Below are 114,383 nucleotides of genomic sequence, written 5' to 3'. Positions count from 1 at the left end.
TGACGACGCGGATTGCGCGGGTTACGGGAAATGAACTCGACCGGGATCCGCCGATCAGCCGTCACCTGGACCGTCGCCGGTTCGCTCGGCTCGGCCTTCTCGATGTCTCCGATCAGCGCCGCAAGCCCGCGTCCGAGCCGCCGTTTGGAATTGTCTTCGCTCATGCTATTCACCTTCGAATGCTAACTGCTCAGGCCGCGGCCATCGCTCGCTCGCGCTGAATGATCTCCGAGGCCAGCTGGATATAGGCCTGGCTTCCCTGGCACTTGAGGTCATAAAGGATAACCGGCTTACCGAAGGACGGTGCCTCGGAAACACGCACATTGCGCGGGATAAGCGTCTTGTAGACCTTGTCGCCCATATATTCGCGCACATCGGAAACCACCTGCTGCGCCAGATTGTTGCGAGAGTCGAACATGGTCAGCACCACGCCCTGAATTTCCAGCCCCGGATTGATGGTGCTGCGCACTTCGGAAACGGTGTCGAGCAGTTGGCTCAACCCTTCCAGAGCAAAAAACTCGCACTGCAGCGGCACCAGAATGGCCTGGGCGGCGCCCATGGCGTTCATCGTCAGCAGGTTGAAAGACGGCGGGCAGTCACAGAAGACATAGCGATACCGGCTGACATCCGACTGGGACAGCGCATCGCGGAGCTTGAACACCCGGCGCGGATCGGACGCGATCTCAAGCTCAAAGCCGAGAAGATCGAGGGTCGAGGGAACCAGATCTAGGTTCGGGACAGCCGTGGGGATAGCAGCCTCGATGATGGTCTTGTCGCCGACCAGTACATCGTAGGCCGAGAATTCGCGCTGGTCGCGCTCGATGCCCAGCCCGGTGCTGGCATTGCCCTGCGGATCAAGATCGAGAACCAGAACCTTTTCGCCGATCGCGGCAAGCGCTGTCGCCAGATTGATGGCAGTGGTGGTTTTTCCGACGCCACCCTTCTGGTTGGCGACCGTGATGACACGCGTTTTACGATTCATTGACCATACCGCCAGTTTTCAAGAGGCCGAGGACGACGCAAGGCGCGATATCTCCAGGATCACGGAGCCGGGTTCAACCTTGCTTTCATGTTTTACCAGATCGAAGTCCCAGTGGTCACGCGCTTTGTCGATCTCGCGCTGATAATACCGCCCTTTGTGGAAAAAGGCACGGAATCCGGTCTTTGCGGCAAACCAGGGCGCAGCATATTCGAACAGAAGCGAGAGGTCGGCAAGCGCGCGCGCGGAGATGGCATCACAGGTTTCGATTTCATCCGGCGCCGTCTCGGCCCGGACCGCGTGTACGCTGGCCCGGGCCCCGGTTTCGCGGATGGCGGTGCGCAGAAACGACGCCTTCTTGTTGTTGCTTTCGACCAGATGAACCCAGCCCTCGCCTCTTTCCGCCAGAAGGATGGCCGTGATCAAGCCCGGAAAGCCGCCGCCGCTGCCTATATCGATCCATGTCTTCGGCTCTGGCGAGAGCTGATAGACTTGAGCGCTGTCGGCGACATGGCGGTCCCAAAACTGCTGCCGCGTCGACGGCGCCACCAAATTGATCGATTTGGCCCACTTTTCGAAATGGGCCGCAAATGCCTCAAGGCGCGCCTGTGTTTCACGTGAAACAATCTGGCCGTTCAGTTTCATCAGTCATCCTCACGCCGCGACAGAGCGTCCGGTCTTCAGCCGTACCAGCAGCAGAGAAAGCGCTGCAGGCGTCATACCGTCGATACGGCTCGCCTGCGCAATCGTCGCCGGACGCGCCTTTGCAAGCTTCCCCTTGAGTTCGTTGGAAAGACCCGGCAGGGCCGCATAGTCGAAATCATCCGGGATCGCCCTTCCCTCATCCTTGCGCACCTGGGCAATATCCGAGGCCTGCCGGTCGAGATAGACAGCATAGGCCGCCTCGATCTCGATGGCCGAGCGGACCTTTGCTTCCGTTTCGCCAAGTTCCGGCCAGATAGAGACAAGATCTGAAAAATCCCGATCCGGATAAGCAAGAAGGTCATAGGCCGTGCGGCGTTGACCATCCTGATTGAGCTTGAGCCCGTGGTTCGCGGCTTCATTCGGCGTCAGAGACCGCGCTTTCAGCGCCGTCCGTGCCTGCTCCAACGCTGTGGAAAAGGCTTCAAACCGCAAACGACGCGCGGATGAGGCAATGCCGAGTGCGATGGCAAGCGGCGTGAGGCGCTCATCCGCATTGTCCGCCCGCAACGTCAGTCGATATTCCGCCCGCGAGGTAAACATGCGATAGGGCTCTGCAACGCCGCGTGTCGTCAGGTCATCGACCATGACGCCGATATAGGAATCGGTGCGCGAAAAGACTACGGCGTCGCCATCGCCGGCAAGCCGCGCCGCATTCAATCCAGCGACCAGACCCTGCGCGCCCGCCTCTTCATAACCGGTCGTGCCGTTGATCTGCCCGGCCAGAAACAGGCCGGGCATTTTCTTCAGTTCCAGCGACGCCTTCAGCTCGCGCGGATCGACATGATCATATTCGATCGCATAGCCGGGCTGCAGGATCGAGACCCTTTCCAGCCCCGGGATCGCTCGGATGAAGGCATGCTGGACCTCTTCAGGCAAAGAGGTCGAAATGCCATTGGGGTAGACGGTATGATCATCCAGGCCTTCCGGCTCGAGAAAGATCTGATGGCCGTCACGGTCGCCGAAGCGCATGATCTTGTCTTCGATCGACGGACAATAGCGCGGCCCGACGCCTTCTATCTGCCCCGAATACATGGCCGAAAGCCCGATATTGTCGCGAATGATCGCATGCACGTCCGGCGTCGTGCGAGTAATGCCGCAATCAATTTGAGGGTTTCTGACGCCGTCCGTCATGAAGGAAAACGGCACGGGGTCATCATCCGCCTTCTGCCGATCCAGCGACGCCCAGTCGATCGTGCGTCCGTCAAGCCGCGCCGGCGTGCCCGTCTTCAACCTTCCGAGTGAAAGCCCCAGCCTCCCCAGCGTCTCGGAAAGACCGAGAGACGGCGCCTCCCCGACGCGGCCCGCCGGGATTTTACGCTTACCGATATGGATCAGCCCGCGCAGGAATGTGCCCGTTGTCAACACCGCCGCGCCGCATCCATATCGCTGACCATCGCGTGTCGTCACGGCAACGACCTGCCCATTGTCGGTCTCGATATCAAAGACATCACCTTCGATGATCTCGAGATTGTCGATCTCCGCCAGCGCAGCCTGCATCGCCTCGCGATAAAGCCGGCGGTCCGCCTGGCTACGTGGACCCCGTACGGCCGGACCCTTGCGTCTGTTCAGCATGCGGTACTGGATCGCGGCGGCATCGGCGACGCGACCCATCAACCCGTCAAGCGCATCGATCTCCCGCACGAGATGTCCCTTCCCCAACCCGCCTATGGCCGGATTGCAGGACATCACGCCGATGGTCTCGCGTTTGTGGGTGATCAGCGCTGTCCGGGCGCCGCCGCGTGCGGCAGCCGAAGCGGCTTCGCATCCTGCATGGCCACCGCCAATGACGATGACATCATATTGATCGCTCATGAAAAGCTCCGTTTGGGCTCGACGACCACTGGCCGGAACCCCTGTTTTGGCGATGTTTGTGCCGTCTCGCCTCGGGCAAGTCAAGATTGTTTCACGTGAAACACGGTCTACTTGCCAACGCAGAAAGACGAAAAGATGACGTCGAGCAGATCCTCGACATCAACCCGGCCCGTGATCCGACCGAGAGCCACGGCGGCGCGACGCAGCGACTCTGACGGCAATTCCGGCGACAATGCGCGGGCCGCCATCGCCTCGTCCAGCGCAGCAAGAGCCTGCCGAAGATAATCCGCCTGGCGTGCGCGCACCGGAAGGCTCAGAGACGAACCCGCGACCCGCGCCGAAAGCCGATCGGAAATCGCTGCAATCAGCCGATCGATCCCTTCCCCGCTTTCAGACGAGAGCACCAGATCAAAGCCGTCACCGCCGGATGAAAGATCCGACTTGGACCCCACCAGCAGGCAGTCGCGATCCGGAAAGGCCTCAGGCGCGTCACCGCCGGTCATATCGGCAAGCGACAGGACGAGATCAGCGGTTTCCACCAGGGCGCGGGCGCGCCGCACGCCCTCTGCTTCGACCTTGTCCTCTGTCTCGCGCAGGCCAGCCGTGTCATAGAGGCGAACGGCATAGCCGCCGATATCGAGATGAACCTCCAGAATATCCCGGGTGGTGCCGGCGATGTCGGTGACAATGGCAATATCCCGCTTGGCGAGCGCGTTCAGAAGGCTCGACTTGCCGGCATTGGGGGCGCCGGCAATCACCACCTGGTAGCCGTCGCGGATAATCTCGCCCGTGTGAAGTCCCGCCAAATGCGCGCGGATCTCGCCCGCCACGCCGTCAACGCTTTGCCAGATGCTGGTGGAAACCGACCCCGGAACGTCCTCCTCGTCGGAGAAATCGAGCTCGGCCTCGATCATGGCGCGCGCATGCGTCAACGCGCCGGCCCACCGCTCATAGAGCCCGGAGAGCCTGCCGCTGGTCTGTTCCATCGCAAGCCGGCGCTGCATTTCCGTCTCTGCAACAATGATGTCGGAGAGGCCCTCGGCCTCCACAAGATCGAGCTTGCCGTTCTCGAAGGCCCGGCGGCTGAATTCGCCGGCTTCGGCATGACGCGTCTCGGGAAAACCGGCGAGCCGATCCAACATCGCCCTGACGACGGCGCGGCCACCATGAAGATGAAATTCGACGCAATCCTCGCCGGTAAAGGATGCGGGCCCGGCAAAGGCCAGCACCAGTGCCTGATCGATGGCGACGCCTTCCGCATCCCGCAGCGTCATCAACTGCGCCTGCCGCGTCGGCGGAACTCGTCCGGCAATTCCGGCACAGATATCAAACGCTGTTGCGCCGGACAGACGGATCACCGCAACGCCCGAGGGCAAAGCGCCGCTTGAAAGGGCGAAAATGGTGTCGGTCGATCGCATGAGACGCGCCTATGACGGATCGAAATCGAAAATAATTTTATAATTCAATAGCTTAATCAGAATCCGGCCGCATGCCGAAACTGAAGACCCGAATATCGGACGGCTATCAAGAGCTCCGCGTTCTGCGGATGACACGCGAGGCCAGGCCTGTTCGGATGTCTGTCCTCCCGAGCCGGCCTGGATTGTCCTCAGGTGTTCATCGATTCGAAGAACTCGGCATTGCTCTTCGTCTGCTTCAGCTTGTCGATGAGGAACTCGATACCGTCTGTCGTGCCCATCGGGGCAAGGATGCGACGCAGCACGAAGACCTTCTGCAGATCCTGACGCGGGACCAGAAGGTCCTCCTTGCGGGTGCCGGACTTGAGGATATCGATCGCCGGGAAGATGCGCTTGTCGGCGACCTTGCGATCCAGCACGATTTCCGAGTTGCCGGTACCCTTGAATTCCTCGAAGATCACTTCGTCCATGCGGCTGCCGGTATCGATCAGCGCGGTCGCGATGATGGTCAGCGAGCCGCCCTCCTCGATATTGCGGGCGGCGCCGAAGAAGCGCTTCGGCCGCTGCAGGGCATTGGCGTCAACGCCGCCGGTCAGCACCTTGCCGGAAGACGGCACGACGGTGTTGTAGGCGCGGCCGAGACGGGTGATGGAATCGAGCAGGATGACGACGTCGCGGCCATGTTCGACCAGGCGCTTCGCCTTCTCGATCACCATTTCGGCAACCTGAACGTGGCGCACGGCCGGCTCGTCGAAGGTCGAAGACACGACCTCGCCTTTCACCGAGCGCTGCATGTCTGTCACTTCTTCCGGGCGCTCATCGATCAGAAGCACGATCAGGAAGCATTCGGGATGATTGGCCGTGATGGAATGGGCAATGTTCTGCAGCAAAACCGTCTTACCCGTGCGTGGCGGCGCGACGATCAGGCCGCGCTGGCCCTTGCCGAGCGGCGCCACCAGATCGATAACGCGCGCCGACAGGTCTTTCGACGTCGGGTTTTCAAGTTCCATGTTGAACCGCTCGTCGGGATAGAGCGGCGTCAGATTATCGAAATGGACCTTATGGCGGATCTTTTCCGGATCATCGGAATTTATCGTGTTGACCTTCAGAAGGGCGAAATACCGCTCGCCTTCCTTTGGCCCGCGGATCGGGCCCTCGACCGTATCGCCGGTCTTCAGCGCGAAGCGGCGGATCTGGGAGGGCGAAATATAAATGTCGTCCGGACCCGGCAGATAGTTGGCATTGGCCGAACGCAGGAAGCCGAAACCGTCCTGAAGAACCTCGACAACGCCTTCGCCGATGATCTCGACATCCTGCGTGGCCAGCACTTTCAGAATGGCGAACATCAGCTCCTGCTTGCGCATCGTGCTGGCGCCTTCGACCTCGAGTGATTCGGCAAAGGCCAGGAGGTCGGTTGGTGTCTTGCTCTTCAGTTCCTGAAGCTTCATTTGAGACATGAAGTAAACCGTGAATTGTTGTGATGATCGAAAGGCCGGTTGCACTGATGGAGCAGTGCCAATTTGGATTGGCGCAGGGGTAGTCTTGCACAGCCTTTTTGGATGGGTTGGCTGGAAGATACTGATTTGCCCGTGTCGTTACAAGAGCAAATGCACGTTTTTATCCCGGAAAACGCGCCAAACCATTTATCAAACGATTAAAAGGGCTTAACGATCACCATAATCACGGCAATGATCATCAGCACCGTCGGCGCTTCGTTGACAATCCGCCAGTGACGCGCGCTCGTCGAACGCTTGTCGGCGGCAAAATCCTTGATCGCCTTGCTGTAATAGCCATGGACGCCGGACATCAGGAAAACGGCAAGAAGCTTCACATGCAGCCAGCCATCGCTCAGCCATCCGCCGTCCCAGGCGAGATACAGGCCGAAGATCCAGGTGAGGATCATGGCCGGGTTCATGATCACCTTCATCAGGCGGTGTTCCATGACTTTGAAGGTTTCCGATTTTTCCGAACCCGGCGCACTGTCGGCGTGATAGACGAAGAGCCGCGGCATGTAGAACATGCCCGCCATCCAGGAAATCACCGCGATCACGTGAATGGCCGTCGCCCAGAGATAGAAGCTGTCGCGCTGGAATATAAACAGTCCCAGACAGACAAACAGGAACAAAAGCAGCGCCGTCATTGCCCGGCTTGCCGATTTCTTGCCCGCGACTTTTCCGGTTTCGCCCTGGTCCGGCATCATTTCCTCCACAAATATATGTTTTATATGACTATTTTTCGCCGCGCACCAGCTTGACGAGTGCCGCGACGGTTTCGGGATCCACTTCCGGGGTGATCCCGTGGCCAAGATTGAAGATCATCGGACCGTCCGACAAGGCCTCAACAATAGCCCTCGCACGCGCTTTCATCAGATCGCCGCCAGCAACCAGTGACAGCGGATCGAGATTGCCCTGCACAGGTCCGTCCTTCTGCAGCTCCTTGGCAATGGCGAGCGGCACGGTCCAGTCGAGGCCGATCGCATTGGCATCGGTTTTCTGCCGATAGGTCGAAAGATTGGGGCCGGCGCCCTTGGCAAAGGCAATGATCTTCGCGCCAGGCACGGCCTGCCGTACCGTTTTGACGATACGGGCTGCGGGGCCTGCGGCAAAATCGGCAAAATCCTCTTCGCCAAGCACGCCTGCCCAGCTGTCGAAAATCTGCACCGCGTCGGCGCCCGCCTTCAATTGGCGGATCAGATAGTTGGCGGAAAGATCGGCGATCAGATCGAGAAGCTTCAGGAATTCCGACCGGTGGCGATAGGCGAAAAGCCTGGCCGGGGCCTGGTCGCTCGTTCCCTTCCCGGCAATCATGTAGGTCGCCACGGTCCACGGCGCGCCGCAGAAGCCGAGAAGGCTCGTCTCACCTGGCAGGCGCTCGCGGATGCGTCCCACCGCCTCGATCACAGGATCAAGCGTTTCCGCTGCATATCGCGCTTCCAGACGCCCAATGTCGTCGGCCTCGATCGGATCAAGACGCGGTCCCTCGCCCTTTTCAAAGCGAACCCCGCATTTCAATGCATCCGGAATCACGAGAATGTCGGAAAACAGGATGGCGGCGTCAAAGCCGTACCGCCTGATTGGCTGCAGGGTTACTTCCGTCGCGAAATCGGGATTGTAGCAAAGGTTGAGGAAGCCGCCCGCCTTTTCCCTCAAGGCTCTGTATTCCGGAAGGTAGCGGCCTGCCTGCCGCATCAGCCAGATCGGCGGCGGGTTGACGGTTTCGCCTTCAAGCACGCGTTCCAGCGTCCGTTCTGTCATATCCCCAGCCCTTGCAAATAATGAATCTGTTTATCTTCGGATTCCTTTTATTTCTTAGAGTCTGTGAGGATCAAGGATTAAAGGGTTTTCCGCGACTATGAGTCTTTTCCACGCATTCGACTGTCTCGCGCAGGCTGAAAATTCCGCCTTGATGGCAATTGTGGGGACGAACACGGAATAGTTCATGGATTCAAATTCTTGGCGCTTTGCGCCGGTGTCTTCCGGCCTGTGCAAAACCACTGGAATTTTGCCGCAAAAGCCGTTCTTTTCCCCGTTTTCAACAGCGGCGTTTGAACCTTTTTGACAAAAGGCGTTATGTGGATAAATCGCAAGACAACCCACAGGCCAAAATCGGCGCTTCGCATTCGTCCCGTTTTGTCCAGCGTTATGAACAGGAGGCGAAGGACATCGTGGAAAACCGCAAAAACTTCTTTCACCTCCATCTGATTTCCGATTCGACGGGCGAAACGCTGATTTCGACCGGGCGCGCGGTCTCCGCCCAGTTCGGCGGCTACGAGCCGATCGAACATGTCTATCCACTTGTGCGCAGTCGCAAGCAGGTGCTCGCCGTGCTCAGGGCGATCGACGAGGCGCCGGGCATCGTTCTCTATACGGTGGTCAACGAGGAACTGGGGGCGCTTCTGGAAGAAATGTGCCGGGACATGAATGTGCCCTGCGTCAATGTTCTCGATCCGGTCGCCAGGGTGTTCCAGTCCTATCTCGGCACGGCCTCGCGGAGGCGGTCCGGCGCCCAGCACAGTCTGGACGAGGACTATTTTGCCCGGATCGAGGCGCTGAACTTCGCCATGGATCACGATGACGGGCAGATGCCGGAGACCTATGACGAGGCGGACGTTGTCATTCTCGGCATTTCCCGCACGTCGAAGACGCCGACAAGCGTCTATCTCGCCAATCGCGGCGTGAAGGCCGCCAATATTCCGATCGTGCCGGGCATGAAACTGCCCGAAAGCCTCTACCGGGCGAAGCGGCCGCTGATCGTCTGCCTGATCGCATCACCGGGGCGGATCTCCCAGGTGCGCGAATTCCGCGAATTCGGCAGCGGCGCGGACGAGGGCAAGAGCGAATATACCGATCGCGCGGTGATTGCAGAAGAGCTGAAATATGCCCGCAGCCTTGCAGCCCAGAACAACTGGCCGATCATCGACGTCTCCCGCCGCTCGATCGAGGAGACGGCGGCGGCTATTCTTGCCCTGAAATACGAGCTGAAATAGCAACGCTGGAGCTGCGAGAGGAAAGCGCCGATGCCGAAGAACGAAGCGATCATCCTGGCCTCCACCAGTCCGTCACGGCGGGCGCTGCTCGCCAATGCAGGGATCGCCTTTTCCAGCATGCGCCCGCATGTGGACGAACGGGCAACGGAAGCGCCCTTCCTCAAGACCGGCGCGACGCCTGATTTCCTTGCCGGCCTGCTGTCGCGGGCAAAGGCCCTCGATGTCGCGGGCCGCACGCCGGGCGCCTTCGTCATCGGCGGCGATCAGGTGATGGCGTTTGAGGGTCGCCCCTATTCCAAGCCGGAAAACCGGGAGGAAGCGCGCGCGCATCTGAAGCACCTTTCCGGCAAGACGCACTACCTGATGAGCGCCTTCGCGATAGCCCGTGATGGCGCGATCCTGTTCGAGGCCTGCGAGACGGCGGCCTTGCACATGCGCCGGCTCGACGAGGCGGAGATCGATCGCTATCTGGCGCGCCTTTCCGACGAGGCGCTGTTTTCCTCGGGCGTTTACCAGCTGGAAGGCCTGGGCGTGCGACTGTTCGAGCGGATCGACGGCGATTTCTTCACGATATTGGGCATGCCGATGCTGCAACTTCTGGCGGCCCTGCGCAAACTCGGAGCACTGCATGACTGATTCACGTGAAACCCATCTGCGGCGGGCCTGTGTCATCGGCCATCCCGTTTCCCAGTCCCGCTCGCCGCTGGTTCATGGCTACTGGCTGAAGAAATACGGAATTTCCGGGGATTATGTGCGCGAAGACGTGGCCCCGGGAGAGATTGCGGGCTTTGTCGACCGGCTGCGCTCCGGTGAAGCCGGCTTCGTCGGCTGCAATGTCACCATCCCCCACAAGATGGCCGCTTTCGAACTTGCCGATGAAGCCGATGAAAATGCCACGCTTCTGGGCGCGGCCAACACGCTGTGGGTCGAAAACGGACGCGTTCATGCCGCCAATACGGACGGTCTCGGCTTCACCGGCAATCTGGATGCGGCGCATCCCGGATGGGATTATGCGGAAAAGGCCGTGGTGCTGGGCGCAGGCGGCAGCGCGCGCTCGATCGCCATGGCGTTGAAACAGCGCGGCATTTCCCACATCCACATCGTCAACCGCACGCTGGCGCGGGCCTCCGAACTTGCCGCACGGCTTGGCGAGCGGGTCGACGCCCATGACATGGACCGGCTCGCCGAGGTGATGAAGGGCGCCGGCCTTTTCGTCAACACGACCTCGCTCGGTATGAAGGGCGGCGCCGTGCCGGACTTTGACTTCGGCCTGCTGTCCGAAAATGCCATTGTTGCCGATATTGTCTATGTACCGCTCGAAACGCCGATCCTGAAACAGGCGAAGGCGCACGGGCTGAAGACGGCGGACGGGCTCGGCATGCTGCTGCACCAGGCCGTGCCGGGTTTCGAGAAATGGTTTGGCAGGACGCCCGAGGTGGACGCCGCGCTCAGGGACGAGATCATCGCCGATCTTGTGGCAAACGGATGATCATTCTCGGCCTCACCGGATCGATCGGCATGGGAAAGTCCACCACGGCGGGCTTTTTCACCGAGGCCGGCATACCGGTGCAAAATGCCGACGAGGTGGTGCATGCGCTTTATCGCGGCCGGGCCGTGGCCCCGGTCGAGGCTGCCTTTCCGGGCGTTGCCGAAGATGGCGTGATCAATCGTGCGCGCCTCAGCAAGGCGCTTGCCGGCAAGGCGGAGAATTTCGAGAAGCTTGAGGCAATCGTTCATCCGCTGGTGCGCGAGGAACGCGATCGCTTCCTGGAAAAGGCTCGCGCCGACGAAGCGCCGATCGCCGTGCTCGACATTCCGCTCCTGTTCGAGACCGGGGCCGATCGTGCCGTCGATTATGTTCTGGTCGTCACCTGCGATCCGGCAATCCAGCGCGAACGCGTGCTGGCGCGACCGGATATGACAGTGGAAAAGTTCGAAACCGTGCTCAAACGTCAGCTTCCCGATGGCGAAAAACGCGCGCGGGCCGACTATATTGTCGACACGGGACACGGCATTGACAAGGCGCGGACGGCGGTCGGTCGCATCATTGCCGAGCTGAAGGACAAGGCGGCGGACGGCGCGGCGCAAAAAGATTAAGGAGCGGTGATGAAGGTCACGCGCGATATCATCTTCGATACCGAAACAACGGGCATGGACAAGAATGACGACCGGCTGATCGAGATCGGCGGCGTCGAGCTGATCGACCATTTCCCGACTGGCAAGACCTTCCATGTCTATGTCAATCCGGACGGCAAGACGGTGCATCCGGAAGCTCTGCAGGTGCATGGCATTTCGGACGAGTTCCTGAAGGACAAGCCGGTCTTTGCCGATGTGGTCGACGATCTCCTCGCCTTTTTCGACGGCGCCCGCTGGATCGCCCACAACGCTGCCTTCGACATGGGCTTCATCAATGCCGAACTCGGCCGGCTCGGCAAGCCGCCGATCGACCAGGAGATGGTGGTCGACACGCTGGCCTTGGCGCGGCGCAAGCACCCGATGGGTCCCAACAGCCTCGACGCGCTCTGCAAGCGCTATTCGATCGACAATGCCCACCGCACCAAGCACGGCGCTCTGCTCGATGCGGAATTGCTGGCGGAGGTCTATATCGAGATGTCCGGCGGGCGTCAGGCGGCCTTCCGCCTCGTCAATGCCGGCTCGGCGGATGAATATGACAGCGACGGCAATTTGCGCAAACTGCCGCCCCTCGTCCGCCCCCGCCCGCTCCCCTCGCGCGTCCACGCGGAAGAGGCCGAGGCGCACGCGAAAATGCTCGCCGAGATCGGCGACAAGGCGCTGTGGCACAGCGTTTCGGGGACGTGAGGCGTTTTCAGGAGCCGATTTTATTGTTCTTAAATAAGAATCATTAGGAGTGGAAGTGATGCGACAAACACCGATAATAAAAACGCAAAAAATATTGCAAATCTTCCCTCTGCCTGAAAATTGAAACTATATGCTGTAAACTCTAATTTATTACTATTCATTTATTTTTCCATCATATCGTAATTTTTATAATTTTATTATGGATTATCGATATGTATCTATCCATGTACTTATTTATGCTGAAAATCTTATTTTCTTTGGCCGAAAAGTGAAAAAAGTACATTTGTAGGAAAAAATGAACAAAGAAGAGACGTTTGTCACAACTGCCTGATAGAATTTTCTTCTTAAAGAAGTGTGATTGTCAGAAAGTCGGTTTCTGCCTCCGAACCGACTGTATAAAAAAGCAAATTGGCTGCCTGGCCGCCCACTGATCTCCCCCCTTGAGGGGGAGATGTCGCGAAAGCGACAGAGGGGGGGTAAAGGGCATGAGCCGCATAAGCTGCGTTCGTTCAAAGGGTTCACCCTTCTCTGCCCCTTTTGGGGGCATCTCTCCCTCAAGGGGAGAGATTGTTAGGGCAAGCGCCCCGCCCTCACTTCACATATTTGCGCCAGTCGTGCTGTTCCTCGAACCCTAGAACCTCGCGGATCTTGCGGTTGGAAAGCGGCGCTTCGTAATCGCCCATCTCCCGCGTGATCGGTGTGTTTGGCGCATATTTCTTCAGAAAATCGACCGTCTTCTCGTTGGCCGTGATCGTGTCGTTGGTGGCGTTGAACACCTCGAAGCCGAGCCCGTCCTTCTTGAGACACAGATCGACGATCTGGCCGAGGTCGCGCGCGTCGATATAGCTCCAGGCATTGCGCTTGCGCGAGGGAGGATCGGCGAGGAAGGCCGGGAACTTGGCATAGTCGTCCGGCGAGATGACATTGCCGATCCTGAGCGCATAAATATCGGCGCCGAAGCGCAGCGCGAAGGCGCGCGCGGTCTTCTCGTTGCAGACCTTGGAAAGCCCGTAGCTGTCGAGCGGATCGACGTCGTAATCCTCTTCCAGCGGAAAGGCGTGGAAATCCCGGTCGCCTTCGGCAAAGCAGACCCCATAGGTGGTCTCGCTGGAGGCAATGATGACCTTGCGCACGCCGAGCTTCATCGCCGCCTCGATGACGTTGTAGGTCGAGATCACATTGGTCTGGTAGGTGACGTTGTCGGGCGTGATCATGACGCGCGGAATGGCGGCGAAGTGGACAACAGCGTCAGGGGCCTCCGGCAGTTTGCCATCCTCGTAGCGGTCCATGCCGAAATGCATGGACATGGCGTTGAACACCTGGCCGCTGTCGGTCAGGTCGGTGATCAGCGTGTTGACCCCGGGATGATCGAGCGCGACCAGATCGAGATTGAGAACGTCGTGGCCCCTGTCGAGAAGATAGGGAATCACGTCGCGGCCGGCCTTGCCGCTGCCGCCGGTGAAAACGATGCGTTTTGTCATTTTTTCCTCGCTATTGGCATGCTCCTCGAACGGGCGGGATCGTGCAACGATCGGACCCGGGCGTCAAATCGATTTTACCGGCTTTTACAGGACCGGCTTGGCAGGGCCGCAATGACATGGCTATTCTGGCCCGCGATATTGACGAGGGGTCAACCAGGCGGGGTGAACGAGACCATGGCGAGAAAATCCGGCAGCGCGTCACGGCTTGACGAGGCGGCAAGGGCCGGCTGGCTCTATTATGTCGCCGGCCGCACCCAGGACGAGATCGCCGCTGCCATGGGCATTTCCCGCCAGAGCGCGCAGCGCCTTGTTTCGCTTGCCATGTCCGAACGGCTGATCAAGGTGCGCCTCGACCACCCGATCGCCGAATGCATGGCGCTGTCGGCGGCACTTGAGGAGCGCTACGGCCTCAAACAGGTGCAGGTCGTGCCGAGCGATCCGAACACCGATACGGCGCCGACCGGCATTGCCGAGGAGGGAGCGGCGGAGATCGAGCGCTGGCTGAAGCGGAACGAGCCGACCGTGCTTGCCATGGGCACGGGCCGCACGCTGCGATCGGCGGTGGAGCAATTGCCGCCGATGGCCTGTCCGCAACACCGCATCGTCTCGCTCACCGGCAATATCAGCCCCGACGGTTCGGCCGCCTATTACAACGTCATCTTCCTGATGGCCGACGCCATTCAGGCGCGGCACTTCCCCATGCCGCTGCCTGTTCTTGTGTCGACGCCGGAGGAGCGCGCCCTTTTCCACGCCCAGCCGCTGGTGAAGCCGACGCTGGAGCTCGGCGGCAAGGCCGACGTCACCTTTGTCGGCATCGGCGAGCTTGGCCAGAGGGGTCCGCTGCTGCTGGACGGCTTTCTCACCGCGGACGAGATGGAAGAGCTTGTGGCGGCCGGCGCGGCCGGCGAGATTTGCGGCTGGCTGTTCAATGATGACGGAAGGCTTCTCGATCACCCGATCAACCAGCGCGTCGCCAGCATCCCCCTGCCGTCCGCCGAAGACACGATCATCTTCGGCATGGCCCGCGGCAAGCCCAAGCACCGCGCCATTCGCGGCGCCTTGCGGGGCGGCCTGATCAATGCGCTGATCACGGATGAGGATGCGGCGCGGTTCCTGTTGGAAGAGTGAAGCCGTACAGGACTTCGATGCCCGGCAGCAGCCCTGTTTCAATGTGAAGAGGCCCCGCCTCGATTGGGCCCATTCCCGCTTACAGCTTCCTCAGCGCCACCGTTTCGACCAGGTGATCCTGCCCCTTGCGCAGGATCAGGTCGGCGCGGGGGCGGGTGGGGAGGATGTTGTCCTCGAGATTCTTGAGGTTGATATTGTTCCACAGGTCTTCCGCCGTTGACAGCGCGTCCTTTTCCGAAAGCAGGGCATAGCGGTGGAAATAGGAGGCGGGGTCCTGGAAGGCGGTGTTGCGCAGCTTCTTGAAGCGCTCGATATACCAGTGGTGGATCAGCGAGACATCGGCGTCGATATAGATCGAGAAGTCGAAGAAGTCCGACACCATCGGCACCATGCGCCCGCCGGCGGGCAGGCTGCGGGCCTGCAGCACGTTGATGCCCTCGAAGATCAGGATATCGGGGCGATCGACCGTGGTGAAGTGATCGGGCAGCACGTCATAGGTCAGGTGTGAATAAAGCGGCGCCTTCACATTCGGCATGCCGGCCTTGATGGCGGAAAGAAACCTGAGGATCGCCGCCGTATCGAAGCTTTCGGGAAAGCCCTTGCGGCGCATCAGCCCTTCCATTTCCAGAACCGCATTGGGAAACAGAAAGCCGTCGGAGGTAACAAGATCGACCTTGGGGCTCGATGGCCAGCGGGCAAGAAGCTGTTTCAGAAGACGCGCGGTTGTCGATTTGCCGACGGCGACCGGGCCGGCAACGCCGATGATGAAGGGCGTCTTGCTGTCTTGCTTGCCGAAGCTTAAAAACCGGCTGCGCTGACGAAACAGCATCTGCGAGCTTTCCACATGGGTGGAGAGGAGCCGCGACAGCGACAGATAGATGCGCCGCACTTCCTCGAGCTCGATCGGGTCGTTCAGCGACCGCAGCTTGCGGACCTCTTCCGCCGTCAGCGTCAGTGGCGTGTCGGCGCGAAAGCGTGACCACTCCTCGGCGGAAAAGAAACGATAGGGCGAGACCGGATCGGCCAGCGCCTCGCCGGCATTTTCCTGCAGAAACGTGTCCTCGAACTCCTGGATCATGAAGGCGCGCGCCCCGCCTTTTCGGCAAGGCCCGACTGGCCGGTGCGCCTTGCCAGCTCGTCCATCACCGCGGAAAGCGGTATATCGGCGATTTTCAGCACCACCAGGAGGTGATAGAGCAGGTCGGCGGTCTCGCTGGTCAGGTTCTCCCGGTCCTCGGCGATGGCCGCGATCACGGTCTCAACCGCTTCCTCACCCAGCTTCTTGGCGGCTTTCGTCTGCCCCTTGGAAACGAGCTTCGCCGTCCAGCTTTCCTCCGGCGAGGCCTTGGCGCGCTCGGCGACGATCGCCTCGAGATCGGCGAGTGTGAATTCCGACATATCCTTCCTCCCCGCCTCAGTCGAGACGCATGGCGATGCCGTGATCAGCCATATACTGTTTTGCTTCCCCGATGGAATAGGTACCAAAGTGGAAGATCGAGGCGGCGAGCACGGCCGTGGCATGGCCCTCGCGAATGCCTTCGACCATGTGGTCGAGATTGCCGACGCCGCCGGATGCGATGACCGGAACCGAAACGGCATCGGCGATTGCCCGCGTCAGCTCCAGATCGAAGCCGGCCTTGGTGCCGTCACGGTCCATCGAGGTCAGCAGGATTTCGCCCGCGCCGCGCGCAACGACCTTTTTCGCAAACGCCACGGCGTCGATGCCGGTCGGCTGGCGTCCGCCATGGGTATAGATTTCCCAGGCGCTTTCGCCCTCTTTCGGGGCTTCGGTCCGGCGCTTGGCGTCGATCGCCACCACGATGCACTGATTGCCGAACTTGTCGGCCGCTTCGGCGACGAAATCCGGGTTCTTCACCGCCGCCGAATTGATCGACACCTTGTCTGCGCCACACAGCAGAAGCTTGCGGATATCGGCAACGGTCCGCACCCCGCCGCCAACGGTCAGCGGCATGAAGCAGTGTTCGGCCGTGCGGGTCACGACATCGAAGATCGTCTCGCGATTGTCGGAGGTGGCGGTGATGTCGAGAAAGCAGAGCTCGTCGGCGCCCGCCGCGTCATAGGCACGTGCGGCCTCCACCGGATCGCCGGCATCGATCAGATCGACAAAGTTCACGCCCTTGACGACGCGTCCGTCCTTGACGTCGAGACAGGGAATGACGCGGGCTTTGAGTGTCATGACGGCAGACCTTTCAGCATCTCAAGCGCCTCGGCCGGATCGATCCGTCCATCATATAGCGCGCGGCCGGAGATTGCGCCTTCCAGGATCTGGGCGTCGGGCCTTGTCATGCGAGCGATATCGTCCATCGAGGCGAGGCCGCCTGAGGCGATGACCGGGATGTTGACGGCGGCGGCGAGCGCGAGCGTTGAGTCCCAGTTGATGCCGGTCAGCACCCCGTCGCGGTCAATATCGGTGTAGATGATCGCGGCAACGCCGGCGCCCTCGAAACGCTTTGCCAGTTCGACCACCTCAAGCTCGGACGCTTCCGCCCAGCCCTCGACCGCCACCTTGCCGCCGCGCGCATCGATGCCGACGGCGATCTTTCCGGGAAAAGCCTTGCAGGCGGCCTTCACCAGTTCCGGATCGCGCACGGCAACGGTGCCGAGAATGACGCGGGCCAAACCCTTTGTGAGCCAGTTTTCGATATGGTCGAGCGAGCGGATGCCGCCGCCGAGCTGTACCGGATTTTTCGTCGCCTTCAGGATGGCGTCAACCGCCTCGCCGTTGACGCTTTCGCCGGCAAAGGCGCCATTCAGATCCACCACATGCAGATGGGTAAAGCCCTGGTCTTCAAAGGCTTTCGCCTGGGCGGCGGGATCGGGATTGTAGATCGTCGCCTGCTCCATGTCGCCGAGCTTGAGGCGCACGCACTGGCCGTCTTTCAGGTCGATGGCTGGAAATAGGATCATCTGGCTTCAGTCTCTCGAATTGGAAGTGCGGCAGCCCTAAGGCGTCCACGTCAGAAAATTGGCGATCAGCTTCAGGCCGAGCGTCTGGCTCTTTTCCGGGTGGAATTGCGAGCCGGCCTTGTTGCCGTCTGCGACGAAGGCGGTGACGGGGCCGCCGTAATCGGTGGTGGCGATCACCTGTTCCGGCTTTTTTGCGGCCAGGTGATAGGAGTGGACGAAATAGGCGTGCAACCCGTCTTCGCCCGTCGGGATGCCGTCGAAGAGCGGATGCGGCGTGTTCAGCGTCAGCGTGTTCCAGCCGATCTGCGGGATCTTGAGGTCGGGATCGGCGGGCGTGATTTCGGTCACGTCGCCGGCAATCCAGCCAAAACCTTCCGAGACGGTCTTTTCCTGGCCGCGCTCGGACATGAGCTGCATGCCGACGCAGATGCCGAGGAAGGGTCGGGCCTTGTCCTCGGCCACCTCGCGGATCGCCTCGACCATGCCCGGAACGGTGTCAAGTCCGGCGCGGCAGTCGGCATAGGCGCCAACGCCCGGCAGAACGACGCGATCGGCGGCTGCCACGATCTCGGCCTTGTCGGTGAGGATGATCTCGGCGTCGAGGCCCGCTTCGCGCGCGGCCCGCTCGAAGGCCTTGGTGGCCGAGCGCAGATTGCCGGAGCCGTAATCGATTATCGCAACTTTCATCATCGTCATCTTGCAGAATAGGTGTCCATCAGGCCGATGCCGGAAGGCATCGCAGCGCGATTGCCGGCAGGGCCGGAGGTGAAATCGGCGAATATCGGGCGGTCTGTCCGGCCGGCAAAATAGATCGCTTCCGCCGTCTCGATATCGGGCGCAACCACAACGCCATCAGCCATGAAACCGCGCCGTTCCATGGCGAGCGCCTTCCATTCGCGCCCCTCGAACCCGATCAGCAGGTTGAGCGCGAGCGAGGCGGCGCTTGCGCCAAGCGAAAGCGGCTCGAAATAACCGGCAACGGCCAGCGCGATCGAAAGCGCCAGCGTGATGAAGCCCGCCAGCCAGGCCCGGTTCGCCAGAAGCCAGAACGGGCCGAACAGAAAGGCAAGCCAGGCGAAGCGGTCGCGGATGAAGCGGATTTTCTCCGGATCATTATCGCCGGGCGGGATCAGAACGAGGTAACTTCCCATCGGGCCTCCTTCAGGCGAGCATGCCCTTTGTTGATGGCACGCGGCCCTGTTGGCGCGGATCGATCTCGGCGGCGGCGCGCAGCGCGCGAGCCACGGCCTTGAAGCAGGTCTCGGCGATATGGTGGCTGTTGGCGCCGTAATGATTGAGCACATGCAGCGTGATGCCGGCGTTCTGGGCCAGAGCATGGAAGAATTCGCGCACCAGCTCGGTGTCGAACGTGCCGATCTTTTCCGACGGGAACGTCACGTTCCAGACGAGAAACGGTCGGCCGGAGAGGTCGAGCGCGGCCTTGGTCATGGTCTCGTCCATGGCAAGGTCGATCGAGGCATAGCGGGTCACGCCGGCGCGGTCGCCAAGCGCCTTTGCCAGCGCCTGGCCGATGGCGATGCCGACGTCTTCTACCGTATGATGATCATCGATGTGCAGGTCGCCCCTCGCCTCGATCGTCATGTCGATCAGCGAATGGCGGGAAAGCTGGTCGAGCATATGGTCGAAAAAGCCGATCCCCGTCGAAATCCGCGCCTCGCCCGTGCCGTCGACATTGACGGTTACGGAAATGGCGGTTTCCTTGGTCTTGCGCGCAATTTCCGCGCGGCGGGCTTCGCTTTCGGCTGCCATTCTTGTCTTCTCTCTCCATGACATGCGGTGCAGCCGTTTCTTAACAGGCAGGCCCGGCAAGCGCAAAAGAAAAGCGGGAACGGCGCGCGGTCTGCCGGGCCATCTTGACAATTGTGATGTTGCCTGTCGAAATTTCGCTTCGGAGCAGAATTCGCGGTGTCTTGCGGCTTTCATCGGGGTCCGTTCTCGTTTACAGCCTCAGTGCTGATTATCCTCCCCGAAAGTCCCTCAAATGCCGTCCACCCTTCGTCCTTCGCTGATCTATTTCCTTGCCGCCTTTGCGGCCGGCTGCATCATGGCCGTCATGACCCACCTGAATGCGGTCGTCGCGCTTTACGGCTCGCCCATGTATGCCTCCTGGGCCGGCCATGGCTGCGGCACGATCGCCGCCGTCGCCATTCTCGTCTTCCTTCATTTCCGTAAATCCGGAGCCGAAGAGAGCGACCCGAAGGTCGAAAAAATCCGCGTGCCCTGGTGGGGCTATCTCGGCGGCGTCTCGGGCGCGGCCACCGTTGTCGCCGCATCGCTCGCGGTCAATTCGCCTCTGGCGCTGTCGGGCGCGATCGCGCTCGGCCTTGGCGGCCAGGTTCTGTTTTCGCTCGCCGCCGACCAGTGGGGCCTGTTCGGCCTTCCCGCGCGCCGCCTCGACCTCAGGGACCTTGCTGCGGTCGTCTTCATTCTGGCGGGCAGCATTCTCGTCATCATGTCAGGGGGAGCGCAGGCATGATCTTTCCGATCCTCTTTGCCGTTGCCGCCGGCGTTCTCGTCGGCATCAGCCGCCAGGTCAACGGGCGTCTCAGCGTCTCCACCTCGCCGATGGTGTCCTCCTTCTACAATCACATTGTCGGCTTCATCACCGTCAGCGTGGTCGCCGTCATCATCGGCGGGCTGATCCCGCCGACCGTGTCCGAGGTCCCGCTCTACGGCTATCTCGCCGGACCCGTCGGCGTCATCTTTGTGGCCGCCGGCTCCTGGGTCATCCCGAAAATCGGCGCGGTCAATACGGCCGTGCTGATCATTGGCGGCCAGATGTTCATGAGCGCGGTCATGGATGTGGTCGAAGGCGTCGAGGGCCAGCCGCTTCTGAGGCTTGCCGGACTGGCGCTCATTCTCGTCGGCATGATCATCGCGCAGAGCCGCAAGAAACCGCAAGTGACCGCCTGAGCGAACCCTCACGGATTGCAAATGTGGCGCGGCTGCCTACATAGGAAGCCGGACAGGGCTTCGTGCGCTTTGGCGAGGCCCGCAAATGAGGTGACTATCATGAGCGAACACAATCCCTTCGGCACCATGCACGCCACCACGATCATCACCGTGCGCAAGGACGGCAAGGTGGTGATGGCCGGTGACGGTCAGGTCTCGCTCGGCCAAACGGTGATGAAGGGCAATGCCCGCAAGGTCCGCCGCATCGGCAAGGGCAATGTCATTGCCGGTTTTGCCGGCGCGACGGCCGATGCCTTCACCCTTCTGGAACGGCTGGAACGCAAGCTGGAGCAATATCCCGACCAGTTGATGCGTGCCTGCGTCGAGCTTGCCAAGGACTGGCGCACGGACAAATATCTGCGCAATCTCGAAGCCATGATGCTGGTCGCCGACAAGGACATTACGCTGGCTGTCACCGGCAATGGCGATGTGCTGGAACCCGAACACGGCGTCATGGCCATCGGCTCGGGCGGCAATTATGCCTATGCGGCGGCCTGGGCGCTGATGGACAGCGACAAGCCCGCCGATGTCGTCGCCCGCCGCGCCATGGAGATCGCCTCGGAAATCTGCGTCTACACCAACGGCAATATCATCGTGGAAACGCTGGATGCCGCCTGACGGGACCATAGGTTTCAGGCCGCTTCGCGAATGCGATCTTGAACTGATGGCCCGCTGGCTTGCCGCGCCGCATGTCGCGGCCTGGTGGGAACGGGCGGAGAGACAGGTCGAGCAGATGCGTTCGCACCTTGATGATCCGACGGTCTCCCCTTTTGTCGTTTTGCTGGACGAAGAGCCGATCGGCTATATCCAGCTTTGCGATCTCGACGGCGAGCGCGAAAAGGAGCCCGCCCTTGCCGACCAGCCCGCCGGCACGTTCGGGATCGACCAGTTTATCGGCCCGGCCGGGATGATCGGCAAGGGGCTCGGCACGAGGCTCGTCTCCGCCATGGCGGAGCGGGCACTGAAGAAAGACGCCAAGCGCGTCCTCGTCGATCCGCATCCCGACAATGCGGCGGCGATCCGCGCCTATGAGAAGGCCGGCTTTGTCCGGCTCGGTACCTTCAGCATGACAAGCGGTCCGGCGCTGCTGATGGCCCGCGACCCTTGAGGAGCAGTAACATATGACCAATTTTTCCCCCCGCGAGATCGTCTCCGAGCTCGACCGTCACATCATCGGCCAACATGATGCAAAGCGCGCCGTCGCAATCGCGCTTCGAAACCGCTGGCGCCGCCAGCAGCTCCCCGACGATCTGCGCGACGAGGTGATGCCGAAGAACATCCTGATGATCGGCCCGACCGGCGTCGGCAAGACCGAGATCTCACGCCGCCTAGCCAAACTGGCCGGCGCCCCCTTCATCAAGGTCGAGGCCACGAAGTTCACCGAGGTTGGCTATGTCGGCCGCGATGTCGAGCAGATTATTCGCGACCTCGTCGAGCTCGGCCTTGTTCTGGTGCGCGAGAAGAAGCGCCAGGAAGTCCAAGCCAAGGCTCATGCCAATGCCGAGGAGCGCGTGCTCGAGGCGCTGGTCGGCAAGACGGCCTCGCCCGCGACCCGCGACAGTTTCCGCAAGAAGCTGCGCGCCGGCGAGCTGGACGAAAAGGAAATCGACATCGAGATCGCCGATACCGCTTCGGGCATGCCGGGGCTGGAAATACCGGGCATGCCGGGCGCCAATATCGGCGTTCTGAACCTGTCGGAAATGTTCGGCAAGGGCATGGGCGGAAAGACCAAGAAGGTCCGCACCACGGTCAAGGCCTCCTATGAGGACCTGATCCGCGACGAGAGCGACAAGCTGCTCGATGACGAGGTGATCCAGCGCGAGGCGCTGCGGCTGGTGCAGGAAGACGGCATCGTCTTCCTCGACGAGATCGACAAGATCGCCGCCGGTGACGGGCGCATGGGGGCCGGCGTCTCCCGCGAGGGCGTGCAGCGCGACCTGCTGCCGCTGGTCGAGGGCACGACGGTTGCCACCAAATACGGGCCGATCAAGACGGACCATATCCTGTTCATCGCGTCCGGCGCCTTCCACGTTTCCAAGCCATCCGATCTTCTGCCGGAACTGCAGGGTCGCCTGCCGATCCGCGTCGAGCTGCAGGCGCTGACCAAGGAAGACTTCCGCCGCATCCTGACGGAAACCGAGGCCAGCCTTATCCGTCAGTATCGCGCGCTGATGGAAACGGAAGAACTGAAGCTCGACTTCACCGAGGACGCGATCGACGCGCTCGCCGACGTCGCGGTGCATCTGAATGCCACGGTGGAAAATATCGGCGCGCGCCGGCTTCAGACGGTGATGGAACGGGTTCTGGACGAGATCTCGTTCACCGCGCCCGACCAGTCCGGCCAGGAAATCATGATCGATTCCGATTACGTGCGCGAGCATGTCGGCGATCTGGCCAATGACACGGACCTGTCGCGCTACATTCTCTAGGGTTTCGTTAGCCCTCTTTTTTCACGTGAAACAATGAAGGCCGGCACTTGGTGCCGGCCTTTCCGCTTTCTCCGGGGCGCCCGCGTCCGCGCGGACCCTAGCTGGTGCGGCTGGCGAGCTGGGTGCTGAGCCCCTTCTTCAGGCTCGGCACGGCGACGATATAGTCCACCTCATTGTCACGATAGGCTTTCAGGAACTTGTAATAGTCCTTGAATACCAGGCACCCGTGGGAATCGCCCGGCGTGCGCAGCATGTAGGTATGGGCGAGAAGGCCGGTGCGTCCGAGCGGGTTGGTGCCGTCGACCGAGGTCATTCGCAACGCCGGGACACCGTGGAACAACGATTCCCGCATCGACAGCCTGTAGGTGGCTGCCGGAACGGCGCCCGCCATCTTCACATGGGTGTGGTTCGGGTCGTCGCGATATTTGCCCTTGCCGGAATGGGCCTCCATCACCTCGCCGTCGGGCATGTAGACCTTGCCGGCGGCAATATCATAGACCGCCACCTTCGATGTGCGTTCCGGCACTTCGCCGAAAATGCCGTCGAGCCCGTCATGGCCGAAATCGGCATAGGCCAGCGTCAGTCCCGCCGGGCGTTTCTCCGGCGTGGGAACCTCGCCGGGCGCCAGACGCGAATCATCGGCTCCCTGCAACACGAGCTTGAAAGCGCCGCCCGCACTGTCGTCCGCCGGGCCACTTGGAGAGACGGCGGCAAGCGCCGTGCTTGGCGCGATCGTGGCCGGGCCCGGCGCTCTTGCAGGCGCCTTCGGCATCAGTTCCGGTGGAACGCCGGCAAGAGCGAGCTCGTTTCCGGCATTATCGGCAATCTGTTCGGCAACCATTTTGCGCTGCAGGACAGTGAGCGCCGTCTGGCCGCTCAGTTCAAGCTTCGGCTTCAGATAGGACAGGCGCACATCCTCGGCTTTCAGCCCCTTGGCACGGGCCTGGCCTTCGCGGGCGGCGAGAAGCCGCGATGCCTTGGCGCTCTGCGCGCGTTCGGGCGTCCTGAAGGCCGGGTTCAGCGTCAGGCCGAGTCCGGCTGTTGAGGAAAGCTGCGGCTTGGCGACCGTTGCCGAGATGATCGGCGAGGCGGCGATCACCGCGATCGCACCGCCTGTCACGAGCAGGAAGGCGGCCGCCGTTGCAAGCCGGGTCATGCGGCTTTTGCCGCCGCTGCGAATGGACGAATTTCGATGCTTCTTCGACGTCACGAGGCACACTTCCTACGCATTACTCAAAAACGGTGTGTCTGTTTTCAGCCGGCAAAATACTGCGCGCAGGGTAAATTTTTTATTACGCGGGCCCGAAGCTCTTTCGTTAAGGCCCGTCACGCCTTGCCCCGGAACCTTTTTGCCGCAGAACGCGTTCGGAGATTGTCTGGCTGTCAAGGGCAAAGACGCCGTGAGAAAATCCGCTCTCATGCAGTTGCCTTTCGTTATCCGATTGGTCGCTTTGGACGCTAACGTTCGCGTCAGTTTTCGTCCAACCTTGCCGGTATTTGCAAAAAAGGGGCAAAATACGGCCGCAGCAGAAAATGAGCCGCGGCCCGGACAACAGCGGAAGAGAAGCCGGAAACGCCGGCCGATCAATCTGTCTGAGGCACGCCAAGGCTTGCGGCGGCCTCCGTTTCCGTTCAATATCCGCCCGACCGGCTTCACGCCGGCCAATTTCAGACCGCTCTTTGAATAACAAACTGCGGACCTATTTGACAAGTTCGGCCTGTCTTCCGCCGGTGGGCAGCGCATTTATCGATATTCGGCCACGAGGCCCCGACTTGGTTGAGAATTTTCATCTCTACGCCACGCTGGCAATTATCGCCGGAACGATTCTCCTCTACGCGCTCGACCGGTTCCCGGTGGAGAGCATTTCGCTCGGTACGATAACCCTTCTTCTTGTCCTGTTCGGCACCTTCCCCTTCACGCCGGAAGGCGGCGACACCGTCTCCGTGGAGGCGCTCCTTTCCGGCTTCGCCTCACCGGCCCTGATCACGGTCCTGGCGCTGCTGATTGTCGGCAAGGGACTGTTTGCCACGGATGCGCTCGAAGGCGTTACAAACCGGATCGGCCGGATCTACGGCGGCAATCCGCGGCTTTCCATTGCCATCATTCTCGTGGTTGCCGGCGTCACCTCGGCTTTTTTGAACAATACGCCGGTGGTGGTCATCTTCATTCCGGTGCTGACTTCGCTTGCCGCCCGGTTTCGCCTGCCGGCCTATCAGATCTTCATGCCGCTCTCCTTCATCACCATTCTCGGCGGCATGACGACGATGATCGGTTCGTCGACAAACCTGATCGCCGCCGGCATGGCCGCGAATGAGGGGCTTGAGATCGGTTTCTTCGAGATCACCGGCATGGGCATGATCCTTGCGGGCATCGGCTATCTCTATGTGCTGTTCGTCCTGCCCCGCATTCTCGGCAGCGAGCGCTCGGAGCAGAAGTCGGGTCTGGAAAGCTCCGGCACGCAGTTCCTTGGCGAAATCGTGCTGCAATCGTCCAGCCGCTTTGTCGGCGACAGTCCGCGTTCGGGCTTCTTTCCCAATCTGACGCCGATGTCGCTGCATGCGGTCATCCGCGAAGGCACGGTGCTGCTGCCGCCCTATGATGACGGACTTTCGCTGCGCGAGGGCGACCGGCTGCAGATGACCGGGACCCGCAAGGCCTTCATGGACATGCTGGCCAAGGGCGAGATCAGCCTTTCCGAACCGCCGGACGGAACGATACCCGCCGCGGAAAGAAAGGTCGGGCCACATTATCACCTGGCAGAGGCGGTGATCGCGCCGGGCTCCCTGTTCGAAGGGCGCACGGTACGCTTCAGCGGCATCCAGCAACGCTTCGACGTCACCGTCTTCGGCGTCCGCCGCAAGAGCCGCATGGCCCGCGCGCCGCTGGCGCAGCTGAGGTTCGAGGCCGGCGATACGCTTCTGATCGGCGGCAATGAGGACGATGTGATGTCGATGCGCGGCAATCATGACCTGCTCTTGCTGGAACATTCGGCCGAAAGCGTGCCGCCGCGCGACAAGGCGCTGATCGCAAGCTTCCTGTTTGCCGCCATCGTCCTCTTCTCGGCCACGGGCCTTTCGCCCATGGTCGTCAACGCGGTGGCCGGCGCGCTGCTGATGATCGTCTTCGGCTGCCTCACCTTCCAACAGGCCGCCCGCGCCTTCGACCGGCAGATCTTTCTGCTCGTCGGCGCCTCGATCGCCATGGCCACCGCGCTTGAGGCGACGGGCGGGGCGCGCATGATCGCTGAAGGCATTATCGGCCTTGGCGGCGGGTCTTCCGCACCGGTCATCCTGGCGCTGCTTTTCGTCGGCGTCGCATTCCTGACCAACGTTCTTTCGAACAATGCGGCTGCCGCGCTGTTCATTCCCATTGCGCTCGACATGGCAAACCGCATCGGCGCGCCGCCGGAAGTGTTTGCCGCCGCCGTCATCTATGCGGCGAACTGCTCCTTCGCGACACCGATCGCCTATCAGACCAATCTCATGGTCATGGGCCCGGGCCATTACGGCTTCGGCGATTTCCTGCGCGCGGGCCTGCCGCTGATCGCCGTCATCACCGTCGCCTTTTCGCTTCTGGCGCCCTGGTATTACGGGCTTTGAAAATCGACGGCCTCAGTTCATGCTCGTCCAGTCGGCGGATTTGCAGATCAGCTTGCCGAGCACGCAGCCGCGCGTGCGCATGGCCGCGCCCTCGAGCGAGATTTCCATGGAATAGGTCATGCCGCGCCGGACATCGCGCGCCTTGCCCTCATAGCGCGATTGCGACACCGGCTCGACATCCATGATCAGCTTGTCGCCGACCCTCTCATGGCGCGTTCCGGGCTTGACCCAGATGTTGGTGGCGCAGAGATCATCGCCGCAGCGGTCAACGCGCACCTGCGCCTTGCCGTCGCCGCGCGCCCAGACGCCCGTGAGCTCGGACGCTTCGGCAAGACAGGGCAAAGCCGCCATCGGAAGGGCAAACAATAGTCCGGTTCTGCTGGTCACTTTCGTTCTCCTCACATAACGACATGAAGAGATACGCAAGAGCGGGCGGATTGGTTCAGTCGCCCGCGTTTTTATAGTCAAGGCCGATGTCGAGAACCGGCGCTGAATGGGTGAGCCAGCCGATCGAAATGAGGTCGACGCCGGCTTCGGCGACAGCGCGCGCCGTTTCCGGCGTAATGCCGCCGGAGGCTTCGGTCACCGCCCGACCGCCGACGATTGCGACCGCCCGCCTGAGCGTTTCAGGCGTCATGTTGTCGAGCAGAACGGCATCGACGCCCACCGCCATCGCCTGCTCCAGCTGTTCGAGCGTATCGACCTCCACCTCGATCTTCACCATATGGCCGGCGTTTTCCTTGGCGCGGAGAATGGCGGTCTGGATGTCGCCGGCAATGGCGATGTGATTGTCCTTGATCAGCACGGCATCGGCCAGCGAGAAGCGGTGATTGCCGCCGCCGCCTGCCTTGACCGCGTATTTCTCCAGCGCCCTCAGCCCCGGCGTCGTCTTGCGGGTGCAGACAATGCTGGCGCCGGTGCCGGCAACGGCATCGACAATGCTGCGCGTGACGGTGGCGATGCCGGAAAGATGGCCGAGAAAATTGAGCGCCGTGCGCTCGCCGGTCAAAAGCGCCCGCGACGGTCCGGTCACGGTTGCGATCGTGGCGCCCGCCGCTACCGTCTCGCCGTCTTCCACATGGCGCGCCATGCGGATTTCCGGGTCGATGAGGGCAAAGGCGAGTGCCGCGGCATCGAGCCCGGCAATCACGCCCTCCTTGCGCACGGCCATCACCACCGTTGAGCGATGGTCGGCCGGAATGACCGCATTCGCGGTGACATCGCCGGCAAGGCCGAGATCTTCCTCAAGCGCGCGGCGCACGGCGGGTTCGATGATCAGGCGGGGAAGCGGTGCCGGCATGTCAGGCGCTCCTTCTGTAAGGGGTATGGGAAAGCGCGTGCGCCGCGTCGAGGATTTCCGGCAGCGTCATGACCTGCCGTTCGGGTTGCGGCGTCTTCAGCGGGAAATCGCTGCGGGCATGGCCGCCGCGCGATTCCTCCCGCCGATGGGCGAAGACGGCAACCGAAAGCGCGACCAGCGCCGGATCGGCTTCGGCCTCTTCCGCCTCGACCAGCGGCAGCAGGGCTTCGATGGCCCGGGCGAGTCCCTCTCCCGTGCGCAACACGCCGAGCGTCTGCGAGACGATCTCCCGCACGACGCCGATCTCGGCCGGCATGGGAAGGCAGGCCGAAGGCAGCGGCCGGCCCGATGCATCCGGCAGGCCGGCGATATCGCGGGCGGCGGCGAGGCCGCAGACGGCGGCTTCCAACAGCGAGTTGCTGGCAAGCCGGTTGGCCCCGTGAAGCCCGGTGGCAGCGCATTCGCCGACGGCCCAGAGGCCGGTCATGCTCGAGCGTGCGCGGTGATCGACGGCGATACCGCCCATGGCATAGTGCTCGGCCGGGCGCACGGGGATGAGCTCTTCAGCCGGATTGATGCCGGCTTTGGCGCAGATTGCCGAAATCGCCGGAAACCGGACGGCAAAGCCGCGTCCGAGCGCCTGTCTGGCGTCAAGATACACCCGGCCGCCGCGCCCGATCTCGGCGGCGATGGCGCGGGCGACCACGTCGCGCGGCGCAAGTTCGGCGCCGGGGGTTGCTGCGAGAAAGCGCTCGCCCTTCTCGTTGACCAGCACAGCGCCCTCGCCGCGCACCGCCTCGCTGATGAGCGGCAGCGGGCGCAGATCGGTGGCAAGCGCCGTCGGGTGGAACTGGACGAATTCCATATCGGCAACGAGCGCGCCGGCGCGGGCGGCCAGCATCACGCCCTGGCCGAAATTGCCGGACGGATTGGTGGAAATGTCGTAGAGCCCGCCAATGCCGCCGGTCGCAATCACCACGCGGCTGGTCGGGATGGTCAGCGGTTCGCCGTTGCGCGCAGCGACGAGGCCGCAGACCGCGCCATCGGCAACCACCAGCCGCCTCACCTCGGTATCGGCCATGACGGTGATGGAGGGCGTTGCCGCAACGGCCTTGGTCAGCGCGGCAATGACCGCGGCGCCCGTCGCATCGCCGCCGGCATGCAGGATGCGCCGACGCGCATGGGCCGCTTCCAGGCCGAAGGCGAGCCGGCCATTGGCATCACGGTCGAAGACAACGCCATGGCGTTCAAGAAAGCCGATGGCCTCGGGCGCAGCGGTAAGGATCGCGTGAGCCGCCTCCCGGTCGCAAAGCCCGTCGCCGGCTGCAAGCGTGTCCTCAAGATGAAGCGCGGCGCCGTCATCGTCGCCAAGGGCTGCGGCAATGCCGCCCTGGGCCCAGCCGGTGGAAGTTTCGCCGCCGGGCGCCGCCTTCGTCACCAGGGCCACCGGACGCGGTGCCAGGGCCAGCGCCGTCACCAGCCCGCCAATGCCCGAACCGATGACGACGACGGGCGCGCTCATACCGCGAGCATCCGTTCGACAGCGCGTCGTGCATCGGCGGCGATCGCCGGGTCGACGGTGACTTCGTGGCGGTTTTCTTCCAGGGCAGCGCGGATATTGGCAAGCGAGATGCGCTTCATGTGCGGACAGAGATTGCAGGGCCGGACGAAATCGACATCCGGGTGCTGAACCGAGACATTGTCGCTCATCGAGCATTCCGTCAGAAGCACGACCCGTCCGGGCTTTGCCGTGCCGACATAATCGGACATGCCGGCGGTGGAGCCGGAGAAATCGGCCTCGGCAACCACGTCCGGCGGGCATTCGGGATGGGCGATGATGGTCACCCCCGGCCAGGCGGCGCGCATTTCGCGCACATCGTCCGCGGTGAAAAGCTCATGCACCTCGCAGTGGCCATGCCAGGCAATCAGCTCGACATCGGTCTCGCGGGCGATGTTCTTGGCCAGATACTCATCCGGCAGCATTAGCACCTTGGGTACGCCGAGCGACTCCACCACGCGTTTCGCATTTCCCGAGGTGCAGCAGATGTCGGACGCGGCTTTGACGGCGGCGGACGTATTCACATAGGTGACCACCGGCACGCCGGGATGGGCCTGGCGCAGAAGCGCGATGTCCTCCGGCGTGATGGAGTCGGCAAGCGAGCAGCCGGCGCCCATATCGGGGATCAGCACGGTCTTTTCCGGGTTCAGGAGTTTCGCGGTCTCGGCCATGAAATGAACGCCGGCCAGCACGATCACATCCGCTTCCACCTTGGTCGCCTCGCGGGCCAGCGCCAGGCTGTCGCCGACGATATCGGCAACGCCGTGGAAGATCTCCGGCGTCTGGTAGTTATGCGCCAGGATGACGGCGTTCCTTTCCCGCTTCAGGCGCAGGATGGCGTCGATGTCATCCTCGAAGGAAAGCCATTCGGCCCTGGGCACCACATGGGCAACGCGGTCATAAAGCGCGGCGGCGGAGAGGGGGGCATTCATCGGCACGTCCTCCTTACGGCAGGCGAGGTTTCCCACGCCGGTTAATACTCAATTAGAGTATATCGTGGAGGCGAGTCATAGACCCTTGTCTTTGCGCTGTCAATTGGGGGCTTTTTGCTCGGCGGGGGCAGAGCGGCGGCTTTCGCGCCCGTCACATCCGCGCGACGGGCAGCCTCGAGCCGGAAAGGGCGCGTTCCTCGCGCACCGCATGGCGGTAGCGGAAGAGTTTGGCCGGGCGGCCGCCGGTCCCGCTCGTCGTCTCGCCGGTTTCTTCGATCAGCTGCTGCTGGTCGATCTGGCGGCGGAAATTCGGCTTGTGCAGCGTTAGCCCCGCGAGCGCCTCGACGCCCTTCTGCAATTGAAGCAGCGTGAAGCATTCAGGCATGAGCTCGAAGATCACCGGCCGGTATTTGATCTTGGCGCGCAGGCGGGCAATGCCGGTGGCAAGGATGCGCCGGTGGTCGGCGGCCATCGGCCTTCCGAACCAGAAGGCCGGCGCAAGACCTGCCTCGGCGATCAGCCCGGCCTCATACATCAACTCGTAGCGCTGCAGCACCAGTTCCTCGTTCCAGGCCATGCCGTTGAGCCCAAAGGCAAAATCCAGCCGGTGGCGGCGCGCCGCGCGGCCGGGCCGTTCGCTCGCGGCCCACTGGCTGAGCATGTCCGTTATCTGTTCAAGGATTTCAGGGCGACCGGCGCGCAGATCCTCCCAGGGGAAATAGCTGTACCAGTCCTTCCACAGCGGACCGCCGCTTCCCGGCGGCGGCTGTTCGCGCACCAGGCCCAGATAGCTGATCGAGATCGTCCGGTGCGCGCCGGGCTCGAAACCGCGATCGCGATCGGCGAAGGTATAAAGCTGCTCGAGATAGCCGACCGGATGACCCGTCTGGTTTTCCACCCACGCACGAAGCCCGGCCTGCAGGCTGCTGTGCGCACTTTCGAGCGGCCCGGAAGGCAGCGCCTTCCCCATCGCAACGGTCATCACCCGCGGCGCGTCATCCGTCAGCGCGGTCAAGACTGCAATCAATTCTGGACGGGCAAGGGCCTCGGTCACGGGCGCTCCGCTGGTTGGGCTTTGCCCATGGGCGTAACACCGAATGGCGGGAACGCCAAGCATGACATCAGACGAAGCGTGACCCAAGGCGCGGACGGATGCGTTCATCGATCGCAAACATCGCTTCTGCCGGAAACCTTCCGGCGGCATGAACTTCATCCGGGCCCGGGAAAGGGATCGCGCCTTGAATATTCGCGCGGTCCTCTGGTAAAATCGGAGTAAAGCGTCCGCTATTGCGCGTCTACCGGCCGATCGACGGATGAGTTGCTTATTGCGGGTCGCGTTCGCGGTCCTTGAGGATGAATATCGTCAATTTGTTGCACGTCAGGATCGGTTTTTGCCGCCACTGTGGAAAGCAATCATCCTAAAGAGTAAAGCCGTGCAGCGGAAATAGAATTGCGCCGAAACAGCCTTATTTTTACGAAAACGTGAAATTGGTGAATTCGAAAGCTATTTCAGGCGCTTGCGGATTGTTCAAATCGCCGGGGCACAAGCTTTTTGATTGCATGGTCAAAAAAAAACGATAGTCTCGCCATCAGTGTGGCGGCCGTGGTTGGGAACGGGGCCATGCGCATGACTTTCGTGCGCGCCAGGGCAACTGTAACGATGCCGGCTGGCGCAGATGCGGCTTTGATCCGTTGCGGCTGACATGTTCTTTATGGTCGTGCGGGTTTCACGGAGGATCCGGTGTCTTGAAAACCGGTCCGATGACCAACAAGGGGAAAATGATGAAAAAACTGAAGGCTTTGGCGCTCGCCACGAGCTTCTTCGTAGCGCTTGGCGGTGCGGCCAGCGCAAAGACTCTTGTCTATTGCTCGGAAGGTTCGCCGGAAGGTTTCGACCCGGCGCCCTATACGTCCGGCACGACCTTCGACGCTTCTTCGCGTGCGGTATTCAATCGCCTTGCGGAATTCAAGCACGGCTCCACCGAAGTCGAGCCGGGTCTTGCCGAAAGCTGGGATGTGTCCGATGACGGGCTGGAATACACCTTCCACCTGCGTCCGGGCGTCAAGTTCCAGACCACTGACTATTTCACCCCCACGCGCGAGATGAACGCCGACGACGTCATCTTCTCCTTCGAGCGTCAGATGGATGAAGAGAGCCCCTGGTACCAGTATGCACCGGGCATTTCCTGGGAATATTTCAACGGCATGTCGATGCCGGACCTGATCAAGAGCATCGACAAGGTCGATGACATGACGGTCAAGTTCGTGCTCAACCGGCCGGAAGCGCCGATGATCGCCAACCTCGCCATGGACTTCGCCTCGATCGTTTCCAAGGAATATGCCGATCAGCTCGAAGAAGCCGGCACGATGGAGCAGTTCAACCAGAAGCCGGTCGGCACGGGTCCGTTCACCTTCGTGAACTACCAGCAGGACGCCGTCATCCGCTACAAGGCAAACCCGGACTATTTCAAGGGTAAGGAAGAACTCGACAATCTGATCTTCGCGATCACCACCGATGCCGCCGTGCGCCGCCAGAAGCTGGAAGCCGGCGAATGCCACATCATGCCTTATCCGTCGCCTGCCGATCTGGAAGCGCTGGAAGCCAATGACGACCTGACCGTTATGGAAAAGGAAGGTCTGAACGTCGGCTACCTCGCCTACAACACCAAGATGGCCCCCTTCGACAATCCGAAGGTTCGCAAGGCGCTGAACATGGCGATCGACAAGCAGGCCATTCTGGAATCGGTGTTCCAGGGCGCCGGCGAAGTGGCCAAGAACCCGATCCCGCCGACCATGTGGTCGTATAATGACGAGGTGCAGGACGACCCCTACGATCCGGAAGCCGCAAAGGCCATGCTGGAAGAAGAAGGCGTGACCGATCTTTCCATGAAGATCTGGGCTATGCCGGTGCAGCGTCCCTATAACCCGAACGCCCGTCGTATGGCCGAGCTGATGCAGGCCGACCTGGCGGAAGTCGGCGTCGACGCCGAAGTCGTCTCCTATGAATGGGGCGAATATCTGGCCCGTTCGTCGGCTGAAGACCGCGACGGCGCCGTGCTTCTGGGCTGGACCGGCGACAATGGCGACCCGGACAACTTCCTCGCCGTTCTGCTCGGCTGCGATGCCGTTGGCGGTTCCAACCGCGCCCAGTGGTGCTACCAGCCCTTCGAGGATCTGATCCAGAAGGCCAAGGTCACGTCCGATACCGAAGAACGTACCGAGCTTTACAAGCAGGCTCAGGTCGTTTTCAAGGAACAGGCGCCGTGGAATACGATTGCCCACTCGAAGGTGTTCATGCCGATGTCGACTTCGGTCGAAGGCTTCGTCATGGATCCGCTGGGTTACCACCGCTTCGATGATGTGACCATCAACGAATAAGAACAGACTTTAAAAGCTTTGGGGCCGGTCCAACCCGGCCCCTTCGCAATCAAGGCGTAAGACGCATTATGCTCAGATTTCTCTTCAGCAAGCTGCTGCTGATCGTCCCGACCTTTATCGGGATCACCATTGTTGCCTTCGGTTTTGTGCGTGTCCTGCCCGGCGATCCCGTCCTGCTTCTGGCCGGCGAACGCGGCATGGATCCCGACCGTTATCAGGCGCTTCTCCATCAGTTCGGCTATGATCGCCCGATCGTGGTGCAGTATCTTGACTATGTCTGGGGTCTGCTGCACGGCGATTTCGGCATCTCGATCTCGACCAAGCAGCCGGTGTTTCAGGAATTCCTGAACCTGTTTCCGGCGACCGCCGAACTGGCGATCTGCGCCATGTTGCTGGCGATCATCATCGGCATCCCCGCCGGCATCCTGTCGGCCGTCAAGCGCGGCTCGGTCTTCGATCAGGCGACCATGGGGATCGCGCTCACCGGCTATTCCATGCCGATCTTCTGGTGGGGCCTGCTGCTGATCATCCTGTTTTCCGGCATCCTCGGCTGGACGCCGGTCTCGGGCCGGATCTCGCTGCTCTACTATTTCCCTTCCGTCACCGGTTTCATGACGATCGACTCGCTGCTTTCGGGCGAAAAAGGCGCGTTTACCTCCGCGCTTTCCCACCTTATCCTGCCGTCCATCGTGCTGGCCACGATCCCGCTCGCCGTCATCGCGCGGCAGACGCGATCAGCCATGCTTGAAGTCCTGGGCGAGGACTATGTGCGCACGGCGCGCGCCAAGGGGCTTTCGGCAAAACGCGTCATCGGCGTCCATGCGCTCAGGAATGCGATGATCCCCGTCATCACCACGATCGGCCTGCAGGTCGGCATGCTGATGGCCGGGGCGATCCTGACGGAGACGATCTTCTCCTGGCCGGGCATCGGCAAGTGGATGATCGATTCGATTTCCCGGCGCGACTATCCGGTCGTGCAAGGCGGGCTGGTGCTGATTGCCGCCCTCGTCATGTTCGTCAATCTCGTGGTCGACCTGCTCTACGGTCTGATCAACCCCCGTATCCGCCACCAGTAGGAGCTCAGCCATGTCAGACAGCACGCTGGGCCAGCCGGTCCAAAAACGAAATATCCGCCTGCAGATGCTTTCCGAGTTCTGGCACTATTTCAGCCAGAACAAGGGCGCCGTCGTCGGCCTTGTCATCATCATTCTTCTGGTGCTGGTGGCAGTCTTTGCGCCGCTGCTCGCGCCGCATAACCCCATTGAGCAATATCGCGACATGTTTCTGACGCCGCCCTTCTGGCAGGAGGGCGGGACGCTCAACTTCCCGCTTGGAACGGATGCGGTCGGTCGCGATATTCTCTCGCGCCTCATCTATGGTTCGCGCTATTCGCTGGCGATCGGCCTGATCGTCGTCTCGATCGCGCTTCTCCTCGGCATCACGCTTGGCGTTGTCGCCGGTTTTTTCCGGGGCTGGGTCGATGTCGCGATCATGCGCGTCATGGACGTGATCCTCGCCTTCCCGCCGCTTTTGCTGGCGCTGGTGCTGGTCGCCGTCCTTGGCCCCGGCCTGTTCAACGCCATGATCGCGATCGCGCTCGTGTTGCAGCCGCATTTCGCCCGACTGACCCGCGCGGCGGTGATGGCGGAAGCAAAGCGTGAATATGTCGTCTCCGCCCGCGTTGCCGGCGCCCGCAATTTTCGGCTGATGTTCAAGACCATTCTGCCGAACTGCCTTGCGCCGCTGATCGTGCAGGCGACACTCTCCTTCTCCAACGCCATCCTGGAGGCCGCAGCGCTTGGCTTTCTCGGCATGGGCGCCCAGCCGCCGACGCCGGAATGGGGCACGATGCTGGCCGAAGCGCGCGAATTCATCCTGCGCGCCTGGTGGGTCGTCACCTTCCCCGGCCTTGCCATCCTGATCACCGTGCTGGCGATCAATCTTGTGGGCGACGGGTTGCGCGATGCACTCGATCCCAAGCTGAAGCGGAGCTAGAGACATGGAACCGCTACTCGACGTTCAGAACCTTTCCGTCAGCTTTCCGACCGCAAACGGCGAAACCACGGTGCTGCACAACGCCTCCTACCGCATCGATCGCGGCGAGGTGCTCGCCATTGTCGGCGAGAGCGGCTCCGGCAAGTCGGTTGCCATGCTCGCGGTCATGGGGCTTTTGCCGACGACAGCGCGGGTGACGGCCGACCGCATCGCCTTCGAGGGCCGCGACATCGTCGACATGCCGGCGAAGGAACGACGCAAGATCATCGGCCGAGACATCTCGATGATCTTCCAGGAGCCGATCGCCAGCCTCAACCCGTGCTTCACCGCCGGCTTCCAGATCGAGGAAGTGCTGAAACAGCATACCGATCTCGACAAGAAGGCGCGTCACAAGCGCGCCGTCGAACTGCTGGAAGCCGTCGGTCTGCCGAACCCGGAAGACCGGCTGAAGGCCTATCCGCACCAGATGTCGGGCGGCCAGTGCCAGCGCATCATGATCGCGATCGCCATGGCCTGCTCGCCGAAATTGCTGATTGCCGACGAGCCGACCACGGCGCTCGACGTGACGATCCAAAAACAGATCCTCGAACTGCTCGCCCGCCTGCAGGCGGAAACCGGCATGGCGATGATCATGATCACCCACGACATGGGCGTCGTCGCCGAGACCGCCGACCGGGTGGTAGTGCAATACAAGGGCCGCAAGATGGAAGAGGCGGACGTGCTGTCGCTGTTTGAAAAGCCGAAGCACGCCTATACCCGGGCGCTGCTGTCCGCCCTGCCGGAAAACGCCACCGGCGACCGGTTGCCGACCATCGACTATTCGGCCGACTTTACGGGAGAGACGCTGTGAGCGAGATCGTCGCAGAGGGAAAGAACATCGTCCGCGACTACATCGTGCCGGGCGGCATGTTCCACAAGGCCCGCACGGTGCGGGCGCTGAAGGGCGTCGATTTCTCCGTCGAGCGCGGCAAGACGCTGGCGCTCGTGGGGGAATCGGGCTGCGGCAAGTCCACCCTTGCCCGCATCATCACCATGATCGATGCGCAGACGGACGGCGAACTGACGATCGAAGGCCAGAAGGTCGACATTTCCGGCACGCGGCCGACGCCGGAGCAGCGCCGCAAGGTGCAGATCGTGTTCCAGAACCCCTATGGCTCGCTGAATCCGCGCCAGAAGGTGGGCGACGTTCTGATGGAGCCGCTTCTGCTCAACACCGATTATTCGGCAACGGACCGGCGCGACAGGGCCCATGATCTCCTGAAAAAGGTCGGTCTCGGACCGGAGCATTTCGACCGCTATCCACACATGTTTTCCGGCGGTCAGCGCCAGCGCATCGCCATTGCCCGCGCGCTGATCCTCAACCCGTCTCTTCTGGTGCTGGACGAACCGGTTTCCGCGCTCGACCTGTCGGTCCAGGCCCAGATCCTCAATCTGCTTGCCGACCTGCAGGACGAGTTCAACCTCACCTATATCTTCGTCAGCCACGATCTTTCCGTGGTGCGTTATATCTGCGACGAAATCATGGTGATGTATTTCGGCGAGGTCGTGGAGCGCGGCTCGCGCGATCAGGTGTTCACCGATCCGCAGCACGCATATACCCAGACCCTGTTCAAGGCGACGCCGCGCGCCGATGTCGAAAGCATCCGCGCGCGCCTTGCCGCCAAACAGGCGAAAATGGCTGCCGGCAACTGATATTGCCGGCGAATATCAGCGGTCTGACGTCTCCCAGCGCGGATTGAGCCAGGGCGCGGCGTTTTCCGGCGCGAGCGGCTGGCGACCCAGGATATGGTCGCTCGCCTTTTCCCCGACCATGATCGACGGCGCGTTGAGATTGCCATTGGTGATGCGCGGAAAGACCGAGCTGTCGGCAACCCGCAAGCCCTCGACGCCAATCACCCGGCATTCGGGATCGACCACCGCCATCTTGTCATCGGCGCGGCCTATCTTCGCTGTGCCGCAGGGGTGGTAGGCGCTTTCGGCGTGTTCGCGGATGAAGCCATCGATCTCGTCATCGCTTTGAACATCGCCGCCCGGCTGGATCTCCTTGCCGCGATAGGGGTCGAAGGCGGGCTGCGCGAAGATTTCACGCGTCAGGCGCACGCAGCGGCGAAAGTCCGCCCAGTCCTGTTCGTGGCTCATATAGTTGAAGGCGATCTTCGGCGCGTCCCTTGGATCGGCGCTTTTCAGCGTCACCGCGCCGCGCGATGGCGAGCGCATCGGCCCGACATGGGCCTGGAAGCCGTGGCCTTCGGCGGGTGCCGTGCCGTCATAGCGCACCGCCATCGGCAGGAAATGATACTGGATATCCGGATAGTCGACTCCGGCGCGCGAGCGCACGAAGGCGGCGCTCTCGAACTGGTTCGAGGCGCCGATGCCGGTCTTGAAGAACAGCCATTGCGCGCCGGCAAGCCCCTTGCCGAAGATGTTCCAGTGCTTGTAGAGCGTGATCGGCTGGGTGCTGGCCTGCTGGATATAGACTTCCAGATGGTCCTGCAGGTTCTTGCCCACGCCGGGGCGGTCGGCGACAAGCGGAATGCCGTGCTCGGCGAGCTCGGCTGCCGGGCCGATGCCGGAAAGAAGCAGCATTTTCGGCGTGTTGATCGAGGACGCCGCCAGAATGACCTCGCGGCGCGCGCGGATTGTCTCGACACGGCCGCCGCGCTCCACCTCGACGCCGACGGCGCGGCCATCCTCGATGATCACCTTGCGGGCGAAGCAGCGGATCAGATCGAGATTCTGTCGCTTGAGCGCCGGCTTCAGATAGGCATTGGCCGCCGACCAGCGCCTGCCCTTCCACACCGTCTGCTCCATCGGGCCGAAGCCTTCCTGCTTCTCGCCGTTGTAATCCCCGGTCGTCTCGAAGCCCGCCTGTCTGCCCGCCTCGACAAAGGCATGAAACAGCGGGTTCCTGCGCGGGCCGCGCGTCACATGCAGCGGGCCGTCCTTGCCGCGCCAGGACGGATCGCCGCCATGGCCGCCCTCGTGCCAGTGCTCCATGCGCTTGAAATAGGGCAGCACGTCCGCATAGCCCCAGCCGGCAGCCCCCGATTCCGCCCAGTGGTCATAGTCGCGCGCATGTCCCCGCACATAGACCATGCCGTTGATCGATGACGAGCCGCCGATCACCTTGCCGCGCGGGGTCACCAGCCGGCGGTTGCCCAGATACGGCTCGGGTTCGGAGACAAAACCCCAGTCGTAACGCTTCATGTTCATCGGGTAGGAAAGGGCTGCCGGCATCTGGATGAAGGGGCCGATATCGGTCCCGCCGAATTCCAGCACCAGCACGGAGTGCCTGCCGTCTTCCGACAGCCGTGCGGCCATGGCGGAACCTGCCGAACCGGAACCAACAATGACAAAATCTGCTTCAGTCAATTTCGAACCTTTCATTGCCGCGGCGGGCAAATGTTTTACGAGGCGCCGCTTGCGGCGTTTAACCGCCCCCTCGCTACCTGACACCCTCTCCCCCTTCTCTGCGTCATCCTCGGGCTTGACCCGAGGATCTAATCACCGTTCCATACGAGACGCGTACCGGCTGTCCCGCTAGGGTATTTCACAGCAAAAAACTGCCTACTCCGCTCGCGACAGACCTGGCTGGATCCTCGGGTCAAGCCCGAGGATGACGCCGAATGAGAAGGAGGGCCCGTCGTGAAAAAAGCCCCCTTCCACCTCTCCCTCTCAAGGGGGGGAATCGGTGGCGCTCAGGCACCACCCTCCTCAATACGGACTGTCGACCTTGCCCAGCGCCACCTGAACCGTCTTCAGCTGCGAATAGAATTCCATCGCCGCGCGCCCGTTCTCCCGGCCGAAGCCCGACTGCTTGACGCCGCCGAAGGGGATCTCGACCGGCGTCAGATTATAGGTGTTGATCCAGCAGATGCCGGCTTCAAGCGCGCCTGCCACGCGGTGGCCGCGTGCGAGATCGCGGGTGAAGACGCCGGCGGCGAGACCGAAGGGCGTGTCATTGGCGCGGGCGATCACCTCATCTTCGGTGTCAAACGTCAGCACGCTCATCACCGGCCCGAAAATCTCCTCGCGCGCGATCGTCATATCGTCCGTGACATCGGCAAAGACCGTGGGTTCGATATAGGCGCCCCTGGCAAAGGCCTCGCCTTCGGGAACGCCGCCGCCGGTCACAAGCCGTGCGCCCTCGCTCTTTCCCGCCTCGATATAGAACAGCACCTTGCGGCGTTGCTCCTCGGAAATCAGCGGGCCGAGATGGGTTACCGGATCCAGCGGATCGCCGAGGCGGATCGTCTTCGTGCGCTCGACAAGCCGGGCAAGAAACGCTTCCAGAATGGATTTCTGCACGAAGACGCGGGTGCCGTTGGAGCAGATCTGACCGGTGGAATAGAAATTGCCGAGCATCGCGCCGCCGATGGCATCCTCCAGATCGGCATCCTCGAACACGACCATCGGCGACTTGCCGCCAAGCTCCATCGTCGCGTGGCGCATGCCGGAGGCCGCTGCCGCATAGACCTTGCCGCCCGTCGGAACCGAACCGGTGAGCGAAACCTTTGCGGTCTTTGCGTGGGTTGAAAGGGCAGCACCCACATCGCCAAAGCCCTGCACCACGTTGAAAAGCCCCTTCGGCGCGCCGGCCTCCATCAGGATTTCGGCAAGTTTCAGGGCCGAAAGCGGCGTCATTTCTGACGGCTTGAACACCATGGCATTGCCGCAGGCAAGCGCGGGCGCGGCCTTCCATGCGGCAATCTGGATCGGATAGTTCCACGCGCCGATGCCGACGCAGATGCCGAGCGGCTCGCGCTTGGTATAGGCAAAGCCCTCGGCAAGCGGCACGCTTTCGCCGGAAAGACCGGCGGCCTGGGCCGAAAACCATTCGAGCGCATCAGCACCCGAAGCCGGATCGGCGACCAGCGTTTCCTGAATGGCCTTGCCGGTGTCGAGCGTCTCGAGCTTCGCCAGTGCGTCATTGCGCTCGCGCATCAGGTCGGACGCCCGTCGCAGCACGCGGGCGCGCTCGACCGGCAGCCATGAAGCCCATTCGCGCTGGCCGCGTTCGGCAGCGGCCATGGCGCGCTCAATGATCGCGGGCGTTGCCGCATGCAGCGTCGCGATGACCTCGCCGGTTGCCGGGTTGATGCTGTCAAAGGCCCGGCCGTCGGTATCCTCGACATAGTCGCCGTCGATGAAATGGCTGGCTTGTACATGCATTGTTGATCTCCGCTTTTCGCGTTCGTTGGTTTTGAGGACGAAAACGCCCTATTCGCCGCGCGGCCAGCGCTGGCTGGCCTCCAGAATGTTGAGGTCCATATGGTTGCGCATGAAACGCTCCGAAGCGTCCTTCATCGGCTGATGGTCCCAGGGGTGATAGTCGCCCTGACGCAGCGCCTCGTAGACAACGTGACGGCGCGCCTGGCTTTCGCGGATTTCCGCGTCGTAAGCGGCCATGTCCCAGTATTCGCGCACCTTCGCCGCGAAGGCGGCAGCGGTTTCGGCATGGGCAGGGTCATCGGCCAGGTTGGTCAGCTCGTGCGGGTCAGCCTCAAGATCGAAGAGTTGCGGCGCGTCGAGCTCGCAGTGATTATACTTGAACCGGCCCTCACGGATGGAAACCAGCGGCGCTTCCGAGGCTTCGGCCGTATATTCCATGCGCACCGGCATTTTTCGCGCCTGTCCGGCTGCTACGGGAACAAGACTTTCTCCGTCGGTCCATGGGGCGACGCTTGCCATGTCGACACCCGCGAGATCGGCCAGCGTCGCGGCGATATCGACGGTCGAGGCCGGCGTCCTGACGAGACCCGGTTCCATACCCGGGGCGGACACCATCAGTGGCACGCGCGACGAGCCCTCGTAAAAACTCATCTTGAACCAGAGGCCGCGCTCGCCCAGCATGTCGCCATGGTCGGAGAGGAAGACGATCACCGTGTCCTCGGAAAGCCCGACGCCCTCGAGCGCCTCGAGGATCTCGCCGATCTTGTCGTCGATATAGGAGACGTTGGCGAAATAGGCGCGGCGCGCCCGGCGGATGTCCTCCTTCGTGATATCGAAATTACGAAAATCATTGGCATCGAAAATCCGCTTCGAATGGCCGTCCTGCGCCTCGTAGTCGATCGCGCCGACTTCGGGTTCCAGATGGTCGCAATCCTCGTAGAGATCCCAGTATTTCCTGCGGGCCACGTAAGGATCGTGCGGATGGGTGAAGGAGACGGTCAGCATGAAGGGCCGGTCATCCTTGCGGCGGCCGAGATCATAGACCTTGCGCACCGCCTCATAGGCGACCTCGTCGTCATATTCGAGCTGGTTGGTGATCTCGCCAACGCCGGCGCCGGTGACCGAGCCCATATTGTGATACCACCAGTCGATGCGTTCGCCCGGCTTGCCGTAGTCCGGCGTCCAGCCGTAATCGGCCGGGTAGACATCGGTGGTCAGCCGCTCCTCGAAACCGTGGAGCTGGTCGGGACCGACGAAATGCATCTTGCCGGCAAGCGATGTCTGGTAGCCGGCACGGCGCAGATGATGGGCATAGGTCGGGATATCCGGCGAGAATTCCGCCGCGTTGTCATAGACGCGAGTGCGGCGCGGCAGCTGCCCGCTCATGAAGGAGGCGCGCGCCGGCGCGCAGAGCGGCGAGCCGGTATAGGCGTTTTGGAACCGCGTCGAACGCGCGGCAAGCTTCTTCAGGTTCGGCGTATGCAGGAAATCGGCCGGGCCGTCCGGAAACAGCGTTCCGACAAGCTGGTCGACCATGAGAACGAGAATGTTCGGCCGCGCGGTCATTTGGACATCTCCTTGGCAAGGGTGAGTTCGAGATATTCCCTGGTCATCTCGACGGCGCCCTGACGGGTGCTGCCGAAGTCCTTCAGCGCCGCGCGCAGATAGAACCCGTCGATCATCGAGCCCAGACCGGTGGCGATGCGGTGTGCCGCGTCCCGACTGACGCGCTTTCTCAGCGCGAAGACAAGATTGGAGCGCAGCCGCGCTTCATAGATCGCGAGAAGCCGGCTGGCATCGCCCTTGCGCTGGGCCTGGACATAGAAGGCGAGCCAGGCGGCAACGACGGCGGGATCGAACTGGTCGGGGCCGAAGCTTGCTTCGATGATGGCGGCAAGCCGTTCCTCCGGCGTGCGCGCGCTTTTGTAGCGGGCCTTGACCGAGGCTCCGAACTCATCAAGGATGCGCCGCATGGCCGCGAACAATATCTTGTCCTTGGAGCCGAAGTAATGGTGCGCGAGCGCAGGCGAGACGCCCGCCCGCTTCGCGATCTTCGCGACTGTGACCTCGACCATGCCGACCTTGCCGACTTCCTCGATCGCGGCCCGGACAAGGGCATCGCGACGGATCGTTTCCATTCCGGTTTTCGGCATCGGCTCAACCCGCTGAAAAAATGCTCAGAGACGTTTGGTGGCGAAGAAATATGCAACTTTGCCTGCTTCGCCGTTTACAGGAATTAACATATGTTATATTGATTGACTGATCAATCAAAGAAGCCAACAGTTTTTCGCCGCGCCGGTCAAGGCGCAATGGCAATCTTGCAACGGACCCGAAAGGAACGCTGACATGTCTGATAACTTCCGAATGATCCTCGCCGCGCTCGCCGCCGCGACAACCCTTTCCGCCGGCGCCGCGGCAGCCCAGGAAACGGCCTGCGACAGCGTAAGCTTCTCCGATGTCGGCTGGACGGACATTACCACCACCACGGCGACGGCGAAGCATCTGCTGGAAGGTCTCGGTTACAAGGTCGACGTCAAGGTTCTCTCCGTTCCGGTCACCTTCGCATCGCTGAAGAGTGACGATGTCGATGTCTTCCTCGGCAACTGGATGCCGGCGCAGACAAGCGCCATTACCCCCTACACCGACGAAGGCGAGATCGATGTCGTCGCCACCAATCTGGAAGGCACCAAATACACGCTCGCCGTGCCGACCTATACCTATGAGAAGGGTCTGAAGACCTATGCCGACATCGCCAAGTTCGGCGACGAACTCGACGACAAGATCTACGGCATCGAGCCGGGTAATGAGGGCAATGCCTATCTCGTTTCGCTGATCGAGGCGAACAAGTTCGGACTGAAGGATTTCGAGGTTGTCGAAAGCTCCGAACAGGGCATGCTGGCCATGGTCGGCCGCAAGTATCGCCAGGAACAGCCGATCGTCTTCCTCGGCTGGGAACCGCATCCGATGAACGCCAATTATTCGCTGGAATATCTCACCGGCGGCGAGGATTTCTTCGGTGGCGAAGGCATCGTGCGCACTGTCACCCGCAAGGGCTTTGCCGACGAATGCCCGAATGTCGGTAAGCTTCTCGAAAACCTGAAATTCTCCTTGGCCATGGAAAACGAGATCATGGGCAAGATCCTTGATGAGGGTGAAAACGAGGGCGATGCCACCGCAGAATGGATCAAGGCCAATCCCGATGCGCTCGACGCCTGGCTGGAGGGCGTGACCACTACGTCCGGCGAGCCGGGACTGCCGGCGGTCAAGGCCTCTCTCGGCCTTTAAAGGCACAAAGGGCCCGGAACGGCGGAAGGCGTTTCCGGGCCTTTCCTTATCTCTTCATCAATGATGCGATCCGTCGCCCGGCAAAGGCGGCGGTGCGGCCATGGTCAAGACCGTGGCCATAGGGGGACAAAGAAGGAGCAACCTCTTGCACTGGCTGACAGACTACAAGATCCCGCTCGGGCGCTTCGCCCAGGATATCTTCGACTGGCTGCAGATCCATGGCGGCTGGTTTTTCGACGGGCTCGCCGAAATCATGGGCTGGCTCATCGACAGGCTTCTGTGGCTCTTGCAGGCGCCCGGGCCGATCGTCGTGGCCGTGGTCGTCACAGCCTTTGCCTACTGGCTGCAGCGCAACTGGAAGGTTTCGCTTTTCGTCTTTCTCGGCTTCCTGTTCATCATCAACCAGGGCTATTGGGAAGAGACCACCGAGAGCCTGGCGCTGGTGATTTCCTCCTGCATCATCTGCATGGCGATCGGCGTTCCGATCGGCATCTTCACCGCCCACCGGCCTCGTTTTTATCAGGTGCTGCAACCCGTTCTCGACCTGATGCAGACGCTGCCGCCCTTCGTCTATCTCATTCCGGCGATCATCTTCTTCGGCATCGGCATGGTGCCGGGCCTGCTGGCGACCGTCATCTTCGTCATCCCCGCCTCCATTCGCCTCACCCATCTCGGCGTATCCTCGGTGCCGAAGCCGCTTCTGGAAGCGGCAGATGCCTTCGGCGGCACGCCCTGGCAGAAGCTGACCAAGGTCGAGCTCTACCACGCGCTGCCGCAGATCATGGCCGGCCTCAACCAGACCATCATGCTGTCGCTGTCGATGGTCGTCGTCGCGGCCCTCGTCGGCGCCGACGGTCTCGGCGTGCCGGTGGTGCGCGCGCTCAACCAGGTCAATCCCGCGCTCGGTTTCGAAAGCGGCTTCGTCATCGTTGTCGTCGCCATCATTCTCGACCGGGTTCTGAAGATCGGAGGACGCAATAATGGCTGATGCGGTCGTCTTTGAAGATGTGAATATCGTGTTCGGCGACAAGCCGCAAAGCGCCCTGCCGCTGATGGATGCCGGCAAGGACCGCGCCGAGGTGCAGCAGGAGACCGGTCAGGTTCTCGGCGTCCACAATTGCTCGCTCACCGTCGGGGAAGGCGAGCTTCTGGTGCTGATGGGGCTTTCGGGCTCGGGCAAGTCGACGCTTCTGAGGGCCGTCAACCGCCTCAACCCGGTCTGCCGCGGCCGCGTTCTGGTCAATGACGGTACGCAGATGACCGACGTGACCTCGGCCGACAACAAGACGCTGCGCCATATCCGGCTTCAACGGGTCTCCATGGTGTTCCAGCAGTTCGGTCTCTTGCCCTGGCGCAATGTCCGCGACAATGTCGCCCTCGGCCTCGAATTTGCAGGCTTGAGCAAGAAGGAGCGGCTGGAAAAGGCCGAGGCCCAGCTTGAGCTCGTCGGGCTGAAGGACTGGGGCGACAAGCTCGTCAGCGAGCTTTCCGGCGGCATGCAGCAGCGCGTCGGCCTGGCCCGCGCCTTTGCCACCGAAGCGCCGATCCTGCTGATGGACGAACCGTTTTCGGCGCTCGACCCGCTGATCCGCACCCGTCTTCAGGACGAACTGATCGAATTGCAGCGCAATCTGAAGCGCACCATCATCTTCGTCAGCCATGACCTCGACGAGGCCTTCAAGATCGGCGACCGGATCGCGATCATGGAAGGCGGACGCATCGTCCAGTGCGGCACGCCGTCGGAGATCGTGCGCCAGCCGGCCGACGCTTATGTCGCTGACTTTGTCGCCAATGTGAATCCGCTCGGCGTGCTGCGGGCCGCCGATGTGATGAGCGATGATCAAGCCCCGGACGGCGCCCATCCCATCGACATCAACACCAAGCTGGCAGATATGATGGAGGCTCTCGGCAAGGGCGCGACCCTGAGCGTGGTCGACGGTGACGGCAGGACCGTCGGTTCGGTCCGCCCCTCCAACGTGGTGACCGCGCTCAATCCGGCGATACCGCTCGGATAAAGTTCTGGTGGTTTTTTGTTCAGACAGGAAAAAGGCGCTCCTTCGGGGCGCCTTTTTCACGGCGTGAAGATCACCGCGGCATGAGGAAGAATTCCAGCACGCCGGTGCGGATCTTGCGGCGCTTGACCTTGCTCTTGAAGGGTAGCGAGATCATGTTTCCGATGAGGCGGCAGATCTTGTAGGGGCGATAGTAGCGATCGATCATCTCCCGCTCGCCGTCATGCTCCGGCACGACCGCCTTCGGGTCGACATGCTTTTGGTATAATCCGATCCATTCATTATGCGTGTAGCAGGTCTTGAACGAATTGGGATGGACCTTCATGAAGAAGGTCGGTTTCGATGGTTCGAGATTGAACTGGCTGAAGGACAGGAAGACGAAATTGGAGGCGAAATATCTCTCGGTTGCCTCCACGGAGGCTTCGTTTCCGTCATTGTAGTGCGCGCACGGCACCTCGCGCCCGGCATTGCGAAGGGCGTTGACGAAGATATGCTGCTCGGGCGTGTAGCGGTTATAGCGCTTGCTGCCCGTGTCCCAGAGCGCCTCCTCCTCCGTCATCAGCGGTACGTTGTAGAGCTTTCTGATGTCCTCGGTCAGACCGAAGAAGGCGAGATCGGACGGGTGGAAGGGAAAACGCAGCCGCGAACGCGGATTGCGCGAGAAATAGCTGCAGGCGAGAAGCTTGTGCGAAAAAAGCGCATAGGCCTCGTCGCGCTTGGGAAAGGCGTCAAAGAACTGCAGGAAGCCATTGCCGGTCAACCGGAAGTCCGTGCGGATGCGGAAGCAATAGGGCGTCTCGACCCGCTCCAGCCCGGCGCGGTTGCCGACGATCTGACGGTTGACATTGTTGGCCTTCTCGCCCGGCTGGTCGGAATAGTAGAAGAAGCCGGGATCGTCCGCGAGCACCAGTTCGTCGTAATCAAGTCCGTCGACATCGGCTTTCTGCCAGGTCGACAGAATGATCTTCGATCCCGGAAAGAAGCGCCTGACGGCAGCAAAGCTGTCGCGAACAAGCGGCTTGTCTACGACGCCCTGAAACAGAAATGTAATCTCTTTCGTGTCCATCACCGAATGACCCGTGTGCCCATCAAACGCAAACGCCCCTCGTTCCGTTCCGCCGTTTGCGCCGCCTGAGGCCACCTTTGCCCCCTTCACATGCAATATGCGCCCCCCAAAATGGGGCATGTCGAGCAGGTTTTCTCACTGCCGCCGGGGCCGCCCTCGTCCTGCCCGCCCGCTCAAGGCGGACTGCCCGGATATTTGTCATCGCTGGCGCCGGGAAGCTTCACCACCACATTGACGGTGCCGTCCTCGAGGCAAGCAAAGTCGGTCGCCTCGCCCGGCTCCATCACGACGATATCACCCGCCGCATATTCGACGCCGTTCATGGCGACGCGGCCGGCAATGATGACCGTATATTCCGTGGCGATCTTGTGGTGATGCAGCGCCTCGCTGTCGCCGCGCCGATAGCGCTTGACGGCGACCTCGACGTCTTCGGTCCGGCACAGGCTCGGCTCGAAATCGCCGATGAACCAGCCCTTGACCATGTCTTCCAGCTTCGCCGTCCTCAATGCAGGAACCCCTCCCTGTGTTCGTGCAGCTGCGAGATATACTGGGCGAGCTGCATTTCCGTCTTCACCGGGTGGAACTGATCGTTATCGATGAACTCGATCGCGACGGTCTTGTGGCGCAGCACCATCTCGTTGATGGTTTGGCTGATAAAGAAGGCGTCCTTGATCTTGCGGTCCTTGCGCACCACGCTCTGGGCGCAGAGGACGAAGTCGCTGCCCTTGCGAAAATAATAAAAACTCGCCAGTGCATGCTTGCTGATCGGGCGCTTCTCCGCGACCTCGCAGACGAAGCCGTCATCGTCCAGCAGCGCGAAGGAATAACGCGGATGGACCGAACGGAAGGAGACGACGCCGGCATCGGCCTTCCTGTCGCGAAACGCCCTGACGATCTGTGTAAGGTCGGCGTCGATCAACTCGTCGACCGCAACAAGGATGATCTCCTCGTCCTTGTCGATCTGCTCGGCCGCCAAGAGCGCCGTGCACACCGAGCCGGCCGTCGGCCCGGATACCTCGACGCAGGCGCCGTTTTCCGCGCTCTGGGCGATCACGTCATCGACGTTGAAATCGTAGATGTCGGAACGTCTGACGCAGAAGATGATGGCGCTCGGATCAAGCGTCTGCAAAGCGGCGATCTGGCGTTCGAGGATGAGTTCCTCGTTGAATTCGGTCATATAGAGCGGGTAGCGTTCACCCTTGATGTCGAGGTTTTCGCCGCCCATCAGAACCACGATCTTCATGCTGCAGACCCCACGGATTTGCCGGCCGCCTCGATATCGGCGATGCGCCGCTTGAGGCCGTTGTAATTAACTTCGTCGACATCCTTGACCGGCATCACGTGGGCGCCGGAGGCTTCCGCCGCCTTCAGCCCGTTGGGATTGTCCTCGACGATGAGGCATTCCTTCGGATGGAGCTTGAGCATCTCGATCGCCTTCAGATAGATCTCCGGATCGGGCTTTGCCCGCTTCACATCCTGGTTGGAAAGCATGAAATCGAGATAGGGCGTCAGGCTTGCCTTCTGCATCATCTGCTCAACGGTATCGCGCGTCGAATTGGAGGCGACGGCCAGCCGGTAGCCTTCCATCTTGAGCCGTGACAGGGCGTATTCGTGATCAAAGCGCGGCCGACAGCGCTCGACGATGATCTCCAGCGTATAGCGCTGCTTCATCTCGTTGATGAAGCCATGGAGATAGGTCGGAAGGTTCTTGTCGATGGACAGGCGCTGCAGCTTCACCTTGGTCGGCAACCCGTCGTAGACGGTGGCGTGCTCATGGCGCTCGATCGTATAACCGAACAGGCCGAGCGCCCGGTTGAGCGCGTCGTAGTGCCATTCCTTGGCCTCGATCAGCACCCCGTCCATGTCGAAAATGACGGCCTTTATTGCCATTATCGTGCCTCCTCGAACGCGTCTTTCGCCTTTTCCGGCATGTCGGTGCACAAAAGGAGCGCGTCACTACTGCGTGATTGGGCCGATTTTATGATCGACCACTGAATGCCGACATCTCGCCGGTGCAGGTCGGCGGATACGACGCAGACGCGCTTTTCCTGCCCGATGAGCCCGTCGATCAGCCCGGGACCGTACCAGTCGGAGCGGAAACAGTCGAGCCAGACCCCGTCCGCAGCCTCAAGGAGCGGCGGATGCGGTTGCAGATCGGAGAGGCCGGTAAAGACCGTCAGTCCGTCGTCAAGCTGGCGCACCAGATCCGGCAGCGACATGTCGAAGACGAAGTAGTTGCTGTGGCCGAAATCCTCGAGGATCGCCTTGATCTCACTGCTCAGCCCGTCGGCCTTGATGTTGAGCGCCAGAGTGAGGTTGCGTCCGTCCATGATCTCGAGAAAGGTCGAAAACGGCATCTCGCCGCCCTTTGCCATGTCATGGGCGATGACGATCTCGCCGTTGTGGTCCCTGAGGTCGGTCTCGGTGCCAAAGCCGCGATCGAAGGAGCGGCGAAAGGCCGCCTCGGTATTCTTTTCCGCAGCCGTCTCCCAAAGGCCGCGATGTGAAAGAATCTCCACTACTTCACCCTTTCGGAAACCGGATGTTTCAGAAAGAAGTCGAGATCCCCCGGTATGCCCAGCCCGTACATGCCGTCATACTCCTTCCCGATGGAATAGTGCCCGATCTTCAGGCCGTCGCGAATCAGGTAATTGTAGACCGGACAGACATAAAACTCTCCGTTGATCCGCACATTGTCATTGATCATTTTTTTCGACGCGCGGACCAGATCGCGGCCTTTTCTGAAATTGAAGATGCCGACGGCGGCATTGTCTGAGATCACCTTCTTTTCGGCGGTTTCGACAACGCGTCCCTCTTGCTCGCGCACGAAGGACCATTTCGGATCGTCGGCCTTCATGGTCATGATCAGACCGTCATAGCCGCCATCCTCCATCAAACCGAGATAGGCATCGATGTCGGCATCGATATACTGGTCGGAATTGACCGTCATCACAGGCTCGTCATTGTCGATCAGCGCTTCGGCCAGAAGCACGGTCGAGGCCTGCCCCTCGGTGACGCGATCGATGCCGATGATCTCGACATGTTCGGCCAGTCCCTTGAGTTTTTCCTCAAGTCCGTAGTCCCGGATATGGCCATTCTGGCAGATGAAGATGAAGCGATGGGGTACGGAGGGGGTGAGGTTTTCGACCACGACCTGGATCATCGGCTTGCCATGCACCGGTATCAGCGGCTTGGGATCCGTGTAACCGGCATCGGCAAACCGGCTCCCCCGGCCGGCCATCGGAACAACAATATTCAGCACGTCAACTCACTTCCCGTCACATTGCCGCGGTTCGTCCGCTTCAGGCCGCGCCATTATAGCAGACTAATCCGTCCTGCCTTTTCAACATTGTTTACAAGTTTTTTCATGCGCCAAGTCCCCTCGGACCCGCCGCATCCCGCTGCAGCCCGCAGTTTTACGTGGTAGCCGAAGCGCTCGTCGCCGACAACATGACGCCGCGGCAAAGGCGGACTTTTTCCGCCATGATCGGAAATTGTCAGCATGCCGATTGACGAACGGCAGATCATCGCCTAAACATCATCCAGAATTTGGAACGTGCCAAATTGGGAGGAGACTGTATGAAGTGGGGTCTTGTCGGGGCCAGTACGATCGCGTCCGAGCACATGATCGGGGCAATCAGGGCGCAGTCCGGCCACACGGTCGAGGCGGTCCTGTCGTCGAGCGCGGAGCGCGGCCGGGCCTTTGCGACCCGCAATGGCATTCCGCACGCCTTCACCGATCTCGACGCCCTTCTGGCGCGCCCCGAGATCGGCGCCGTCTACATCTCGACCACCAACGAGAAGCATTTCTCTCAAGCCATGGCCGCCTTTGCCGCCGGCAAGCATGTACTGTGCGAAAAGCCGCTGGCGCTCAGCGTTGATGACGCGGCGAAAATGGTCGAAGCGGCCAGAAGCGCCGGTCTCGTCTTCGCCGCCAATCATCACCTGCGCTGCGCCGGTGCGCATCTTGCTATCCGGCAGCTCATAGCAGAGGGCCGGCTCGGACGTATCCTGTCGATGCGGGTATTCCATGCCGTCAGCTTGCCGGAGCATCTGCGCGGCTGGCGCATCGACAACCGGGACGCCGGCGGCGGCGTCATCGCCGACATTACCGTCCATGACGCCGACACGGTGCGCTTTCATCTCGGCGAGGATCCGAAGACCGTCGTCGCGCAGGCGGTCTCCTCGGGGCTTGGCGAGGGCGTGGAAGACAGCGTCATGTCGGTCTGGACCATGCCGTCCGGTATCATGGTGCAGAGCCATGAGAGCTTTACCCATCCCTATGCCGGTTCCGGCATCGAGGTTCACGGCACGGAGGGTTCGCTTTTTGCCCAGGGCGTCATGACCCAGCGACCGACCGGCACGATCACGATGACCGACAAGGACGGCACCGTACAACTCAACTATGAACGCCACGACGTCTACGGCTACGGCCTGAAGGCCTTCAACCGTGCCGTTGCCGGCCACGGCCGCCCGGCTGCTGACGGTGTCGACGGACTGAAGTCGCTGGCGGTAGCGATGGCTGTCGCCCGATCGGCGCACGAGGGACGGGCCGTCGACGTGGACTACAAGGGATATTGAGAAATGAAGAGCAAGGTCGTCAGCGCGGAAGCCGCCGTCAGCCGGATCGCAGACAACGCCGTGGTTTCGGTCTCGTCCTCCTCCGGTCTCGGCTGCCCGGACAAGGTGCTGGAAGCGCTGGGCGCGCGGTTTGAGGCCACCGGCCACCCCCGGAGGCTGACCACGCTGCATCCGATTGCCGCCGGCGACATGTACGGCATCAAGGGCATTGACCACATTGCCCGCGACGGGCTTCTCGACAGGGTGATCGCCGGCTCCTACCCGAGCGGCGCCTCGTCGCTGCCGATGCCGGAAATCTGGAAAATGATCGTTGAAAACCGGATCGCGGCCTACAACGTGCCCTCCGGTATCATGTTCGACATGCATCGCGATGTGGCGGCAAAGCGCCCGGGGGTGCTCACCCAGGTCGGCATCGACACCTTTGTCGATCCTGAGCTTCAGGGCTGCGCCATGAACGACAAGGCCGCCGCCGCGCCAATCGTCAAACGTGTCGACTTCGCCGGCGACACCTGGCTGCATTTCGACAATTTTGCCCCCGACGTGACGATCCTCAGAGCAACGACGGCCGATGAACACGGCAATCTCACCTATGAGCACGAGGGCGCCTATCTCGGCGGCCTCGATCAGGCGATTGCCGCGCGCAACAATCGCGGCCTCGTCATCGCCCAGGTCAAGCGGGTGACGGCGGCCGGTTCGCTGCGTCCGCATGATGTGCGCGTTCCCGGCCATCTGGTGGACTGCATCGTGGTCGATCCCGACCAATACCAGACCACCGAGACGCTTTACGATCCTGCGATTTCCGGCGAAATCATCCACCCACTGGCCGATTTCGAGCTGGCCGAATACGGTGTCGAAAAAGTGATTGCGCGCCGCGCCGCGATGGAGCTTTCCGCCGGTCAGGCGGCCAATCTCGGCTTCGGCATCTGCGCGCTGGTGCCGCGCATCCTGCTGGAGGAAGGCCGGGCCGGCGATGTCACATGGGCCATCGAGCAGGGCGCCGTCGGCGGCATGCCGCTCACCGGCTTTGCCTTTGGCTGCGCCTCGAATGCCGATGCCTTCATGCCTTCGCCCAACCAGTTCACCTATTTTCAGGGCGGCGGCTTCGACGTGACCTTCCTTTCCTTCCTCGAGGTGGACCGCAAGGGCAATGTCAACGTCTCCAAGCTCGGCAAGAAGCCTTATCTGACGGCCGGCTGCGGCGGTTTCGTCGATATCACGGCCAATGCCCGCAAGATCGTCTTTGCAGGTCTTTTCGAGGCGGCGGCCGGTCTCAACCTGACCAGCGAAGGCCTGTTCGTCGAAAAGCCGGGCAAGTTTTCGAAGATGGTCGAGGCCGTCGAACACGTCACCTTCTCAGGGAGCCGCGCCCGGGAGAACGGCCAGGACGTGCTCTATGTCACGGAACGCTGCGTCATGCGCATCGGCGAAAACGGCCTTGTCGCCACCGAGATCATGCCCGGCATCGATCCCGAACGCGACATCATCGCCGCTTCCGGCGGACGGGTCTCCGTCGCCGAGAATGCGACCAGCATGCCGCTGTCGCTGCTGTCGGAACGGAAGATGGGGCTCACGATATGAGTAGCTTCGTATCCGCCCACTTTGCCGTCACCCCTGACCCAACAATCTCCCCCCGTGAGGGGGAGATGCCCCGACAGGGGCAAAGGGGGGTGAATTCTCTCCGCCCGTTAGGAGCTAGCGGCTCTGCCTCATCTCCCCCTCTGTCGCTTTCGCGACACCTCCTCATCACGGGGGGAGATCGGTGGGGGGACTTCGCAAGGCTCGTAGCCAAAATGCCGTCTTCAAGGACAATGGAACCTGCCCGATGAGCGCCATTCATCTGATCCCGCACGGCCCCATCGCCGAGCTTCGACTGGATAATCCGGCCAAGCTCAATGCCTTCACGCCGGAGATGCTCGACAGCCTCGAGGCTCATATTGCCGCAATCGAGACCGATCCCGCGATCCGCGTTGTCATCCTGACGGCCGAAGGCGACCGGGCCTTTTGCGCCGGCGCCGACATCAATGCCTGGGGCGATCTGTCGCCGGGCGATTTCGCCCGCTTCTGGGTGCGCGACGGGCACCGGCGGTTCGACCGGCTGGCGCGGCTTTCCAAACCGACGATCGCGGCCCTTTCGGCGCATACGTTCGGCGGCGGTCTCGAGCTTGCCATTGCCTGCGATATCCGGGTGATGGCGCCGAAGGCGACGATCGCGCTGCCCGAGCCCAAGATCGGGATCGTACCCGGCTGGTCCGGCACGCAGCGCATGACGCGGCTTCTGCCGGAACCCGTTGTCAAGGAAATGGCGCTCTTTGGCCGGCGCATCGGGGCGGAACGCGCAACCGCGCTGGGCTTTGCCGCGGAGATTGCGGAAGACTGCCGCGCCCGCGCTTTCGAGATCGCCGAAGCCGGCTTGGAGACCTCCGCCTATTCCACCGAAATCGTCAAATACATGATCCACGCGGGCGTGGGCGAAGACCGCTCCGCCATGGTCGAAACGCTCGGCAGCGGCATGATCGCCGCCTCCTTCGACAAGGCCGAGGGCGTTTCGGCCTTTCGCGAAAAACGCAAACCGTCATTCAAGGGCTGCTAGACATGACCGACCTCACCATCATCCCCGCTGTCAACCACACGCCGGAACCGGTTTTCGTCGCCCGCCACCTGATCAACGGAAAATGGCAGGCATCCGCAAACGGCGAAACCTTTGAGCGCGCATCGCCCGCTCACGGGCAGACGGTGACGGAGGCCGCCCTTGGCGGCGCTGCGGAGACGGAAGCGGCAATCGCTGCCGCCCGAGAAGCCTTTGATGACGGACGCTGGTCGCGCATCTCCGGCAAGGAGCGCGCCGAGATCCTGCTGAAGGTTGCCGCATTCATCGAACGCGACCTCGATCGCATCGCCATGCGCGACACGCTGGAAAGCGGCAAGCCGATTTCGCAGGCCCGTGATGAGATCGGGGGGGCGATCGATATCTGGCGCTTTGCCGCCTCGCTTGCCCGCACGGTTTCCGGCGACAGCCACAATTCGCTCGGCGACGACATGCTCGGCCTGGTGCTGAAGGAGCCGGTCGGGGTCGCGGCCCTGATCGCGCCGTGGAATTTTCCTTTCCTCATCGTCTCGCAGAAACTGCCCTTTGCCCTTGCCGCCGGCTGCACCGCCGTCGTCAAACCGTCGGAACTGACCCCGTCCTCGGCCGTCATCCTCGGCGAATTGCTGATGGAGGCCGGCATTCCCGACGGCGTCGTCAACATCGTGCTCGGCTATGGCGATCCGGTGGGAACGACCATGTGCGAGAGCGAAAGCGTCGACATGGTGTCGTTCACGGGCTCGACCGCCGTCGGCAAGGCGATCGTCCGGGCAAGTGCCGGAACGCTGAAGAAGGTTTCGCTGGAACTCGGCGGCAAGAACCCGCAGGTGGTCTTCCCCGATTGCGATCTCGACGAGGCGACCGATGCCATCGTCTTCGGCGTCTATTTCAACGCCGGCGAATGCTGCAATTCCGGCTCGCGCATCATCGTGCATGAGGACATCGCTGAAGCGCTGACCGAGAGGGTGGTGGCGTTGTCGAAAAAAGTCCCCTTCGGCGATCCGCTCGATCCGCGCACCAAGGTCGGGGCGATCATTTCGGATGCGCATTTCGACAAGATCGACAGCTATGTCTCAGGCGCCAGAAGCGACGGCGCGGCCATACCTCTTGGCGGCGGAGCGCTTGCCGTGCCGGGGTTGTCAGGCCGGTTCTACACGCCTACAGTCGTGACAAATGTCAATTCCACCATGGCTGTCGCACGGGAGGAGGTCTTCGGACCGGTGCTGTCGGTCTTGACGTTTAAAACGATTGAGGAGGCAATCGCGCTCGCCAACGGCGCTGCCTACGGGCTGTCTGCAGGGGTCTGGAGCAACGATGTCAGCACCTGCCTTGCCTTCGCCCGCCGCGTTCAGGCCGGCACCGTGTGGACCAATACCTGGATGGATGGATTTTCCGAACTGCCGTTCGGCGGCGTCAAGCAATCGGGCCTCGGCCGCGAGCTCGGCCGCTACGGGCTGGAGGAATACCTGGAGGTGAAGACCGTGACGATGCGCATCGGGCGCACGCGCGCATCCTGGGTCGAGTGAGATCGCCGGCCGCGCCGATTGCGGCCTGCGGGAGAGGAAATGACCATCATGGCCGAAACCGGCCATGGGGTTTCAAAACGCAAAGAGGAGGAGACTATGCGTTTGAATTTTGCAAGAAGTGCAGCAATGCTCGCCATCGTGGCGGCTTCCGCATCCGCCACCTCGGTCAAGGCCGAGGACGTGGAAGTCCTGCACTGGTGGACATCCGGCGGCGAGGCTGCGGCCTTGAACGTCCTGAAGGAGAACCTGCAGGACCAGGGCATCGGTTGGCAGGACATGCCGGTGGCAGGCGGCGGCGGCGAACAGGCCATGACCGTGCTGCGTGCCCGCGTGACGGGCGGCAATCCGCCGGCGGCCGTGCAGATGCTCGGCTTCGACATCACCGACTGGGCCGCCGAAGGCGCGCTCGCCAACCTGAACGACATCGCCGCCGAAGAGAACTGGGATGCCGTCGTGCCGCCGGCGCTGCAGAAATTCTCTAAATATGACGGAGAATGGGTCGCGGCCCCGGTCAATGTCCACTCCACCAACTGGGTCTGGGCCAACAAGAAAATCCTCGACGAGCTCGGCATCGAACAGCCCGAGACCTGGGACGAGCTTGTTGCCGCGATGGACAAGGTGAAGGCCTCCGGCAAAACCGCCGTCGCCCATGGCGGCCAGGCCTGGCAGGACGCCACCATCTTCGACGCCGTGGTCATGGCGACCGGGGGGCCGGAATTCTACCAGGCCTCGATGGTCGATCTTGACCCTGACGCGCTCGGTTCCGACACGATGAAGGAGGTCTTCGACCGCATGACCGTGATCCGCGGCTATGTGGACGACAACTTCTCCGGTCGCGACTGGAACCTCGCCTCCGCCATGGTCATCAATGACGAGGCCGCCTTCCAGTTCATGGGCGACTGGGCCAAGGGCGAATTCCTGAAGGCCGGGCTGACGCCGGACGAGGATTTCCTGTGCTTCCGCTTCCCCGGCACGCAGGACCAGGTGACCTTCAACTCCGACCAGTTCGCCTTCTTCGAGCAGGGTGACGAGCCGACGCCGGAACAGGCAGCGCTGGCCAAGGCGATCATGTCGCCGGAATTCCAGTCGGCCTTCAACGTCGTCAAGGGCTCGGTGCCGGCGCGCACCGACGTCTCGGACGAGGCGTTTGACGCCTGCGGCAAGAAGGGCATGGCCGATCTGGCCGCAGCCTCGGAAAGCGGCAACCTGTTCGGTTCGATGGCGCATGGCCACGCCAACCCGGCCTCCGTCAAGAACGCCATGTATGACGTGATCACCGCCCAGTTCAACGGCGAGTACGACAGCGAAACCGCGACCGAGGAACTGGTCACGGCGGTACAGATCGCGCAGTAAACACAACGCACTTCGGAGAGGGCCAAGGCCCTCTCCGCTCGCAGACCATGAGGCGGGTTTGAAGAGCACGTCGCTCCAACACCGGCTTGGCTTGCCAACTGAACTTGCCGCTTGTCGATCTCCCCCCTTTAAGGGGGAGATGCCCGGCAGGGCAGAGGGGGGAAACCGCCAGCAGCACGTCCGGTGCTTGAGGCAAGCCCCATACCCCCTCTGTCGCTTTTGCGACATTTCCCCTCAAGGGGGGGGGGAGATTGATTGGCGGTAATCCGCTTCAGAACAACACCGGCGGCAGGGCCGCCAACCCGGAGGATAGGAATGGCTTCGTCTGCAGCAAGACGAGGGAGCGCGGGAGATTTCCTGCGGGACGCCCTGCCGAAAATCGTGCTCAGTCCATCGCTGGCGATGGTGCTGATCTTCGTCTACGGCTTCATCGCCTTTACCGTCTATCTGTCGTTTACCGACAGCCGCATCCTGCCGAGCTATGATCTCGTCGGCTGGAAGAACTACATCAACCTCTTCCGGCTGAGGGCCTGGACGATCGCGGTCAAGAACGTCGTCATCTTCGGCGGGCTCTATATCACCTTCTGCTGCGCGATCGGCCTGATGCTGGCGATCTTTCTCGACCAGAAGATCCGCGCCGAAGGCTTTATCCGGTCCATCTATCTCTATCCGATGGCGCTGTCCTTCATCGTCACCGGCACGGCGTGGAAATGGTTTCTCGACCCCGGCATCGGGCTTGAGGCGGTGATGCATTCCTGGGGCTGGACCAGCTTCCAGTTCAACTGGATCAAGTCGAACCAGATGGCGATCTACACCATCGTCATTGCCGCCGTCTGGCAGACCTCCGGCTTCGTCATGGCGATGTTCCTCGCAGGCCTTCGCGGCATCGACAACGAGGTGCTGAAGGCCGCCCAGATCGACGGCGCGTCGAACTTTTCGCTCTATCGGCGCATCGTCATTCCGCAGTTGCGCCCGGCCTTCATGTCGGCCATCGTCGTGCTCGCCCATATGGCGATCAAGTCCTATGACCTCGTCATTGCGCTCACCGGCGGCGGCCCCGGCCGCGCCACCGAGCTTCCGGCAACCTTCATGTATTCCTACACATTCACCCGCAACCAGATGGGGATCGGCGCTGCCTCGGCGGTGATCATGCTGATGTCGATTGCCGCGATCATGGTGCCCTATCTGTGGTCGGAACTGAGGGAGAAGCACCAATGAGCTCGAACGCTTCCACCCAGGTCGTCTCGACGGGCCGCGGCGCGCGCTTCGTCATCTACACGATCCTTTTGATCTTCTGCCTCTATTACCTGCTGCCGCTCTATGTGATGGTGGTGAACTCGCTCAAACCCTTGCGCGAAATCCAGGCGGGCGGAATGATGAACCTGCCGCAGGCCTGGACCATCGCGCCATGGAAGAGCGCCTGGTCGACGGCGCAGATCGGCGTGCAGGCGACAGGCCTGAAACCCTATTTCATGAACTCGATCCAGATGGTGGTGCCGGCTGTCGCCATCTCCACCGTGCTCGGCGCGCTCAACGGCTATGTGCTGACCAAGTGGCAGTTCCGCGGCCACAAGATCATCTTCGGCCTTCTGCTGTTTGCCTGCTTCATCCCCTTCCAGATCGTGCTGATCCCGATGGCGCGGATTCTGGGCATCATGGGGATTGCCGGCTCCGTGCCGGGGCTGATCTTCGTGCATCTGGTCTATGGCATCGGTTTCTCGACGCTCTATTTCCGCAATTACTATGCCCAGTTTCCCGACGAGCTGGTGCGCGCGGCACAGATCGACGGCGCGGGCTTCTTCACCATCTTCCGCCGCATCATGCTGCCCTCGTCCGGGCCGATCGCAGTGGTCTGCATCATCTGGCAGTTCACCAATATCTGGAACGACTTCCTGTTCGGTGCGTCGTTTTCCGATTTCAACAGCCAGCCGATGACGGTGGCGCTCAACAATCTCGTCCAGTCCTCCACCGGCGTGAAGGAATACAATGTCCACTTCGCCGGGGCGATCATGGCGGCGCTGCCGACGCTTCTCGTCTACATCGTCGCCGGTCGCTACTTCGTGCGCGGCCTGATGGCCGGCAGCGTGAAAGGGTAAAAGCATGGGTTTTCTCAAGATCGATCACGTCACCAAGAGCTTCGGCGCGCTGACGGTGCTGCATGAGACGAATATCGCCGTGGAAGAAGGCGAGTTCCTGGTGCTCGTCGGCCCGTCCGGCTGCGGCAAGTCCACGCTGCTCAGCATGATTGCCGGCCTCGAGCCGACCACAAGCGGCGACATCTCCATCAACGGCCGGTCGATGAACGGCGTCAGGCCCGCAGACCGCAACATCGCCATGGTGTTCCAGTCCTATGCCCTCTATCCGAACATGAATGTCGGCGAGAACATCTCCTTCGGCCTGGAAATGCACGGCGTGCCCAAGGCCGAGCGCGACAAGGCGATCGACCAGGTGGCCGATCTTCTGCAGATCAGGCATCTTCTGAAGCGCAAGCCCGGCCAGCTTTCCGGCGGCCAGCGCCAGCGCGTCGCCATGGGCCGGGCGCTGGTGCGCGATCCCGACGTCTTTCTGTTTGACGAACCGCTGTCGAACCTCGATGCGAAACTCCGCGTCGACATGCGCACCGAGATCAAGAAGCTGCACCAGAAGCTCGGCACCACGATCGTCTATGTGACCCATGACCAGATCGAGGCGCTGACGCTCTCGACCCGTATCGCGGTGATGTTCGGCGGCCATGTGCAGCAGCTCGGCACGCCGAAGGAGATCTACGACAATCCGGCCAACATGTTCGTCGCCGGCTTCATGGGCTCGCCGTCAATGAACCTGTTTCCGGCGAAGATCGTCGTCCAGGACGGCACGGCGGCGGCCGAATTCGCGCTCGCCGATGGCGGCAAGGCGCATCTGCCCTTCCCCGGCGACGCTATGACCGCGCATGATGGCCGCGACATCATTCTGGGCGTCCGTCCGGAAGCGGTCACCGACGAGCTCGGCGCCGACCGCTCCTCCAATGCCGTCCACACGATCAATGCCAGGGTCGAGGTGACCGAGCCGGCGGGCTCCGACCTTTTCGTCGTCACCCAGCTCGGCGGCAAGGAGGTAACCGCCCGGTTCCGCGCCGATGTCGAGGCGAAGCCGGGCGATACCTTCCCGTTCGCCGTCAACATGGAAAAGGCGGTCGCCTTTGATCCGGAAACCGAAGAGCGTATCGGGTAAGCCATGAACCGGTCACCCGACGTGGTAATCATCGGTTCCGGCATGGGGGGCGCGACGCTTGCCGCCGCGCTCGCCCCGACGGGAGCCGAGATCGTCATTCTCGAGCGCGGCGAGCAGATCCCCGACGACGCGCCGGCGCGCGATCCCGACCGTATCTACAAGAACAGCGCCTTCCGCTCCGACGAGACCTGGCTCGACGGGCAAGGCAAGCGGTTCTCGCCCGGCAATTACTACAATGTCGGCGGCAACTCCAAATTCTACGGCGCGGTGCTGCTGCGCTACCGCAGGCAGGATTTCCAGGCGATGGAGCATGAGGGCGGCATCTCGCCCGCATGGCCGTTTCCCTATGAGACGCTCGCGCCTTATTACGCCGCAGCGGAGACGCTCTACCAGGTGCGCGGCGATGTGACGAGCGACGCCACCGAGCCCACCCATGACGGACCCTATCCCTTTCCGCCGGTTCCCGACGAGCCGGCGATCGCCGCCGTGCGCGAAAGGCTTGTGAAAGCGGGCGTGCGCCCCTTCACCCTGCCGCTCGGCGTCGATATCGATACCTGGCTTTCCCATGGAGCCGATGGCTGGGACGGTTATCCCGATATACGCTCGGGCAAGATGGATGCGGAGACCTGCGGGCTTGCGGCGGCATTGTCTCATGACAATGTGATGCTTGTCACCGGTGCGCGCGTCACCGGGCTCGAAACCGAAGCCGGCGGGCGTCGTATTGCCCGCGTCAGCTACGACAAGGACGGCGAGACCGTGACGCTCACCCCGCGCTTCGTGGCCCTTGCCGCCGGCGCGGTGCAGAGCGCGGCCTTGCTGCTCAGGAACGGGCTCGCCAATTCCTCCGATCAGGTCGGCCGCAACTTCATGAACCACAATGCCTCGGCGCTGATCGCCTATGATCCGCGCTTTGTGAATGACAGCACCTACCAGAAGACCTTCGGCATCAATGACTGGTATTTGAGCGACGGGCATAACGGGTCGCCGCTCGGCAATGTCCAGCTTCTGGGCCGGGTGGTGCCGAAAATCCTGAAGGCCAATGTGCCGTCCCTGCCGATGGCGGCCTGCCGCCATATCTCGCGCCATGCCGTCGATCTCTATGCGATATCGGAGGATCTGCCGGATCCTGAAAGCCGGGTCGTCGTCAAGGGCGATGATATCCAGCTCATCTGGCGTCGTTCCAATATGGTCGCGCATCACAGGCTTGTCGAAAAGACGAAGAAGACGCTGAAGGCTGCTGGTTTCCCGATCGTGCTGTCGCGACTTTTCGATGGTCGCGTGCCCTCGCATCAATGCGGCACGGCGCGCATCGGCAGCGATCCGAAAACGGCGGTGCTTGATCCCGATTGCCGCAGCTTCGACCATGACAATCTGTTTGTCGCCGATGCCTCGGCCCTGCCGACCTCGGCCGCCGTCAACCCGGCGCTGACGGTCGCGGCGCTTGCAATGAAAGCGGCGGATGCAATGAGGAAGGAGCTTGGCGCATGAGTGGGAAGGTGGCGCTGATCACGGGCGGCCAGCAGGGCATCGGCCTTGGCATCGCTTCGGCTCTTGTCGAGGCGGGCTTTCGGGTGGCGATTGCCGCAGAGGCCGCATTCGATGCGCCGGCCGTAACGGGGGCGCTGGAAAAGCTCGGCGGCAATGCCTGCTATTTCCGCCATGACATGCGCGATATCGGCCGGGTTGGCGCGCTTCTCGATGACGTCGAGGCGACGATGGGCCGGGTGACGACGCTCGTCTCCAATGCCGGCGTCGGCGCGCCGGTCAGGGGCGACATGCTCTATCTCAAGCCGGAAAACTTCGATTTCGTCATGTCGGTCAATCTGCGCGGCGCCTTCTTCCTGGCGCAGGAGACGGCCCGGCGCATGGCGGCGTGGGAGGCGGAAACGCCCCGGTCGATCATCTTCATCACCTCCGTCAGCGCCGACATGGTTTCGGTGGAGCGGGCCGAATACTGCATCTCCAAGGCTGGCGCGGCGATGATGGCGCAGCTTTTCGCCGCGCGTCTTGCGGCACACGGCATTTCCGTCTTCGACGTCCGTCCCGGCATCATCGAGACCGGCATGACGGCCGGCGTGAAGGACAAATACACCGCCCGCATCAAGGACGGCCTCGTGCCGGCCGCCCGCTGGGGCACGCCGGAAGATATCGGCGCGGCGGTGCTGCCGCTCGCCGAGGGCCGCTTCGCCTTCGCCACCGGCACCGTGATTTCCGCCGATGGCGGATTGTCGATCGCGCGGCTTTGAGTGTTGGGGGCAGAGAGCACCGAGGATTCTCGATCCCGTCATACCGGACTTGATCCGGTATCCAGGGCGGTTCGGCAGGACCTTTGCCAAGCCTTTGGCCGATCCTCGACAAAATGGCCTCGCATTCGGCCCTGGACCCCGGCTCAAGGCCGGGGTGACGGAAACAGGGTGCGGCGCGGGAGACCGCAAATATAGTTTGGAACGTTCCTAATCTCATGCTAGAAGGCCCTCGGGAGGAAAGTGCATGGCCTATGATTTCATCATTGTCGGCGGCGGTTCGGCCGGTTGCCTTCTGGCGGCGAGGCTTTCGGAAAACCCGGAGGTCAACGTTCTGCTTCTGGAAGCCGGCTCGCGTGACAGCCACCCGTTCTATACGCTGCCCGCCGGTTTCGCGAAGATGACCAAGGGAATCGGCAGCTGGGGCTGGCACACCGTGCCGCAAAAACACATGAACGGCATGTCGATCCGCTTCACCCAGGCCAAGGTGATCGGCGGCGGTTCCTCGATCAACGCCCAGATCTACACGCGCGGCAACCGGCTTGATTATGACGAGTGGCGGCAGATGGGCTGCACCGGCTGGGGCTATGACGATGTCCTGCCCTTCTTCAAGAAGGCCGAAGACAACGACACCTACGACAATGAGTACCACGGCAAAGGTGGCCCGCTCGGCGTTTCAAAACCGGCCGCGCCGCTGCCGATCTGCGAGGCCTATTTCAGGGCGGCCGGCGCACTCGGCATTCCCTTCAACGAAGACATGACCGGCGAGAAACAGGACGGCGTCGGTTATTACCAGCTGACCCAAAAGCACGCCCGCCGCTCCTCGACATCCAAGGCCTATCTGGCGAAGGCCCGCACCCGCAAGAACCTCACCATCCGTACCGGCGTCGAGACGCGGCGCCTGCGCGTTGAAAACGGAAGGGTCACGGGCGTGGAGACGGCGGCCGGCGAAGTGATCACCGCCGCGCGCGAGGTGCTGCTGTCCTCCGGCGCCATCGGCTCGCCGCGGCTTTTGATGCTCTCCGGCATCGGTCCGAAGGCGCATCTCGGCGATGTCGGCATCGAGGCGGTGTTCGACCATCCGGACGTCGGCGCCAACCTGCAGGATCATCTCGACCTCTTCACCATTCTCGAATGCGCCGGCGATTTCACCTATGACAAATATGCCGAGCCCCTGTGGTCGGCGGTCGCAGGCCTGCAATATCTGCTGACGCGCAAGGGCCCCGTCGCCTCAAGCCTGTTTGAGACCGGCGGTTTCTGGTATGCGGAAGAGGGCGCGCGCTCGCCGGATATCCAGTTCCATCTGGGCCTCGGCTCCGGCATCGAGGCCGGCGTGGAAAAGATGAAGAACCCGGGCGTGACGCTGAATTCGGCCTATCTGAGACCTCGCGCGCGCGGCAGCGTGCGGCTGAAATCCGCCAATCCCGCCGATGCGCCGCTGATCGACCCCAACTACTGGGCCGACCCGCATGATCGCGAAATGTCGATCCGCGGGTTGAAGCTGGCGCAGGAGATCATGCACCAGAAGGCGCTTGCCCCCTTCATCAAGCGAGAGATGATTCCCGGCCCGGAGGTGAAGACGGACGATGATTATTTCCACTATGCCTGCCGCCACGCCAAGACCGACCACCACCCCGCCGGCACCTGCCGCATGGGCAATGACGATCGCGCCGTTGTCGACCCGGAACTGAAGTTCAACGGTCTTGACGGCCTGCGCGTCGTCGATGCCTCGATCATGCCAACGCTGATTTCGTCGAACACCAATGCGGCGGCGATCATGATCGGTGAAAAGGCCGCCGACATGATTGCCCGCGAATACGGGCTCTGAGGGCTTGCGGAGCATGAGCGGAGGAGGCAAGAAACAAACTTTGGCTGTGACGGACCTCCCGCTCTCTGTGTCATCCTCGGGCCAAGCCCGAGCATGACGCTGGATAGAGGCGCCGAGCAGAGATCAAAGCACCTGCGGCCCCTGAACCCGGCACGCGACAAAGGGAATAGGAAGTGGCGAAACGACCGACGATCATTGATGTAGCCCGCCATGCGGGGCTTTCCAAGTCGACGGTCTCGCTCGTCCTGCAGAATTCGCCGCTGGTCAAGCAGGAGACCCGCAAGCGCGTCGAGCAATCGATGCAGGCGCTGAACTATGTCTATAACCGCGCGGCGGCCAACCTGCGCGGGGCCGAGGCCGGGCTTATCGGGCTCGTCATCAACGATCTCAGGAACCCCTTCTTCGCCGAATTTGCGGCCAGCGCCCAGATGGCCTTTGCCGAACACGGCTTTGCCACCGTAATTGCCAATACCGACGAGGACACCGCCATCCAGGACCAGGTGATCGCCTCCATGGTCGAGCACGGCGTTTCGGCGCTGATCATGTCGCCCGCCTATGGCGATGACGGCGCGGTGTTCGAGCGGATCGCGCGCGCCGGCATTCCCGCGCTGCAGGTGCTGCGCATGGCCAATGCCGATACGGGCCGCTTTCCCTTCGCCTCGCTCGACTACGAGGCCGGCAGCATCGCCGCCGCCCGTCACCTGGTTGAGATCGGCGCGAAGGATATCGCCTTTGTCGGCGGCCTGCCGGACAGGGCGGTCACCCATGAGCGCATGGCCGGCTACCGCGCCGTGATCGCCGAGACCGGCGCGGAGCCCTTCACCCTGCTCGGTCGGCCGACGCGGGCCTTCGGACGCGATGCGGCGCTGAAACTCTCGCACGATCCCCGCAGGCTCGATGCCGTGCTCTGTTTCAACGACCTTGTGGCGCTCGGCATGCTTTCCGGATTTGCCGAAACGGGCGTCGCCATCGGGCGCGACATCGCGCTGATCGGCTTTGACGATATCGAGGAATGCGCGCTGGCCTTTCCCCAGCTCTCCTCCGTCCATTGCGATATCGGCGCCTTCGGCCGCAACGCCGCCGCCACCATGCTGGCATGGCTTGAGACCGGCGAGCGCCCGCCGGAAAAGGCCTTTTCCCCCGTCACCCTGACCGTCAGGGATTCCAGCGGCAGACGATAAGCGCCCGCGTCGCCAGGTCGCACCGGCATTCCCCATCAAAATCGAACCCACCTGACGATGTGCAAGGCGGGAAGGCGCGAATCGGTTCATCGATGGTCATGGCCGTAGCCACCACATGTTGAGGCTGTGTCGACAAGACATACCATATGCGGTGCGGCCACGATCTCAAACCGAGGGGAACCGATCATGCCTGAAGCGCCTGCCGCGTTGGAAAAACTGTCTGCCGCAGCGGAGGAGAGACTGCCCTCTTTCGCGGTCAAACGAAACGGCGCGCGCATGCCGTTTTCCGCGGAAAAGATTGCGCGCGCGATCGAGAAGGCAGGCGAGGCGACAGGGGCCTTCGGGCCCGGCGAGGCGCACAGGCTCACAGACCAGGTGGTCAAGGTGATCAGCCACAGCGCGCTTGACGATGCCATCGAGATCGAGCGCATCCAGGACATCGTCGAGCAGGTGCTGATTTCAGCAAATTTCTTCGAGACCGCGCGGGCCTATATCGTCTACCGCGAAAAACACGCCAAGCTGCGCGAAAGCGGCAAGGTTGCCGTCGACGTGATTTCCTCGATCGATGAATATCTCGACCGCTCCGACTGGCGCGTCAATGCCAATGCCAATCAAGGCTATTCGCTGGGCGGGCTGATCCTCAATGTCTCCGGCAAGGTCGTCGCCAATTACTGGCTCTCCCATGTCTATGATCCGCAGATCGGCGCGGCGCATCGCGCCGGCGACCTGCATATCCACGATCTCGACATGCTGTCGGGCTATTGCGCCGGCTGGTCGCTCCGTACGCTGATCACCGAGGGACTGAACGGCGTTCCGGGCAAGGTCGAGGCCGATCCGCCGAAACATATGTCGTCCGCCGTCGGCCAGATCGTCAACTTCCTCGGCACGCTGCAGAATGAATGGGCCGGCGCGCAGGCATTTTCCTCCTTCGACACCTATATGGCGCCCTTCATCCGCAAGGATAATCTCTCCTATGAAGACGTGCTGCAGTCGATCCAGGAGCTGATCTACAATCTGAACGTCCCGTCGCGCTGGGGCACGCAGACGCCCTTTACCAACCTCACATTCGACTGGGTCTGCCCGGATGACCTGAAGGAACAGCGCCCGATCATCGGCGGTGAGGAAATGCCGTTCGCCTATGGCGAGCTGCAGATCGAAATGGACATGATCAACCGCGCCTATATGGAGATCATGACCAAGGGCGACGCCAAGGGCCGGGTGTTCACCTTCCCGATCCCGACCTACAACATCACGCCCGACTTCCCCTGGGAAAGCGAAAACGCCACGCGGCTTTTCGAGATGACGGCCAAATATGGCCTGCCCTATTTCCAGAATTTCCTGAATTCGGATCTGTCGCCCAACATGGTGCGCTCGATGTGCTGCCGGCTGCAGCTTGACCTGACGGAACTCCTGAAGCGCGGCAACGGGCTTTTCGGCTCGGCCGAACAGACTGGCTCGCTCGGCGTCGTCACCATCAACTGCGCCCGCCTCGGTTTTACCCACAAGGGCGACGAGGAAGGACTTCTGGCACGCCTTGACGAACTGCTCGAGCTTGGCCGCGACAGCCTCGAGATCAAGCGCAAGGTGATCCAGCGGCTGATCGACGAGGGGCTGTTCCCCTATACCAAGCGCTATCTCGGTACGCTGCGCAATCATTTCTCCACGCTCGGCGTCAACGGCGTCAACGAGATGATCCGCAATTTCACCGGCGACCGCGAGGATATCACCACCGAATGGGGCTATGATTTAGCGCTGAGATTCCTTGACCATGTGCGCGAGAAGATCGTCTCATTCCAGGAGGAGACCGGCCATCTCTACAATCTGGAGGCCACGCCGGCGGAAGGCACGGCGCATCGCTTTGCCCGCGAGGACGCCAAGCGCTTTGCCGGCATCATCCAGGCCGGCACGCCGGAAAACGCCTATTACACCAATTCCAGCCAGTTGCCCGTCGGCTTCACCGACGATCCCTTCGAGGCGCTGACGCGCCAGGAAGTGCTGCAGAAGAAATATACCGGCGGCACGGTGCTGCATCTCTACATGGGTAGCCGCATCTCCTCCGGCGAGGCCTGCAAGGCGCTGGTCAAACGCGCGCTTACGAATTTCCGCCTGCCCTACATCACCGTCACGCCGACCTTCTCCATCTGCCCGACCCATGGCTATCTGGAGGGCGAGCACGAATTCTGCCCGAAATGCGATGCCGAACGTCTATCGAAAAAACGCGCCACGCTGATGGCTGCCGAATGAAAGGAAAAATCATGTCTGTGATTGAAAAAGACATTGTCGCGGAAACCGAGATCACGCTTTGCGACGACGAGCGCCAGCCCTGCGAAATCTGGACGCGGGTGATGGGTTATCACCGTCCGGTCTCCTCCTTCAACCGCGGCAAGAAAGGCGAATTCGCCGAACGCCGCTATTTCAGGGAATAGCGCGGTGAGCGGGCATAACGAGGCGAAAGCGGACGGGCTCCCTTCAATCTCCCCCCTCGAGGGGGGAGATCGGGAAGCGTGTGGCCCGCGCTCGGAATGTCGCGCAGCATCTGGAAACGAACTCCTCACCGCGTCACCCTCGGGCTTGACCCGAGGGTCCACGACGCTTGTGCCGGATGGCCTGGATCCTCGGGTCAAGCCCGAGGATGACACAGGACGCAGGTCAGGTGCGCCGGACGCCCCGTCTGCACATGACCTGCGCATCGGCGGTTTCGAGCCGTTTTCCCTGTGCGACTGGCCGGGCAAGATCGTGGCCACGCTGTTTCTGCAGGGCTGCCCGTGGCGCTGCCCCTATTGCCACAATCCCGGGCTGATCGTTGCTTCGGCCGAAACCGGCTACAGCTTTGCCGGCATTCTCGACTTTCTCGAAAGCCGGCGCGGACTTCTGGACGGCGTCGTCTTTTCCGGCGGCGAGCCGACGCTGCAAAAGGCGCTCGTGCCGGCGATGAAGACCGTCCGCGCGATGGGCTTTTCAATCGGCCTCCACTCCGGCGGCCCCTATCCTGAAAGGCTGAAGGACGCGCTCCCCCACGCCGACTGGATCGGCTTTGATATCAAGGCTTCGCGCCGCGACTACGACCGCATGACCGGTACGCCGAAAAGCGGCGAGCGCGCATTCGCAAGCCTTAAGCATGTGATGGCGAGCGGTATCGATTACGAGGTCCGCACCACCGTGCATCCTGAACTTCTGAACGCGGCCGAGATCGCGGAGCTTGAGGCTGACCTCTCCCATTATGGCATTGGCGAACACAAGATCCAGACCTTCCGCATGGAGGGCGTCGATCCGGATCGGCTCGCCGACGCGCTTGAAAAGCGTCGCGGCTGAGCGGACCGGAACCCCCTTCCCTGGTGCGGAATCCGCCATCGACCCATTTTTGCCTTGATTGCGAACAATACTGAGAATCGAAAGAACAAGTCTTGAACGCCATAAACAGCATTTCCATATAGCTTCTGTCGGCAGATTTTATGCCGTAAAAAAGCGAGGAAAACTTGAGATGAACGAGACCGCATTGCTGCGTCCGGCGTGGACGCCACTTACGATTGCCCTGATGGTAATCGGCTTTGTCGTCTTCTGGCCGCTGGGCCTGGTCATGCTTGCCTACATCATCTGGGGCGACCGGCTGAACATGACGAAGGGCGATTGGAAACGCTCTGCCGAACGGGCCTTTGGCTCCTGCAAGCGCAACATGCGCAATGCGGACACCGCCATGCATTCGACCGGCAACGCTGCCTTCGATGAATGGCGCCGCAGCGAGATGGAGCGGATTGAGGCCGAGCGCCGCAAGCTCGACGAGATGCGCGCCGAATTCGACCGCTATACCGATGAACTGCGCCGGGCGCGCGACCGGGAGGAGTTCGACCGGTTCATGCGCGAGCGCGGTGGCAACTTCAATGCTTCCGGGTCAAACCCTGCGCCCGAAGCCTAGCGCATCGGCCCGAAAATCGGAATCGATTTTCGGAAAGAACGATGCGTAGACAAAATAGGTTAGAGCGTCCTTTGTGCGTCCGAATGGACGCACGGCGCTCTAAGAGAAAATGACCTCCGATATCTTCCGGCATCGCCCTTTCCCCCAGGGTGGTGCCGTTTTTTTGCGCCCGCTTCTGGCGCGCGGGCGGGAAAACCGCTACGCCTCAGCCAATGATCCTCAATGACGAGCCCTGACGTGGAAAAACGCGCCAAACCCACGACGATCGATCTCGGCGGCAGGGTGTTGCCGCTCAATCTGAAGACCAATGCGCGCGCCCGGCGGATGACGCTGAAGATCGAGCCCGGCGGCCATGCCGTCAGCCTCACGGTTCCGCCCGGCCTTGCCCGCCATGAGGTCGAGGGTTTCCTGCGCCGCCATCATGACTGGCTGCTGGAGCGGATGTCGCGGTTTGAAGGCCACGAGAGCCATATTGCCGATGGCGGAACGGTGAAAATCTTCGGCGTTCCCCATACGATCCGTCACAGCGGCAATCTGCGCGGCATCACCGAAGCCCGAAACGAGCCCGACGGCATGGTTCTGCGTGTCTCCGGCCCGGCCGAGAGCATTGGCCGCAGGGTCGCGGATTACCTGAAGAAGGAAGCGCGGCGCGAAATCACCGATCGGGTGAAGGCGCATGCGGCGGCCAGCGGCAAATCCTATGTCTCGATCTCCTTCAAGGACACCCGCTCGCGCTGGGGCTCCTGCTCGTCTGTCGGCAATCTCAATTTCTCCTGGCGCATCGCCATGGCGCCCTTGTTCGTCGTCGATTATCTCGCCGCCCATGAAGTGGCGCACCTCTCCGAGATGAATCATGGCCCGCGCTTCTGGGCGCTGTGCGAGAGGCTTTGCCCGCGAACGCCGGAAGCGCGCAAATGGCTGAAGAACGAAGGCTCCTTCCTGCACGCCGTGCGTTTCGATGCGCCCCTTGCCTGATCAAGCCTTCGCAGTTCACCCCTGTTTGTGATAGAAAAGCGTCATGAAAAGACCGGACATCAAGATCTGCGGGATCCGCACGAAGGAAACGCTTGACCATGTGATTGCACGCGGTGCCAGCCATGTGGGTTTCATCTTCTTCGAGAAGAGCCCGCGCCATGTGGAAGTCGATGTTGCTGCCGGCCTGATCGAGCATGTGCGCGGCCGGGCTAAGACGGTTGCCGTGAGCGTGAATGCCGATAATGAACTGCTCGAGGAAATCGTCTTCGGGGCAAAGCCCGACATGCTGCAGCTTCACGGGAAGGAAAGCCCCGACCGGGTGGTGACCGTCAAGGCGCTTTACGGGCTGCCGGTGATCAAGGCCTTCTCGATCCGCGCGCCGGAAGACCTTGCCTTTGCGCGCGACTACGAAGATGTCGCCGACCGTATCCTCTTCGACGCCAAGCCGCCTGAAAATGCCGCCCTTCCCGGCGGAAACGGCATTGCCTTTGATTGGCGCTTGCTTGAGGGCTACCAGGCGACTATCCCTTGGTTTCTGTCCGGCGGACTGAATGCGGAAAATGTGGGCGCGGCGCTTACCGACATCCACGCGCCGGGCCTTGACGTATCATCCGGTGTGGAAAGCGCGCCGGGCATAAAGGATCCGGCCCGGATCGATGCCTTTTTTGATGCCGTTGACGAGGCGCGGATGCGCCGGACGGCCTGATGGAGACTGACGTGAACGAGACGCCAAAACCAAACTCCTTCAAATCCGGCCCTGACGAAAGCGGCCTGTTCGGCATTTTCGGCGGACGTTTCGTCGCCGAAACGCTGATGCCGCTGATCCTCGACCTGCAGGCGGAATGGGAAAAGGCCAAGACCGATCCCGAATTCAAGGCGGAACTGACATCGCTCGGCAAGCACTATACCGGCCGTCCGAGCCCGCTTTATCATGCCGAGCGGCTCAGCGAGCATCTCGGCGGCGCCAAGATCTATTTCAAGCGCGAGGAGCTGAACCACACCGGCTCGCACAAGATCAACAACTGCCTCGGCCAGATCCTTCTGGCAAAGCGCATGGGCAAGACCCGCATCATCGCCGAGACCGGCGCCGGACAGCACGGCGTGGCATCGGCCACCGTCGCGGCCCGCTTCGGCCTGCCCTGCGTGGTCTATATGGGTGCGACCGATGTCGAGCGTCAGGCGCCCAACGTTTTCCGCATGAAGCTCCTCGGCGCCGAGGTCAAGCCGGTGACCGCCGGTCACGGCACGCTGAAGGACGCCATGAACGAGGCGCTGCGCGACTGGGTCACCAATGTCGACGACACCTATTACCTGATCGGCACGGCCGCAGGCCCGCATCCCTACCCGGAAATGGTGCGCGATTTCCAGGCGGTGATCGGCCAGGAAGCGCGCGAGCAGATCATGGAAGCCGAAGGCCGGTTGCCCGATCTGGTGATCGCGGCCGTTGGCGGCGGCTCCAACGCCATCGGCATCTTTCACCCCTTCCTCGATGATCCGGATGTGAAGATCGTCGGCGTGGAAGCCGGCGGTCGCGGGCTCGACGGCGAGGAACACTGCGCCTCGCTGACGGCAGGTGCGCCGGGCGTGCTCCACGGCAACCGCACCTATCTGCTGCAGGATGCGGACGGCCAGATCAAGGAAGGCCATTCGGTTTCCGCCGGGCTCGATTATCCGGGCATCGGGCCGGAGCATTCCTGGCTCAACGATATCGGCCGCGTCGATTATGTTCCGATCCTTGATAACGAGGCGCTGGAAGCCTTCCAACTGATGACCCGGCTCGAGGGCATCATTCCCGCACTCGAGGCCAGCCACGCGATTGCCGAAATCATCAAGCGCGCGCCGAAGATGGGCAAGGACGAGATCATCCTCGCCAATCTTTCCGGCCGCGGCGACAAGGACGTCCACACGGTCGGCAAGATTCTCGGCATGGAGATGTGAGGTCCATGACGACGGGTTCGCGCGCGGAAACCATTGAGGAAATGTCGGAACTGGCGGAGGCCCCTTTCGACATTATCGAGGAGGAGAATGCGGACGTGCCGGATATCCGCCACGCCGTGGTGGAAGCGCTCGCGCACCAGAATCTCTACAATATCGAGATGGCGGCCGCCCTCTCGGCTCTTTCTGAAGGCCGCAGGCCCGAAGCCGAACTGGACAGTCTCGTCTTGAACATGAAGGCGGTGCACAAATCGCTGGTCAAGGCGATCTCGGCCTGGAACGACGCCGACTGACGCCTGCCGACACTATCGCATCGAGGATGCCACGGAGCTAGACTATGACCGAACGCATGGAAAAACGCTTTGCAGCCCTGAAGGCCGAGGGCCGGCCGGCGCTGATCACCTATTTCATGGGTGGCGATCCCGATTTCGATACATCGCTTGAGATCATGAAGGCGCTGCCGAAGGCCGGCGCTGACGTGATCGAGCTCGGCATGCCCTTTTCCGACCCGATGGCCGATGGCCCGGCGATCCAGATGGCGGGTCTCAGGGCGCTGAGGGGCGGGCAGACGTTGGAAAAAACGCTGGAACTGGCGCGACAGTTCCGCAAGCAGGATGCCGAAACGCCGATCGTGATGATGGGCTATTACAACCCGATCTATATCTACGGCGTCGAGCGTTTCGTCGAAACCGCCCTTGAAGCCGGGATCGACGGCCTGATCATCGTCGACCTGCCGCCGGAAATGGACAATGAGCTGTGCATTCCGGCCCTTGCAAAAGGCCTCAACTTCATTCGCCTCGCCACCCCGACGACCGACGAGAAACGCCTTCCGACAGTTCTGCAGAACACGTCCGGTTTCGTCTATTACGTTTCGATGAACGGCATCACCGGTTCGGCGCTGCCCGATCCTTCAAAGGTTGGTGCTGCGGTTTCGCGCATCAAGGCGCATACCGATCTTCCCGTCTGCGTCGGCTTCGGCGTCAAGACGGCGGAACATGCCCGACTGATTGGTGCAGCAGCCGATGGCGTCGTGGTCGGTACGGCAGTCGTCAACCAGATCGCCGGGACGCTTGATGCCAACGGCAAGGGCGGCAAGGATACGGTTGATGCGGTTTCGACATTCGTGCGCGGGCTTTCAAGCGGTGTCCGCGACGCCCGGCTTGCGGCGGCAGAGTAAATCTGGCAAACCGCAGGCAATGCTATTCAGGAGGTTCATTTGGTGAACTGGATAACCAATTATGTGCGGCCGCGGATCAATTCCATGTTCGGCCGGCGCGAAGTTCCCGAGAATTTGTGGATCAAGTGCCCTGAAACCGGGGCCATGGTGTTTCACACCGATCTGGAAGAAAACAAGTGGGTGATCCCGTCTTCCGGCTATCATATGAAGATGCCGGCCAGGGCACGCCTTGCCGATCTGTTTGACAAGGGCCAGTATGAGGATCTGCCGCAGCCGAAGGTGGCGCAGGACCCACTGAAGTTCCGCGATTCCAAGAAATATGCCGACCGGCTGAAGGAAAACCGCGCCAAGACCGGTCAGGAAGACACGATCATCGCCGGCGTCGGCACGCTTGAAGGGTTGAAGCTCGTTGCCGTGGTGCAGGAGTTCAGGTTCATGGGTGGCTCGCTCGGAATGGCCGCCGGCGAGGCAATCATCCAGGCATTTGACCGTGCGCTGAAGGATCATTGCCCGCTGGTGATCTTCCCGGCTTCCGGCGGCGCGCGCATGCAGGAAGGCGTGCTGTCCTTGATGCAGATGCCGCGCGTGACCGTGATGATCGAGCTTATGCGCGAGGCGGGCCTTCCCTATATCGTCGTGCTCACCAATCCGACAACCGGCGGTGTTTCTGCGTCCTATGCCATGCTGGGTGATCTCCATATCGCCGAACCGGGCGCCGAGATCGGCTTTGCCGGACGCCGCGTGATCGAACAGACCATCCGCGAGCAGCTGCCCGACGGTTTCCAGACGGCGGAATATCTGCTGGACCACGGCATGGTCGACATGGTGGTCAAGCGCCACGACATTCCCGAGACGCTGGCGCGTCTGCTTAAGATCATGACCGGTGCGCCACCGACTGCATCGCCCATGCTAGAAGCGCCAAAGCACAAGGAAGCGATCGCCGACGAAACGCCGCACGAGACGCTCGACAAGGATCAGGCGCCGACCCCGCAGGGCTAAGACGCGCGCATATCGAGGAGGAGGCCACTCCGGTTTCCCCGGTAGGGCCCGCGCAGCAGGAGAAACGGCCCCGAGCTGAAATGTCGGGGCCGGTCGGTCTGCGCGAAACGACAGATGAAGCAGTGCGCAACTGATGAAAGCCTGGCGCACCGGAAATCGGACCAATCATGGACAACCATTCCTTCGGTGCCGCCGAGCGTGTGATCGATCACCTGATGCAGCTGCATCCCAAGGGTTTCGATCTTTCACTCGAGCGGATCAGGGTTCTTCTTGAAAAGCTCGGCAACCCGCATTTGGCCTTGCCGCCGGTGATCCATATTGCCGGAACCAATGGCAAGGGCTCGGCAAGCGCCTTTTGTCGCGCGCTGCTGGAAGCCGCCGGCCTTTCCGTCCATGTCCACTCCTCGCCGCATCTCGTGCGCTGGCACGAACGCTTCCGCATCGGCGGGCCCGGCGGCGCCAGCGGCTATGTCGACGACCAGCTGCTTGCAGAAACCCTGAAGCGCGTTGAAGCCGCGAACGCCGGCGCCACGGCAACCGTGTTCGAATTGCTGACCGCGGCAACTTTCGTGCTGTTCGCCGAAATTCCCGCTGACGTGGTTATCCTCGAAGTCGGCCTTGGCGGCCGTTTCGACGCGACTAACATCATCGACAAGCCGGCCGTCAGCGTCATCATGCCGATCTCGCTCGACCACCAGGCCTATCTGGGCGACCGGGTCGAATTGATCGCCGCCGAAAAGGCCGGCATCATGAAGCCGGGCGTGCCCGTGGTCATCGGCCAGCAGGACTATGAGGCCGCCGAGGAAGTGCTGATCGCAACCGCCGACCGGCTCGGCTGTCCGCTGCATCTCTATGGCCAGGATTACAGCGCGCATGAGGAACACGGACGGCTCGTCTACCAGGACGGCGACGGGTTGATGGACCTGCCGCTGCCCGCGCTTCCCGGCCGGCATCAATACGCCAACGCGGCCGCCGCGATCTCCGCGGTCAAGGCCGCCGGCTTTTCCATTGACGAGCAGGCGGCGGAAAGAGCGATGCGCAACGTCTTCTGGCCTGCGCGCCTGCAGCGCCTCCACGAAGGCGACCTGGTGACGGGAGCGCCCGACGGCAGCGAGATCTGGCTGGACGGCGGGCACAATCCCGGCGCCGGCGAGGTAATCGCCGAGGCGCTTGCCGGTTTCGAGGAGCGTGACCCGCGTCCGCTGTTTCTGATCATCGGCATGATCAACACCAAGGACCCGTTCGGCTTCTTCGAGCATTTCGCGGGGCTTGCGAATTATGTCTACTGCGCCCCGATCAAAGGTACGGAAGCCTTCATCGATCCCGTGGCGCTGGCCTCCTCGGCCGCCGATGCCGGATTGTCGGCCGAGCCGGTTTCCTCGATCGGGGAGGCGCTGGCGGCCATCTGCCTGCGCACGCGCGCCGACCAGCCGCCACCCAGGATCCTGATCGGCGGCTCGCTCTATTTCGCCGGCAACGCGCTGTTCGAAAACGGCACGCCGCCGCTTTGACACTCCGGATTCCGGACGCAAAAAAGGCCGCAGCGAACAGGAAATTCGCTGCGGCCTTTTTCACCGTATCATTGATCAGTAGCGGTAATGTTCCGGCTTGAACGGGCCTTCAGGCGTCACGCCGATATAGGCGGCCTGTTCCTCGGAGAGTACAGTCAGCTTGGCGCCGAGCTTGTCGAGATGAAGGCGCGCAACTTTCTCATCAAGATGCTTCGGCAGGACGTGGACGGTGTTTTCGTATTTGTCGCGGTTCTGGAAGATTTCCATCTGCGCCAGCACCTGGTTGGTGAACGATGCCGACATGACGAAGGAGGGGTGGCCCGTGGCATTACCGAGGTTCAGGAGGCGACCTTCGGAAAGCAGGATCAGCCGCTTGCCGTCGGGAAACGAAATCATGTCGACCTGCGGCTTGATGTTGGTCCACTTGTAATTGCGCAGCGAATTGACCTGAATTTCATTGTCGAAATGGCCGATATTGCCGACAATCGCCATGTCCTTCATCTCGCGCATATGTTCCAGGCGGATGATGTCCTTGTTGCCGGTGGTGGTGACGAAGATATCGGCGGTCGCAACGACGTCTTCCAGCAGCACGACCTCGAATCCGTCCATGGCGGCCTGAAGCGCGCAGATCGGATCGGCTTCCGTCACCTTGACGCGGGCGCCGGCGCCGGAAAGCGAGGCGGCAGAACCCTTGCCGACATCGCCGTAACCACAGACGACGGCGACCTTGCCGGCCATCATCACGTCGGTGGCGCGGCGGATGCCGTCAACCAGCGATTCCTTGCAGCCGTATTTGTTGTCGAATTTCGATTTGGTGACCGAGTCGTTGACATTGATCGCCGGGAAGGGGAGCTGGCCGGCGCGCGCAAGCTGGTAGAGCCGGTTGACGCCCGTCGTGGTTTCCTCGGTTACCCCCAGAAGCGCATCACGCTGTTTGGTGAAGAAGCCGGGCGTTTCGGCCATGCGCTTCTTGATTTGCGCGAACAGCACTTCCTCTTCTTCCGAGCCGGGCTTGGAGAGCACGTCCTCGCCGGCCTCGGCGCGCGCGCCGATCAGGATATACATGGTGGCATCGCCGCCATCGTCGAGGATCAGGTTCGACTGGCCGCCATCTGTCCACTGGAAGATCCGGTCCGTATAGGACCAGTATTCCTCAAGGCTCTCGCCCTTGATGGCGAAGACCGGCGTGCCGGTGGCGGCGATCGCGGCGGCGGCATGGTCCTGGGTGGAGAAGATGTTGCAGGAGGCCCAGCGGACATCGGCGCCGAGCGCCTTCAGCGTTTCGATCAGCACGCCGGTCTGGATCGTCATGTGCAGCGAGCCGGAAATCCGCGCGCCCTTCAGCGGCTGGCTTTCGCGGAACTCCTCGCGCGCGGCCATCAGGCCCGGCATTTCGGTTTCCGCGATATCCAGTTCCTTGCGGCCATAATCGGCCAGCGCGATATCGGCAACGATGAAATCTTCTGTGGCGCTCATTGATAACTCCCGAGGCAAAAGGATGGTGCAGCGTCCGGCCCGATCACGCAGGCAACGCGCATTCTTCAGTTTGCATCGTTAGTAACAGCCTCAGGGGAAACTGACAAGAAACACATAAAGATTTCTTTATGTGTTTCTTCCGGCTGGCTAACCTTATTGCTGTATTTCACCGCGTGTCGCTACGAAGCCGCCTAAAAGACGGGCGCTGGCCGCAGGACCAGCTCCCTCAATGGCATAGGTCCCTGCCATAGCTTTCGCCGCATCTCCATAGAAAGCGCCTTCGACAGAGGAGGCAGATTGATCGGCGAAGCTCGTACTAGCGGCGACAGGCCGGGTTACTGTTGTTGTGTAACCTGGAGGTCCGATATCAACTGTTTCAGAGTTCACGCCTGCAGCTAGAGCGATCGTGCCTGGGATCGACTTAAATTCCGAGCCATTGATTGCGCCATCGAACGAAACAGAATTCTTCCAACCGGATATTCTACCTTTCAAGGAGCTGTCGCCAAAATCCACATCGGCATAAAATCCTCCTCTATCGAGGTACATTGACGATATATCGGTAGTGGCAAAACCATCTATTGAGCCCGTGTAAGAAGCGGTTCCATTCTGGGGCATATTTTCAGTCAGTCCTTCGGTTGACCGATAGGCATAGTACCCCTCTAGCTCTGGATCATAAACAGCATCTATCACCGCCAGCAAAGGTTTGCCGTCTTCTGTTCGTATTGTCATAAATACCTCAGCACCATCAGAGGCCGTTCCAGCCTCTGGATAATACGTGAGCGTCTTCTCGATAGTATTCCCCCACCTTTTGAACTTAGCCGTTATAGTGTCGTCATCGTTAAGCGTGAACTGGGCTTCTGTGGTTCCCGAACTCATATTGTTTCCGGAGGGCACAGGAAAACTACCCGGGTCGATCGTCATGCTTTGGCCGGTTGCGTTGGGCGCGAAGTTATTAACGGGAGGATTGTCACCTTGCTCTGGCGGCGCACTACCGCCGCCAACCGGCCCTATGTCGATGCCCCCGCCACTGCTGCCACCGCCGCTGCAGCCTGCAAGCGCTGTCAGCGCCACCGCACCCGCCAGCTTGAGATAGGTTTTCGTCATGTCCCCGGCCCCCACCGTCACTGTTAACTACCCGTAAACCATGTGTCGCAACCAAGGCGGGCGTGGTCAAGCGAAAAGTGGCGGAAATGTGGTTGGTGGCTGACGAAACGCAAAAGAGGAAGGTTTCTTCACTTTCGCTCTCTCCACCTGCGCTCAAGTCCGAGCAAGCTGGTCCCGGCAGGCCTGCAATAGCCTGAGCCTTGCGTATTGGCGGTCATAATAGCCGGCAAGCGCCGGATCGGGATCGAGCCGGGTAGGAGCGGCCTGCATGGCCGCTGCCGCGGGCGTCAGGCCGGGGTAGAGGTTTGAGGCTGCGGCGGCGTTGATGGCGGAGCCCAGGAGCACGACATCCTCGGTTGGCGAGACATGCACGGGAAGACCGGTCACGTCGGCGTAAAGTCTTGAAAGGAGTGAGTTTCTCCGGTGCCCGCCAGCCAGGTGAAGCCGGGTTGCGGGAATGCCGTTTTCGCCGAGATGTTCGAGGATCTGCCTGAGCGACAGGGCAATGGCGATCGAGGCGCGCCAGTAGAGACGGCAGAGGCCATCGAAGGATTTGTCGAGCGTGAGGCCGGCGATCATCCCGGTCATGCTCGGATCGGCATAGGGCGAGCGGCTGCCGTGAAAATCCGGCAGGATGTCCAGCCCGTCGGCAAAGCCGGGGCCGTTCTCGGCAAGCATTTCCGTGATCCGGGCAATCACCTGTTGGTGTCGGCTTTCCGTGGCGGGTCCACCCTCTGTATGGATTTCGAGCAGATGGTTGAGTAAACCACCGGTTGCAGACTGGCCGGCCTCGAATGCCCATTGATCCTTCTGGATCGCGGCAAAATAAGGGCCCCAGAGGCTCGTCGCGAAGACCGGTTCGCCGCCCTGGCCGATAAGGCAACTCGAGGTCCCGCCAATCAGCGCGAATTCGCCCGAGGCCGCAGCCTTGTCGGCCGGAAGCGCGCCAAGGGCTCCGGCATAGGCATCGACCATGCCGGCCGCGACCACGACCTCGCGATCAAGCGCGAGCGCTTCCGCCGCCTGGCGCGTCAACCTGCCGACGGAGACGCCGGGCGGGCAGGGCGCATGCGCGGCGCCGACCTTTTCAAGAAGATCATCAAGGCCGAATTTTCCGAGAAGCGCGCGCGGCCAGGGATCCTCATCCTGAGCCCTGAAGAACCATTTTGTGGCAAGAGTGGAAACCGAACGCGCCGGATTGCCGGTGGCGCGATAGCTCAGATAGTCGGCGAGGTCGAAGAAGCCGCCCGCCCTTTGCCAGAGATCGGGGCGATTGCGTTTCAGCCACAAGAGCTTCGGCACCTGCATTTCCGGCGATATCGATCCGCCCGAATGCCGCACCGCCGGGTCATCGGTGGCGCTCAGCTCTTCCGCTTCAGCCTCGGCGCGGTGATCGAACCAGGCGAGTGTATCAAATACGCCCTCTTCGTCCTCGAAAAGCGGAAGCGCCGCGCCGTTGTTGCCGACGAGAACGAGTGAACATGTGGCGCCGAAGGCAAGCCCCGCGACCTGCTCGGGCCCGAGACTGCTCGCAAGCCGCGCGGCCCGCACGGCTGTTGCGGTTGTCTGCCAGATGTCGTCTGCGCTGTATTCTCCGCGCCGTGCGCCGGGGCGGTGAAGCCTGAGCGGCTCCACCCTGCGGGCGAGCATGATCCCGGTTTTATCGAAAACGCCTGCCCTGACGCTTGCCGTGCCGACATCGACCGCAATCACATGATCGCGCATCCTGCACGCTCCCCCACCTGTCAGTATTTTCGCACAAAGTGGACGAGATTATCCGTTTCGTCAAACCTTCCGACAGCGCAGGGTCGTACCCTGCCAAGCCGCGAGCGTGACAAGAAGGAGAGGTGCCGGGCGCTTCGGGCCCGTATCGGTTTCAGCCGGATGGCCTATGCCAGGTCGCCGGCAATATAGCGTCTCAGCGTTTCGGCGGTTCCGAGGGTCCTCAGGCTCTCAAGCGCTGTCGAAAAGCGCCTGCGGAAGGTTTCATTGTCGGCGATCGAACCAAAGATGGCGCGCTCCTGAAGGAAGATCATCGGATCCTGCCTGCTTGCAAGCGCCGCCTTGTGCAGGCGGTCCGCGCTTTCGTCGTTGAAGCGGATTTTGCGGCCGCTGTCGGAGGTGCCCTCGAAATAGCGGCACCACAGCGCCGAAACCAGGGCGAGGCCGACGACATCGAGGCCCTTCTCGAGGCGGGCGGCTGTGGAGGGCAGGATGAATTTCGGCTGGCGGTTCGAGCCGTCGAGCGCCAGCCGCTCGATCGTGTCGCCGATCTTCGGATTGGCGAAACGGCGGGCGATCAGTTCGTAATAACCGGTCAGGTCGGTATCGGGCACCGGCGGCACGATCGGGATGATCTCGTCCTTTTCGAGCTTTTCGAGAAAGGCGGCGATCAGTTCGTTTTCCATCGCCTCGTGGACGAAGTGAATGTCGAGCAGTTCGCCCGGATAGGCGATTGCCGCATGGCCGCCGTTCAAAATCCTGAGCTTCATCAGCTCATAGGGACTGACATCGTCGACAAAGGTGACGCCGACCTCTTCCAGCGCCGGGCGGCCAAGCGGGAAATCATCCTCCAGCACCCATTGCTTGAAGCCTTCGCAGAAGACCGGCCAGTTGTCTTCTATGCCATATTCCGCGCGCGTGATGTCGCGCTCGCGCTTGCCGGTGGCCGGCGTGATCCGGTCGACCATGCCATTGGGGAAGGCGACATTGTCTCGAATCCAGCCGGCAAAATCGGGATCGGAGAGTTCGGCGAGGCCGCTAACGGTTGCTTTCGTCACCGCGCCGTTGTGGGGGATATTGTCGCAGCACATCACGGTAAAGGGCGGAATATTTTCTGCGCGACGCTTCTTCAGGCCGGCGATGATCAGGCCGAAGGCGGTTTTCGGCGTATCCGGATTTTCGCCGTCAGCGACGATTGCCGGATGGGTGGGGTCGAATTTGCCGGTCGCCGGATCGATGAAATAGCCGCCTTCGGTCACCGTCAGCGAGACGATGCGGATTGCCGGGTCGGCGAGCTTTTCGACCATCTCTGCAAAGTCCGGCGGCGCGATCATGTCGATCATCGCCCCGGTGATCGTCGCCTCGCTGGCGTCGGCCTCCTGGTCTACCACCGTCGTGAGAAAATCCTGCGCGGCAAGAACCTCGCGCATTTTCGTGTCGGAAGGCATGACCCCGGCGCCGACGATTGCCCAGTCGAGGTCGCGGCCGGTGTTGAACAACTGGTGCAGATAGACCGCCTGGTGCGCCCGGTGGAAATTGCCGACGCCGAAATGGAAAATGCCGGCGGAAAGGCTGCCGCGGTCATAGGCGGGCACGGCCGCCTTGTCCGCGTGCTGATCAAGGCTTGCGAGGTTGAGGGACTTGGTCATTGGTTCTTTTCCGCTATTGGCATTTCGGTATTCGGTTGGGACGCGCGGCCGGCAGCTATTCAGCCGCCAGGCCGTTTGCGTCGAACCGGTAGAGCCGCTCCGGATCCGGCGAGATGAAGACGGTGTCGCCGTGACGGACCGGAAACTCGCCGTCGGTGCGGGTGGTGATATGGCCGAGCTCCGGTACGTCCACATGCAGGAAGGTGTCGGAGCCCAGATGTTCGGAGACCGCGACCTTGCCCTTCCATCTTCCGCTTTCGGTGGAAAGGGCGACATGTTCCGGCCTTATGCCGATCGTGTGGGCGCCGAATTCCTCTGCCGTCTTGCCCTCGATGAAATTCATCTTCGGCGAACCGATGAAGCCGGCGACGAAGAGGTTGGCTGGCTTGCGGTAGAGCTCCAGCGGCGAGCCGACCTGTTCGATATTGCCGGCGCGCAGGACCACGATCTTGTCGGCCATGGTCATGGCTTCGACCTGGTCGTGGGTCACATAGATCGATGTGGCGGCGAGCTGCTGGTGCAGTTCGGAGATTTCGAGCCGCATGTTGACGCGAAGCGCCGCGTCGAGGTTTGACAGCGGCTCGTCAAACAGGAAGCATTCCGGCGAGCGGACGATGGCCCGGCCGATGGCGACGCGCTGGCGCTGGCCGCCGGAAAGCGCGCGGGGCTTGCGCTCCAGATAGTCGGTGAGGTTGAGAATCTTCGCCGCCTCGTTCACCTTGCGGTCGATCTCGGCCTTGTCCATGTTCGCCATTTTCAGCGGGAAGCCGATATTGGAGCGCACGCTCATATGCGGATAAAGCGCGTATGACTGGAACACCATGGCCAGCCCGCGCTTTGCCGGCGGCTTGGCGGTCGCATCTTCGCCGTCAATCAGGATGCGGCCGCCGGAGACATCCTCCAGCCCCGCGATCAGGCGCAGAAGCGTGGATTTGCCGCAGCCCGAGGGGCCGACGAAGACGACAAACTCGCCGTCATTGATCTCGAGATCGATGCCGGGGATGACGGCATGTTCGCCAAAACGCTTGGAAACATTTTCAAGTCTGATGCTGCCCATTGGTCTTGTCCTTATTTAACCGCGCCGAAGGTAAGCCCGCGTACGAGCTGCTTCTGCGAAAACCAGCCGAGGATGACGATCGGCGCGATGGCCATGGTCGAGGCGGCGGAAAGCTTTGCGTAGAACAGACCTTCCGGGCTCGAATAGGAGGCGATGAAGGCTGTCAGGGGTGCTGCCTTGGAGGCCGTCAGATTGAGCGTCCAGAAGGCTTCGTTCCAGGCAAGGATGATGTTGAGAAGAAGGGTCGAGGCAATGCCCGGCACCGCCATCGGCGTGAGCACATAGATCAGCTCCTTGCCGAGCGTCGCGCCGTCCATGCGGGCGGCCTCGAGGATTTCGCCGGGGATTTCCTTGAAGTATGTGTAGAGCATCCAAACCATGATCGGCAGGTTGATCAGCATCATCACCACGATCAGGCCGATGCGCGTGTCGAGCAGGCCGAGATCGCGGAAGATGATGTAGATCGGCACCAGCACGCCGACGGCGGGGAGCATCTTGGTGGAGAGCATCCATAACAGGATGTCCTTGGTGCGTTTCGTCGGCGAGAACGCCATCGCCCAGGCGGACGGCACAGAAATCAGAAGACCGATCACCGTGGAGCCGAGCGAGATCGCCACCGAATTCCAGAAATGGTGGAAATAATTGGAGCGCTCCTGAACCTCCACATAGTTCTCCAGCGTCCACTGGAAGAACAGGAAGGAGGGCGGCGAGGACACGGCCTCGCTTTCCGTCTTGAAGCTCGTCAGCACCGTCCACAAGATCGGGAAGAAGATGAGGAGTGCTACGACCCACGCGAGAAGCGTGAAGGCCAGCTTTTTCTGTGTCGTGACCTGGCGTGCCATCCTCAGTCCTCCAGATTTTTACCGATCATGCGAACCAGGAAGATCGCAACGATGTTGGCGAGAATGACAGCGATGATGCCGCCGGCGGATGCGCCGCCCACGTCGAACTGCAGCAGTGCCTGCATGTAGACGAGGTAGGTGAGATTGGTGCTTTCCGTTCCCGGGCCGCCATTGGTGGTGACCAGGATTTCGGCGAAGACCGAAAGCAGGAAGATCGTCTCGATCAGCACCACGACGGTGATGGCGCGGGCCATATGCGGCAGGATGATGTAGACCAGCCGGTTCCAGGCGTTCGCGCCGTCCATTTCGGCGGCTTCCTTCTGCTCTTCCGACAGAGACTGAAGCGCGGTCAGCAGAATGAGCGTGGCGAAGGGCAGCCACTGCCAGGCGACGATCAGGCTGATCGAGGTAAGCGGGATCGACGACAGGAAGTCGATCGGCTGGATGCCGATGAAGCGCGCCAGCGAGGCGAACAGCCCGTTGACCGGGTTCATCAGCATGTTCTTCCAGACAAGCGCCGAAACCGTCGGCATGACGAAGAAGGGCGCGATTACCAGAATGCGGACAATGCCCTGACCGAAGATCGGCTGGTCGAGCAAAAGCGCCAGCGCGATGCCGCCGACGACGGTGGCAAACAGCACGCCGCCGACCAGGATCAGCGTATTGCCGATCGCCTGAAAGAAGGCCGGGTCGGTGAGGAAGAAGCGGTAATTCATGAAGCCGGCAAAACTCTCCGTTCCCGGCATCAGGAGATTGTACCTGAGGAAGGAGAAGTAGACGGTCATCGACAGCGGCACGATCATCCACAGGAGAAGCAGAATGACCGAGGGCGCCATCATCAGCCGCGCCGCGTTTTGGGTATGGGTCGTCGCCATTTGGTGTTCCCCGCTCGGTGAGGCAGGCCTTGTCTCTGGCCGCGTCACATCTCAAAAGTCCCGCGCCGGCTTTGCGCGGCAGCGGAAATCAGAAGAGCCGCCGTCGGCTAACGCGCGGCGGCTCTTCAAAATCAGTTCAGCAAGAAGAAAAAAGGCGGGCGGCCGGACAACGGGTCCCGGCCGCCCTCAGGAGGAAGTCTTACTTCGGGTAACCGGCCTTCATCATCTCGCGCGATGTCAGCTGCTGGGCATTCGACAGCGCCTGCTCGGCCGTGGTGTTGCCGGCAAGAGCTGCCGAGAACTGCTGACCGACCGCCGTGCCGATGCCCTGGAATTCCGGGATCGACACGAATTGCGCACCGGTATAGGGAATGTCCTGAACCGAAGGCTTCTTGGTGTCGACGGCGTTGATCGATTCCAGCGTCATCTCGGCGAAGGGCGCTGCCTTCTGGTAGTCCGGGTTCTCGTAGAGCGAGGTGCGGGTGCCGGGCGGTGCCGCGCGCCAGCTGTCCTGTTTTGCGACAAGATCGGTGTAGTGCTTGGAGGTTGCCCAGGCGACGAAGGCCTTGGCCGCATCCGCCTTCTGCGTCGAGGCCGGAATGGCGAGGTTCCACGACCACAGCCAGTTGCCGCGATTGCCGAGGTCGCCCTTTTCCGGGAAGAGCGCGAAGCCGACCGAATCCGCGACCTTGGATTCATCCGGATCGGTGACGAAGGAAGCGGCGACCGTGGCATCGATCCACATGCCGCATTTGCCCTGCTGGAACAGCGCTAGGTTTTCGTTGAAGCCGTTGGAGGAGGCGCCGGGCGGACCGTAATTGTTCATCAGGTCCAGATAGTCCGTCAGCGTCGCCTTCCATTCCGGCGTGTCGAACTGCGGCTTCCAGTCCATGTCGAACCAGCGTGCGCCGTAGGAATTGGACATGGCGCCGAGGAAGGCCATGTTCTCGCCCCAGCCGGCCTTGCCGCGCAGGCAGATGCCGTAAATGCCGGCATCCTTGTCGGTCATGGCGGCAGCCGCCTTCTTGATGTCGTCCCATTTGGGTTCGGCCGGAATGGTGACGCCGGCCTTTTCGGCCAGATCCGTGCGGTACATGACCATGGCGCTCTCGCCGTAGAAGGGCGCGGCGTAGAGCGTATCGTCGACGGAAAGGCCGCCGGCGATTGCCGGCAGAAGATCGCCCGCGTCGTAATCGGCGGGCAGATCGTTGAGCGCCAGCAACCAATCCTGTTTGGCCCAGATCGGAACCTCGTAATTGCCAATGGTCAGAACATCGTACTGGCCGCTGTTTGTGGCGATGTCGGTGGTGACCCGCTGGCGCAGCACGTTTTCCTCGAGCGTGACCCACTCAAGATCGATATCGGGGTGCTGCGACGTGAAATCGTCGGTGAGTTTCTGCATGCGGATCATGTCGCCGTTGTTGACGGTGGCGATGGTCAGCGTTTCGGCCGAGGCGACGCCGGTGAGCGCCGCAAGCGAGCAGGCGCCCAGAAGTATCGTGTGCAGTCTCATACTCGTTCCTCCCTCAGAATTGAGCAATAGCTTACGATATGGGCAATTACCCATCATTCATTGCAAAGTGTCAAGTGGGCGAATGCTCATACTTTGGGCGGATATTCCATCCTGTTGATTTTCAATGCAAAATTTTCGGAGAGTCCCGAGTGGGCGTAACACCGGCCTCGCGACGACGGACCCAAACGCAGCTCTCTGGTCAAGCACGTCCTGCATGCAGGCACATCCCGTCGCATAAGGTCTATCAGACGGAAATGTCATCCCGGCTGGTCTGTTGAAGACTAAAACGACGCTCTTTTGGCAGAAAGGGAGGGTCCGCGGGTCACGCCCGAGACAGAGGAGCGGTCACGCGTCGCAGCGTCAGATTGATCCGTCCGCCCTGCTTCAGCAATGTCGAGGTGCCGGGGTAGATCCGCGTCACGCCATGATGGGCAAGACGGCTTTCGCCGGAAAGCAGCACGATGTCGCCGCTCGTAAGCTTCAGCGATTGGGCTCTGTCCTTGCGGTCGGTGCCGCCCACGCGAAAAAGGCAGCTATCGCCGAGCGAGATGGAAAGCACGGGGGCCGAGAAATCCGCCTCGTCGTTGTCCTGGTGCATGCCCATTTTCGCCGTGTCATCGTAGAAATTGATCAGGCAGGCCTCCGGCATGTCTGGATAGTCCGCAAGATCGCGCCACAATGCCGCGAGCCGCTCGGGCATATCGGGCCAGGGTTTTCCCGTTGCTGGATGGGTTGCCTGATAGCGATAGCCGCGTTCCTTGTCGGTGACCCAGCCGAGCGTGCCGCAATTGGTCATGCGCACGGACATCGGCCGACCGGTGCGCGGCATGGTCGGCACGTAAAGCGGGGCATCGGCCACGACGGCGCGGATATCCTCGACCAGCGCCTCCTGGGCGGCCCGGTCGAGATAGTCCGGCAGATAGCGAAAGCCCTCGGGGAGAACGTGTTTGTCGGCGCTCATGGCTTACTCGTCCGGCGCGGGCTTGCCGCGCGCCTTCTTGATTTCCGAACGGCCGGCCTTGGCCTTCAGCCGCCGTTCGATCGAGCCGCGCGTCGGCTTGGTCTTGCGCCGGCGCGGCGGCGGCGGCGCGGCGGCGGCAAGGATCAGTTCCTTCAGCTTCTCGCGCGCCTCCTCGCGGTTGCGCTCCTGGCTGCGATGGCCATTGGCCTCGATCAGCAGAACGCCCTCCTTGGAAACCTTGCGGCCGCCGAGGCGCATCGCGTTGCGTTTTACGCGTTCGGGCAGGGAAGGGGAGGCGGCGAGAGGGAAGAACAGCTGCACGGCGGTCGCCACCTTGTTGACGTTTTGCCCGCCCGGCCCGCCGGCAAGCACGAACTGCTCGGTCAGCTCCCAGCCGAAGATGGTGATCCGGTCATTGATGATGAGATCGCGTGATGCCATGGCCGCGTTATCCCACGCCGCCGCCCTGCCTTCAAGGCCGCAATCGCCCGCGAACCCGGGCTTTTGCTTGACGCGGACGGCAATGCGGTCTAATGAGCGGCAACGGCAAGGGACGCCGGCCGCCCGCGGTTTTTTGAAACCATGGTGAAGTTCCCCTTGAACCGATGAGCGATGTTTTGAAAACCTTGCGCATTCGCGGTTCCGGCAATGCGGGCACCGAACCACCAGACAGGCGAATGCGAAGGAAAGACTTCGCCATGTCCACCAGTTTACCGTTGCCATCGCTTGAGAGCCTCAAGGATCAGGCAAAACGCCTGCGCGCCCATCTCGGGCGTGAGGGCGAACCCATCACCCATTCCCGCGCGCTGGAACTGATCGCCGTTCAATACGGCTTTCGCGACTGGAACACGCTGCATGCCAGGATCGGCAATCGTCCGCCGCTCAATCCGTGGATGCTCGGCTCCCGCGTCTCGGGAACCTATCTCGGTCACGCCTTTGATGCGGAGATCATTTCCGTCAGCGCCTTTGCCGGCAGGCCGGGGCAGTATCGCCTGACACTGAAATTCGACGCGCCCGTCGATGTCGTCACCTTCGACAGTTTCTCCGCCTTCCGGAGCCGCATCAACTGCACGGTTGATGAGACCGGCCGATCGCCGGCGAAAACGTCCGATGGCAGGCCGCATGTGGAGCTCGCCTGGTAGATCCGGCGGCGACCCGCCAAAAAAAAGAAACGCCCGGCGCCAGACGGCGACCGGGCATTTCCCACGCTCCTCCTGCGTATAACTCAGGCGGCGGCCAGCATTCCCGGCGAAGCGGCCTTCACGCCGGCATCCACATGATCCTCGAATTTGGCGAAATTGGCGACGAACATGTCGACAAGTTTCGCCGCCTGCGCGTCATAGGCGGTCGCATCGGCCCAGGTGCCGCGCGGGTTGAGGATCGCCGCGTCGACGCCGGGAACGGCGACCGGAACCTCGAAGCCGAAATTCGGGTCCACCCTGAACTCCGCGCCGGCAAGCCGGCCGGCAAGCGCCTCGGCCAGCATGGCCCGGGTCTGGCGGATCGGCATGCGCGAACCCGCGCCATAGGCGCCGCCGGTCCAGCCGGTGTTGACCAGCCAGCACTGCACGCCGTGCCTGGCGATCAGCGACTTCAGCAGATTGCCGTATTCGGTCGGGTGGCGCGGCATGAAGGGCGCGCCGAAGCAGGTCGAGAACGTCGCTTCGGGCTCGGTCACGCCCTTTTCCGTGCCCGCCACCTTGGCGGTGTAGCCGGAGAGGAAATGATACATGGCCTGGTCGGGCGTCAGCTTGGCAATCGGCGGCAGCACGCCGAAGGCATCGGCCGTCAGCATGATGATCGTCTTCGGATGCGGCGCAAGCCCGGTGCGCGAGGCATTGGGAATATAGTCCAGCGGATAGGCGCAGCGGGTGTTCTCCGTCAGCGAACCATCGTCAAAGTCGGGCTTGCGGTTGGCGTCGAGCACGACATTTTCCAGCACCGTGCCGAAACGCTTGGTCGTGGCATAAATCTCCGGTTCGGCCTCGGCCGACAGGCGGATGGTCTTGGCGTAGCAGCCGCCCTCGAAATTGAACAGGCCGCTTTCGCCCCAGCCATGCTCGTCGTCGCCGATCAGCGTGCGCGACGGGTCGGCCGAAAGCGTGGTCTTGCCGGTGCCCGAAAGACCGAAGAACACGGCGGCATCACCCGCATCGCCGACATTGGCCGAGCAGTGCATCGGCATCACGCCGCGCGCCGGCAGAAGATAATTGAGCGCGGTGAACACCGACTTCTTCATTTCACCCGCATAGGATGTACCGCCGATCAGCACCAGGCCATTCTCCAGGTCGCAGGCGATCACCGTTTCCGTGCGGCAATTATAGCGCTTCGGATCGGCGACGAAGGAGGGCAGGTTGATGATGGTCAGCTTCGCCTCGAAATCTTCCAGCGCATCGCGCTCGGGGCGGATCAACAGATTGCGGATGAATTGGGCATGCCAGGCATATTCGGTGATGACGCGCGTCGGCAGACGGTTTTCGGCATCCGCGCCGCCGACGAGATCCTGCACGAACAATTCCCTGCCCGCAGCATGGGCCAGCATGTCCGCCTTCAGAAGGGCGAAATGCTCCGGCGACATCGCCTTGTTGTTATCCCACCAGATCTGGTCCTTGGTCTTGTCATCGCAGACGACGAATTTGTCCTTGGCGGAGCGACCGGTGTGCTGGCCCGTCAGCGCCCTGAGCGCGCCGTCTGCCGTCAGCACGGCCTCGCTGCGGCGAATCGCCAGCTCGCAAAGCTCCGACGGCATCAGGTTGTAGTAAACGCCCGCCAGATCCTTCAGCCCTGCAGCCTCAACCGGAAAACGACGATTGTAGATTCCATGCTCCACCATGCGAAATGCCTCTCTAAACGAAATCTAATTTTTTAAAAACATATTAAATTCGTTCGCATCAGACAACAGGGAATCTGACAAAATATAATAATATCATGCATTTAATCGATTAAAGAAAATCTTCAAATTGAACAATATCCGGATTCTGAAGGATTCTCAGGCTGTTAACCGGCGTGAAGTCCCGCTTGGAAAATGTGATTTCAAGAGTTTGATCGCCCGCTTTGGTTGGTCTTGCCACAATTTGTTCCAGTTTTTTTCCAACAAATGCTAGAAATTGCGAGACGGCGGACCGTGAGCCGTCCAAAGACCATAAGAACTGCAGTCAGGGAGACCCAAATGCAGACGATCGCACTCGTGGACGACGACCGGAACATTCTGACCTCGGTGTCGATTGCGCTGGAATCCGAAGGCTATCGCGTCGAAACCTATACCGATGGCGCCACGGCGCTGACCGGGCTGCAGGCCAATCCGCCGCAGCTCGCCATCTTCGACATCAAGATGCCGCGTATGGACGGGATGGAGCTGCTGCGGCGCCTGCGGCAGAAATCCGACATCCCGGTGATCTTTCTCACCTCGAAGGATGAGGAGATCGACGAGCTTTTCGGCCTGAAGATGGGCGCTGACGATTTCATCACCAAGCCCTTTTCCCAGCGGCTTCTGGTGGAGCGCGTGCGCGCCGTGCTGCGCCGGGTCGCCGCCCGCGAGGCCGCGATTGCCGGCGGCGGCGCAAAGTCCGGCGAGGGCGAGGCGAACCGTCCGCTGGAGCGCGGCCCGCTGGTCATGGACCGCGAGCGCCATACCTGCACATGGAAGGGCGATGCGGTGACGCTGACGGTCACCGAATTCCTGATCCTGCACTCGCTTGCCCAGCGCCCCGGCGTGGTCAAGAGCCGCGATGCGCTGATGGATGCGGCCTATGACGATCAGGTCTATGTCGATGACCGCACGATCGACAGCCACATCAAGCGCCTGCGCAAGAAATTCAAGCTGGTTGACACCGATTTCGATATGATCGAAACCCTCTACGGCGTCGGCTACCGCTTCCGCGAGGCCGCTTGAAGGAGGCGTCCGGAGCCGGAAGCCTTCAGGCGCGCGTCACCACACTAAGACCGCAATCGCGGGCTTGATAGCGGCTCGGGCAGCCAATGCGGGCAGGGCGAATATTGACGAGCGACAAGGCCACAGAACAGGCACCGGGCGAGGGCGCAAGCGGCGGCGGCCGAAAGAAGGGTCGGCGCTGGCGCAAGCCCTTTGCGGCCATGCGCTGGGTACTGGCGTCCACCGTTTTCTCCAGCCTCAACTGGCGCATCCTGTTCTTCAATCTTCTCGCGCTGTTCTTTCTCGTCGGCGGCATCCTCTATCTCAACCAGTTTCGCGAGGGGCTGATCGACGCGCGCGTTGAAAGCCTTCTGACCCAGGGCGAGATCATCGCCGGCGCGATCGCCTCATCCGCCTCGGTCGAGACCGACACGATGACCATCGACCCGCAGGAGCTTCTGGAACTGCAGGCCGGCGAAAGCGCAAGGCCGACCTCCAGCGACGAGGACCTGCGCTTCCCCCTCAATCCGGAAAAGGTCGCGCCGATCCTGAGACGGCTGATCTCGCCGACGCGCACGCGCGCGCGCATCTATGATCCCGACGCCAATCTGATCCTCGATTCGCGCTTTCTGTATTCGCGCGGCCAGGTGCTGCGCTACGACCTGCCGGACACAGAGAAATCAACGGCTGAAAGCGTTTCGGACAAGCTCGGAAGCCTGATGAACCGGTTCCTGCAGCCGGGCAACCTGCCGCGCTACGAAGAAGCGCCCGGCGGTGACGGCTCGATCTATCCGGAAGTGATGAAGGCGCTCGACGCCCAGCGCTCGGCCGTGGTGCGGGTCACCGACAGGGGCGGGCTGATCGTTTCCGTCGCGGTGCCGATCCAACGTTTCCGCGCCGTGCTCGGGGTGCTGCTGCTCTCCACCCAGGCCGGCGACATCGACAAGATCGTCCATGCCGAGCGGATCGCGATCATCCGCGTCTTCGCGGTGACGGCGCTTGTCACCATGATCCTCTCCTTCATGCTGTCCTCGACCATCGCAAGTCCGTTGCGCCGGCTTTCAGAGGCAGCCGTCAGGGTGCGGCGGGGCGGCCCGCGCGAGCGCGAGGAAATCCCCGATTTCTCCGCCCGACAGGACGAGATCGGCCACCTTTCGACCACGCTGCGGGAGATGACCACGGCGCTTTACGACCGCATCGATGCGATCGACAGCTTCGCCGCCGACGTCGCCCACGAGCTGAAGAACCCGCTCACCTCGCTTCGAAGCGCGGTCGAGACCCTGCCGCTCGCAAAGACCGAGGAATCCAAGGCCCGCCTGACCGAGATCATCCAGCATGACGTGCGTCGCCTCGACCGGCTGATCAGCGACATCTCCGATGCCTCCAGGCTTGACGCCGAGCTTGCCCGCGAGGATGCCAAGCGGTTTGACGCCGAGGCGCTTCTCAAAGACCTGATCACGATTTCGCGCGAGACCGGCAAGCGCAACCGCAGTGTCGGGATCGGTTTCTCCGTCCACCCCGGCAATCACGGCAAGGGTGCCTTCGAAGTCTTCGGCCATGATCTGAGAATCGGCCAGATCGTCACGAACCTGATCGAGAACGCCCGTTCCTTCGTGCCGGAAAAGGGCGGGCGCATCGATGTGGCGCTCACTCGGACGCGCAGCCATATCGTCATTACCGTCGATGACAACGGTCCGGGAATTCGGCCCGATGCGCTGGAACGCATCTTCGAGCGGTTCTATACCGACCGGCCCGACGGCGAGGCCTTTGGCCAGAATTCCGGGCTCGGCCTTTCCATCTCCCGCCAGATCGCCGAAGCCCATGGCGGCACGCTGACGGCCGAAAATGTTTCCGATCCGCAAAGCGGCGAGGTCAGGGGCGCCCGCTTCACCTTGAAGCTGCCGGCCGCGACCGGCAAGGCGCAATGACGGGGAGCGGCGGCACCAACCGTCACGCGACCGCGATCGTGCTCGGTTCGACCGGCATTCTGATCGCCGGGCCTTCCGGCGCGGGCAAGAGCGAGCTTGCCCTCGCCCTTCTCCACGCCGCCCGGCTGAGCGGCCTTCATGCGGCGCTCGTGGCCGATGACCAGGTGCTCATTTCGCACGGCGCCGGTCGGGTGATCGCGACCGCGCCGCCGGCAATCGCCGGGCTGATCGAAATTCGCGGCTCCGGGTTGGCCGAGATCCCCCATCTTGAGAGCGCCGTGATGGACTTTGCGCTTATGCCGGTGCCCTCGGATGCAGCCGAGCGCATGCCGCCGTCCGGCAGACGGTTGAAACTGGAAGAGGGCGGCGCTCTGCCCCAGCTTTTCCTCCGCTGGCCAGCGCCGGAGCCTTTTTCGAAGCTTGCGGCGCTCTGTCCCGGCCTTGAAACCGGTCGTCCTGCCTGCCCGACGTGGGCCGACGAAGACGTGTAAACCCGGTGCGCGGCCGGTGCGCGACTTGTGCCCGACCTGCATCATCGGGCGCGGCTCACCTGTTTTCATGTGGTATTTTCGCCCTTTTGGCTTGCACTTCGCGCCGGCTTCGACAAGATGCGGGGCGAAAGACCGTGGGCGGACGAAGACGGTCGATGTTTCAAGGAGTGGCGCGAAGATGATCGGACTGGTGCTTGTGACCCATGGCGGCCTTGCGGAGGAATTCCGGCTGGCGGTCGAGCATGTCGTCGGGCCGCAGAACGCCATCGAAACCGTGTCGATCGGCCCAGAGGATGACATGGATCGCCGCCGCGACGATATTCTCGCCGCCGTCGGCACGGTCGACAGCGGCAACGGCGTCATCATCCTGACCGACATGTTCGGCGGCACGCCCTCCAACCTCGCCATTTCGGTGATGAACAACGGCACCGTCGAGGTGATCGCCGGCGTCAACCTGCCGATGCTGATCAAACTCGTGGCCGTGCGCGCCGACAACGACATGGCCAAGGCGTTGGCCGAGGCCGAGGATGCCGGGCGGCGCTACATCAATGTCGCAAGCCGCGTCCTCAGCGGGAAATAGAAGGCCCGATGGAAGACCCGGTTTCGCGTGAACTCACGATCGTCAATCGCAGAGGGTTGCACGCCCGCGCCTCGGCCAAATTCGTCCAGACGGTGGAGAAGCTCAACGCCTCCGTCAGCGTCGCAAAGGACGGCATGACCGTCGGCGGCACCTCGATCATGGGGCTGATGATGCTGGCGGCCGGGATCAACAGCACGATCATCGTTTCGGCCGCGGGTCCCGAGGCGGAAGCCGCCCTCGACGCCATCGAGGCGCTTGTCGCCGACCGCTTCGGCGAGGATGCGTAGATTCTACAGGTTAAGCCGCCCGGCCTTGCGCCAGGCGGGTCATTGGCGCGGGAACCAGCTTGTGTCGATGCGGTTATGCCGGTCGACAAAATCGCAAAGGCTGACCAGCTTTTCCTCCTCCAGAACCTCGACCGAGCCGTTTTCACGCCGGATCAGCCCGTCCTTTTGCAGCGCGGTGAAGGATCGGCTGACATAGACATTGGTCAGCCCCAGAACATCGGAGATTTCCGTCTGGTTGAGCGGCAGGCGGATGACGGTCGACATCTGCTTGTTGGCGATCCTGAGGCGCGCCATCAGGTCGAGCAGGAAATAGGCGATCCGTTCGCGCGCGCTCATGCGGCCGATAGCCTGCAGGAAATCCGACATGATCACCTGGTTGCGCACGGCAAGCGCGAACAGGAGCGCGGCCAGCTGCGGCGCGTTTGTGAAGACCTGATCGAGATCCTTCTTCGGAAAGGGGCAGAGATACACGTCCTCGGCCGCCTTTAGCACCGAGGTGCGTTCGTTGAAGGCGATGTCGGGAAAGCCGATGATGTCCCCCGGGTGATGGATTTCGACGATCTGGCGCCGCCCGTCCTTCATGTCGACATAGCTGTAGAGCCAGCCATGCTTGACCACATAGAGATTTGTGTTGCCGTCGCCTTCCGCATGGATTTCAGCACCCCTGGCATAGTCGCGCTCCTCGCGCTCAAGACAGGCGATACTGTCCAGCGAGCGCTGGCAGAGCGGCACATAATGCGACAGTTTTTGAACCAGACAGCTATCGTGGCTCATCTTTCCAGATCCTCCGGCGACGTTCATGGGGCCTCTTCAACAGGGCAAGACCACGGCGAAAATGACCTGCCCGCCACGCCATCGCAACGGAAAAGTGGAAGATTGCGCGCGCATCGCGACTTTATTTCGCAAAATATTCCGATTTCAAACCAGTTTAATGCAGGACCGGTCGAAAGGGTTCAGGAAGGGGCCAACACGAGGAGATCATTCATGCCCGAAGCCCGCCTCAAGCGGCGGAAGGGGGCGCACTAAGTGTCCTCCGCCATCGCCATTATCGATCCGTTTTGCCTGACGCCCTCAACGACTGCCGCTGCTGACGCCGATCAGGTTGGCGGCACGGAGGCTGTTGTTTTGAAGGTGGCGCGCGCTCTGTGTGCCGATTTCCGTTTTCATTTCTACCAGAATGGACGGCTCGACATGGACCGCGACAGATACGGGCTCTATCGCCCGCTGGACGCCGTCAGCGCCGCAAATCTCTCAGGCGTCACCGGAATCATCGTCATCAATTCCTGGAAGGCGGCGCTGAAGGCGCGCCGGCTTAACCCCGACTGCCCGATCTTCCTTTGGTCCCACACCCATCCGGGCCGGCACAACCGCCGCATGGGCGAGGCTCTGGCCGAGGCGCAGATCGAGATCGTCTGCACTTCCAAAGCCCACGCCGCCCATGTCACGCAGTTTCTTGCGCCGGAAAACCGGCGTCTGCCGAAGATCTGCTGGATTCATTCGCCCGTCGATGACGATCTGGTTGCCGACGGTACGCCGCGCGATCGCGACCGGCTGTTCTTTCCCGGCATGCCGATGAAGGGCATAACCGAAGTCCTGGCGAAATTTGCCGAAATCAGGAAGGACAGACCGGAACTGAGCCTCGATATCGCCGAGCCGGGCAATCTGGCCTGGCCCGACGGCAGAGCGCCTCAGGGCGTTAATTTCCTCGGACGGCTTTCTCACTCCGCGCTGATTGCCCGCATGCGCCGCTCGCTCTGCGTCTTCTATCCGCAGACCCGCACGCACGACACGACCAGCCTGCTGCTGGCCGAAGCCAACGCCGTCGGCACGCCGGTCATCGCCCAGCGCGGTCTCGGCGCCAATGACGAGATCGTCGGCACATTCGGGCAGGTCTTCGACACCGATGACCTGAAGGCGCTCGGCGAGCGTATCGACATATGGCGTCTTGCGCCGCCGATTGTCGACGTACTTCCGACGCTGCGGATGAAGGCGGTCGCCGGCGAATGGCGGGCCAAGCTCGGCGTCGCTGAGGGCAAAAAAACTCACCCTCCGGGCGTGATCCCGCCGGGCCTTGCCGCAAGGCCGGCCGCGGCCCCCGACAAGTAATCCCGGTCAAGGCAGAAGCCGTCTACCCCATATGGCGCAGATCCTCCGGCAGAAGCGCGGACGGCATGCTCTGGTAGCAGACCGGGCGCAGGAAGCGGCGGATCGCCAGCGTGCCGACGGAGGTGGCGCCGAAATTGGTCGAAGCCGGGTACGGCCCGCCGTGCACCATGGCGTCGGCAACGGCAACGCCGGTGGCAAAGCCGTTGGCGAGCAATCGGCCCGCCTTGCGTTCCAGAACCGGCACGAAGCTCTGGGCGAATTCGACATCGTCATTGTCCATGTGCAGCGTGCAGGTCAACTGGCCCTCAAGCCTCTCGGCGATCGCCCGCATCTCCTGGGCATTGGCCGCCATCACCACGATGCCGAGCGGGCCGAACACCTCATGGGCAAGCTTCGGATTGGTTAGAAAGTCCTTGCCGGCGACGGTAAAGAGCGCCGGCGCGCCCTCGCGCCCGTCGCAATCACCCTTCACCAGCGTCTCGACGCCCTCAACGCCTTCGATTTCCGTGCGTCCCTGGCGGAAGGCCTCGGCAATCCCGTCGGTCAGCATCACCGACGGGCCGACATCGCCAAGCGCCCTGGCCGCGGCATCGGCGAAGCGATCGGATTCCGGGCCGGCGAGCGTGATCATGATGCCGGGATTGGTGCAGAACTGGCCGACGCCCATGGTCAGCGAACCGGCCCAGCCCTTCGCGATCTCCTCGCCGCGATTGGCAAGCGCGTCGGGCATGAGGAAGTTCGGATTGACCGAGCCCAGCTCGCCGAAGAAGGGAATGGGCTCGTCGCGCCGCGCGCAGAGGTCAAACAGCGCCTTTCCGCCGGCCAGCGAGCCGGTAAAGCCGACAGCCCGGATCAGCGGATGGGTGACGAGCGTGCCGCCGGCCTCATGCGAGGCGCCCTGCAGCAGCGAGAAGACGCCCGGATGGATGCCGCATTTTTCCGCCGCCGCCGCGATCGCCTCGGCGACGATCTCGCCCGTGCCGGGATGGGCAGGATGGCCCTTGACCACGACAGGGCAGCCGGCGGCAAGCGCCGATGCCGTATCGCCGCCGGCGGTGGAGAAAGCGAGCGGGAAATTGGACGCGCCGAAGACGGCGACGGGGCCGATCGGCCTTTGCACCATCTTCAGGTCCGGACTCGGCGGGGTGGCGTCCGGATTGGCCGGGTCGTGGCGACGGTCAAGATAGTCGCCATCGAGAATATGACGCGCGAACAGGCGCAACTGTCCGGTAGTGCGGCCGCGCTCGCCCTCAAGCCGCGCGGCCGGAAGGCCCGTCTCGGCCGAGGCGATCTCGGTGATGTCGCTGCCGCGCTTCTCGATCTCGTCGGCAATCTTGTTGAGGAATTCCGCGCGATCCCTTCGGGTCGAATAGCCATAATTCCAGAACGCGGCTTCGGCGGATTTCGCAGCCCGGTCGATCAGTTTCTCATTCGCCTCGCAAAAGGCGTGGGGCGCGCCGCTGACGGGTTTGGAGAGGAAGGTGATATCGGTCCCGACCCATTCGCCGCCGATCAGATGCCTGCCATGCGGTTTGAAACTCATCATTATTCTCCTCGGGCTTTGCGATTATTCGTCTGGTTCAGATCAGGTCGCGCGCGGCGAGATTACTCATCAGCGCGCGCACGCCGAATGTCCATGGCGCGCATTCTGTCGACAGGCGCACGGTGTTTTCAAGGCGGCCGAGGCCTTTTGCCGAAATGGTCACGCGGTCGCCCGGCTTGTGGGTGAAACCCTCGCCGGCAACATCGCGATCCTCGCTCGGCGCGAAAAGGGTGCCGAGATAGAGCATGAAGCCGTCGGGATACTGGTGATGGCGGCCGATGGTCTGGGCGACAAGCGCCTCCGGATCGCGGCTGATTTCCGACATCGAGGAATGTCCCGTCATTTCAAATCCGTCCTCGCCTCTCACCGTAAGTGAAACCTCGGCGCGGCGCACGTCGTCCAGCGTGAAGTTGCCGTCAAACAGCCTGATCATCGGGCCAATCGCGGCGGAAGCGTTGTTGTCCTTGGCCTTGCCCAGCAAAAGCGCCGAGCGACCCTCCACGTCGCGCAAGTTGACGTCATTGCCGAGCGTGGCGCCGACGATCCTTCCGGCGGAGGATACGGCGAGAACCACTTCGGGCTCCGGATTGTTCCATTTCGAGATCGGGTGAAGGCCGACCTCGGCGCCCGGCCCGACAGCGGAAAGCGCCTGCGCCTTGGAAAAGACCTCAGCGTCCGGGCCGATGCCGACCTCGAGATACTGGCTCCACAACCCTTCGCGGATCAGCGCCTCCTTGGCGGCGGCGGCCGCTTTCGACCCCGCCTCGATATTTTTCAGGCTTTCGCCGATTGCCGCACCAATGCGGCTCCTGATCGCCTCCGCCTTCTTCGGATCGCCCGCCGCCTTTTCCTCGATCACCCGCTCGACCATGGAGCGGGCGAAGGTGACGCCGCAGGCCTTGATCGGCTGCAGGTCCGAGGGGCAGAGAAAATGGATGCGGCTTTCATCGCCGGGCGTCGCGGCAGCTATCTCCTCAAGCGTGCCAAGCCGGAAGCCGGGAGCCTCGTTGACGTAAAACGCCGGATCGTCCATTTCGCAGATATCGCGGGAGAGCGGGGCGATCTCGGAGGTGATGTCGTAGACCGCGCCGCCGCGCAGCGTCACGACGGCCGGGCCGTTCGCCTCCGGCAGGAAAACGCGTCCGAGCCAGGTGCCGTTGAAGTCATCGATGATTGTCATGGCGAAATGTCCTCATGCGCGGCTGATCCTGCGCCGCCTCCCATGCCGGCACGACACTTTGCCGGGGACGGACGCCGAGCGCGCGTCGCCCGCCGTGGAGTGCAGACCATCTACACTTAGGCCAACCGGCTGCCGGTTTAAAGCCTTGACGATCAATCGCGCCACAAGGGATGCGGCCGGCGGCGCATCAGGAGCGGCCGGAGGTCAGATCCACCTCCCGGCAAGCCGTTTCAGCCCCGGCATGGCGGTCAGCACCAGGAGCAGAAGGGAGATCGCGATCATTGCGGCCGCGCCCGGATGCTCGACAAAGGTCATCGGGTCACCGCGCGAGAGCAGCATGGCCCGGCGCAGATATTCCTCCATCATCGGCCCGAGGATGAAGCCGATCAGCAGCGGCGCGGGTTCGTAGCGGTAGAGCCTCAGCACATAGCCGAGCACGCCGAAGCCGAGCATGGCCCAGATATCGAAGAGGGAATGATCGAGACTGTAGACGCCGATCGAGATCAGCACGACGATGGTGGGGTAGAGGAAATAATGCGGGATGCGCAGCAGTCGCACCCAGATGCCGATCAGCGGGATGTTGAGCACCAGCAGGAAGAGATTGCCGAACAGGAAGGAGACGATCAGGCCCCAGAAAAGCTGAGGGTGGTCGGAAATCAGGCGCGGGCCGGGGGTCACGCCGTGGATCATCAGCGCGCCGATCATCAGCGCCATTGTGGTCGAGCCGGGAATGCCGAGCGTCAGCGTCGGGATGAAGGCGGTCTGGGCGGCGGCATTGTTGGCCGATTCCGGCACCACCACGCCCTCGATCGCGCCCTTGCCGAAATTGGCGCGATTGGGCGAGACGCGCTTTTCGATCGCATAGCCGATCGAGGAGGCAACGGTCTGGCCCGTTCCCGGCAAAGTGCCGAAGAAACTGCCGATCAGGCTGCCGCGAATGGCGGGGCCGAGCGAGCGCAGCCATTCGCCGCGCTTGGGCAGGAAGCGCTGCCAGGAGACTTTTTCCGTGGCATAGGAGGCGGATGCGCCGCGTGCCGAATACATGGCTTCGGAAACGCCGAAGAGGCCCATGGCGACGACGACGAGATTGATGCCGTCGCGCAGGTCCTGGATGCCGCCGGTAAAGCGGGTGGCGCCGCTGTTGACGTCGACGCCGATCGTGCCGAGAAGCACGCCGAGCGTCACCATCATCACGCCCCTGAGCGTGCCGGAACTCGACACCACGGAGGCCGCCACAAGGCCGAGCAGCATCACCGCGAAATAATCCGCCGGTTCCAGCAGGAGTGCGAAATCCGCGAGCACGGGTGCCAGGGCGGCGATCACCAGAATGCCAAAAATGCCGCCGAAGAAGGAGGCGAGCGCGGTCATCAGCAGCGCCACGCCGGCGCGGCCCTCGCGCGCCATCGGATAGCCGTCGAGGCAGGTGATCGAGGAGGAGGGCGTTCCCGGAATATTGAGCAGGATAGAGGCGATCGAGCCGCCATATTCCGCCCCGTAATAAACACCCGCCAGCATGACGAGCGCGGTTTCCGGCGGCAGGTAGAAGGAGACCGGCAGCAGCATGGCAACGGCCGCCAGCGGCCCGAGACCCGGCAGCACGCCGATGAAGGTGCCGAGAAACGTGCCGAGGAAGCAATAAAGCAGGTTGGAAACAGTGGTGGCGGTGGCAAAGCCGAGGGCGAGATTGTCAAGCATGGATCAGAACCCCCGGAAGGCTTCGAGCGGCAGGCGGAGGCCGACGATGAAGACCAGCCAGACGCCGAGGACGGCGCCGATGACGAGACCGGTACGCCGCAACGGCGAGAGCGCGCCTACGGCATAGCTTGCGATCAGCACGCAGACGCCCGCGCCCGGCAGAACGCCGAAACGCGGCGTGACCAGCGCGAAGCCGGCGACGGCGAGCGCAATCGGGATGACCGTGCGCCAGTCGATCTTCAGATGTTCGGCACCTGCTTTCATGTCTCCTACAAGGGCGACGGCGGAGAGAATGACGAGGATGCCGCCGGCGATCAGCGGAAAGGCGCCGGGGCCCATACGGCGCGGCGTGCCGAGATCGAGCACGGTGACGGCGCCGATGACGAAGACAAGCGCGATCGCGCCGATCAGAAGCGTGCCCGCCTGTGCCGAAAGCTTCTTCAGCATTGCCCGGTCTCCGTTTCCGGTTCGAACTCCGCGCCCTCATAGGTCTCGCGGACGATGATCCGGCCCGCGCGAATGCCGTCGGCGGCGGCTGCAACCCGTTCCGCAACGGCTTGCGGAACGTCCGCTCCGAGCGCAAGCGCGGCATAGTCGCCTTCCGGAAGACCCAGCAGGACCGGCTGTTGCGGCAGGCGCCCCGCCGCAACATCGGCAATGGCGCGTTCCACGCCGAGATCGATGCGCGCCAGTGCCGAGGCGACAAACACATCCGGCGCCAGCGCCGTCCAGTCGAGCGCATTGCCGATCTGTCGGCGCCCGGCTGCCCGGCAGGCATCGATCGCGCCCTGCCTTGCGCCGTTCAGCATGGTGAAGATGATGTCCGCCCCGGCGGCGATCTCGGCATCGGCCCAGCGCCGGGTGATGGCATTGTCATCCTGCGAGCCGCAGAAGGCCGTGAGCACCCTGACGTCTGGGTCGGTTTCAACGACGCCCTGCACGAAGGCTGCGCGGCCCTTCAGCCCCGGGCGAACGCGATGGCCGGACAGATGGCCGACCGTGCCGGTCATCGTCATCAGCGCCGCGAGGCAGCCTGCCAGATAGGCCGAATGTTCCTGCGCCACATCATAGCTTGCAAGGTTTTGCCCATGGGCGTGGCCCTGAACGATGGCGAAGGGCTTTTCCGGCCAGTCGAGGGCCAGAACCGGCATGACCCGGTCGCCCTGCCCGCCGATGAAGACCAGACCGTCGAAATCCGCCATCACCCGGTCAAGGCTTTCGAGGATCTCGGCCGTATCATAGGCCAGCCCGTCGATGATGCTGATCTGCGCGGTTCCGGCGCGCGCTGCCTTTCGCGCGCCGGCAAGACCGCTGGCATTGAAGCCCGCATCCTCCGCCTCGCCGATGACGACGACAGCGATCTGCGGCAGGGCGGATTTGTCCGAAGCAAGCCGGCTGACGCGCATCATTCACTCGCCTGGTTGACCAACGGCGCCCATTCGGCAACGCCCTTTGCAACATAGTCGGTAAATTCATCGCTCGTCATCGTGCCGCCGACAATGCCCCAGGTCTCGAACTGGGCAACGACTTCATCGGTTGCCAGCGCGGTGGCGAGCGCGTCCTGAAGCGTCGCCACGATGTCCGGATCGACGCCGGCGGGGGCGGAAATGCCGAGCCAGTTTTCGGCAACGATATCATAGCCGAGTTCGGTAAAGGTCGGAGTGTCGGACAGGGTGTCGAGCCGTTGCGGCGAAGAGACGGCGAGCGGGATGGCCGTTCCCTCGGCGACGGCGGGCAGGTTCTGCGGCACGGCATCAAAGATCACCGGGATGACGCCGGCGCGGAAATCAAGCCGCATCGGGCCTGAGCCCTTGTAGGGAATGTGCGAGAGTTCGACGCCCGCCTCGTTCTCATAGGCAACGGCGACGACATGCCCCCAGGAGCCGACGCCGGAAGAGCCGTAGTCCAGCATGCCGGGCTCGGCCTTTGCCTTTTCAACGAAGGCGGCCATGTCCGGCGTCTCAAGCTCGGGCGAGACGAACATGCCGAGATGGACGGCGCCGATATAGCCGATATGGGTGAAGTCGGCGACCGGATCATAGGGCGTGTCGGGGAAGCTTGTCGGCGCGACGTTGAACGGCGTCAGGTTCGAGAGCATCAACGTGTAGCCATCGGCTTCGGCATTCTTCAGCTCGGTCGCGGCCACGGTGCCGGCGGCGCCCGGCTTGTTTTCAACGACGAATTGCTGGCCAAGCGCGGCGCCGAGCTGTTCGGAAAGCAGGCGGGCGACGAGATCGCTGGAGCCGCCGGGCGGAAAGGAAACCAGGATACGGACAGGGCGCTCGGGATAGTCCGCCGCAAAGGCGGCGGGCGCGAGGGCGGCAAGGGCGGTGGCGGCGAGGATGATGGATTTCAGCGGGCGGACCGGCATGTCAGAACTCCAGTTTCTGCTGTCTTGGGTCGGGGCGGATGCATTGACGAAATTCAAGTTCCAAGAGAGGAAACTACAGTTTCAAAAATCACGCAAGTAAAAAATAGGCAAATATGATTTTTGTATAAATAATAGGCATTATGGTTGCTCATTGGGCATCAGTCATGGCGAAAAGCCCGCCAATCCGGCATTTCCAGCCACATAGACGGGAAACCACCGACTGAAATCAGGATTTCGAACACCATGGCTTGCCTTTTCAGCATTGCGGCCGTTAATGACAAATTATGAAATCAGAATTTCAAAACGCCGCCGACGAAGCGCCTTTTCTCAACCGCGTGCAGCGCGTTCTGCCGCAGTTGAGCCCGGCCGAGCGCCGGCTGGGCGAGTTCCTGCTGGATTTTCCGGGCGAACTTGGCAGCTATGACGCGCAGGAACTGGCGCGTTTGTGCGATGTCTCCAAGGCCACCGTTTCGCGCTTCATCCGCAAGCTCGGCTTTGCCAGCTACGACCAGGCGAAAAAGGCAGTGCGCGACGAGCGCCAGACCGGCTCGCGCGCCTTCTTCGCCCATGCCGAGCCGGAGGCCAATGCCGCGGCCCTTGCCCTCGACATGCGCGAGGAGAAGGACAATCTCGACTGGACCTTCGCCAATCTCGATGCAAGCGAGCTGGAAGCGCTCGCCGCTGCCGTCATCGAAAGCCGCAAGGTCTGGATCACCGGCCAGCGCATCAGCCAGTCCTTTGCCCATTACCTCTATTGGCAACTGACCAAGATCGTCGGCGAAGTCGTCGTTTTCCCGCAGGGCGGCGAGACGCTGGGCGAACATGTGGCGCGCATCGAGGAGGGCGATCTGGTGATCGCGATCACGCTGCGCCGCCGGATCGCAGGCACGCGTCAATTGCTCGACACGATCGTGGAAAGCGGCGCGCGGCTGGCGCTGATCTCGGACGAGAACATGGCCCGCCATCCCGCCGCGCACTGGCATTTCCACTGCCGCATTCATTCCGACGGCCCGCAGTTCAACCACGCCGCCGTGCTGGCGCTCTGCCATCAGATCGTGGTCCGCGCGACGCTCAACGCCGGGCGTACGGGCCGCGACCGCCTGCGCAAGGTCGATGCTGTCAACGAAAAGCTGATGCAATACGAATAGCGTGCTCTTGGAGCGCCGTGCGTCCATTCGGCCGCACAAGGGACGCTCTAACCTATTGAATCTACGCATCGTGCTTTCCGAAAATCGCTTCCGATTTTCGGGCCGATGCGCTAGCCGGCCGAAACCGGGCTGTCATTCATGAAGCGGGAATGAAACGGCAGGGCGGCGGCGCCGATCGCCAGTCCCCACGGCCCGAGCCTGCTTCTCTCGATCGCGGTCTCGCTGTCCGCCCCGGAAATCTCGGAAAGCCGCGAGACGATATCGGCGAGCACCGCGTCGGGCAGAAGACCGGCAATGATCGCCGTCTTCACCCGGGCAAAGCGGCCGAGCGAGGTGATCAAGGCGTGAAGCTCGCCGGCCACCGTCCCGATCCAGCCATCGATATTGTCGCCGGATGCCTCCGGGCCGTCGCGCAGCGCGAGAAAGTGATCCATCATCGCCGCTTCGCTATCAAGGGAGAATGCCTGGTCGTGGCCGGCATAGATGCGCCCGCCGAGCACGAGGCGCGGCACGATATGCGGCGTGACCACGCAATAGAGGTAGTCGTTGAGATTGCGCGCCGCGCCGAACATGCATTCCGCGCTCGCCGCCGCCGTGACGTCGTTCTGGATGAAGACGTCGAGCCCGCTTGCGCGGCTGAGTTCGGCTTCGAAATCGAAATCGAGAATGGCCCTGGCCTCGCCGATCGACGGCCCCATGTCGGCGGGCAACGAAAGCCCGATGCCGGCAAGCCGGTCGCGCCGGGCCTTTGGCGCTTCGGCCATGGCCGTCTCCACCGCCTCGCGGGCGGTTCTGCGCACGTCGTCGAGGCGGGCTTCGTCGTAGAAGAAGGCCCTGCGGCTGATCGGATTGCCGACGAAATCGCTCATCACCACGTCGAGATAGCGATGGCCGATATTGATACCGATCGAAAACGCCCCCTCCGGATTGAGGCTGATCGGGGTTGTCGGCGGGCCGATGCGCCCGCGCACGGCCTCACCCTTCAAAACGAGATTGTCCTTTTCCAGCGCGCGCACAATCACCGAGATTGTCTGTGCGGAAAGCCCGCTCGCCTCGCCAAGTTGCATGCGCGAGAGCCCCGGGTTTTGCAGAAGCAGCGACATGATCAGCCGCTCGTTATAGGAGCGCGCGAGTACCTGGTTCATGCCGGTGCTGCGCTCGGCAATGCGAACGGAAGGCGGCGGGGCAAATCTCATATCTGGCATTTTTGGCAGTCTCCACGCCCGGGATGAAAACGGGCGCATGGGTTGATCCGTCAGGTGGTGTCAGGAGGCGCGCGCGCGCTCCTCGCCCCAGCCGATTGCCTCTATCTCCTCGGCGATGGCCTTGCCAAGGGCTGCATGGGCGGCGGCATCGAGATGGAACCCGTCGGCATCACTTGAACTGACCACCAGACCCGCGTCGAAGAAATGCACTTCCTGGGCCTCGGCAATGCGCTCATATTCGGCCGCCAGCGCCCGGGATTTCTCCTGCGCGCCCATGAACACGCCGGACCATTCCTTCAGCTCCATGGCCGTTGGCGGCGGGGCGACGATCATGATTTCCGGCACCTTGCCATCGATGCCGGCCGGCAGCGCCTTGATGTCGGAGACCAGCGCGCCAACCCCCATGGCGATCTCGCCGGCGGTCTTGTTGAAGCGGATCTTCAGGTCGTTGGTGCCGAGCATCACGATCACCAGATCAAGCGGCTTGTGGCTCATGATGCATGGCTTCAGATAGGTGCGCCCGTTCTTTTCCGCGCCCTCGATCGGGTCGTCGCTGACGGTCGTGCGGCCGGAAAGCCCCTCCTCGATCACCAGCCAGCGATCGCCCAGAATGGCGCGGACAATGCCCGGCCAGCGTACGTCATGCGGATATCGATCATCGGGGCGATTGGCCGTTGTCTGGCCGTAAGTGTTTGAATCCCCGTAACAAAGAACTGAGCGCATTCTCCCTCCCTCTTCCCCGGCGTCTGTCGGCGCCGTGCCGGCAGGGCGAATGAAAACCGGCCGGCGATGAGCGTCAAGCTAGGTCGGGGCGTCGCCGAGGTCAATAATAAATCAACATGAATAATTATTGACAGGTCGATTTATTTGAGGATGATTGAGAGAGATCGAGGCGATGAACCTGCATGGAGGATGCGTGGTTGCCACTCCGGTTTTCGCCGTATCAGAGGGAGGGAATAATGAAATTTACCGACACACTGAAAGGCATCGGCGCGGCCGCCGTCATCGCGCTTGCCGCCGCTGCACCCGCCAAGGCGGCGGATGATGGCCCGCTGCTCGTCGTCAGCGGTCCCCTGTCCTGGCCGTTTTTTGCCGCCGTGAAGAAGGGCTTTGACGACGCGGCCGAAGCCTACGGGCTCGACTACCAGTACATTGCCGTCACCGACACGGCCAACATGACCAGCGACTATCCGCGGCTTCTGCAGCAGGCCATCAGCCGTGATCCGAAAATGCTGCTCGTCGGCGAGTTCTTCCCCGACGGCATGGATCCGCTGATCCGCGAGGCGACGGCAGACGGCATTCCGGTGCTGATCCACAATTCCGGGCAGACGCTCTGGGAAGACAATGGCTCGATCGGCTTTGTCGGCGAGGATCCCTACCAGATGGGCTACAAGGCCGGTCAAATTCAGGCCGATGCCGGCGTCAAGAAGGGCCTGTGCTTCAACCAGGTGCCCGGCAATCCGACGGTGGAAGAGCGCTGCAACGGCTATGTCGCGGCCATGGAAGAGGCTGGCGCCGAGACGATCTACCAGACGATCGGCACGGGTGACGCCACCAATCCGCAGGCCATGACCCAGGCGATCAAGGGCACGCTGCAGGCCAATCCGGATATCGACGGCATCTATACGCTGAACGCGGTTCCGGCCATGAGCGCGCTGCGCGCGGTCGATGAGGTCGGCCGCAAGGGCGAGATCATGATCGGCACGGCCGACCTCTCCAACGAGGCGCTGATGGCGATCAAGAACGGCGATCTCGCCTTCGCCATGGACCAGCAACCCTATCTGCAGGGCTATCTCTCCATGCTGATCGCCAACCAGTACCTCAACTACGGCCTGCATCCGATCGGCCATGTGAAGACCGGACCGCTCGTCATCGACGCCTCCAATGTCGACAAGACGCTCGAGGTCAACAAGGCCCATGGCGGCGTGCGCGGCGCGTCCTGAAGACCGACGCTACTCAACCTGACGCAATGCCTGCCGGGTCATGCCCGGCAGTCAGGCTGCTGATAAATCGTATTGCGGTTGACCGGATTTCGCCTGTCCTCTGTCCGTCACCCCGGACTTGATCCGGGGTCCAGGGCTGCAGAACGCCTAACGTGCAGAGGATTTGATGTTGATCGTCCTCGGTATTTGGCCCTGGATGCCGGGTCAGGCCCGGCATAACGGAAAATCCTGTGGGGCCTTTTTCAGCAAACTGCCTGCCGGTTTTTGCCCGGCAGTCTCCGCCTTAAGGGACTGGAACGCATGAAATGCCGCATGTTTGAGTTTTACGCAATTCCGGACGGAAGCCGGCATCCACTTTTTCCGGAATTGCACATAATGCCAAGACTGGAGCAATAACGTGATCAAGTCCGTGATCCGACGGCCGGAGACAGGCGCGCTTGCCGCCTTCATCCTTACCTATTTGTTTTTCGCCGTCGCCACCTCCGGCGCCGGCTTCGTGTCGATCAACGGCACGGCCGGCTGGCTGAACCTTGCCGCCGAACTCGGCATTGTCGCGATCCCGGTCGGACTTTTGATGATCTCCGGCGAATTCGACCTCTCGATCGGTTCCACTGTCGGAGCCGCCTCGATGATCGTGGCGCTCGGCACCAACCAACTCGGCCTGCCGATCTGGCCGATGATCGGGGTCGCGCTTGTCGCCGGCATGCTGATCGGGCTTTGCAACGGGCTTGCGGTGGTCAAGACCAACCTGCCCTCCTTCATTGTCACGCTCGCCACCAATTTCATCGTCATCGGCGCGACAATGGGCTTCTCAAGGCTGATCGCCAATGTCACCTCCAGCTCCATCATTGCCTCCGACAGCGCGAAATTCGTCTTCGCCGCCCGCTGGGGCCAGGCCAATATCGCCATTTTGTGGTGGGGGCTTGCAGCCCTTGCCGGCTACTGGCTGTTGTCGAAAACCGTGTTCGGCAACTGGATCTATGCCACCGGCGGCAATCTCAATGCCGCGCGCGGAGCGGGCGTTCCCGTCGAGCGCGTCAAGATCACGCTCTTCGTCGCAACCGGCTTTGCCGCGGCCCTTGTCGGTATCCTGCAGGGCATCCAGTGGAATTCGGGCAATGCCACCTATGGCATGGGCTATGTGTTTCAGGCGCCGATCGTCGTCGTCATCGGCGGCATTCTTCTGACCGGCGGCTATGGCTCCGTGCTCGGCATTGTTCTCGGCACGGCGCTGTTCGGCGTGATTTCGACCGGCATCTTCTATACCGGCTGGAACACCGACTGGATCCAGCTCTTCCTCGGCGGCCTGCTCGCTATCGCCGTTCTTGCCAACAACTACATTCGCCGGCTCGCGCTGGCCTCACGCTGAGGGAGGGGTTGATGTCCCTGATGGAACTGCGCAACGTCGACAAATATTTCGGCACCACCCATGCGCTGAAGAAAGTCTCGATGACCGTCGAACCCGGCAAGATCCTCTGCCTTCTGGGTGATAATGGCGCGGGCAAATCGACGCTGATCAAGGTGCTCTCGGGCTATCACCAGCCGTCCTCAGGGGCGCTGATCTTCGAGGGCAGGGAAACACGGTTTTCCGGCCCGCGCGAGGCGCGCAAGCGCGGCATTGCCACCGTCCACCAGGATGTCGGCTCGATCCCGCTGATGAGCGTTGGCCGCAACTTCTTTCTCGGCGCGGAGCCTGTGACCGGCCAATGGCCGCTGCGCCGTTTCGACAGCGCGCTGGCCAACCGGGTTGCCGTCGAACAGATGCAGGCCTTCGGACTGACGCGGGTGAAAAGCGGCGACCAACTGGTCGGCACCATGTCGGGCGGCGAACGGCAGGTGCTCGCCATCGGCCGCGCCATGTATTTCGGCGCCAAGATGCTGATCCTCGACGAGCCGACCTCCGCACTCGGCGTCAAGGAGGCCTCGATGGTGCTGAAGATGATGCGGATCGCGCGCGAAAACGGCGCCGGCATCGTCTTCATCACCCACAATGCCCGCCATGCCATGGCCGTCGGCGATGAATTCTGCGTGCTGATCCAGGGCGAGGTCGCCGCCGATTTCAAACGCGGCGAGAAGACCCGCGAGGAAGTGCTGAACCTGATGGCCGGCGGCGAGGACATGGCCGAGCTTGAGGAAGACCTCGAACAGGTCGACTGATCACGGCGTCTCCACGCGCCGAAGCGTGATCGGCGATCTATCCGACAACGTGTCGCTCGGATGCAGCACCACCTGGTCTCCGGGGCTCAGTCCGCCGGTCACCTCCGCGTTCTCGTCGTTCATGCGGCCGATCTCGACCGTCGCGATCACGGCCTTGTCGCCCTCCACCTTGAACACCTGCCAGTCATTGCCGGAACGGAACAGGGCCGCGATCGGCGCCTGCGTCACGTTGTCGGCCTGCCAGATCACCAGCCGGGCATAGATGCGGAAGGCATTGCCGAGGCCTTCGGGCACGGTGTCGAAATCAAGGATCGCGTCGACCCGCTGCTCGGAAATGCCAAGTGCTGAGACCTTCTCATAGGCGGCCGGCTCGACCCGGCGGACGGTGGCGGCAACCGGCTCGCCGCCCCAGTCGACGATCTCGGCTTTCGTGCCGGCATGGATATGGACCGCATCCGTCGACAGGAGATCGACCACGGCTTCAAGATTGCGCGGGTCGCCGATATCGGCGATTTTGGCGCCGATCGTCACCGGCTGGGCGCTGCGGGCATAGATGTCGAGGATAACGCCGTCGGCCGGCGCGGTGAGGTCGATGCAGCAATCCTCTTCCTCGCCCAGAAGCGCTGCGCGCGGCTCGGAAAGCCGTGCCTCGGCCGCTTTCAGCTCCGCCTGGCGCAGCGAGACCGTGGCTTCGGCCGCATTCAACTGCGCCTTCGCCACGTCCACGGCGGTGACGGCCTGCTGCAGTTCCATCTCGGAGATCGTGTCGCGCTGGCTGAGATTGCGATAGCGCCTCAGCTGGTCCTCGGCCTGCTCGAGACTGGCCGATGCCTTCAGCCGCTCGGCTTCCGCGATCGCGACCGCCACCTGTGCCGCGTCCTTTGCGGCGCGCAATTCGTCGCGCGTGCGTGGATCGAGAAGGGCGGATTGCGAGGGCAGGATGCGGGCAACGACGCTTGTCCCCGCTTTTACCGTGTCGCCCTCGTCAAAGCGGGTGCGCAGCATCTGCCCGGCAATCGGCGTGTGGATGGTGTAGATCTCCTTCACCCGCGTCTTGCCCTCCTGCAGGATGGCGACCTCCATTGGCCCGGACGCGATCGTCGCCACGTCGACGGGGACCGGCTTTTCGCGCATGGCGAGATAGAATCCGCCGATCACGGCGAGCACCACGATGGCGAGAAGGCCTCTCCTGATCCACTTTCCCATTGGGTTACTCCCTCGTTTTCAGCACTTCTATGAGATCGAATCGATCGATCCGCCGGCGCACGACCAGCGCGGACAAAAGGCCGGCGATAACGACCACCATCGACGCGCGCGCATAGCTGTCGAGATCGACGACGAACGGAATGGTGAAAAGGTCGCTCGAAAACCCCGAAATCACCAGCTTGGCGAAGAAATAGCCGAGATACCAGCCGATGGGCTGGGCAAGCGTGATCAGCGCCGCGATTTCCACCAGCAGCACCTGCGAGACCTCCGCGCGGGAGAAACCGAGCACCCTGAGGCTTGCCAGTTCACGGCCGCGTTCGGACAGAAGGATGCGCGCGGAATTGTAGACGACGCCGAAGGTGATGACGGCGGCGAGCGCGACATAGATGGTCGACATGATGTCGATGTTCTCCCGCATGGTCTTGCGGAAATTTTCCAGCGACAGCCGGTTGAGCGCCACGCCGGCAATCCGCGGCGTGTCCTTCACCGCGCCGTAGAACGCCGCAAGCCGGGTTTCGTCGACGGCGATACTGGCGCCCGAAACGCGGTCTCCGTCGCCGATCATGTGGTCGAGGGCGCGGCCATCCATGTAGACGGCAAGGCCCAGAAAGCTCTGCACCACCGAAGTGACCGGCACGCTCACCAGACGGTGGTTGCGGGTTACGAGCTCGACCTGCGCCAGATCTCCGGTGGAAAGACCGAGCGTTTCGGCCACCCGTTCGCTGATCATCAGCCCCTCGGGCGGGATCGACAGTTGCACGGCGTCCGGATCGACCACGCGCGAAAGGTCGTCCAGATCCGAGGCGCTGTTGATCGACAGGTGTTTTTCCCGATAGCCGTTGCGCAGGATCACCGGTTCGGCCCGAAACCCTTCCGCGCGCATCACGCCGGGCAAGCGGGCGAGCGAGACCAGCGCCTCCGGCGCCAACGCATCGGTGAAGCTGACTGTTGCATCCTGGCGCTGGGTATCAAAGAAGATGGCCCGGATCATCGCATCCATGGAATTGGAGGTGGACATGCCGACCGTCAGAAGCGCCACCGGCATGGCGATGCCGATCACGGTCATGGTTGCGCGCAGGGGAAAGCGGGTGATGTTGCGCAGCGCCATCACTGTCAGCTCGGAGAGAAGGCGCGGCAGGCGAAAGCCAAGGGAAAGCTGGCGATAGCGCACCGGTTCGGGCGGGCGCATGGCAACGGCGGCCGGCAGGCTTGCAGCTTTGAAGATCACCCGCGCCGCGCCGACCAGCGCGGCGGCCGCGGCAACGCTTCCCGCGAGCAGATAGACATCCGGGCTCCAGTCAAATACCAGGAAGGGGAAGGTGTAGAAGCGCACATAGAGCCTGGTCATCGCCACGCCCCACCAGCTGCCAAGCGCAAAGCCGATGGCCGTGCCGATGACGACGATCACCAGCGTGAGCTTGATATAGTGCGCGGCGATTGCACCGCTTGAAAAACCGAGCGCCTTCAACAGGCCGATCTGCTCGCGTTCCAGCGCGATCATCCGCGACAGAACCATGTTGACGAGGAAGGCGGCAACGCCGAGGAAGATCGGCGGAAGAACGCCCGCCATGGCCTTCAGCTGTGTCAGTTCGCTGTCGACGAAAGCATTCGAAATTTGCCTGTCGCGGCCATAGGCGCCGACGCCGCCATAGGGGGAAAGCAGGTGGTCGAGGCGTTCGATCACCGCGTCCTCATTGGCGTTGCGTCCAAGCTTCAACACCACGTCGTTGAACGCGCCGTCCATGTCGAAAATGCCGTCGAGCACGCTTTCCGGCATGTAGAGAATGCCGTAGCGGCGATTGTCCGGCACCATGTCACCGGGGCCGATGGCATAGACATATTCGGGCGAGAGCACGATGGCGGTGATTGTCAGCCGGCGCTTCTTGCCGTCCATCAGCGCCTCGAAGTGATCGCCCGGCTGAAAGCCATGCGCCTTGGCGAAATTTTCCGAGACGGCGACCTCGCCCACGCGGTTCGGGTCGGGAAGCCTGCCGGCGCGGATATAGGCGCGGTTCAACAGCGGCTCGCCGCTGTCAGGCGTGGAAATGACTGTTGCCGCCGCCGGGGCCTCCATGCCGGTAATGTCGAGAATGGCGGGCTTGACCACGCGAAAATCGGCGCGCAGGACCCCGTCGATCATGCGGATCTCGTCGGCCAGCCGGTCGGGCGCGCGGGCGACGCTGGCGAACACGTCGGCAAAGCCGTAGCGGTCGTAAAAGGTGTCGCGGGTCTCGATCAGAGAGCGATAGACGCCGACAGCCATGATCAGCACGGCGACGCCGCAGGCCAGCACCAGCGCCACCGCCAGAAGCTGCGCCCAGAGACGCCGCACGTCGCGCAGAAGCTTGCGGTCGAGGATCGCTACCATTGGATGTCCGCCGGGTTCAGGCGCTGCTGATTGATCTCCGTGCCCTCGATCTTGCCGTCGCGGAAGGTGATGACGCGATGGGCGATCCTGCGGATATCGGCATTGTGGGTGATGATGGCGACGGTGGCGCCGAGCTCCTCATTGATGCGGCAGAGCACTTCGAGCACGAGAATACCGGTCTTCGAATCGAGCGCGCCCGTCGGCTCGTCGCAGAACAGAACCTCGGGCCGCTTGGCGATCGCGCGGGCGATGGCCACGCGCTGCTGCTCGCCGCCGGACATCTGGGCGGGGAAATGATCCATCCGCTGTTTCAGTCCGACCATTTCCAGCGCTTCTTCCGGCGGCATCGGGTTTTTCGAGATCGCCCCGACCAGTGCCACGTTCTCGCGCGCCGTCAGGCTCGGGATCAGATTGTAGAACTGGAAGACGAAGCCGACATGGGCGCGGCGATAGCGCGTCAGCTTCCATTCCGGATAGTCGGAGATCATTTCGTCGCGGAACCGAACCGTGCCGGACGACGCCCGGTCGAGTCCGCCGACAATGTTGAGAAGCGTCGACTTGCCGCTGCCAGACGGCCCGAGCAGCACCACCATCTCGCCGGCAAAGAGATCAAGATCGACGCCGGCGAGCGCTTT

110 protein-coding genes (2 of these 110 only partly in view) are annotated in these 114,383 nt (G+C 62.2%); 54 read left to right on the top strand and 56 right to left on the bottom strand.

The genetic code is table 11. The annotated features are described in order from the left end of the window. The 9 genes from FF124_RS02405 to FF124_RS02365 form a co-directional block, all read right to left on the bottom strand. A protein-coding gene (locus FF124_RS02405) for a ParB/RepB/Spo0J family partition protein (RefSeq protein ID WP_138746872.1) crosses the window boundary here: on the bottom strand, positions 1–164 show its 5' end (the start). It extends 718 nt beyond the left edge of the window; the window shows 164 of its 882 coding nt (coding positions 1–164); the start codon lies at positions 162–164; its stop codon lies off the left edge, out of view. 26 nt (positions 165–190) lie between these two features. Next, entirely contained in the window at positions 191–982 is a 792-nt protein-coding gene (locus FF124_RS02400; protein WP_138746871.1) for a ParA family protein, read from the bottom strand. Between the two features lie 18 nt (positions 983–1,000). After that, positions 1,001–1,624 carry a 16S rRNA (guanine(527)-N(7))-methyltransferase RsmG gene (gene rsmG, locus FF124_RS02395; RefSeq protein WP_138746870.1) on the bottom strand — a complete coding sequence of 208 codons (624 nt, stop codon included), beginning with the start codon at positions 1,622–1,624 and terminating at the stop codon, positions 1,001–1,003. Between the two features lie 9 nt (positions 1,625–1,633). Beyond that, positions 1,634–3,496 (bottom strand): tRNA uridine-5-carboxymethylaminomethyl(34) synthesis enzyme MnmG, encoded by a 1,863-nt coding sequence (gene mnmG / locus FF124_RS02390; RefSeq protein WP_138746869.1) that lies wholly within the window; start codon positions 3,494–3,496, stop codon positions 1,634–1,636. 107 nt (positions 3,497–3,603) lie between these two features. Beyond that, on the bottom strand, positions 3,604–4,914 hold the full coding sequence (mnmE, locus tag FF124_RS02385) for a tRNA uridine-5-carboxymethylaminomethyl(34) synthesis GTPase MnmE (protein WP_138746868.1): 1,311 nt from the start codon (positions 4,912–4,914) through the stop codon (positions 3,604–3,606). A 188-nt stretch (positions 4,915–5,102) separates the two neighbouring features. After that, entirely contained in the window at positions 5,103–6,368 is a 1,266-nt protein-coding gene (gene rho, locus FF124_RS02380; RefSeq protein ID WP_138746867.1) for a transcription termination factor Rho, read from the bottom strand. A gap of 197 nt (positions 6,369–6,565) precedes the next feature. Next, positions 6,566–7,108 (bottom strand): protoporphyrinogen oxidase HemJ, encoded by a 543-nt coding sequence (hemJ, locus tag FF124_RS02375; protein ID WP_138746866.1) that lies wholly within the window; start codon positions 7,106–7,108, stop codon positions 6,566–6,568. 31 nt (positions 7,109–7,139) lie between these two features. Then, positions 7,140–8,165 carry a uroporphyrinogen decarboxylase gene (gene hemE, locus FF124_RS02370; protein ID WP_138746865.1) on the bottom strand — a complete coding sequence of 342 codons (1,026 nt, stop codon included), beginning with the start codon at positions 8,163–8,165 and terminating at the stop codon, positions 7,140–7,142. 182 nt (positions 8,166–8,347) lie between these two features. After that, positions 8,348–8,608 (bottom strand): hypothetical protein, encoded by a 261-nt coding sequence (locus tag FF124_RS02365; protein WP_138746864.1) that lies wholly within the window; start codon positions 8,606–8,608, stop codon positions 8,348–8,350. On the opposite strand from FF124_RS02365, the gene FF124_RS02360 reads away from it, so the two are divergent. From FF124_RS02360 to dnaQ, 5 genes are read left to right on the top strand one after another with little or no spacing between them, the layout of a single operon-like run. Then, positions 8,576–9,397, top strand: a complete 822-nt coding sequence (locus FF124_RS02360; RefSeq protein WP_138746863.1) for a pyruvate, water dikinase regulatory protein — start codon at positions 8,576–8,578, stop codon at positions 9,395–9,397. The two genes, FF124_RS02365 and FF124_RS02360, sit on opposite strands and share 33 nt — an antisense overlap. A 30-nt stretch (positions 9,398–9,427) precedes the next feature. After that, positions 9,428–10,033 (top strand): Maf family nucleotide pyrophosphatase, encoded by a 606-nt coding sequence (locus tag FF124_RS02355; protein WP_138746862.1) that lies wholly within the window; start codon positions 9,428–9,430, stop codon positions 10,031–10,033. After that, entirely contained in the window at positions 10,026–10,886 is an 861-nt protein-coding gene (locus tag FF124_RS02350; protein ID WP_138746861.1) for a shikimate dehydrogenase, read from the top strand. Before FF124_RS02355 ends, FF124_RS02350 begins: the two co-directional genes overlap by 8 nt. Continuing rightward, positions 10,883–11,494, top strand: coding sequence for a dephospho-CoA kinase (coaE, locus tag FF124_RS02345; RefSeq protein ID WP_138746860.1), 612 nt, complete (start codon positions 10,883–10,885; stop codon positions 11,492–11,494). The genes FF124_RS02350 and coaE overlap by 4 nt, the downstream gene beginning before the upstream one ends. A gap of 9 nt (positions 11,495–11,503) precedes the next feature. After that, entirely contained in the window at positions 11,504–12,217 is a 714-nt protein-coding gene (gene dnaQ, locus FF124_RS02340) for a DNA polymerase III subunit epsilon (RefSeq protein WP_061449845.1), read from the top strand. A 590-nt stretch (positions 12,218–12,807) separates the two neighbouring features. On the opposite strand, the gene FF124_RS02335 is transcribed toward dnaQ, so the two are convergent. Further along, positions 12,808–13,698 (bottom strand): NAD-dependent epimerase/dehydratase family protein, encoded by an 891-nt coding sequence (locus FF124_RS02335; protein WP_138746859.1) that lies wholly within the window; start codon positions 13,696–13,698, stop codon positions 12,808–12,810. A gap of 174 nt (positions 13,699–13,872) precedes the next feature. On the opposite strand from FF124_RS02335, the gene FF124_RS02330 reads away from it, so the two are divergent. Beyond that, entirely contained in the window at positions 13,873–14,826 is a 954-nt protein-coding gene (locus FF124_RS02330; protein WP_138746858.1) for a sugar-binding transcriptional regulator, read from the top strand. 79 nt (positions 14,827–14,905) lie between these two features. Here FF124_RS02330 and coaA read toward each other — a convergent pair whose 3' ends face one another. The 7 genes from coaA to hisB are packed head-to-tail and all read right to left on the bottom strand — an operon-like array spanning position 14,906 to position 19,524. Beyond that, a complete protein-coding gene (gene coaA / locus FF124_RS02325) occupies positions 14,906–15,904 on the bottom strand; it encodes a type I pantothenate kinase (protein ID WP_138746857.1) in 999 nt (332 codons plus the stop codon). Continuing rightward, on the bottom strand, positions 15,901–16,224 hold the full coding sequence (locus FF124_RS02320; protein WP_138746856.1) for a phosphoribosyl-ATP diphosphatase: 324 nt from the start codon (positions 16,222–16,224) through the stop codon (positions 15,901–15,903). Before FF124_RS02320 ends, coaA begins: the two co-directional genes overlap by 4 nt. Before the next feature lie 16 nt (positions 16,225–16,240). Then, a complete protein-coding gene (gene hisF, locus FF124_RS02315; protein WP_024709118.1) occupies positions 16,241–17,023 on the bottom strand; it encodes an imidazole glycerol phosphate synthase subunit HisF in 783 nt (260 codons plus the stop codon). Beyond that, positions 17,020–17,754: a 1-(5-phosphoribosyl)-5-[(5-phosphoribosylamino)methylideneamino]imidazole-4-carboxamide isomerase gene (gene hisA / locus FF124_RS02310; protein WP_138746855.1), complete on the bottom strand. Its 735-nt coding sequence runs from the start codon at positions 17,752–17,754 to the stop codon at positions 17,020–17,022. Before hisA ends, hisF begins: the two co-directional genes overlap by 4 nt. 36 nt (positions 17,755–17,790) lie before the next feature. After that, positions 17,791–18,441 (bottom strand): imidazole glycerol phosphate synthase subunit HisH, encoded by a 651-nt coding sequence (gene hisH, locus FF124_RS02305; RefSeq protein WP_138746854.1) that lies wholly within the window; start codon positions 18,439–18,441, stop codon positions 17,791–17,793. A gap of 5 nt (positions 18,442–18,446) precedes the next feature. After that, the gene (locus FF124_RS02300; RefSeq protein WP_138746853.1) at positions 18,447–18,905 is read right to left on the bottom strand and encodes a DUF2628 domain-containing protein; all 459 of its coding nucleotides are present in this window, start codon (positions 18,903–18,905) and stop codon (positions 18,447–18,449) included. Between the two features lie 10 nt (positions 18,906–18,915). Next, a complete protein-coding gene (gene hisB / locus FF124_RS02295) occupies positions 18,916–19,524 on the bottom strand; it encodes an imidazoleglycerol-phosphate dehydratase HisB (RefSeq protein ID WP_138746852.1) in 609 nt (202 codons plus the stop codon). Positions 19,525–19,756: 232 nt separating this feature from the next. Here hisB and FF124_RS02290 point away from each other — a divergent pair, with 232 nt between their 5' ends. From FF124_RS02290 to hslU, 5 genes are all read left to right on the top strand, one after another. Continuing rightward, a complete protein-coding gene (locus tag FF124_RS02290; protein WP_138746851.1) occupies positions 19,757–20,251 on the top strand; it encodes a DMT family transporter in 495 nt (164 codons plus the stop codon). Beyond that, positions 20,248–20,688 (top strand): DMT family transporter, encoded by a 441-nt coding sequence (locus FF124_RS02285; RefSeq protein WP_138746850.1) that lies wholly within the window; start codon positions 20,248–20,250, stop codon positions 20,686–20,688. The genes FF124_RS02290 and FF124_RS02285 overlap by 4 nt, the downstream gene beginning before the upstream one ends. Before the next feature lie 99 nt (positions 20,689–20,787). Next, a complete protein-coding gene (gene hslV, locus FF124_RS02280) occupies positions 20,788–21,345 on the top strand; it encodes an ATP-dependent protease subunit HslV (RefSeq protein ID WP_024709125.1) in 558 nt (185 codons plus the stop codon). Further along, positions 21,335–21,835: a GNAT family N-acetyltransferase gene (locus tag FF124_RS02275; protein ID WP_187326775.1), complete on the top strand. Its 501-nt coding sequence runs from the start codon at positions 21,335–21,337 to the stop codon at positions 21,833–21,835. Before hslV ends, FF124_RS02275 begins: the two co-directional genes overlap by 11 nt. Before the next feature lie 13 nt (positions 21,836–21,848). Continuing rightward, positions 21,849–23,156, top strand: coding sequence for an ATP-dependent protease ATPase subunit HslU (gene hslU, locus FF124_RS02270; RefSeq protein ID WP_138746848.1), 1,308 nt, complete (start codon positions 21,849–21,851; stop codon positions 23,154–23,156). A 97-nt stretch (positions 23,157–23,253) separates the two neighbouring features. Here the strand turns inward: hslU and FF124_RS02265 are convergent, their stop codons facing one another. Then, positions 23,254–24,312 carry a DUF2778 domain-containing protein gene (locus FF124_RS02265; RefSeq protein ID WP_138746847.1) on the bottom strand — a complete coding sequence of 353 codons (1,059 nt, stop codon included), beginning with the start codon at positions 24,310–24,312 and terminating at the stop codon, positions 23,254–23,256. A gap of 617 nt (positions 24,313–24,929) precedes the next feature. Here FF124_RS02265 and FF124_RS02260 point away from each other — a divergent pair. Then, the gene (locus FF124_RS02260; RefSeq protein WP_138746846.1) at positions 24,930–26,756 is read left to right on the top strand and encodes an SLC13 family permease; all 1,827 of its coding nucleotides are present in this window, start codon (positions 24,930–24,932) and stop codon (positions 26,754–26,756) included. 12 nt (positions 26,757–26,768) lie between these two features. Here the strand turns inward: FF124_RS02260 and FF124_RS02255 are convergent, their stop codons facing one another. The 5 genes from FF124_RS02255 to FF124_RS02235 all read right to left on the bottom strand — a co-directional run bounded on the left by FF124_RS02255 (position 26,769) and on the right by FF124_RS02235 (position 31,600). Further along, positions 26,769–27,143 (bottom strand): DUF2147 domain-containing protein, encoded by a 375-nt coding sequence (locus FF124_RS02255; RefSeq protein ID WP_246072146.1) that lies wholly within the window; start codon positions 27,141–27,143, stop codon positions 26,769–26,771. 55 nt (positions 27,144–27,198) lie between these two features. Further along, entirely contained in the window at positions 27,199–28,083 is an 885-nt protein-coding gene (gene nadC, locus FF124_RS02250; RefSeq protein WP_187326784.1) for a carboxylating nicotinate-nucleotide diphosphorylase, read from the bottom strand. Further along, on the bottom strand, positions 28,058–29,578 hold the full coding sequence (locus FF124_RS02245; protein ID WP_138746844.1) for an L-aspartate oxidase: 1,521 nt from the start codon (positions 29,576–29,578) through the stop codon (positions 28,058–28,060). The genes nadC and FF124_RS02245 overlap by 26 nt, the downstream gene beginning before the upstream one ends. After that, complete coding sequence (gene nadA, locus FF124_RS02240; RefSeq protein ID WP_138746843.1) at positions 29,575–30,546, bottom strand: quinolinate synthase NadA; 972 nt, start codon at positions 30,544–30,546, stop codon at positions 29,575–29,577. Before nadA ends, FF124_RS02245 begins: the two co-directional genes overlap by 4 nt. A 151-nt stretch (positions 30,547–30,697) precedes the next feature. After that, positions 30,698–31,600: an NUDIX hydrolase gene (locus FF124_RS02235; protein WP_138746842.1), complete on the bottom strand. Its 903-nt coding sequence runs from the start codon at positions 31,598–31,600 to the stop codon at positions 30,698–30,700. Positions 31,601–32,328: 728 nt separating this feature from the next. Here FF124_RS02235 and FF124_RS02230 point away from each other — a divergent pair. The 5 genes from FF124_RS02230 to FF124_RS02210 all read left to right on the top strand — a co-directional run bounded on the left by FF124_RS02230 (position 32,329) and on the right by FF124_RS02210 (position 37,611). Further along, a complete protein-coding gene (locus FF124_RS02230) occupies positions 32,329–33,924 on the top strand; it encodes an ABC transporter substrate-binding protein (RefSeq protein WP_138746841.1) in 1,596 nt (531 codons plus the stop codon). A gap of 68 nt (positions 33,925–33,992) precedes the next feature. After that, complete coding sequence (locus FF124_RS02225; protein ID WP_138746840.1) at positions 33,993–35,000, top strand: ABC transporter permease subunit; 1,008 nt, start codon at positions 33,993–33,995, stop codon at positions 34,998–35,000. Between the two features lie 10 nt (positions 35,001–35,010). Beyond that, on the top strand, positions 35,011–35,919 hold the full coding sequence (locus FF124_RS02220) for an ABC transporter permease subunit (RefSeq protein ID WP_138746839.1): 909 nt from the start codon (positions 35,011–35,013) through the stop codon (positions 35,917–35,919). A gap of 4 nt (positions 35,920–35,923) precedes the next feature. Beyond that, the gene (locus FF124_RS02215; RefSeq protein ID WP_138746838.1) at positions 35,924–36,769 is read left to right on the top strand and encodes an ABC transporter ATP-binding protein; all 846 of its coding nucleotides are present in this window, start codon (positions 35,924–35,926) and stop codon (positions 36,767–36,769) included. Next, on the top strand, positions 36,766–37,611 hold the full coding sequence (locus FF124_RS02210; RefSeq protein ID WP_138746837.1) for an ABC transporter ATP-binding protein: 846 nt from the start codon (positions 36,766–36,768) through the stop codon (positions 37,609–37,611). Before FF124_RS02215 ends, FF124_RS02210 begins: the two co-directional genes overlap by 4 nt. 15 nt (positions 37,612–37,626) lie before the next feature. Here FF124_RS02210 and betA read toward each other — a convergent pair whose 3' ends face one another. The 4 genes from betA to betI form a co-directional block, all read right to left on the bottom strand. Next, entirely contained in the window at positions 37,627–39,306 is a 1,680-nt protein-coding gene (betA, locus tag FF124_RS02205; protein WP_138746836.1) for a choline dehydrogenase, read from the bottom strand. A gap of 327 nt (positions 39,307–39,633) precedes the next feature. Further along, positions 39,634–41,091 (bottom strand): betaine-aldehyde dehydrogenase, encoded by a 1,458-nt coding sequence (gene betB, locus FF124_RS02200; RefSeq protein WP_138746835.1) that lies wholly within the window; start codon positions 41,089–41,091, stop codon positions 39,634–39,636. A gap of 48 nt (positions 41,092–41,139) precedes the next feature. Beyond that, entirely contained in the window at positions 41,140–42,657 is a 1,518-nt protein-coding gene (betC, locus tag FF124_RS02195; RefSeq protein ID WP_138746834.1) for a choline-sulfatase, read from the bottom strand. Next, positions 42,654–43,244: a transcriptional regulator BetI gene (gene betI / locus FF124_RS02190; RefSeq protein WP_281285220.1), complete on the bottom strand. Its 591-nt coding sequence runs from the start codon at positions 43,242–43,244 to the stop codon at positions 42,654–42,656. The genes betC and betI overlap by 4 nt, the downstream gene beginning before the upstream one ends. Before the next feature lie 193 nt (positions 43,245–43,437). On the opposite strand from betI, the gene choX reads away from it, so the two are divergent. From choX to choV, 3 genes are all read left to right on the top strand, one after another. After that, positions 43,438–44,376 (top strand): choline ABC transporter substrate-binding protein, encoded by a 939-nt coding sequence (gene choX / locus FF124_RS02185; protein ID WP_138746832.1) that lies wholly within the window; start codon positions 43,438–43,440, stop codon positions 44,374–44,376. Positions 44,377–44,521: 145 nt separating this feature from the next. Further along, positions 44,522–45,364 carry a choline ABC transporter permease subunit gene (gene choW / locus FF124_RS02180; protein ID WP_138746831.1) on the top strand — a complete coding sequence of 281 codons (843 nt, stop codon included), beginning with the start codon at positions 44,522–44,524 and terminating at the stop codon, positions 45,362–45,364. Beyond that, the gene (gene choV / locus FF124_RS02175) at positions 45,357–46,391 is read left to right on the top strand and encodes a choline ABC transporter ATP-binding protein (RefSeq protein ID WP_138746830.1); all 1,035 of its coding nucleotides are present in this window, start codon (positions 45,357–45,359) and stop codon (positions 46,389–46,391) included. The genes choW and choV overlap by 8 nt, the downstream gene beginning before the upstream one ends. A 70-nt stretch (positions 46,392–46,461) precedes the next feature. Here the strand turns inward: choV and FF124_RS02170 are convergent, their stop codons facing one another. The 6 genes from FF124_RS02170 to FF124_RS02145 all read right to left on the bottom strand — a co-directional run bounded on the left by FF124_RS02170 (position 46,462) and on the right by FF124_RS02145 (position 50,716). Then, entirely contained in the window at positions 46,462–47,454 is a 993-nt protein-coding gene (locus FF124_RS02170) for a WavE lipopolysaccharide synthesis family protein (protein WP_187326773.1), read from the bottom strand. Positions 47,455–47,627: 173 nt separating this feature from the next. Continuing rightward, complete coding sequence (locus FF124_RS02165) at positions 47,628–47,960, bottom strand: hypothetical protein (protein WP_138746828.1); 333 nt, start codon at positions 47,958–47,960, stop codon at positions 47,628–47,630. Beyond that, positions 47,957–48,697 carry a sugar phosphate nucleotidyltransferase gene (locus FF124_RS02160; protein WP_138746827.1) on the bottom strand — a complete coding sequence of 247 codons (741 nt, stop codon included), beginning with the start codon at positions 48,695–48,697 and terminating at the stop codon, positions 47,957–47,959. The genes FF124_RS02165 and FF124_RS02160 overlap by 4 nt, the downstream gene beginning before the upstream one ends. Further along, complete coding sequence (locus FF124_RS02155; RefSeq protein WP_138746826.1) at positions 48,694–49,344, bottom strand: HAD family hydrolase; 651 nt, start codon at positions 49,342–49,344, stop codon at positions 48,694–48,696. The genes FF124_RS02160 and FF124_RS02155 overlap by 4 nt, the downstream gene beginning before the upstream one ends. Beyond that, a complete protein-coding gene (locus FF124_RS02150; protein WP_138746825.1) occupies positions 49,344–49,973 on the bottom strand; it encodes a PI-PLC domain-containing protein in 630 nt (209 codons plus the stop codon). The genes FF124_RS02155 and FF124_RS02150 overlap by 1 nt, the downstream gene beginning before the upstream one ends. After that, positions 49,973–50,716 (bottom strand): glycosyltransferase family 2 protein, encoded by a 744-nt coding sequence (locus tag FF124_RS02145; protein WP_187326772.1) that lies wholly within the window; start codon positions 50,714–50,716, stop codon positions 49,973–49,975. The genes FF124_RS02150 and FF124_RS02145 overlap by 1 nt, the downstream gene beginning before the upstream one ends. A 317-nt stretch (positions 50,717–51,033) precedes the next feature. On the opposite strand from FF124_RS02145, the gene FF124_RS02140 reads away from it, so the two are divergent. The 23 genes from FF124_RS02140 (at position 51,034) to FF124_RS02030 (ending at position 76,470) form a co-directional block, all read left to right on the top strand. After that, positions 51,034–52,035 (top strand): Gfo/Idh/MocA family protein, encoded by a 1,002-nt coding sequence (locus FF124_RS02140; RefSeq protein ID WP_138746824.1) that lies wholly within the window; start codon positions 51,034–51,036, stop codon positions 52,033–52,035. Positions 52,036–52,038: 3 nt separating this feature from the next. Beyond that, positions 52,039–53,613, top strand: a complete 1,575-nt coding sequence (locus FF124_RS02135; RefSeq protein ID WP_138746823.1) for an acyl CoA:acetate/3-ketoacid CoA transferase — start codon at positions 52,039–52,041, stop codon at positions 53,611–53,613. A 244-nt stretch (positions 53,614–53,857) separates the two neighbouring features. Beyond that, a complete protein-coding gene (locus FF124_RS02130) occupies positions 53,858–54,625 on the top strand; it encodes an enoyl-CoA hydratase/isomerase family protein (protein WP_138746822.1) in 768 nt (255 codons plus the stop codon). Positions 54,626–54,627: 2 nt separating this feature from the next. Beyond that, positions 54,628–56,145 (top strand): aldehyde dehydrogenase family protein, encoded by a 1,518-nt coding sequence (locus FF124_RS02125; RefSeq protein WP_138746821.1) that lies wholly within the window; start codon positions 54,628–54,630, stop codon positions 56,143–56,145. 96 nt (positions 56,146–56,241) lie between these two features. After that, positions 56,242–57,498: an ABC transporter substrate-binding protein gene (locus tag FF124_RS02120; protein ID WP_138746820.1), complete on the top strand. Its 1,257-nt coding sequence runs from the start codon at positions 56,242–56,244 to the stop codon at positions 57,496–57,498. A 315-nt stretch (positions 57,499–57,813) separates the two neighbouring features. Continuing rightward, entirely contained in the window at positions 57,814–58,716 is a 903-nt protein-coding gene (locus FF124_RS02115) for a carbohydrate ABC transporter permease (protein ID WP_138746819.1), read from the top strand. Next, positions 58,713–59,594, top strand: coding sequence for a carbohydrate ABC transporter permease (locus FF124_RS02110; protein ID WP_138746818.1), 882 nt, complete (start codon positions 58,713–58,715; stop codon positions 59,592–59,594). The genes FF124_RS02115 and FF124_RS02110 overlap by 4 nt, the downstream gene beginning before the upstream one ends. A gap of 4 nt (positions 59,595–59,598) precedes the next feature. Then, positions 59,599–60,708, top strand: coding sequence for an ABC transporter ATP-binding protein (locus tag FF124_RS02105; RefSeq protein ID WP_138746817.1), 1,110 nt, complete (start codon positions 59,599–59,601; stop codon positions 60,706–60,708). A 3-nt stretch (positions 60,709–60,711) separates the two neighbouring features. Next, complete coding sequence (locus FF124_RS02100; protein WP_138746816.1) at positions 60,712–62,196, top strand: GMC oxidoreductase; 1,485 nt, start codon at positions 60,712–60,714, stop codon at positions 62,194–62,196. After that, the gene (locus FF124_RS02095) at positions 62,193–62,954 is read left to right on the top strand and encodes a 3-ketoacyl-ACP reductase (protein ID WP_138746815.1); all 762 of its coding nucleotides are present in this window, start codon (positions 62,193–62,195) and stop codon (positions 62,952–62,954) included. Before FF124_RS02100 ends, FF124_RS02095 begins: the two co-directional genes overlap by 4 nt. A gap of 244 nt (positions 62,955–63,198) precedes the next feature. After that, positions 63,199–64,779, top strand: a complete 1,581-nt coding sequence (locus FF124_RS02090) for a GMC family oxidoreductase (protein WP_138746814.1) — start codon at positions 63,199–63,201, stop codon at positions 64,777–64,779. Between the two features lie 173 nt (positions 64,780–64,952). Beyond that, entirely contained in the window at positions 64,953–65,960 is a 1,008-nt protein-coding gene (locus tag FF124_RS02085; protein WP_138746813.1) for a LacI family DNA-binding transcriptional regulator, read from the top strand. A gap of 186 nt (positions 65,961–66,146) precedes the next feature. Continuing rightward, positions 66,147–68,204: a ribonucleoside triphosphate reductase gene (locus FF124_RS02080; protein ID WP_138746812.1), complete on the top strand. Its 2,058-nt coding sequence runs from the start codon at positions 66,147–66,149 to the stop codon at positions 68,202–68,204. An 11-nt stretch (positions 68,205–68,215) separates the two neighbouring features. Beyond that, complete coding sequence (gene nrdD, locus FF124_RS02075) at positions 68,216–68,386, top strand: anaerobic ribonucleoside-triphosphate reductase (protein ID WP_138746811.1); 171 nt, start codon at positions 68,216–68,218, stop codon at positions 68,384–68,386. Positions 68,387–68,555: 169 nt separating this feature from the next. After that, a complete protein-coding gene (locus FF124_RS02070) occupies positions 68,556–69,272 on the top strand; it encodes an anaerobic ribonucleoside-triphosphate reductase activating protein (protein WP_246072145.1) in 717 nt (238 codons plus the stop codon). Between the two features lie 169 nt (positions 69,273–69,441). After that, positions 69,442–69,873, top strand: a complete 432-nt coding sequence (locus FF124_RS02065) for a DUF2852 domain-containing protein (protein ID WP_138746810.1) — start codon at positions 69,442–69,444, stop codon at positions 69,871–69,873. 222 nt (positions 69,874–70,095) lie between these two features. Beyond that, positions 70,096–70,848 carry a M48 family metallopeptidase gene (locus FF124_RS02060; RefSeq protein WP_138746809.1) on the top strand — a complete coding sequence of 251 codons (753 nt, stop codon included), beginning with the start codon at positions 70,096–70,098 and terminating at the stop codon, positions 70,846–70,848. A gap of 43 nt (positions 70,849–70,891) precedes the next feature. Next, positions 70,892–71,554 (top strand): phosphoribosylanthranilate isomerase, encoded by a 663-nt coding sequence (locus FF124_RS02055; protein WP_138746808.1) that lies wholly within the window; start codon positions 70,892–70,894, stop codon positions 71,552–71,554. Positions 71,555–71,565: 11 nt separating this feature from the next. Beyond that, on the top strand, positions 71,566–72,786 hold the full coding sequence (trpB, locus tag FF124_RS02050) for a tryptophan synthase subunit beta (protein ID WP_138746807.1): 1,221 nt from the start codon (positions 71,566–71,568) through the stop codon (positions 72,784–72,786). 5 nt (positions 72,787–72,791) lie between these two features. Further along, on the top strand, positions 72,792–73,076 hold the full coding sequence (locus FF124_RS02045) for a hypothetical protein (RefSeq protein WP_138746806.1): 285 nt from the start codon (positions 72,792–72,794) through the stop codon (positions 73,074–73,076). Positions 73,077–73,120: 44 nt separating this feature from the next. Further along, positions 73,121–73,960 (top strand): tryptophan synthase subunit alpha, encoded by an 840-nt coding sequence (trpA, locus tag FF124_RS02040; protein ID WP_138746805.1) that lies wholly within the window; start codon positions 73,121–73,123, stop codon positions 73,958–73,960. Positions 73,961–74,002: 42 nt separating this feature from the next. Next, positions 74,003–74,959, top strand: a complete 957-nt coding sequence (gene accD / locus FF124_RS02035; RefSeq protein WP_187326771.1) for an acetyl-CoA carboxylase, carboxyltransferase subunit beta — start codon at positions 74,003–74,005, stop codon at positions 74,957–74,959. A 167-nt stretch (positions 74,960–75,126) separates the two neighbouring features. Next, the gene (locus FF124_RS02030) at positions 75,127–76,470 is read left to right on the top strand and encodes a bifunctional folylpolyglutamate synthase/dihydrofolate synthase (protein WP_138746804.1); all 1,344 of its coding nucleotides are present in this window, start codon (positions 75,127–75,129) and stop codon (positions 76,468–76,470) included. A gap of 75 nt (positions 76,471–76,545) precedes the next feature. Here FF124_RS02030 and ahcY read toward each other — a convergent pair whose 3' ends face one another. The 10 genes from ahcY to arfB form a co-directional block, all read right to left on the bottom strand. After that, a complete protein-coding gene (gene ahcY / locus FF124_RS02025; protein WP_138746803.1) occupies positions 76,546–77,946 on the bottom strand; it encodes an adenosylhomocysteinase in 1,401 nt (466 codons plus the stop codon). 153 nt (positions 77,947–78,099) lie between these two features. Next, on the bottom strand, positions 78,100–79,050 hold the full coding sequence (locus tag FF124_RS02020; protein ID WP_138746802.1) for a transferrin-binding protein-like solute binding protein: 951 nt from the start codon (positions 79,048–79,050) through the stop codon (positions 78,100–78,102). A gap of 153 nt (positions 79,051–79,203) precedes the next feature. After that, a complete protein-coding gene (locus FF124_RS02015) occupies positions 79,204–80,775 on the bottom strand; it encodes an FGGY-family carbohydrate kinase (protein WP_138746801.1) in 1,572 nt (523 codons plus the stop codon). A 164-nt stretch (positions 80,776–80,939) separates the two neighbouring features. Next, positions 80,940–82,421 carry a mannitol dehydrogenase family protein gene (locus tag FF124_RS02010; protein WP_138746800.1) on the bottom strand — a complete coding sequence of 494 codons (1,482 nt, stop codon included), beginning with the start codon at positions 82,419–82,421 and terminating at the stop codon, positions 80,940–80,942. A 55-nt stretch (positions 82,422–82,476) separates the two neighbouring features. Next, positions 82,477–83,478 (bottom strand): ABC transporter ATP-binding protein, encoded by a 1,002-nt coding sequence (locus tag FF124_RS02005; RefSeq protein ID WP_138746799.1) that lies wholly within the window; start codon positions 83,476–83,478, stop codon positions 82,477–82,479. Positions 83,479–83,489: 11 nt separating this feature from the next. Next, complete coding sequence (locus tag FF124_RS02000) at positions 83,490–84,320, bottom strand: carbohydrate ABC transporter permease (protein ID WP_138746798.1); 831 nt, start codon at positions 84,318–84,320, stop codon at positions 83,490–83,492. Positions 84,321–84,322: 2 nt separating this feature from the next. Next, complete coding sequence (locus FF124_RS01995) at positions 84,323–85,195, bottom strand: carbohydrate ABC transporter permease (RefSeq protein ID WP_138746797.1); 873 nt, start codon at positions 85,193–85,195, stop codon at positions 84,323–84,325. Positions 85,196–85,394: 199 nt separating this feature from the next. Next, complete coding sequence (locus tag FF124_RS01990; RefSeq protein ID WP_138746796.1) at positions 85,395–86,708, bottom strand: ABC transporter substrate-binding protein; 1,314 nt, start codon at positions 86,706–86,708, stop codon at positions 85,395–85,397. 322 nt (positions 86,709–87,030) lie between these two features. Further along, positions 87,031–87,669, bottom strand: coding sequence for an alpha-ketoglutarate-dependent dioxygenase AlkB family protein (locus FF124_RS01985; RefSeq protein WP_138746795.1), 639 nt, complete (start codon positions 87,667–87,669; stop codon positions 87,031–87,033). Between the two features lie 3 nt (positions 87,670–87,672). After that, positions 87,673–88,110, bottom strand: coding sequence for an alternative ribosome rescue aminoacyl-tRNA hydrolase ArfB (gene arfB, locus FF124_RS01980; protein ID WP_138746794.1), 438 nt, complete (start codon positions 88,108–88,110; stop codon positions 87,673–87,675). A 257-nt stretch (positions 88,111–88,367) separates the two neighbouring features. On the opposite strand from arfB, the gene FF124_RS01975 reads away from it, so the two are divergent. After that, positions 88,368–88,811 (top strand): glyoxalase superfamily protein, encoded by a 444-nt coding sequence (locus FF124_RS01975; RefSeq protein WP_138746793.1) that lies wholly within the window; start codon positions 88,368–88,370, stop codon positions 88,809–88,811. An 83-nt stretch (positions 88,812–88,894) separates the two neighbouring features. On the opposite strand, the gene FF124_RS01970 is transcribed toward FF124_RS01975, so the two are convergent. Beyond that, the gene (locus FF124_RS01970) at positions 88,895–90,502 is read right to left on the bottom strand and encodes a phosphoenolpyruvate carboxykinase (RefSeq protein ID WP_138746792.1); all 1,608 of its coding nucleotides are present in this window, start codon (positions 90,500–90,502) and stop codon (positions 88,895–88,897) included. A 336-nt stretch (positions 90,503–90,838) separates the two neighbouring features. Between FF124_RS01970 and FF124_RS01965 the strand changes: the two genes are divergently transcribed. From FF124_RS01965 to FF124_RS01945, 5 genes are all read left to right on the top strand, one after another. Further along, the gene (locus FF124_RS01965; protein WP_138746791.1) at positions 90,839–91,561 is read left to right on the top strand and encodes a response regulator transcription factor; all 723 of its coding nucleotides are present in this window, start codon (positions 90,839–90,841) and stop codon (positions 91,559–91,561) included. Between the two features lie 200 nt (positions 91,562–91,761). Continuing rightward, positions 91,762–93,468 carry a sensor histidine kinase gene (locus tag FF124_RS01960; RefSeq protein WP_246072156.1) on the top strand — a complete coding sequence of 569 codons (1,707 nt, stop codon included), beginning with the start codon at positions 91,762–91,764 and terminating at the stop codon, positions 93,466–93,468. After that, positions 93,465–93,959: an HPr kinase/phosphorylase gene (locus tag FF124_RS01955; protein ID WP_138746789.1), complete on the top strand. Its 495-nt coding sequence runs from the start codon at positions 93,465–93,467 to the stop codon at positions 93,957–93,959. Before FF124_RS01960 ends, FF124_RS01955 begins: the two co-directional genes overlap by 4 nt. A 178-nt stretch (positions 93,960–94,137) precedes the next feature. Further along, complete coding sequence (locus FF124_RS01950; protein ID WP_138746788.1) at positions 94,138–94,539, top strand: PTS sugar transporter subunit IIA; 402 nt, start codon at positions 94,138–94,140, stop codon at positions 94,537–94,539. An 8-nt stretch (positions 94,540–94,547) separates the two neighbouring features. Then, positions 94,548–94,826, top strand: a complete 279-nt coding sequence (locus FF124_RS01945) for an HPr family phosphocarrier protein (protein WP_138746787.1) — start codon at positions 94,548–94,550, stop codon at positions 94,824–94,826. 39 nt (positions 94,827–94,865) lie between these two features. On the opposite strand, the gene FF124_RS01940 is transcribed toward FF124_RS01945, so the two are convergent. Then, positions 94,866–95,600: a Crp/Fnr family transcriptional regulator gene (locus FF124_RS01940; RefSeq protein ID WP_138746786.1), complete on the bottom strand. Its 735-nt coding sequence runs from the start codon at positions 95,598–95,600 to the stop codon at positions 94,866–94,868. Between the two features lie 252 nt (positions 95,601–95,852). Between FF124_RS01940 and FF124_RS01935 the strand changes: the two genes are divergently transcribed. After that, the gene (locus FF124_RS01935) at positions 95,853–96,932 is read left to right on the top strand and encodes a glycosyltransferase (protein ID WP_138746785.1); all 1,080 of its coding nucleotides are present in this window, start codon (positions 95,853–95,855) and stop codon (positions 96,930–96,932) included. Positions 96,933–96,954: 22 nt separating this feature from the next. Here FF124_RS01935 and FF124_RS01930 read toward each other — a convergent pair whose 3' ends face one another. From FF124_RS01930 to FF124_RS01905, 6 genes are all read right to left on the bottom strand, one after another. Continuing rightward, complete coding sequence (locus FF124_RS01930; protein WP_138746784.1) at positions 96,955–98,475, bottom strand: aldehyde dehydrogenase (NADP(+)); 1,521 nt, start codon at positions 98,473–98,475, stop codon at positions 96,955–96,957. A gap of 37 nt (positions 98,476–98,512) precedes the next feature. Further along, positions 98,513–99,655 carry a fumarylacetoacetate hydrolase family protein gene (locus FF124_RS01925; protein ID WP_138746783.1) on the bottom strand — a complete coding sequence of 381 codons (1,143 nt, stop codon included), beginning with the start codon at positions 99,653–99,655 and terminating at the stop codon, positions 98,513–98,515. 204 nt (positions 99,656–99,859) lie between these two features. After that, the gene (locus tag FF124_RS01920) at positions 99,860–101,350 is read right to left on the bottom strand and encodes a tripartite tricarboxylate transporter permease (protein WP_138746782.1); all 1,491 of its coding nucleotides are present in this window, start codon (positions 101,348–101,350) and stop codon (positions 99,860–99,862) included. Positions 101,351–101,353: 3 nt separating this feature from the next. Next, positions 101,354–101,797, bottom strand: a complete 444-nt coding sequence (locus tag FF124_RS01915) for a tripartite tricarboxylate transporter TctB family protein (protein ID WP_138746781.1) — start codon at positions 101,795–101,797, stop codon at positions 101,354–101,356. Further along, positions 101,791–102,759, bottom strand: a complete 969-nt coding sequence (locus FF124_RS01910; protein WP_138746780.1) for a BMP family protein — start codon at positions 102,757–102,759, stop codon at positions 101,791–101,793. Before FF124_RS01910 ends, FF124_RS01915 begins: the two co-directional genes overlap by 7 nt. After that, positions 102,756–103,721 carry a Bug family tripartite tricarboxylate transporter substrate binding protein gene (locus FF124_RS01905; protein WP_138746779.1) on the bottom strand — a complete coding sequence of 322 codons (966 nt, stop codon included), beginning with the start codon at positions 103,719–103,721 and terminating at the stop codon, positions 102,756–102,758. The genes FF124_RS01910 and FF124_RS01905 overlap by 4 nt, the downstream gene beginning before the upstream one ends. Positions 103,722–104,005: 284 nt before the next feature. Between FF124_RS01905 and FF124_RS01900 the strand changes: the two genes are divergently transcribed. Next, positions 104,006–104,869: a MurR/RpiR family transcriptional regulator gene (locus tag FF124_RS01900; RefSeq protein ID WP_138746778.1), complete on the top strand. Its 864-nt coding sequence runs from the start codon at positions 104,006–104,008 to the stop codon at positions 104,867–104,869. A 110-nt stretch (positions 104,870–104,979) separates the two neighbouring features. Here FF124_RS01900 and FF124_RS01895 read toward each other — a convergent pair whose 3' ends face one another. Together FF124_RS01895 and FF124_RS01890 are read right to left on the bottom strand one after the other, a co-directional pair. Then, a complete protein-coding gene (locus tag FF124_RS01895; protein ID WP_187326770.1) occupies positions 104,980–106,074 on the bottom strand; it encodes an ROK family transcriptional regulator in 1,095 nt (364 codons plus the stop codon). Between the two features lie 60 nt (positions 106,075–106,134). Then, positions 106,135–106,797, bottom strand: coding sequence for an SGNH/GDSL hydrolase family protein (locus FF124_RS01890; protein WP_138746776.1), 663 nt, complete (start codon positions 106,795–106,797; stop codon positions 106,135–106,137). Positions 106,798–107,033: 236 nt separating this feature from the next. Between FF124_RS01890 and FF124_RS01885 the strand changes: the two genes are divergently transcribed. The 3 genes from FF124_RS01885 to FF124_RS01875 all read left to right on the top strand — a co-directional run bounded on the left by FF124_RS01885 (position 107,034) and on the right by FF124_RS01875 (position 110,174). After that, on the top strand, positions 107,034–108,017 hold the full coding sequence (locus FF124_RS01885) for a sugar ABC transporter substrate-binding protein (protein ID WP_187326769.1): 984 nt from the start codon (positions 107,034–107,036) through the stop codon (positions 108,015–108,017). A gap of 397 nt (positions 108,018–108,414) precedes the next feature. After that, the gene (locus FF124_RS01880) at positions 108,415–109,386 is read left to right on the top strand and encodes an ABC transporter permease (RefSeq protein ID WP_138746774.1); all 972 of its coding nucleotides are present in this window, start codon (positions 108,415–108,417) and stop codon (positions 109,384–109,386) included. A gap of 11 nt (positions 109,387–109,397) precedes the next feature. Continuing rightward, positions 109,398–110,174 carry an ATP-binding cassette domain-containing protein gene (locus tag FF124_RS01875; protein WP_138746773.1) on the top strand — a complete coding sequence of 259 codons (777 nt, stop codon included), beginning with the start codon at positions 109,398–109,400 and terminating at the stop codon, positions 110,172–110,174. On the opposite strand, the gene FF124_RS01870 is transcribed toward FF124_RS01875, so the two are convergent. The 3 genes in view from FF124_RS01870 to FF124_RS01860 are tightly spaced (at most 4 nt apart) and all read right to left on the bottom strand, a layout consistent with a single transcriptional unit that may run on beyond the window. After that, positions 110,175–111,380 carry an efflux RND transporter periplasmic adaptor subunit gene (locus FF124_RS01870; protein ID WP_138746772.1) on the bottom strand — a complete coding sequence of 402 codons (1,206 nt, stop codon included), beginning with the start codon at positions 111,378–111,380 and terminating at the stop codon, positions 110,175–110,177. Positions 111,381–111,384: 4 nt separating this feature from the next. After that, positions 111,385–113,748, bottom strand: coding sequence for an ABC transporter permease (locus FF124_RS01865; protein ID WP_138746771.1), 2,364 nt, complete (start codon positions 113,746–113,748; stop codon positions 111,385–111,387). Then, on the bottom strand, positions 113,742–114,383 hold the 3' portion of the coding sequence (locus FF124_RS01860) for an ABC transporter ATP-binding protein (protein ID WP_138746770.1). 102 nt of this gene lie beyond the right edge of the window; only the last 642 of its 744 coding nucleotides appear in the window; its start codon lies off the right edge, out of view — the gene reads right to left on this strand; it ends in the stop codon at positions 113,742–113,744. The genes FF124_RS01865 and FF124_RS01860 overlap by 7 nt, the downstream gene beginning before the upstream one ends.

It is taken from the genome of Martelella lutilitoris, from assembly GCF_005924265.1.
GTDB lineage: Bacteria > Pseudomonadota > Alphaproteobacteria > Rhizobiales > Rhizobiaceae > Martelella > Martelella lutilitoris.
Note: the sequence above shows the minus strand (reverse complement) of the source record. Positions and strands in the feature narration are given on the sequence as shown.

Coding starts and splice junctions, on each gene's coding strand:
- FF124_RS02400 (WP_138746871.1), bottom strand. CDS start 982: ATGAATCGTAAAACGCGTGTCATCACGGTCGCCAACCAGAAGGGTGGC.
- rsmG (WP_138746870.1), bottom strand. CDS start 1,624: ATGAAACTGAACGGCCAGATTGTTTCACGTGAAACACAGGCGCGCCTT.
- mnmG (WP_138746869.1), bottom strand. CDS start 3,496: ATGAGCGATCAATATGATGTCATCGTCATTGGCGGTGGCCATGCAGGA.
- mnmE (WP_138746868.1), bottom strand. CDS start 4,914: ATGCGATCGACCGACACCATTTTCGCCCTTTCAAGCGGCGCTTTGCCC.
- rho (WP_138746867.1), bottom strand. CDS start 6,368: ATGTCTCAAATGAAGCTTCAGGAACTGAAGAGCAAGACACCAACCGAC.
- hemJ (WP_138746866.1), bottom strand. CDS start 7,108: ATGCCGGACCAGGGCGAAACCGGAAAAGTCGCGGGCAAGAAATCGGCA.
- hemE (WP_138746865.1), bottom strand. CDS start 8,165: ATGACAGAACGGACGCTGGAACGCGTGCTTGAAGGCGAAACCGTCAAC.
- FF124_RS02365 (WP_138746864.1), bottom strand. CDS start 8,608: ATGGAGGTGAAAGAAGTTTTTGCGGTTTTCCACGATGTCCTTCGCCTC.
- FF124_RS02355 (WP_138746862.1), top strand. CDS start 9,428: ATGCCGAAGAACGAAGCGATCATCCTGGCCTCCACCAGTCCGTCACGG.
- FF124_RS02350 (WP_138746861.1), top strand. CDS start 10,026: ATGACTGATTCACGTGAAACCCATCTGCGGCGGGCCTGTGTCATCGGC.
- coaE (WP_138746860.1), top strand. CDS start 10,883: ATGATCATTCTCGGCCTCACCGGATCGATCGGCATGGGAAAGTCCACC.
- dnaQ (WP_061449845.1), top strand. CDS start 11,504: ATGAAGGTCACGCGCGATATCATCTTCGATACCGAAACAACGGGCATG.
- FF124_RS02335 (WP_138746859.1), bottom strand. CDS start 13,698: ATGACAAAACGCATCGTTTTCACCGGCGGCAGCGGCAAGGCCGGCCGC.
- FF124_RS02330 (WP_138746858.1), top strand. CDS start 13,873: ATGGCGAGAAAATCCGGCAGCGCGTCACGGCTTGACGAGGCGGCAAGG.
- coaA (WP_138746857.1), bottom strand. CDS start 15,904: ATGATCCAGGAGTTCGAGGACACGTTTCTGCAGGAAAATGCCGGCGAG.
- FF124_RS02320 (WP_138746856.1), bottom strand. CDS start 16,224: ATGTCGGAATTCACACTCGCCGATCTCGAGGCGATCGTCGCCGAGCGC.
- hisF (WP_024709118.1), bottom strand. CDS start 17,023: ATGACACTCAAAGCCCGCGTCATTCCCTGTCTCGACGTCAAGGACGGA.
- hisA (WP_138746855.1), bottom strand. CDS start 17,754: ATGATCCTATTTCCAGCCATCGACCTGAAAGACGGCCAGTGCGTGCGC.
- hisH (WP_138746854.1), bottom strand. CDS start 18,441: ATGAAAGTTGCGATAATCGATTACGGCTCCGGCAATCTGCGCTCGGCC.
- FF124_RS02300 (WP_138746853.1), bottom strand. CDS start 18,905: ATGGGAAGTTACCTCGTTCTGATCCCGCCCGGCGATAATGATCCGGAG.
- hisB (WP_138746852.1), bottom strand. CDS start 19,524: ATGGCAGCCGAAAGCGAAGCCCGCCGCGCGGAAATTGCGCGCAAGACC.
- FF124_RS02290 (WP_138746851.1), top strand. CDS start 19,757: ATGCCGTCCACCCTTCGTCCTTCGCTGATCTATTTCCTTGCCGCCTTT.
- FF124_RS02285 (WP_138746850.1), top strand. CDS start 20,248: ATGATCTTTCCGATCCTCTTTGCCGTTGCCGCCGGCGTTCTCGTCGGC.
- hslV (WP_024709125.1), top strand. CDS start 20,788: ATGAGCGAACACAATCCCTTCGGCACCATGCACGCCACCACGATCATC.
- FF124_RS02275 (WP_187326775.1), top strand. CDS start 21,335: ATGCCGCCTGACGGGACCATAGGTTTCAGGCCGCTTCGCGAATGCGAT.
- hslU (WP_138746848.1), top strand. CDS start 21,849: ATGACCAATTTTTCCCCCCGCGAGATCGTCTCCGAGCTCGACCGTCAC.
- FF124_RS02265 (WP_138746847.1), bottom strand. CDS start 24,312: ATGACCCGGCTTGCAACGGCGGCCGCCTTCCTGCTCGTGACAGGCGGT.
- FF124_RS02245 (WP_138746844.1), bottom strand. CDS start 29,578: ATGAGCGCGCCCGTCGTCGTCATCGGTTCGGGCATTGGCGGGCTGGTG.
- nadA (WP_138746843.1), bottom strand. CDS start 30,546: ATGAATGCCCCCCTCTCCGCCGCCGCGCTTTATGACCGCGTTGCCCAT.
- FF124_RS02230 (WP_138746841.1), top strand. CDS start 32,329: ATGAAAAAACTGAAGGCTTTGGCGCTCGCCACGAGCTTCTTCGTAGCG.
- FF124_RS02225 (WP_138746840.1), top strand. CDS start 33,993: ATGCTCAGATTTCTCTTCAGCAAGCTGCTGCTGATCGTCCCGACCTTT.
- FF124_RS02220 (WP_138746839.1), top strand. CDS start 35,011: ATGTCAGACAGCACGCTGGGCCAGCCGGTCCAAAAACGAAATATCCGC.
- FF124_RS02215 (WP_138746838.1), top strand. CDS start 35,924: ATGGAACCGCTACTCGACGTTCAGAACCTTTCCGTCAGCTTTCCGACC.
- betA (WP_138746836.1), bottom strand. CDS start 39,306: ATGAAAGGTTCGAAATTGACTGAAGCAGATTTTGTCATTGTTGGTTCC.
- betB (WP_138746835.1), bottom strand. CDS start 41,091: ATGCATGTACAAGCCAGCCATTTCATCGACGGCGACTATGTCGAGGAT.
- betC (WP_138746834.1), bottom strand. CDS start 42,657: ATGACCGCGCGGCCGAACATTCTCGTTCTCATGGTCGACCAGCTTGTC.
- betI (WP_281285220.1), bottom strand. CDS start 43,244: ATGCCGAAAACCGGAATGGAAACGATCCGTCGCGATGCCCTTGTCCGG.
- choX (WP_138746832.1), top strand. CDS start 43,438: ATGTCTGATAACTTCCGAATGATCCTCGCCGCGCTCGCCGCCGCGACA.
- choV (WP_138746830.1), top strand. CDS start 45,357: ATGGCTGATGCGGTCGTCTTTGAAGATGTGAATATCGTGTTCGGCGAC.
- FF124_RS02170 (WP_187326773.1), bottom strand. CDS start 47,454: ATGGACACGAAAGAGATTACATTTCTGTTTCAGGGCGTCGTAGACAAG.
- FF124_RS02160 (WP_138746827.1), bottom strand. CDS start 48,697: ATGAAGATCGTGGTTCTGATGGGCGGCGAAAACCTCGACATCAAGGGT.
- FF124_RS02155 (WP_138746826.1), bottom strand. CDS start 49,344: ATGGCAATAAAGGCCGTCATTTTCGACATGGACGGGGTGCTGATCGAG.
- FF124_RS02140 (WP_138746824.1), top strand. CDS start 51,034: ATGAAGTGGGGTCTTGTCGGGGCCAGTACGATCGCGTCCGAGCACATG.
- FF124_RS02135 (WP_138746823.1), top strand. CDS start 52,039: ATGAAGAGCAAGGTCGTCAGCGCGGAAGCCGCCGTCAGCCGGATCGCA.
- FF124_RS02130 (WP_138746822.1), top strand. CDS start 53,858: ATGAGCGCCATTCATCTGATCCCGCACGGCCCCATCGCCGAGCTTCGA.
- FF124_RS02125 (WP_138746821.1), top strand. CDS start 54,628: ATGACCGACCTCACCATCATCCCCGCTGTCAACCACACGCCGGAACCG.
- FF124_RS02120 (WP_138746820.1), top strand. CDS start 56,242: ATGCGTTTGAATTTTGCAAGAAGTGCAGCAATGCTCGCCATCGTGGCG.
- FF124_RS02115 (WP_138746819.1), top strand. CDS start 57,814: ATGGCTTCGTCTGCAGCAAGACGAGGGAGCGCGGGAGATTTCCTGCGG.
- FF124_RS02110 (WP_138746818.1), top strand. CDS start 58,713: ATGAGCTCGAACGCTTCCACCCAGGTCGTCTCGACGGGCCGCGGCGCG.
- FF124_RS02105 (WP_138746817.1), top strand. CDS start 59,599: ATGGGTTTTCTCAAGATCGATCACGTCACCAAGAGCTTCGGCGCGCTG.
- FF124_RS02100 (WP_138746816.1), top strand. CDS start 60,712: ATGAACCGGTCACCCGACGTGGTAATCATCGGTTCCGGCATGGGGGGC.
- FF124_RS02095 (WP_138746815.1), top strand. CDS start 62,193: ATGAGTGGGAAGGTGGCGCTGATCACGGGCGGCCAGCAGGGCATCGGC.
- FF124_RS02090 (WP_138746814.1), top strand. CDS start 63,199: ATGGCCTATGATTTCATCATTGTCGGCGGCGGTTCGGCCGGTTGCCTT.
- FF124_RS02080 (WP_138746812.1), top strand. CDS start 66,147: ATGCCTGAAGCGCCTGCCGCGTTGGAAAAACTGTCTGCCGCAGCGGAG.
- nrdD (WP_138746811.1), top strand. CDS start 68,216: ATGTCTGTGATTGAAAAAGACATTGTCGCGGAAACCGAGATCACGCTT.
- FF124_RS02065 (WP_138746810.1), top strand. CDS start 69,442: ATGAACGAGACCGCATTGCTGCGTCCGGCGTGGACGCCACTTACGATT.
- FF124_RS02060 (WP_138746809.1), top strand. CDS start 70,096: ATGACGAGCCCTGACGTGGAAAAACGCGCCAAACCCACGACGATCGAT.
- FF124_RS02055 (WP_138746808.1), top strand. CDS start 70,892: ATGAAAAGACCGGACATCAAGATCTGCGGGATCCGCACGAAGGAAACG.
- FF124_RS02045 (WP_138746806.1), top strand. CDS start 72,792: ATGACGACGGGTTCGCGCGCGGAAACCATTGAGGAAATGTCGGAACTG.
- trpA (WP_138746805.1), top strand. CDS start 73,121: ATGACCGAACGCATGGAAAAACGCTTTGCAGCCCTGAAGGCCGAGGGC.
- FF124_RS02030 (WP_138746804.1), top strand. CDS start 75,127: ATGGACAACCATTCCTTCGGTGCCGCCGAGCGTGTGATCGATCACCTG.
- ahcY (WP_138746803.1), bottom strand. CDS start 77,946: ATGAGCGCCACAGAAGATTTCATCGTTGCCGATATCGCGCTGGCCGAT.
- FF124_RS02020 (WP_138746802.1), bottom strand. CDS start 79,050: ATGACGAAAACCTATCTCAAGCTGGCGGGTGCGGTGGCGCTGACAGCG.
- FF124_RS02015 (WP_138746801.1), bottom strand. CDS start 80,775: ATGCGCGATCATGTGATTGCGGTCGATGTCGGCACGGCAAGCGTCAGG.
- FF124_RS02010 (WP_138746800.1), bottom strand. CDS start 82,421: ATGACCAAGTCCCTCAACCTCGCAAGCCTTGATCAGCACGCGGACAAG.
- FF124_RS02005 (WP_138746799.1), bottom strand. CDS start 83,478: ATGGGCAGCATCAGACTTGAAAATGTTTCCAAGCGTTTTGGCGAACAT.
- FF124_RS02000 (WP_138746798.1), bottom strand. CDS start 84,320: ATGGCACGCCAGGTCACGACACAGAAAAAGCTGGCCTTCACGCTTCTC.
- FF124_RS01995 (WP_138746797.1), bottom strand. CDS start 85,195: ATGGCGACGACCCATACCCAAAACGCGGCGCGGCTGATGATGGCGCCC.
- FF124_RS01990 (WP_138746796.1), bottom strand. CDS start 86,708: ATGAGACTGCACACGATACTTCTGGGCGCCTGCTCGCTTGCGGCGCTC.
- FF124_RS01985 (WP_138746795.1), bottom strand. CDS start 87,669: ATGAGCGCCGACAAACACGTTCTCCCCGAGGGCTTTCGCTATCTGCCG.
- arfB (WP_138746794.1), bottom strand. CDS start 88,110: ATGGCATCACGCGATCTCATCATCAATGACCGGATCACCATCTTCGGC.
- FF124_RS01975 (WP_138746793.1), top strand. CDS start 88,368: ATGTCCACCAGTTTACCGTTGCCATCGCTTGAGAGCCTCAAGGATCAG.
- FF124_RS01970 (WP_138746792.1), bottom strand. CDS start 90,502: ATGGTGGAGCATGGAATCTACAATCGTCGTTTTCCGGTTGAGGCTGCA.
- FF124_RS01965 (WP_138746791.1), top strand. CDS start 90,839: ATGCAGACGATCGCACTCGTGGACGACGACCGGAACATTCTGACCTCG.
- FF124_RS01960 (WP_246072156.1), top strand. CDS start 91,762: ATGCGCTGGGTACTGGCGTCCACCGTTTTCTCCAGCCTCAACTGGCGC.
- FF124_RS01955 (WP_138746789.1), top strand. CDS start 93,465: ATGACGGGGAGCGGCGGCACCAACCGTCACGCGACCGCGATCGTGCTC.
- FF124_RS01950 (WP_138746788.1), top strand. CDS start 94,138: ATGATCGGACTGGTGCTTGTGACCCATGGCGGCCTTGCGGAGGAATTC.
- FF124_RS01945 (WP_138746787.1), top strand. CDS start 94,548: ATGGAAGACCCGGTTTCGCGTGAACTCACGATCGTCAATCGCAGAGGG.
- FF124_RS01940 (WP_138746786.1), bottom strand. CDS start 95,600: ATGAGCCACGATAGCTGTCTGGTTCAAAAACTGTCGCATTATGTGCCG.
- FF124_RS01930 (WP_138746784.1), bottom strand. CDS start 98,475: ATGAGTTTCAAACCGCATGGCAGGCATCTGATCGGCGGCGAATGGGTC.
- FF124_RS01925 (WP_138746783.1), bottom strand. CDS start 99,655: ATGACAATCATCGATGACTTCAACGGCACCTGGCTCGGACGCGTTTTC.
- FF124_RS01920 (WP_138746782.1), bottom strand. CDS start 101,350: ATGCTTGACAATCTCGCCCTCGGCTTTGCCACCGCCACCACTGTTTCC.
- FF124_RS01915 (WP_138746781.1), bottom strand. CDS start 101,797: ATGCTGAAGAAGCTTTCGGCACAGGCGGGCACGCTTCTGATCGGCGCG.
- FF124_RS01910 (WP_138746780.1), bottom strand. CDS start 102,759: ATGATGCGCGTCAGCCGGCTTGCTTCGGACAAATCCGCCCTGCCGCAG.
- FF124_RS01905 (WP_138746779.1), bottom strand. CDS start 103,721: ATGCCGGTCCGCCCGCTGAAATCCATCATCCTCGCCGCCACCGCCCTT.
- FF124_RS01900 (WP_138746778.1), top strand. CDS start 104,006: ATGAAATCAGAATTTCAAAACGCCGCCGACGAAGCGCCTTTTCTCAAC.
- FF124_RS01895 (WP_187326770.1), bottom strand. CDS start 106,074: ATGCCAGATATGAGATTTGCCCCGCCGCCTTCCGTTCGCATTGCCGAG.
- FF124_RS01890 (WP_138746776.1), bottom strand. CDS start 106,797: ATGCGCTCAGTTCTTTGTTACGGGGATTCAAACACTTACGGCCAGACA.
- FF124_RS01885 (WP_187326769.1), top strand. CDS start 107,034: ATGAAATTTACCGACACACTGAAAGGCATCGGCGCGGCCGCCGTCATC.
- FF124_RS01875 (WP_138746773.1), top strand. CDS start 109,398: ATGTCCCTGATGGAACTGCGCAACGTCGACAAATATTTCGGCACCACC.
- FF124_RS01870 (WP_138746772.1), bottom strand. CDS start 111,380: ATGGGAAAGTGGATCAGGAGAGGCCTTCTCGCCATCGTGGTGCTCGCC.
- FF124_RS01865 (WP_138746771.1), bottom strand. CDS start 113,748: ATGGTAGCGATCCTCGACCGCAAGCTTCTGCGCGACGTGCGGCGTCTC.